Origin of the sequence: Streptosporangium sp. NBC_01469 (assembly GCF_036227305.1) — a bacterium.
GTDB lineage: Bacteria > Actinomycetota > Actinomycetes > Streptosporangiales > Streptosporangiaceae > Streptosporangium.
In genome coordinates, this window is sequence record NZ_CP109465.1 from 8,847,655 (window position 1) to 8,961,708 (window position 114,054).

Consider the following 114,054-nt stretch of genomic DNA (forward strand, 5'->3'; position numbering starts at 1 on the left):
GGTCCAGGACCACCAGGTGGGGGTGGGGGTGTGGGGGCGGCTGTTCCAGTGCTTGCGCAGGCGTGGCACGGTGAGGAACAGGGTGTAGGTGGCGATGGGCCAGGTCAGGACGAGTAGGGGCAGGCCGGTGGCGCGGGCGGGGATGTAGGTGAAGATCTCCAGGGCGTATCCCAGTGCGGTGCCCAGGGCGATCTCTTCGGTCAGGGTGCGTTCGCCGGGGTAGGTGGCGCGGATGATCAGGGTGCCGGGCAGGGTCAGGCCCAGGATGAGGTAGGCGGTGAACAGGGTCAGGTCGGTGGCTGACACGCCGTACAGCAGCAGTGTCGCGTAGGCCAGGACGGCCGTGCAGGTGGCGGGCAGGATGCGCCGCAGGCGGGGGGCGGGCAGGGCGCGTCGCAGGCGGGGGGCGCGGGGGCGGGACGGGCGTCGCCGGGCGGGCGCGGGTGCCCGGGGGGTTTCCAGGGGAGCGGGGCTCGGTGCGGAGGCGGAGGCGGGCGACGTCGTGTCCATGAGCGCAAGCATGCTGACGTGAGCGTCCCGGGCGATCTCGGACTCAGGCTACCGGGCGTTTCCTTGCCAGTCCTTTGTCCGAGGGGGCGGACCCGGCCACCCTGATTATCCGGTCCTCCGCCGGGTCAGGCGATGAAATGAGCCGGCAGGCGGTCGTTCCGGAGCCCGCATTTCTTTGCGGGAATTTAAGCAGCCGGACGATGGCATATCCGGCGGTAAGGGCACGCCCTGCCATTAAAGTCGGCGGGCGATGCCCACTCCCCCACCCTGCCCCCGCGCCGGGGAGCCGACCCGCCTTCGGCACCCGAAATCCCGATCCGGCCACGACATCGTACGGGTGATTCTCTGTGGAGTACATAATCGTCGCGGCCGCCGTGGTGACGCTGGTGTTCATCGTTCAGACGGCCCTCGGCGCGCGGGTGGCTCGGCGTGCCCTGTGGGTGCTGATGCTGGCCTTCGTCGTGCGACTGCTCGTTCACGTCCTCGTGATGCGGTCCAACTCCATCGCGTACGGCGGAGACAACTTCGTCTACGAGGGCAGGGCCCTGGAGATCGTGGCGTACTGGAAGCACGAGGGCTTCACGTTCGTCACCTCCGAGCAGATCGACAGCCTCTACTCCGTGGCGGTGCCCTGCAACATCTTCGCGGCGATCATGTACCTGTGCGGTGGCCCGGCCCCCCTGGCCTGCACCGCCTTCGTGGCGCTCATCGCCTGCGGGCTGTGCGTCGTCATGTACAGATTCGCGCGGCTCATCGGCGCCGACGAGCGCGCGGCGTTCAGGCTGATGACCCTGATGGCATTCATGCCGGCATTCATGCTGCATACGTCCGACATGTTCAAGGACGGATTCAACGCGTTTCTCGTCATATCCTGTCTCGGCCTCGCCGCTTCGAACGTCCAGCGTTTCGACATGCGTAAACTATTTCTCCTCGGCCCGCTGCTGTGGACGCTCTGGAACGTGCGCCCCTACATGGTTTTCATGTGCGCGATACCACTGATTCTCGGCCTGGCGGGCCTCAAGCGCGCTTTTCCGTTGTGCGTGCTGGCCATCCTGGCCATGTTCCTGGTGCCTGTCCTGATATTTCCTGACGTGGTGGAGAGCACACCGCTCGTCATGATGCAGGAGCAGCTGGAGCGCGGACAGTCGGAGATCGTCCGTCACTCCAACGCCGCGGGAGGTTCGGGAATCGCCTTCGACGACGGCGGTAATCCGTGGAGCGCGTTCCTGCCGAAGCTGGTCTACACGCTTCTTTCCCCGTTCCCCTGGATGGACGGCAGCCTGGTGCTACAGCTGGCGAAGGTCGAGACGGCGCTGTGGTACTACCTTCTGTGGTGCGCGGTCGTCGGGGTCCGGCGAATGTGGGGTGAGAACCGCAGGATGCTGCTGATCCTCCTGCTCTTCGCCGTACCGTGCACGATCATGTACACGACCACCATGTCCAACATCGGTCTCATCTTCCGGCAGCGGATACCGATCGTCATGGTCGTGAGCCTGTTGTCCGCGGTCGCCTGGACCAGGGTCCCGCAGGAGCGGCGGCGGCTCGTGTCCGGCGCCGGAACGGGTCCGGACACCGCCGCCTCCGCGGTGTCCGCCCGCCCGTCCGGCACGGCGGGGAGGGCGCCGGCCGGGATTTCGCGAGTGCGGTGAGGCTAGGCGACGTCGAACACCACGTCGACCCAGTAGTTGGTGGTCTGGTAGGTGCTGGCCGGGAAGGGATTCGCCGCGCCGTAGGTGTAGACACCGTTGCCTCCCACCGCGCCGCTGGCCGGCGCGATGAGCGGTTCGCTCGTGTACTGCACATTGAAATACGGTCGTGTCTGCGAATAATAACCAGACAAAGTATTGTAAGAGACGACATAGGTCGCGTTCTCGGTCACCGGGACGGGCGTGTCGAAGTTCACCTGCTGCCACCCGCTCGCCGTCTCGCCGGTGAAGGTCGCGCTGGCGAGCAACTGCCCGCCGCTCGTCCACAGACTCCCGACATGCGGCCCGGTGTTGTTGACGCCCTTGTAGAAACGGACACCCCTGATACTGCCACTCGTCATCGTCGTGAATTTGACGCCGACCGTGACGGGCAGCTTGTCGGGTTGGGATGCGACGGCGGGGGTCGCCGTTTTCTCCCAGAGGCTCGTGAACGGCACGAACAATACGTCGACCCAGTAGTTGCTGGCCTGGTAGGTGCTGGTCGGGAAGGTACTCGCCGCGCCGTACGTGTAAACACCGTTGCCCCCCTCGTCACCGTTGCCCAGCGCGACAAGCGGGCCGTTCACATACGGCTCGGTGAAATACGAGGATGTCAGCGAGTAGAACCCCGAACTCGTGTAGTACGAGGCGACGTACGTCGTGTGGGCGGTCACCGCGACGGGCGTGTCGAAGTGCACCTGCTGCCACCCGCTCGCCGTCTCGTTGGTGAAGGTCGCGTTGGCGAGCAACTGCCCGTCACTCGTCCACAGGCTCCCGACATGCGTCCCGGTGTTCTGTACGCCCTTGTAGAAACGGATGCCCCTGATGCTGCCGTCGGTCAGCGTCTGGAACTTGACGCCGACCGTCACGGCGTTGGGGTCGTTCTGCGACGGGACCTGCGGAACCGTCTGGTCGTCCCACAGGCTCCTGACCGGGACGAACAGCACGTCGACCCAGTAGTTGGTGGCCCGGTAGGTGCCGGTCGGGAAGGTGCTCGTCGCGCTGTAGGCGTAGACGCCGTTACCGACCTGCACACTGCTGGCCGGCACCACGAACGGGCCGTTCGTGTACTGCGTGGTGAAGTAGGGGACCGTTGTCGAGTAGTTCCCGGACGTCGTGTGATACGAGGCGACATACGTCGTGCCGGCGGTCACCGTGACCGGCGTGTCGAAGTCCACCTGCTGCCACCCGCTCGCCGTCTCGTTGGTGAACGTGGCTCTCGCCAGGAGCTGCCCGCTCGCGCTCCAGAGGTTCCCGGTGTGCGTCCCCGTGTTGAGCGCGCCCTTGTAGAACCTGACGCCTCTGACGGTGCCCGCGGTCGTGGTCTGGAACTGCACCCCGAGTTCGACCGGCACGGGATCGTTGGCCGAGCTGACGGCGGGCACGCTGCTGGGCGGCCAGATGGTGCAGGCGTCACACGACGTGTTGATGGTGACGGTGATCGTGGTCGGGATCACCTGGAGGTTGCCGATGTCGTCGACCGCCCGGACCGCGATCGTCGTGGTTCCCGTGGTCTGGGGTGTCCAGCGGTACTGCCAGTTCTCCCGGCCCGTCGCCGGAAACCACCGGGTGCCGCCGTCGACCGAGACCTCGATTCCGGCCACGACACCGCCCCCGGTGTCGGCCGCCGTTCCCTGGATCGTGACGTTCGTCAGCTCGGGCAGGGTGGCTCCGTTCGACGGGTTCGTGATCGTCGACGTGGGAGGGCTGGTGTCCGTCGACGCGGTGGCCGGGACCAGACCCGGCTGGAGACTGGCGGGCTGGGACCCCATGTCGGCGAGGAGGTTGACCGTCGCCTGCTGCATCCGGATGTCGGTGGGCGTGCCCGCTCGATCGTGGTTGGCGTCCAGCCCCCACGACCACTGGATGGTCCCCGCGCCGAAGACGAGCGCACCGCTGGAGGCCCGGTAGAGCGTCAGGTTGTGGTTCGCGGTGCCGAGCCCGTACGTACTGCCGTAGTCGAGCAGGTATTTGGAGGTGAGGTTCATGACCGTGCTGGAGTACCTGGCCCGGCCCGGAGGTTCGGACCCGTTGCTGGGTGAGACATCCCATTCGTAACCGAGCGTCCCGGTGGGGAAGACGGCCGTCTGTCCTGGGGAGAGGTTCGCCACGGAGGTGTTGCGCCAGATTCGCATCTTGCTGAAGTCGGCCGGCACGGTTATCGCGTCGTTGGAGACGCCGTTGACCCTGAACCACGTCCCATTCAGCGCGTTCTCCGGTCTGCCGCCGTCCGAGGGCGGGGAAAAGCGTGGATCACGCCACGATCCGGTCCACTGGGGGCTCGGGTCGATCTTGGCGTTCGCCAGCGTCTCCTTGTAGCAGACGAAGGTCCGGAAGGGGGTCCCGTCACTCATCGCCGCCTCCCAGCGGCCCTTCCAGAAACCCTCGTTCCCGGAGAAGAAGGCTATGTCGACGCCGCTGTCCCGGGCGTTCGTGACGTTGTCCCGCATGTCGTTGGACCAGTACTCGTCGTGGCCGACGGAGAGGAAGACCTTGTGGTCGAGCATCTGCTGGCCACGCATCGCGGTGTCGATACTGCTGGTGTAGCTGACGTCGTAGCCGTTGGCCTCGATCCATCTGATCATGGGGTATTCGGCGTTGAAGAACCAGCTCTCCACCGAACCGCCGCAGCAGCTGGAGATACGCGTGATGAACGGCCGGTTGTAGCTGACCTTGTAGGCCCGCCCCGCCGGAACGCCCGCCGAGTAGAGACTGCTGCCGCCGTACTTGTTGTACGCCTGCCAGGTGCTGTCGGAGGTCTGCAGCAGGAGATCCGATCCGCGTTCGTCGTCCCGGATCACGAATATCATCTGGCTGGCACCGGGCGTCGCGTCATCCCGGATCAGGTTCGCGATGTAGACCCCCGAGACGGCGGTGGGCGGCACGGCCCACGAGGCCGAGACCGCCCAGTTCCCGCAGTCGACCAGTGCGGTCACCGGATCCGTGAGGCAGGGCGGCTGCGCCTGGGGCAGGGTGGCCGAGGGAGTGAGCGTTGTGATCTTTCGTGCGCCCATGCCGCCGTAGTAACCGATGCGGTAGACGTCCACGTGGTAGGCGGTCGCCGGGGTGTTCACCTTGAACTGGACGGTCTCCCCCTTGTCGACGCTCATCTGGGTCGCGTATCCCTGGATGCTGCTGCTGCCGGCTCCCGGTATGTCCCATTCGCTCGGCGGGTTTCCCGGCAGGCTGTTCTCCAGGCAGATGACAGAGGTCACCGGGCAGGCCGCGTGGGACGCCCGGCCGCGGCCCCTCTCCTCCGGCGTCCCCGCGCCTTTCTCGGGAAGGCCGCGCAGGCCGAACCCGGCGAGCCTCCGTTCCAGCGAACGGGCTCGGCCGCCTTCCGGCGGCGCAGCCTTGACCTCCACGGCCCGGCGTCCGTCGGCCGGCGCCCGCCCCGCTCCGGCGGCGGCGCCCGGAGCCGGCCGCCCGGGTGGGTGTCCGGTCACCGGGCCGGGGGCGGCGTCCGGTCCGATCGGTACGACGTTCCGCACGGTCGCCCACTCCTGCGGGGCGACGGTGCCGGGCCCCGGCGCCCAGATGGCACCCAGCAGGCCGATCAGGGTGAGAAGACCGGCCCCGAAGGTGAACGGCGACCGCCGACCGGCCTTCCTCGCATTGTCCATACCGCCTGCCATGTGTGACCTCCCGACAGCATTCCCTTGGCCAACTTTCCGCCCCGGCCAGGACCATAGGCAGAAAGAAAGGCAATCACATCCAACCCCCAACAGGAATTAGCCTTAAATAACGGCGATTTACCTACAATACAGAAAATCACTCTAATATCGCACCAAAAGGCCACCCAAACCGCAAATCAATCTCAACTTGGTGGGGGTGTGGAGTAATCGGGTCGGTTGCCTTCGCCTCCCGCATAAAGGACTGGCAAGGAAATACCCGGTAGCCTGAGTCCGAGATCGCCCGGGACGCTCACGTCAGCATGCTTGCGCTCATGGACACGACGTCGCCCGCCTCCGCCTCCGCACCGAGCCCCGCTCCCCTGGAAACCCCCCGGGCACCCGCGCCCGCCCGGCGACGCCCGTCCCGCCCCCGCGCCCCCCGCCTGCGACGCGCCCTGCCCGCCCCCCGCCTGCGGCGCATCCTGCCCGCCACCTGCACGGCCGTCCTGGCCTACGCGACACTGCTGCTGTACGGCGTGTCAGCCACCGACCTGACCCTGTTCACCGCCTACCTCATCCTGGGCCTGACCCTGCCCGGCACCCTGATCATCCGCGCCACCTACCCCGGCGAACGCACCCTGACCGAAGAGATCGCCCTGGGCACCGCACTGGGATACGCCCTGGAGATCTTCACCTACATCCCCGCCCGCGCCACCGGCCTGCCCCTACTCGTCCTGACCTGGCCCATCGCCACCTACACCCTGTTCCTCACCGTGCCACGCCTGCGCAAGCACTGGAACAGCCGCCCCCACACCCCCACCCCCACCTGGTGGTCCTGGACCCTCGCCCTCACCTGCGCCTACCTCATCCTCCTCAGCATCGCCAGATTCTTCCGCGGCCACACCCTCACCTGGCCCACCCTCGCCACCGCCTCGGTCGACATGCCCTTCCACCTCGCCCTCATCGGCGAGCTGAAACACCACCTGCCCCCCACCGTCCCCATGGTCGACGGCGAACCCCTGCTCTACCACTGGTTCGTCTACACCCACTACGCCGCCGCCAGCTGGATCACCGGCATCGAACCCCTCGTCCTGCTCTTCCGCCTGAGCATGCTCCCCATGATGGCCGCCCTCACCATCCTCCTGGCCATGATCGCCCACCGCCTCACCCGCTCCCGCCCCGCCGCACTCCTCGCCATCACCGGCTCGATCTCGGTCGGAGCGGCGAGCCTCTACCTGGGCAGCAGCGAGCTGTTCACCTGGGGAGGCATTCCAGACGCTTCCTGGACGAGCCCCACCCAGGCGTTCGGAGCCCTCCTGTTCGCCCCGGTCGTCCTGCTGCTCGTCGACCTCCTCGATCATGGGCACCGCGGTGCGGGCAGGTGGCCGCTGCTGGCGATCCTCCTCCTCGCGATCATGGGGGCCAAGGCCGTCTACCTGCCCCTGCTCGCGGTGGGCCTGCTGGCGGTGGTCGCGGTCGAGGTGATCAGGCGGCGCCGGGCGCCGTGGCCCGCGCTCACCGCGCTCGGGATGACCGTGGCCTGCTTCCTCATCGCGCAGGTGACGCTGTTCGGCCAGACGCGACAGGGGCTGATCGTCGCCCCCCTCTCGTTCGCGCGAACCGCGTGGGGCGAGCTGACCGGTCTGGGCGACCAGGTGAACCCCCCGCTGGTCTCGGTGCTGGCCGTCGCGTCGCTCTACCTGTTGTGCTGGGCCGTCGCGTGGTGCGGGATCCTCGGGCTGCTGTGCAGGCCGAGGTTGCTCCTGCGACCGGCGGTGGTCCTCCTGCTCGGCATGGGCGCGGCGGGCATGGGCGCGGCGCTCCTGCTCGGGCACCCGGGCCGCAGCCAGCTCTTCTTCCTCTGGGGCGCCTATCCCTACCTGGTGATCGTCGCGGTCTACGGGATCCTCGTCCTCCTGCGGCGCGCACGGGTTTCACGCGGAGAGGCGATGTGCGCGGCCGGTGCCGGGGCGGTCGCCGCCTATGCGATTCCCGTCCTGTGCGGCGTCAAAATCCCCCTCGGTCCCGGTGAGCGGGACGCCGTCCTCCACCGGCCGTACATCGTGCTGGCGGTGGCCGTCGTCCTGGTGTCCGCCGTCCTGGTCGTCAGGTGCGGCGGCCTTCGCGGATGGGTCCTCGTGACCGTCATGCTCGCGGCCATCGGCCTGCCCGCCTATGGGCACGCGCGTGTCCTTTCCGTCATGGACCGCCTCATCGGAAAGAGTTCTCCCGCGGTCAGGCCGGTGGCCTCGCCCGTTCCGCTGGGCGCCCTGGAGGCCGGCCGGTGGCTGCGCGCCCACTCGGATCCGGGCGACCTGGTCGCCACGGACGCGCACTGCCGCTGGGGGTACGAGGATCCGTGCGACAGCCGCCAGTCCTGGGTGGCCGCCCTGTCCGAACGGCGCGTGCTGGTCGAGGGATGGACCTACACCGCCGCGAACATGAGCCACTGGCGACCGGGTTTCCCGCCGGAACACCTGCCGTTCTGGGACGGCGAACGGCTCGCCCTCAACGACGCCGCCTTCCGGACCCCCTCGGAGGCCACGATCGGGCGGCTGCGCGAGCGCTACGGGGTGCGCTGGCTCTTCGCCGACGAGCGCCGCACCGGCCGGACCTCCAGGATCGGAGACTTCGCCGAGCTCCGGTTCCGCTCCGGCGACTGCGCCGTCTACCGGATCCCGGAGCACGAGGTCTCCTCAGGTGCCGCCGGCGACCCGCCAGGCGACGACGCGTCGGCCCGGTCGAGCCAGGCCGCAAGAACACCGAGCCCATCAGGGAGGTTGACATGAGGATTCTCCACATCGGATACCGACTTCCACCCGAGCCGGGGGGAAAGGAGCGCTATATCGAGCGCCTCAGCCACGAGCAGATGCTGCGTGGACACGAGGTGGTCGTCGCCCACCGGCGGGGCGACATCCCCGGTGGCGCGAAGGCGCTTCCGCTGGCACGGACCGCTGCCAGCCGCGCCGTCTCCAGGAGGTCGGATGTGATCGCCTTCGCCATGGAGTGCGCGCGGACGCTCCACCGGGCACACATGATCGACATCGTGCACGCGCACGGCGACCACCGCGAGGCGCTCGGCCTCGGCTCCGCCGCACGGCGAGCGGGGATTCCCCTCCTGGTCCACATCCACGGCGGCCTCACGATGCGTCACCGGCGGATCATGCCGTGGGCCTTCCGCCACACCGACGGATTCATCGTGGCCGGAGAACGACCGCGGGAGGACCTGCTGGCGGCCGGCGTGCCGGAGCGGCGGATGCGGATCATACCCGGCGGCCTGAACCTCGATCACCTCGCCGGATTCCGGGCGAGACATCCGGTCGAACCGGGATTGATCGTCAGTGTGGGCTCGCTGGTGGAGGTGAAGAACCACGCGCTGACCATTCAGGCCTTCCACCGGCTACGGACCGACCACCCCGGCGCGCGCCTCGTCATCGCGGGTGACGGCCCACAACGCGCCCGGCTCGAGCGGCTCGCCGGGACGGGTCCGGGAATCGAGTTCGCCGGGCACATCCCCGCCGACGACGTGTACTCGCTGGTGAGCCGGGCCCAGGTGGTCGTGCACGCCTCCCAGCGGCTTCCCGCCATCGGCGAGGGCATTCCCTTCGCCCTCCTGGAGGCCCTCGCGCTGGGCACCGCCGTCATCGTCTCGTCCGACGCCTCGCTCGGCGCGGTCGTGGCGGACGGCTCCGCCTACCGCGTCTTCCAGTCGGGATCCGTGCAGGACCTGGTGACGCACCTGCGATCGGTCCTCGACGACGAGGCGCTGTGCCTCCAGATGATCGAACGTGGCGTGCGGGCCGTGTCGAACCTCGACTGGCGGATGGTGGGCGACCGCATCGGGGAATGGTACGAGACGCTCATCGCCGACCGGCCCCCTGCCCCGGTGAGCGCGTCATGAGCGGCCTGCACGTCTGTGAAGTGATCAAGACGCTGGACGTGGGCGGCGCGGAGGTCCTGCTCGTCGAGAGGCTGCTCTCCGCTCCCCCGACGGGCAAGCGCTACACCGTCGTATGCCTGCGGGCCTCCACCCACGAGCTGAGCGGGCGGCTGCGATCGGCGGGCATCCGGGTCATCGACCTCACCGCGTGCCCGCGCTGGCTCCGCCTGGCCCGCCTCGCGTGCGTGGTGCGAAGGCTGGAACCCGACGTTCTCAACATCCACTCCCCCCTTCCGGCGTCGCTCCTGCGGCCCGTGTCCCAGCTGTTGAGTCCTCGCCCGGCCCTGGTCTCGACGGTGCACAACGTGCGCTACCGCCTGCCGACGATGTTGCTCGACCGGGCGACGGGATGGCTGGACACCCGGACCGTGGCCGTCTCCCCGGAGGTCGCCCGCGCTCGCACCGGCAGGCGCTCGCGGGGCCTGTCCGTTCGCGTGCACGGCGTCCACCTCGCGGAACAACGCCGCTGGGCGGCTCGATCGGAACAGACGAGGCGAGAGTGGAACGTTTCCCCGGACGCCTTCCTGGTCGTGCACATCGCCAACTTCCGCGCGCAGAAGAACCACGAGCTACTCGTCGAAGCCGCGGCGAGGGTCGGGGAGCGAGACCCCCGTCCCGTGTTCCTGCTCGCCGGATCCGGTCCCCTGCACGCGCGGGTGGCTCGCCGGGTCGAGGAGCTCGGCCTGGGCAACGTGCGCCTGCTCGGTCACGTGCCCGACGCCGGCCGGCTCATCGCCTCCTCCGACCTGCTCGTGCTCAGTTCCTCGTACGAAGGGTTGCCCGTGGTCGTCATGGAGGCTCTCGCCGCGGGCGTGCCTGTCGTGTCCACCGCCGTGGGCGGAGTGCCCCATCTGATCGAGGACCGCGGGAACGGCATCCTCGTCAGGCCGGGGGACCCCGCCGCCCTCGCCGAGGGCATCCTGCGGGCGACGCGCCCGGAGATCCACGCGCGCCTTCGCGAAGGAGCGCGGGAAAGCGCGGAGCTCGTGGACATCAGCCGGGCGGCCGCCTGGTTCGACAGGCTCTACGACGAGGTCTGCTCGTAGGACATGGTCAACACTCTCGGACGTGCCGTCCACCGGATGCGCCCGCCTGGCGGGCGCCATCTGCGGACCTTCACATCGCTGACCGCCGCCGGCCTGGGCGAAGCGGTTCTTCCCACTCTCAGCCTGATCGCCCTGGTACGCCAGACAGGAACCGAAACATCCGGTCAGGTCATCTTCGCCCAGTCTGTAGCGATCGTCTGGTTCCTCCTGTGCGACCCCTGCCTGGAGAACGCCGCCCAGCGATTCGTCCCCATCGAACAGCAGCGGAGCGGGCAGGGCTCCTCGCTGTTCATGCGCCTGATCCGCTGGGACGTGGCGATCGGCGTGGCCGCGGCCTGTGTCGCTCTCGTGGCGGTGCTGGCCGCGCGCCTGCTGGGCTCCCTGTCGGACGAGTTCGCGTTCATGCTCGCTCTCGCGATCATCACACGCGGGGCCATGGCGTCGTACGGCACGGCGGGCGCGGCCTTCGCGCTGACAGACCGGCTGCGCGCTCTGGGCGTGCTCAGGACGCGATGCGCGGTCCTGTCGTTCGGGCTGTCCCTCGGCGGGTTGTTCCTCGGAGGGCCCCTCCTCTACCTGGTGGGCCAGGCCGCGGGTGCGCTGGTGATGGCGGCGGTGTTCTACCTGCTGGCGACCCGGGGGCTCCTCGCGCGGCTGGGACCGGCCGTCGCACGGGTCCGGCTGCCCCCAGGCATGATCGCCTTCACCGTGAAGACGTCCATGGGAACCAGCGTGGCCGGGATCTCCGACTCGGGCATCCTCACCCTCGCGGGCCTGCTGGGCGGCCCGACCCTGGTGGCCATCCTCAAGATCGCGTCAGCTCCCGGCCGCTTCTACGCCAACCTGGCGATCCCGGTGGCCGCGATGCTCTATCCCCGGATCATCCGGACCGCCACGGCGGGAGCGGGAAGGGCACCCATCATCCGGGACATCACGCGCACCACCCTGCTGCTCGCCGCGGCCGGAGCGGCGACCCTCGCCGTCGCGCTCCCGGTGACCGACGCCGTCATCGGCATGGCCTACGGCCCCCAGTACGCCCATCTCGGCGTGGTCGCCGTGGTGCTCCTGGGCGGCGCGTGCGTGAAGGGACTCGTGTGCTGGTCCAACGTGCTTCCCCTCGCCCTCGGCAGGCCCGGCTGGCGGCTCGCGTACCTCCTGGCGGAGGGGGTCATGCTCCTGGGCGTGCTCCTCGCCGCCGTCTGGACCGCCTCGGGCCCGTTCCAGGCGTCGCTCTGTTTCGCGTGGGGAACGCTGGCCGTCGCCACGCTCGGCACGGGTTTTTGGATCGCGTCGTTGCGGCGCGTCACCGACCTCGGCTGTCCGGACCCCAGGTGATCTTCCAGCGGCGAAACACAGATATGCGAAATATAGAAAAAGGATAATTCTCCATATTTCCACCATGGCTACTCGCAAAGCCATCGGCCCCGATGGGGATCATCGGGCGGACTGCGAACACTTGGGGCGACCCAGCTAGATCATGCCTAGGTAGGGAATAGGAAAAACATCGCGCCATCACCGTGATGGTGTCGGCGAAAAATCCAAAGAGCGAACTAGTTTCTCCGACGTGAGCCAGGCCCGTCACCGAGGAGCCCGCATGAAGCCGGACGGCCGGATTCGTGTAATGGAAATCATCGCCCGAATGAACGTCGGCGGCCCCGCCACTCAGGTGTCGGGGTTGTCGGAAGGGTTGGACGCGAAGGAATTCGACCACCGCCTTTACACCGGCTACGTCGACGGCCACGAGTGCGACCACCTCCGGCTGCACGGGGCGGAGACACCGGTCCAGCGGGTCCCCGGCCTCGGCCGGTCGGTCAGGCCCGGAGACGACTACCGCGCGCTCTTCTGGCTGATCAGCGCCATGCGGGCGTTCCGCCCGCACATCGTCCACACCCGCACGGCCAAGGCGGGCGCCCTGGGCCGGGTGGCCGCCCGCCTGGCCGGCGTCGGCTCGGCCCGGGTGCACGTCTTCCACGGGCACCTCCTGCACGGCTACTTCTCCCCGGCCAGGCGCGCGCTCTATGTGCGGTCGGAACGGCTCCTGGCGTCCGTGTCGGACCGGCTGGTGACGGTGGGGTCCCAGGTCAGGGATGATCTGCTCCAGGCCGGGATCGGGCGCCCCTCGCAGTACGTGGTGATCCCTCCCGGTGTCCGGCTGAAACCGGTCCCCGACCGCAGGACGGCACGCGCCGCGCTGGGACTACCGCCGGACGCGCCCGTCGTGGCGTACGTGGGCCGCCTCACCCCGGTGAAGCGGCCCGACCGGTTCCTCGCCGTGGCCGACACCGTATCCAGGCAGATCCCCGGCTGCCGCTTCGTCATCTGCGGGGGCGGCGACCTGGAGCGGCAGGTCACCCGGGAGGTCGAGCCCGTCCGCGACTCCTTTCACCTGCTCGGCTGGAGGAAGGACGTGGAGACCGTCTACGCCGCCGCCGACGTGGTCGTGCTGACCTCCGACAACGAGGGAACCCCGCTCACCCTCATCGAGGCGGGCATGGCGGGCACGCCGGTCGTCTCCACCCGGGTGGGAAGCGTCGCCGAGGTCGTCAGGGACGGGCACACCGGTCTGCTGGCGTCGACCGACCCGGCCGAACTGGCGGCGCACACCGTCCGCCTGCTCTGCGACCCGGGCCTGGCCCGCCAGATGGGCGAGGCGGCCCACGACTGGACAACCCAAGCGTTCGGCGTGGAGCGCCTCGTCTCCGACACCGAGCACCTCTACCGGTCGCTGTGCGGGAAGGCCGGCCGGCGGCTCGTGGCGGAGGAGAACACACGATGAGAGTGCTGGTGACGGGCGGCGCCGGTTTCATCGGCGCGCACATGTGCCGGGCGCTGGCCGCCAGGCCCGAGGTCGGGCACATCACGGTGCTGGACGATTTGAGCAGCGGGGACCTCACCAACCTCGACGGCGTCGAGGCGACGGTGGTGACGGGCAGCATCCTGGACCGGGACCTGCTGACGGACCTGGTGGCCGGTGTCACGCACGTGATCCACCTCGCCGCCCGGCCGTCGGTGCCCCGCTCCCTGGCCGACCCGCTGGCCTCGCACGCCGTCAACGCGACCGGCACCCTGCACGTGCTGGAGGCGTGCCGCGCGAGCAGACCACACGTGATCCTCGCCTCCTCGTCCTCGGTGTACGGCGACAGTCCCGAACCCCACAAGCACGAGGACCTGCCCACCAGACCGCTCAGCCCGTACGGGGCCGGCAAGCTCGCCGCGGAGGCGTACGCACTGGCCTACGCGCACAGCTACGGCCTGCCGGTCCTGCCGTTCCGCTTCTTCAACGTCTACGGCCCGCTGCAGAGCGCCGGGCACGCGTACGCGGCCGTGATCCCGGCGTTCGTCTCCGCCGCGCTGCGGGGCGAGCCGGTTCCGCTGCACGGCGACGGCCTCCAGTCGCGGGACTTCACCTACGTGGGCTCGGTGACCCAGGTCCTCGCCGACGCGGCCGCGCAGCGGATGACCAGCACGAAGCCGGTAAACCTGGCGTTCGGGACCCTCGTCTCCCTCCGGCACCTGATGGGCCTCCTCTCCGAGATCCTCGGCCGCCCCGTCGAGGAGACCTGCCTGCCGCCCCGACCGGGCGACATCCGGCAATCCCAGGCCTCTCCCCGTCTGCTGCGTGAACTGTTCCCCGGCGTGCGTCCCGTCCCACTTGAGGACGGGCTCCGCACAACGGTGGCCTGGTTCGAGAGAACGCAGGTCCCGGGTATCGGGGCCGAAGTCGGCGGCTACGCGTGATCCACCGTTTCCTCCCGCCAACAGAGATCTCCCTCCAGGCACGTGACGAGGAGAACCCCGTGAGCACAACATCAAGCACCAAATATCTGATAACGGGCGGCAGCGGATTCATCGGATCGCATCTGGCCGACGCACTGCTCGCGCGCGGTGACTCCGTCGTCGCCCTGGACAACCTCTCGACGGGACGGCTGGAGAACCTGCACCCCCACCCGAACCTGCGTTTCGTGCACGGTTCGGTCCTGGACGAACTCATGGTCGACGAGCTGGTCCATCGGTGCGACGTCGTCGTCCACATGGCGGCCGCGGTCGGCGTCAAGCTGATCGTCGAGCAACCGCTGCGGTCGCTGACGACCAACATCCGGGGTTCGGAGATCGTCATCGAGGCCGCGCACCGATACCGGAAGAAGATCCTGATCACCAGCACGAGCGAGATCTACGGCAAGAACTCCTCCGGCGCGCTGCACGAGAAGGCCGACCGCATCCTCGGCAGCCCCGCGGTGGTCCGATGGGCCTACAGCACCGCCAAGGCCGTCGACGAGATCCTCGCCAACGCCTATCACAAGGAGCGCGGCCTGCCGACGATCGTCGTCCGGCTGTTCAACACCGTGGGCCCGCGGCAGAGCCCGACCTACGGCATGGTGATCCCGAGCCTCGTCCGGCAGGCCCTGTCGGCCACGCCCCTGACGGTCTTCGGCGACGGGACCCAGACCCGCTGCTTCGCACACGTCGCGGACATCGTCGACGCGCTGCTCCGGCTGCTCGACGAGGACGCGGCCGTCGGTGAGACCTTCAACATCGGCTCCACCGACGAGGTGAGCATCATGGAGCTGGCGAAACTCATCATCGAGTTCACCGGGTCCACCTCCGGGGTCGACCTCATCCCCTACTCCCAGGCCTACGAGCAGGGGTTCGAGGACATGACCCGCAGGGTTCCGGACACCACGAAGCTCCGCGCGCTCACCGGCTGGGCTCCGCGGCGCTGTCTCGACCAGATCCTCACCGAGATCATCAGAGAGGCCTCCGGCGATCCGGCGGCGTTCCCCCGGTGAGCGGGACGATCGCCCTCACCGCGGGAGCGGCCTGCCTGCTCAGCGTGACGGCCGCCGTGCCGCTGAGGCGCCTGGCGCTGCGGTGGGATCTCACCGACCACCCCGGCGGGCACAAGGTCCACGCCCGCCCGACCCCGTACCTCGGCGGTGTCGCGATCACGGTGGGCACGGTCGTGCCCACCGTGATCGCGCTCGGCTTCGCCGATCTGCAGATCATCGCGATCCTCCTCGCCGCCGCCACGGTGTCCGTCCTCGGCCTGATCGACGACATCACCCCCCTGCCCGCGGCCACCAGGTTGATCGTGGAGACCGCGGTGGCGATCGGGGTGGTGCTCTCCGGCGTCCAGGCGACCGTCACCGGGACGTGGCTGGACAGCGCCCTCACCGTGGTGTGGATCGTCGTGATGACGAACTCCTTCAACCTGCTGGACAACATGGACGGCGCGCTGGGAACCGTCACCACCGTGGCCGCCGGTCTCCTCGCGGCCACGGCCCTGTACCAGGGCCACACCTCGCTCGCGGTGCTCCTGTGCGCGCTCGCCTGCGCGTGCCTGGGCTTCCTGCCGCACAACTGGGCGCCCGCGAGAATGTTCATGGGGGACTCCGGGTCGCTGTTCCTCGGATTCACGATGGCCTGCTCGGCGACCGTCCTGGTCATGGGACGGTCGCCGGACGCGACGATCGCCGGATTGTTCCTGCCGATGTTCGTGGCGACCGTCGACACCTGCGTGGTCTTCCTCTCCCGCATGCTGGCGAACCGCCCGCCGTTGCGGGGCGGTACCGACCACGTGTCGCACCGGCTGCGCCGTATGGGCCTGGGGACCCGTGCGGTCGCCACGACGCTGGGCGCGATCACGGCGGTCACCGGCGCCCTCTGCCTGACGACGGTCTCGGGCCTGCTGTCACCGCTCGTCGCGATGGTCGTGGCGGGCGCGATCGCCGTCGCTCTCGTCAGCCTGCTGCGGGGCACGAACGCCCACCCGCCGGCTCAGCACCCCCAGATCCCTCAGAAAACTCACGAAAGGCGGCGTTGATCCCGTGGATCTGCTCTACTACGCACGGCTGGCGCGCAGGAACTGGCTGATCATCCTCCTCTCATTGATCCTGGCGGTGGGTGCGGCGCTCGCCGTCACGGCGAACATGCCGCCGAAATACGTCTCGACGATCTCCATGCTGGTGTCGGGCCACGACAAGGAGGGCAGCCTCTCCACCGCCTACCAGGCGGGCATGCTGTCGGCCCAGCGGGTGCAGTCCTACGCCAACCTGCTGTCCAGCCGCCGGGTGGTCGGCCAGATCGTCGAGGGCGAGGACATCCCGCGCGTCCAGCAGAACATCAGCGCCGAGGCCGTCCCCGGCACCGTGCTCCTGCGTGCCACGGTCACCGACACCGACCCCGCGCGGGCCTCCCTGCTGGCCAACGCCCTGGGAGACCGCTTCTCGAAGCTGATCGACCAGATCGAGCGGCCCACTCCGGGCAGCCGCCCCACCATCAAGATCACGGTAGTGGACGAGGCGGACGTCCCCCGGGAACCGGTCAGCCCCAGGCCACTGGTCAACCTGGCGGTCGCCCTGCTGATCGCGCTGATCGCCACCATGGCCGTGATCATCCTCCGTGACCGCCTGGACACGACCCTCACCTCCTCCGAGGCGCTACGGGAGGCGTCGGGCGGCTCGGTCCTCGGGGTCATCGGCTACGAGCGGGACGCGCGGCACCACCCCCTGATCGTGCGCAACCGTGGCCGGTCGTCCCGATCCGAGGCGTTCCGCGCGCTCCGGACCAACCTGCAGTTCATCGGCGTCGACCGGCAGCCGAAGTCACTCGTGGTCACCAGCTGCCTGCCGGGCGAGGGGAAGTCCTCGACCTCCGCCAACCTCGCGATCACGCTGGCCCAGGCGGGCTGGCGGGTCATCCTGGTGGACGGCGACCTGCGCCGCCCCAGCATTCCCCGCTACCTCGGCATCGAGGGGGTGACGGGCCTGACGGACGTGCTGATCGACAGGACACGCCTGAACGAGGTCATCCAGGTCTGGGGCGATGCCGGCCTGTCCGTCCTGCCGAGCGGCCAGATCCCGCCGAACCCGAGTGAGCTGCTCGGCTCGAACGGGATGCGCCAGGTGCTCGCCCAGCTCACCGAGACGTACGACATGGTGATCATCGACGCGCCGCCGCTGCTGCCCGTCACCGACGCGGCGACGGTCACCGCGCTCTGCGACGGCGCGCTGCTCGTCGCCCGGTACGGCAAGACCCGCCGGGAGCACATGACCCGCGCCTCGGAACTGCTGGCGTCCATCAACGCCCGCGTGGTGGGAACCGTCCTGAACTTCGTCCCTGCCGGTAGCGACACGTACTACGGCTACAACAGCGGGTACGGTTACGAGTCCGAGGTCAAGAAGCCGGTGAGTGTGTGAGCAGCCGAAGCGGGACGGCGAGCGACCTCGCGATGTCCCGTCCCGCCACCCGGTAGGCCAGCCGGGAGCGCCCGAACGGGTCGGCGATGTCGAGCTGATCGACCCGGACCAGCCCGCGCAGCGCCCGCGCCTCGTCGACCAGCGCGCGGGCCCGCCGCACGGGATCCCGGTGATGGGTGATCTCCTCCGGCGGCACGGCCCGCACCAGCGTGCCGAACTCGGCGATGGTGAAGGTTCGCGTGACCGCCGCGAGGTGCATGGCCACCGATTCCGCGCGGTGCCCGCGGGTGGCCGTGAGCACGAGATCGGCGGCGGCCACCAGGTCGGGAACGAGCGGACGGGAGCCGAAGCCGGCGGGATCGCCGCCGAGCCGTACCAGAACCCGCCGGGCGCGTTCGGTCATCTCCCGCCCCGGCTCGGCGCGGGTGCCCGCGCTGGTCACCTGGACCGCCGGGCACGGCCCTAGGGCCGAGCGGGTCAGCCGCTCGGCCAGCGGGGAGCGGCAGACGTTGCCGGTGCACACGAAGAGAATGCGAAAGCGGGCACCGTCCCGCGGCTCCCCCACCTTCCGGACATCCCGCCAGCAACGCTGCCCGCAGCCCTCGTGCCCGGCCGGGACGCCCTCGCCCGGGACCGCGGCGCTCTCCGCGGTCGCGGGGTCCTGTGCGGTCCCACCGGTCCGCGGTGAAGCCTTCATGACGCGAGAGTAGATCGCCCCCGGTACGCCACCGCCCGTGGCACGCGGTTCTTTGCTCTTTTCTGCCGATACGAACGGACGATGCGGCGCGGGAGTGCACCGGGTGGCGACCCCCGTCCCTTCACCGGAAAGTTCGGCGTCAGGGTGGGCAACCCCGTGGGTCCTGGGCGACGCGAGTCCGCTGGGGACGGACAAGCGGCTGCACCGGAACCCGCGGTGGCTCACCGGAGGCGAGTTCGGTGAAGTCGAACTCCAGCGTCCTGGACTGTCCGGGGGCGAACTCCAGAAGAACCGAGTAGACGGGGTGGGAGCGTTCGGTCTCCCTGATGACCGCCACCCGGTCGCCGTCGAGGCGGGCCGCGGTCATCCTCGCGCCGAGCCCGCCGTACAGCGACACCCAGAGCAGGTTGGAACCGGGGACGTGGCGGTGCCCCGGGTCGTCGAGCCGACCGGTGACGTAGGAGGGCAGCGTCCGCCGCGGGACGTCGTTGGTGAGCCCGATCCGCACCGTCGAGGAGCGCAGCCCGCCCCGGCAGGGGCCCAGCTCGTAGTCGAGAGCGCGCTCCAGGTAGTAGTCGAGCTTGCCGCCGGCGGAGTTGTTGACCACCAGTCCCGCGAACGGTCCGGGCCGCGACGGCAGCACGCCGCTGATCGGTGTGCCCGACAGGCGCCGTTGCTCCGCCTCGTGGCGGCTCCAGACCTGGATCCGCCGCTCGCTCACCATGTCGGACAGCACGGGCAGCAGCCTGGCGGGGGCGGTGATGGAAGCGGGCAGCGCCTCGCCGACGGCGGCGGCGATCTCGATGAGGAACCGCTTGCGCGCCGCGGGGTCGGGGTGGCGGGCGTAGGCCTTCCGCTCGGTGAGGTCGACGACGTTCCCGGCGGTGACCCTCCCTCCTCCGGGGAGGGAGACCGGCCCGATCAACCTCAGCAGGTGGGCGAGCCCCACCGGGTCGGTGGCGACGGCGCCGTCCAGCCGCCTTCGGCTCTGCCGCTCCCACAACCCCGTCCAGGTGGCCGCGGCGTACGGGAAGTGCGGGGAGAGGTTCGAGACGGAGAGCATCCTGGTCGCACCCGTTCCATAGCGCCCGAGGAAGTCCCGGCCGTGCTCGGCGACGGGGACGGGACTCGTGGCCAGTCCCTTGTTGGCGGAGAGGTGTTCGACGGCGACCCTGCCGCGGTCGGCCTTCAGGATGCCGAAGGCTCCGACCAGCCCTCCGGTACCTCGCGCCTCGGCGTTGGTCTGGAAGGCCAGGAAGTAGTGGCGGGGGCCGTCGCGGCCGAGCATCGGGGGCAGCAGGGTGGCGGCGTCCGCGGCGTCGCCGAGCAGGCCGTGTAGCCGGCCGATCTCGGCCAGTGCCGTACCGCGCGCCTCGTCCAGCCGGTCCAGGCCGGTACCGCCGGGGGTGGCCGCCAGGAGTGAGAGCACCCGTCCGAGGCGAAAGACGCCGTCGTCCAGGACCGGCGCCGCGGCGTCGAGCGCGGCCAGCCGGTGGCGCGGGTCATCCGGGGAGTGCGACCCGGTCATCAGGAAGGAGGTGGCGACCTCCCGCACGCCGGCGAGAACGTCGGTCAGCTCGGCGGCGGCCTCGGCGAGCCCGCGCACGGTCGTCGCGGCGTTCCCCACGATCGGGGCGTGGGCGATCGTCCACCACTCCGGGCCCCCGGTGAGCCGCCGGGCCTCGGCCGCGTGCCGCCGGGCCTCGGCCAGCGCCGCGGCCGCCGGGTGCGGGTCGCCCACACCCATCACCGCGCGCACCCGGACCAGTGCGGTCCGGGTGGCCTCCAGGTGGTCGTGGACACGCATACCGAGATGGGCCGACCAGCCCCCCGCCAGCACCAGGGCCGCGGAGACCGGCAGGCCCACCACTACGACTACTCGGCGTCGTCTCCTATTCGGCACTGGCGGATCGGCGACGCCGTACCGAGATCAGCGTGACGGCGGCTCCCGCGGCCAGCAGTCCGCCGCCGAGCAGGGCCACCGTCACCACGGGCATTCCCGTGAACGGCAGTTCCGCCACCGGGTCCGACACCGGGTCCGACCGGCAGCCCTCTCCGCAGCCGCCGTCGGGGCAGTCTCCCTCACAGTCGTCCGAGAAGCCGCCGTCGCCCTCCCCGTCCCTCCGGTGGTTGTGCTCCCTGTCCCTCAGATTGATGTTGTTGGAGTTATCACTCTCCTGCTTGATGCTGTTGACGTCCTCGTTGGGACTCGGTGGGTACGGCTCCTGCTCGGCCGTCGGCGCCGGCAAACCGGTCGCGGCTGAGACCGTCGCTGAGGCCGTCGCGGAGGCCCCGAGGGCCAATGCGGCCCCGACGCTCACCGCCAAAACAATAGATATTAGATAATTTTTTACCATTTCAAACTCCCGGCGGCAGCATTTCAGGCTATGGAAACAGCACCCGTAATTCAGGCAACATGTCCACGGAATCCGTTATATGCACCATCACCGGAAGCGAGAACACCGCCTCGCGACGATTGCCGAACAATCGCCGATTTTTCTCCCCGCCGTGACGAGCCGACACGATCTCCGGCGGCGACCGCCGCCCACCCTCGGCCGCCCGTCGCGGCGGGCGGAGCCGGACGCCCCTCCCGAGGTGGACGTCCGGGAGCCGGGTTCTAGCCGGCGCCCGGCTCCAGGCGGTAGACGGGCCCCGACAGGCTGAGCGCGTACAACTCGCCGTCGTGGCCCTGGCCGAAGGACGACAGCTGCTCCACCGTGCCGAGGTCGTCGCCCCGCCCCGACCCGCCGGGGGGCGCGGCCTTGACCCAGCCCGCGCAGAAGTCGCCGTAGACGAACCGTCCCTCCAGGCCGGGGATCCGCTCGCCCCGGTAGACGTATCCGGCGATGACCGAGCAGTTGCCGCCCTCGCCCAGGGGATACTCGATGACCGGATCCACCGTGTCGCCGCCACCGCCGCCGCCCTCGAAGGGGTGGGTGCCCTCCTTCAGGTTCCAGCCGTAGTTGCGGCCCCCCTCGCCCTTCGGCTCGAAGTCGACCTCCTCCCAGGCGTTCTGGCCGACGTCGCCGATCCACATGTCGCCGGTCTTCGCGTCGAAGGTGAACCTCCAGGGGTTGCGCAGGCCGTAGGACCAGATCTCCGGCTTGACGCCGCTCTGCCTGCCGACGAACGGGTTGTCGCGGGGGACCTTGTACGGGGTGCCGCGCGGGTCGATCCTGAGAATCTTGCCGAGCCAGGTGTCCAGGTTCTGGCCGTTGCCCTGTGGGTCTCCCCCGCTGCCGCCGTCGCCGAGGGCGATGTAGAGGTACCCGTCGGGCCCGAAGGCGAGCTGGCCGCCGTTGTGGTTGGCGTACGGCTGGCGCTGGGTCAGCACGTCCCTGCGGCCGGTCGCCCTGCCTCCCGAGAAGGCCCACTCGGTGATGTGGGTGTGCCCCTCGCGGTCGGTCCAGTTGAGGTAGAGGAAGTCTCCGTCCGGATGGAAGGCCACCCCGAGCAGTCCCTGCTCGTTGCCCTTGCTGATCTCCTGGGAGAGGTCGACGACGGGCGCCTCGGCGACCTTCCCGTCCGTCACGGCGCGCAGCCGTCCCGTCTGCTCGGCGATGTAGAGCGTCGGGTCGTCCTTGCGCAAGGCCATCGCCACCGGCATGTCCAGCTGGGCGAACTCGGTGAAGCGGACCTGCGGGGCTGCGTCCGTACCCGGCTTTCCGGTGGGCTCCGCCCGCGAGGCCGTGGCGGCGGGCGAGGCGGCGGGAGGGCCGGATCCGGAGTCGGCGGAGCCGGTGGTCTCGGTGGCGGAGCAGGCGACCAGCGCCGCGCTCAGCAGGGCCAGGCCCAATCCTGTCCGGCGGGAGATCGGCACGGTTCTCAGCCTCCTGTGTTCGTCACCTGCTTGGATCATCGTCTGTACGCGCCCGCCGCCGCGAAGGTTCCGGCCGCGCCGGGCGTTTCCCGCACGCTCCTGCCCTCCCCCGGCCACGTACGCCCATTCTCCCCGGTCTCCTCCTCCCGGTTTGCCCGCGCCATCGCCCAACGCGTCAAGCGGCCGGGTGGCGAACCCGGTCCGGCGCGGTGATCGAGGGAACGAAGACCTCGCCGATGCCGGGCGAGAGGCCCCTGGCCGCGGACCTGGCCAACCGACGCCCGGCGACCGCCGGGGAACTCGCGGACCGCTGCCGCGCCGCCGGGCTCGTGCTGGAACACCCGGTCACGTCCCAGGACCTGGACCGTGTCCACGCCGTACTGGAGGCGTGGGAGAAGGTCGTCGACGCCGCCGACGAGCGCGAGCGCGCCGAGCCGGTCAACCGCATGCTGGCGGACTCCGCCGCCCACCCGCGACTGACCGACCACGCGGACGGCGGCTGGCACCTGCACTACCGCGACGACAGCCGGCCGCTCGGCTCCGTGCTGTTCGCGCTCATCTCCGCCGGAGGGCAGGTTCACGTGAGCCCGCCCGCCGCGGCGAAGGCGTGGTCCAGTGCCGTGCGAACCCGCTCGGCCGGGTAGTCCGGCCGGACCTCGGCGGCCATCTCCCGCCAGAGCGGAAGTTCACGCATGTTCTCGCCCGTCCGTGGGGCCGGGAGCGTCGGTGACGGTGTGGTCCTGCCAGGCGGTGCGGGCCCGGCGCCACGCGCGGTCGGTCCGCCGCTGCGCGCCCGGGCCCGGCAGGAGTTCGAGCGGATGGCCGAGGAAACCGGCGCCTTCTACTGTGGCTCAGGTCTCACAAACCGAAATTCGTTGCCTAAATCGACCTTCAGGAAGTCCCAGAACAGGCTGTCGTCCCTGAGCCCGTCGTGCTCGTGGTAGCCCCCCGCGGCGGGGACGCCGAGGCGCCCCGGCAGCAGGATCTCGATCTCCTTGGGGAGCATCTCGTTGTACACTCCGGCGATTTGTTGGTTCAGTTCGCGCAGATAGTCGCGGGCCCGGTCGTGCGCGCCGCCGCCCGAGGGGAGCATCCAGTTGGGCAGGTCGTCGTCGAACTCGTGGTCGCCGAGCTTGACGGTGCTTTCGAAGTGGGCCTGAGACCGCCGGAGCACTTCGGACAGCCGCGACGTGGCCTGGCCGGTCGCCCTGCAGGTGTAGGCGAGGACCTGGGGGGCCGTCTGCGCCTTGCGTAGGGCGTCGAGCGCGTACTGCGAGGTCTCGCCGGGCCAGGCGTCCGCGAGCTGGTGGGCGCGGTCGCCCACGGTCTGCTGCAGGTCGGCGAACCAGGCGGCCAGGTCAAAGTAGACCAGGCTGTCCTCGGCCATCTTTAGCCAGTCGAAGTGGTCCAGGAAGTACTTGACCTTCGGCGCGTCGTGGCGTGAGACGTCCTCGTCCTGCCAGGCTTCCTTGACCCAGATCGTCTCGTGCTCGACGGCCGCTCCGCTGACGGCGGCCTCCATCTGCGGGCGGCGCTCGTCGAAGATGGCCTCCGCCCTGTCGTAGTTGACGCCGCTGGCGAAGACCAGGGATCCGAGATCCCGATAGGCCAAGTTGAAGTAGCGGGCCCCCGAATGGACCGCCGAGCGGATCTGGTCGAGAGCCAGCTGGATCTGCGCCATGGCTCGCCAGCCGTAGCTTTTGGTGGTCCCCAGCGACGGGAACCCGCCTTGCTCAGACGCGGTAAGGAAGGAGTCCGCGAACTGGTTGGGGAGGTTGTGCGTCGGATCGAGGCCGCGCTTGAAATCCATCTCGCTCAGTCCGGTGTCGGTGTGCATGGCCTGGCCGACCTGTTTCAGGCGGGCGGGGTCGACCTCGATGTTCGGACTGGAGGACGGCCACGAGCGCGCGGGCTGCGCGCCCTTCGCCCATTCGAACCATGGGTGGGAGGGCTCGGGGCCGACGGCCATGCTGCATCTCTCCGCTGTGCTGGGGATTAAGGCGAGACGCACGCTACATTACATACATGTTATGTATCGGAGAAAGGGGGAAAGTCGTCAGCCGGCCATGATCACCTCGCGCAGGTTCCGCAGGGCCAGGTGGGCGCTCTCCCCGGATCACCCCGGCAGCCCACCCGATCTCCTCCGTGGGCGCGCCCGGGTTGAACTCCAACGCCCCCGCGTGCACGCTCGGCGGCGACAGCCGATGACCGAGCACATCGTGCGTCTCGCGGGCGATCCCCGAGCGGCCACGTCACTATGATCAAGGACGGCGACCGGCTGGGCGTCTCGGGCCGACTCTCCCCGGCAGCGGCGGCCTCCACGGCCGTCCTCCGAGGCCACCGCCACCGGATCGAGCCGGTCGGGTCTCAGCGGACGGCCGGTCTCTTCGAGCGGGCGAGCACCGTCGCCCGCCCGCCCGGCTCTCCGCCGTCACGGAACGCGGGGCCGGGGCCCTGTACCCCCCCAAGAGGATCTCCGTCCTTTACGATCTCCATGCGATGGTTCGTACCGATGCCTGAGGGAGTCAGCTGGATGACGGGTGTCGATATCCACTTCGAGGCGCTTGATCGCTGCCGTACGACCGCGTACAACCTGTCGGTGCTGTTCAATGATCTCGGTGGCGAATATCCCGCCGACGCGGCCGACTCGTCCATGTTCGGGAAGCTGGCCGACGCCTCCGCGCTCGCCGTGGTCCTCGACGTGGTCGAGAAGAAGCTCGACAGCGAACTCGGGCTCGTGCGGGGCAGGCTCAAAGACCTCGAGTACGCCCTGGACGACGTGGAGGACAACGTCCGCAAGGCCGACAAGTCCAGTGAGGTGGCGGAGGCGTGAGCGTCCGGGAGGAGATCGCCAAGCTGCCCGGCGGCGCCTCGCTGGCCGCCCTCGTGGACAAGGTCAACGGCAGGCCGGCCGACATCCGCGATGTCGCGATCCGATGGCGGGGCCTGGCCGGCAAGGTGAACGAGCACATCGGCTCCCTCCGCTCCGCGGTCGTCGACGTCGACGACAACTGGGAGGGCGAGTCGGCCAACGCCTTCGACGTCTACATGCGCAATTACAGCAAGGCCAACACCACGTTCCACGGTGCGCTGCTGACCTGTGCGGGTCTGCTCGACACGGCCGCCACGGCACTGGAGGAGGCCAAGTCCAAGGTCAACACCCTCTGCGGCAACGTCCTCGCCGACCACAGGGTCACCGTCTACCGCAACAGCACGTCCGAGGCGGAGCGGAAGAAGGCCGAGCCTGGCGCCCTTGCCGCGGTCAACGGTGCCCTCTCCACCGCCGGCGAGCCTGTCAGCTCCGCCGACGAGGCCGTGAGCAAGGCGATGAAGGAGATCAAGAAGACGATCGACGACGAGTCCGTCTTCTTCGCCATCGTCAAGGCGCCCGGCGACCAGGAGTTCACCCCGGGGCAGGGCCGCACCTTCGACTGGAGGCGGACTACGGGGCCTGATCCGAGTCACACGACCCTCGCCAGTACGAACGGCGGCGGAGCCGGACCTGCCGCCTCGCCCAGCCTCGGAGGCGGCTCCGGCGGCTCCAGTGGCTCCGGCGGCTCCGGGTCGGGTGGCCCGGCGGTCGCGATGCCGTATGTGGCCGGGACCGGGCTCGGCGTCGACATCGTGGCCGCCGCCCGGGCGAACATCGGGAAACCCTACGTCTGGGGCGCCAACGGACCGTCGGCCTTCGACTGCAGCGGGCTCGTCTACCACTCGCTGAACAAGGCCGGGATCAAGATCGGTGATACCACCGCGGCCGGCTACCAGGCGAGCGGGCAGCCGGTCACGGTCCCGCAGCCCGGGGACATCGTCTTCTTCGGCAGTCCTCCGGACCACTGCGGGATCTACGTCGGCGAAGGCAAGATGATCGAAGCGCCCCGTCCGGGGGAGTCGGTCAGGGTGGCGGAGGTGGCGGGGAAAGGGCCCATCACCTACCGGCGTTTCTCATAGTGAGGGTGCCGGTGGTGCCCGTCGGCCGCGATCATCCGGCAGCCACCACTTAAATACAATCCCAGCGGCATGGTGGTGGCCCCGGCGCGGTCCTGTACCCCGGCCGGGCGGACCATCACCGCCATCGACAACCCGAGCGTGTCGAGGACCACGAACCGTTTGCGGCCGCCTGTCTTCTTGTTCGCGTCGTAGCCGCGACTGTCGGTCCCGACGGTTTCCAAGCCGACCGGATGCTTCTGGTCCAGCCCACCTACTGCGCCCAAACGCCGAAGAACCCGGAGGATTTCGGCTGGTGTTCGACGGCGGGGTCGTGCCCACCCGGTGAACGACCGTCACAGGGTGGGCACGGACTGCTAACCCGCCTTCTTCATCAGGCTCACCAGGCTGGAGAAGCTGTCGGCTGCGTGTCCGGCGTCCATGCCGCGCCGGAACAGGTCCACGACGGCGGCGGGAAGTGCGGTGTCGACGCCCGCGTCGGCGTTGGTGTGCAGGATGTGCTCGACGCTGGCCAGGCCCATGGCCAGCCGGTCCACGTCGCCGCCGTGCTCGCCGGAGTCGATACGTGCTGCGTAGAACGACAGGAAGTTGGGCATCGACGTCATGGTCTCGGTGGCGTGCGGCAGGATCTCCGCGGCGGTGAGGCCGTGGGCGTCGGCCAGGGCGATGGCTTGCCAGTAGCTGAGCATGGACGTCCAGAACATGACCATGCCGATCTGGTAGAGCAGTGCGGCCAGCCCGGGGTCCTCGCCCCGGAAGTCTGTGCCGGTCAGGGCTTCGAGGGTGGGCTGGTGCGTCTCGAACGGTTCGCGGGGGCCGCTGTAGAAGGTGGACGACTCGGGCTGTCCGATGCCTGAGGGCGGCACAGTGACGCCGCCGGTGAGGTGGACCCCGCCATGCTCGGTGATCCACCGGGCACCCGCGCGGGTCTTGTCGGGGGTGTCGGAGCTGAGGTTGACCAGCACACGGCCGGAAAGGGCGTGCGATGCCGGTTCCAGTACGGCGTACATCGCCTCGTAGTCGGTGAGGCTCAAGATCACCAGTTCGTTGGCCGTCAGCGCCTCCTCGACGCTGCCCGCGAGCAGGGCGCCACGCTCGACCAGTGCGTCGGCGCGGGAAGGGGTGCGGTTCCAGACGGTGACCCGGTGGCCCTTGTCGAGGAAGGCGCCGACCATCGCCTGCCCCATGGGGCCGAGGCCGATGACGGTCACGGGCTGCCTGCTGTTCACGATGTGGACCTCCACGGTGGATGCGCTCAATGACTAAAACGAGCGCTCTATTTAGAGCGCGGGTAGACCGTAGCACACTTCTAAAACGAACGTTCTAACTAGTATGCTGGGCGCATGGGCCAGACCAGCACCCGGGATCGGATCGTCATCGCCGCCTCGCGTCTCCTGCAGCGCCAGGGGTACGTCGGTACGGGCATCAAACAGATCGCCAAGGAGGCGCAGGCCACACTGGGCTCGGTCTACCATTTCTTTCCCGACGGCAAGGAGGCCGTCGCGGTCGCCGCCATCAAGCACGGCGACCAGGAGTTCGCGGCCGTCCTCCGCGAGGCGCTGGACAGCCGGCAGGACCCGGGTGCCGCCGTGGAGGCCTGCGCCCGGCAGCTCGCCACCTCATTGCGCGAGTCCGGCTGGACCGACGGCTGCCCGATCACCGCGGCGGCGCTGGAGACGCTGGGCACCGACTCGGAGATCCAGCAGGTGTGCGCGGCAGCGCTACGCAGCTGGGAGGGATTGGTCTACGACAAACTGCTGCGCTCGGGCTTTCGCGCCGAGGACGCGCGGGACCTCGCGACCACGATCATCAGCACTCTGGAAGGCGCCGAAGTGACGGCCCAGGTCAGACGCAGCGAAGAACCCCTGCGGGCGGCGGGCCGACAGCTGGCCCGCCTGGTCGGCTCATACGAGGTCGCCCCGTCCGTGGCCGAGTAGGCACCCGGCCGGACACCACGCCATCTCCTCGGACAACGCACCACCCCACGTGCCGTACCAGACAGAACCGGATCAGAACACAACGGCAGTGATCACTAACCCGCACAGGCAAACAAGCTCCTTAACCAGTGGTCCCCATCGGCACTGACATGGACCTGGCGGAGTGGCTTCGCGGCCGACACGTCGAGACGGCGAAAGCCCCGGCCGGAGGCGGTTTCAAGGGGTCTTCTCGGTTCGAGGAGGGCTAGAAATCGAACTCGCCCTTCTTGGCTCCATCGACGAAAGCCGCCCAGACCTCGCCCCGCACCACATAGGGGGCCTGGTCAGGAGCCTCGGTGTCATGAATGGCTACACGACCCTGGGAGAGCGGAGCCGCCTCGATGCAGTCGCCGCCGTTCGTGCCGGAACGACTCGCCTTACGCCAGGCCGCGGTGTTCAGTTCAGCCGTGAGTGGAGTTGGCCCGGTTTGGTGGACACCTGACCTCTGGGGAACCCTGGTTCCCGAAAGAAGGAGTTCACTGTGCCGAACAACTATCCGCCGGAGTTTCGCCGGCAGATGGTGGAGCTGGTGCGCGCGGGACGGTCGCCGGAGGAACTCGCCAAGGAGTTCGAGCCCTCCGCGCAGTCGATCCGTACCTGGGTGCGCCAGGTCGACCTCGATGATGGCCGCCGCCAAGACGGCCTGACCAGCGCTGAGAAGGACGAGCTGGTCCGGCTGCGCCGTGAGAACAAGATCCTCCGCGAGGAGAAGGAGATCTTGCGTAAGGCCGCGGTTTTCTTCGCGCGGGAGACGGATCGGCCGAGATGAAGTACCGGCTGATCGATGCGGAGAAAGACCACCACGATGTCTCCCTGCTGGCCCGGGTGCTGGGTGTGTCGCGCCAGGGCTACTACGCCTGGGCCAAGCGCGGCCCGTCCACTCGCGCCTGTCGTGATGCCGAGCTGACTGAGAAGATCCACCGGCACCATACGGCCTCTGATGAGGTGTATGGGGCGCCGCGCATCCACGCCGACCTGCGTGAGATCGACGGGGAGAAGGTGGGCCGCAAGCGAGTGGCCCGGCTGATGCGTGCGGCCGGGCTGGCCGGTGTCTCCCGGCGTAAGGGCTGCCGCACGACGATCGCGGATCGGCGGGCTGCAGCCGCGTCGGACCTGGTGAAGCGGAAGTTCGAAGCGGACGAGCCGAACCGGATCTGGACGGCCGACATCACGTATGTGCCGACCTGGCAGGGTTTCGTTTATCTCGCTGTGGTCTTGGACGTGTTCTCCAGGCGGATCGTCGGCTGGGCGATGGCCGACCATATGCGGACTGAGCTGGTGACCGACGCGCTGGCGATGGCGATCCATCAGCGCCGCCCCAGCGCCGGGGTGATCCATCACAGCGACAAGGGCAGCCAGTACACCTCGATCGCCTTCGGCCAGCGATGCGAGCAGGCAGGAGTTCGCCCCTCGACGGGTAGGACCGGGACGTGCTTCGACAATGCGATCACGGAGAGTTTCTTCGCCTCGCTGGAGTGTGAGCTGATCGACCGGCGGACCTTCCGTACCAGATCAGAAGCCGAACGGGCCGTGTTCGCCTACATCGAGGGCTTCTACAACCCACGCCGCCGCCACTCCGCGAACGGCCAGCTCAGCCCCACCGAGTACGAACGCCGACACGCCCTTAAGAGCATTCAAGAAGACGGCTATGCTGCCGCGTAGCCGAAAGCCCTGACGTGTCTACTGAACCGGGGCAACTCCATGAGGTCCACTTGTCCACCATCTTCCGGATGAGTTCCAGCGACGCGCTCTGGGGGAGGGATTCCGCCCTGAGGGCGTCCAGCTTCAGGGTAACCGTAGCGATGAGATCCGAACTGCTTGATACGACCGGCTGACCTACCGTTTTCAGGTAAACCGTGCTCCTTTGCCTGTCGGACGCCTGTGCGATGGCAATCGCTCCGTTCAGACCGAGGTTGGTGCCAAACCGCGAGGGTTGGCGCATAACCCGGCCTCGGTGATCGCCTTCCTGACCCACGGAGGCTCGTCGCGCTGCGCGGGCTCTACGCCGCCATGCGCGAGACAGCCAACCAGCTCGGCCAAGCGGTCTAAGAGACTCAGGCCGGGCGGCGTGCCAGCGGGGCCGTGGGCTATGCCCAGACGTTGGAATCGAACTCCTCAGGCGTCGGCTCCTGAAGCGGGACTTCGGCCCACACAATGCAGCCGAGCGGATTTTGGATGAAGGTGACTCCCCAGAGCACGGAGTGCTTCTCTACGATGAAAAGGCCCCTGCCGCCCTCTCTGACCGAATTTTCGATGTCGCTTTGCGGAGCATTGAGCTTGGGATATGCGCATTTCGCCCCCGAGTCCTGAACCTCAACGCGGACGGCTTCGCCGACGTCGTACAGGCGAAGCCCAATGCCCTTCGAGGTGTAGAGGCTGGCGTAACGAACGGAATTCGTTACCAGCTCAGAAACGACAAGCCGGACGCTGAAGTTGGCGGGGTGATCCTTCCCCAGCCACTCATTCACGACCGTTCTCGCCGTACCGGGAGACTCGTGCTCACAGGGAAGCTCTATCTCGCCTATCAGAGACACCTGGAAAGGGATCGCACGCATCAGACTTTGTCCCATCTGTCTGTTTTGCGGCCCATCAGCCGCTATGGCCCCGGCTGGGACTCCAACGGTGCGCCGCTTGTGTTTTCTGCCCGTTCGGGGATTCCTAGGTTGCACGCTGGGCTTTGGGTCCGACCACCTATGGTCAACTACAGCTGTGTGACACATTGGTTGTGGTAGACCTAGTAGCCGCGACTACAGGGGTAGCCTGGAATAGGAGTCCGAGTGCCGCGCAAAAAACGGGATATGTCAAACACTCCCGAGGAGCGTCTCGGACAGGAGTTGCGGCGATTGCGCGAGTCATTGGGCTGGTCACAGGATGATCTGGCGGCGAAGATCCAGTTCTCCTCGGCCATGGTCGGCTTCTTGGAGCGGGCCGAAAGGGCACCGAAGGAAGACTTCTTTCTTCGGTGTGAGGCCGCACTCGGTGCCGTCGGCAAGCTGATGCCATTGTTCGCCCAGTGTGAGAAGACGTCACCTCGTTGGTTCCGGCCGTGGACGAAGATCGAGGCCGAGGCGCGAGTCCTGCGAATGTGGGAGCCGCTGGTCATGCCTGGGCTTCTTCAAACACCGGACTACGCCCGCGCGGTGCTGCGGTGCGAGCCGGGCGTGTCGGAGCGCGAGGTCGAGGAGCTGGTTACCGCCAGGATTCAGCGTCGGAAGATCTTCGATCGCGCCACACCGCCGATGGTCTCGGTCGTCATCGACGAGGGCGTTCTGTACCGGCCGGTGGGCGGGACAGAAGTGATGTACCACCAGCTGGAGCACCTGCTTGAGCTGATGGCCCGGCCTTACCTCACGGTCCAGGTAGTCCCGGTTAGCATCGGGGCCACGACGGGCCTGTCCGGGGCCTTTGCCCTTGCTCAGATAGCCGGCCAGCGAGATGCGGCCTACCTGGACACTCCCATCAATGGCCAGGTAACCGATCGCGCCGACGAGGTGCATGCCGTTACGCTCAAGTACGACGCGGTTCGTGCCTGGGCACATCCACTCCACGTGTCTGAGCAAGTGATAAGAGAGATGAAGGTGAAGTATGAGCCTCAAGGATGAGCTGGTGACGGCGGCCTGGCGGACCGCTCAGAAGTCCAGCTCCAACGGTGGCAACTGTGTGGAGGTTGCCCCTCTGTCCGGAGGGCGTGTGGCCCTGCGAGACACCAAGGACCGGGGCACCGGCCCCGTACATGTCTTCACCCCTGGTGAGTGGAACGCGTTCCTCGATGGTGCGAAGAGGGGCGAGTTCGACTTCTAAGCCAGACAGAAAAACCCCCTGGCCTTCGCCGCCAGGGGGTTTCTTAGTTCTCGGGACTCTCGTCGGCTTCGGGTGGCTCATAGTCGTTCGAGTAGTTGATCGAGTCGAATACCTTCATGCGGATGGGGGCGTTTCGGAATGATATGTCGTACACAAGGAGGTCCCCGTGACCACCGGGGACGCTTTCTGCCCTCATGAAGTCTTGGGCGTCAACCATGAGCCTGAACGGACAGTCCATAATCAACGTCTCGTCCCGGTCGTAGATCTCGACCAGATAGACGAGGATGTCGATCGTTAGGACTTGGAGCGTGTGTTCACCGATGCGGACCGGCACCCACTTACCGTCTGGGGTGGGGTTTCTCTGCGGAGGGATGGCCATCGCCACACCATAGAACGACTCGGTCCGTTCATCTTCCATCCCCTGACTACCCCTTCTTTCAGGTGTAGTGGTGGCCCGGCGGACTCGGCTAGGCAGGATCTCCAACTGCCTTTAGCGTCATGAGCGAATCATCCAGAGCCCGAGAGGGGAAATGCGATGGGGAACCTGACGCTCCAGCCGTGGGGCCTGAGCCGAGCGACCGAAGTCCATGACGATGATCCGCCGTTCTACGCGTCTGTCGAAGTGGACCCCGTCACGCAGCTTTCGGTGTTCTACGACGAGGGTGGCGAGATCATCGATGCCAAGAACGAGCCGACCGAGCGACGCTACCCGATGATCACCGTGTCCAAGCGGGGGGATGGCGCCCAGGGGGCGCCCAACGTTGCCGATGACACCGACAACGACAGGTCCAGTGACTAGCGGCGCGGGGGCCTCGCCGGGCGTGGTGTTGGTGATCACCTCGCCGGAGGACGTCACTGCGAACATGGTCATCACCTCCCTCAACAAGCGAGGAGCATCGGTCGCGCGGGTCGATCCCGCCGACATCGGGCCGGACCTACTGTTCGGCGCCCGGTTGGGAGGTGACCAGACGCGGTGGTCCGGACATCTGCGTACGGCGGGCCGGAACATCGCGTTGGAGAATGTGCGCGCGGTCTACCACCGCCGTCCCTCACGGTGGCGCTTCAGGAAACTGGAGGGGCACGCGCGGGACTTCGCCGTCGCCGAGGCGCGGCACGGCCTACGTGGTCTCCTGGGAAGCCTGGACTGTCGCTACGTCAACCATCCCGAGAACGTCGCCAAGAGCGACTACAAACCTGCGCAGTTGCAAGTGGCGGCGAAGCTGGGTCTCATCGTCCCGGAAACGTTGATCACCAACGACATGGACGCGGTCCACAAGTTCGGCGCCGACCATCCCCAGATGATCTACAAATCGTTCCGAGGTTACCCGCACACTCCGGACGGGAAGGCGGCGGCCGTCTGGACCCAGCAGGTGGAAGCAAACGAGGTGGACGAGTCCGTCATCATCACCGCCCACCTGTTCCAAGAAAAGGTGCCCAAGGAGGCGGATGCCAGGTTGACGGTCGTGGGCCGCCAGGTGTTCGCCCAGAAGATCACCTCCCCTGACGGGGCGCTGGACTGGCGACGCGGTGACTGGGCCGCCCTCACCCACACCCCGATCGAGGTGCCCGCACCGATCGTCGCGGCTCTGCACGGCTACCTCGATAGGTTTGGCCTGGTCTTCGGCTGCTTCGACTTCGCCCTCGAACCGGACGGAGACGGCGCCGAGCCCTACCGGTGGACCTTCATTGAGTGCAATCCGAACGGCCAGTGGGGCTGGCTTCCCGATTCCGACGCGATCGCGGACGCGTTCGCCGACACGTTGCTGGAGGGATGGTTCACGTGAACCTGGCAGCCGACCTTCGTCACACCATGGCCGCCGCGATCGGCTCCGACGCCTGGCACGCGGCACTGGAGGCCGTACCCCGCGAGCTGTTCCTGGGAGAGGCCGTCTACCGCTACGAGGAGCGGGGCTGGACTCCGGTCCGGCGTGATGGGATGAGCGCCGAGGACTGGCTGAGACTCGTCTACACCGACGAGACGTGGGTCACCCAGCTCAACGGCGTGCTGGCCGAGGACGCGACCGAGCCGGTGATGATTTTGAATCCCACCTCGTCGTCCACCCTCCCCGGACTCGTCGTGCGGATGATGGAGATGGCCGGGATCGACGAAGGTGACAACGTCCTGGAGATCGGCACCGGTACGGGATATTCCACCGCCCTGATGTGTCATCGGCTCGGTGACAAGGCCGTGACGTCCATCGAGTACGACTCCGTGATCGCGACTCGCGCCAGGGCCGCCATCCTCCAGGCCGGATACGAGCCCACGCTCGTCGAGGGAGACGGGCTGCTCGGGTACGAGGCCAACGCCCCCTACGACCGGCTCATCGCGACCTGCTCGGTGAGGACCATCCCACCGGTGTGGCTGGACCAGGTCCGTGAAGGGGGGACGATCACCGCCCCCATGCGGGGATGGACGGATGGTGTCGCGTGTGCCCATCTGCGGGTCGCCGGGGACGGTTCGGCGAGCGGGCGGTTCGTCAACGACGACGTGTACTTCATGATCGCCCGCCCGCACACGCCGCCGCGCCGAGGGGACATGACCATGGGCATCGGTGAGGTGAGCGCGAGCAGGATCGACCCGGCGCTGCTCAAGGACGAAACGGCCCTGTTCGTCGCCCAGCTCGCCGCCCCGAACGCCCAGCACGGCTGGGCCGAGGACATCTTCACGCTGCTCGATGTCAGCAACGGAGCGCAGACCGACGTCAGGCCGGACCCCGATGGCGGATGGACGGTGTACCAGCACGGGCCGGTCAGGCTGTGGGACGAGGTCGAGGAGGCCATCCTGACGTGGCAGGGCGCCGGAAGTCCGCACCAGTCCGGGTTCGGCCTCACCGTTACCGGAGATCGCCAGTATGTCTGGCTGGGCGAGCCTGACGGGCCGAGTTGGGACCTTCCCACCTGACCTCTACTTCACCCACCTAACGAATTCCCCCGGCAGGGCACTTCTTTCCCTGGGCGGTCTTCGCCCGACCGCCAACCTACCGGGGGCATAACACCCCCTGGCTGTAGGTGAGCCCCCACGCCACCACCCCTCTTCGCCCGCGCGAGGCGAAGAGAGGGAGCAGCAGGGGGGGTACAACGCGAAGAAAGCCCCGGCCGGGGCTTTCTTTTTTCTCATCTACGGGATGATGACCGCCGACAGTCGCGTACGCCCGCTTTCCCGTGGCGTACCCCCATTTTGCCCGGTCGCGTACGCCCGCCCCCGTCCGCGCCGCCCGCGTCGTCCCTAGACTGCAGGCATGCCAACCGTACTGATCACGGGGGCGACGGCCGGCATCGGTGCCGCCTTCGCCCGCCGCCTGGCCGCCGACGGATTCTCACTCGTCCTGGTCGCCCGCGACGAGAAGCGTCTCGTCTCCGTCGCCGAGGAGCTACGCCTGCGCTACGGGGTGAGCAGCGAGGTGCTCGCCGCCGACCTGGTGACCGACGAGGGCCTGGAGGCGGTGGAGCGGCGACTCCACGAGGGGGTCGACCTGCTGGTCAACAACGCGGGATTCGGCCACCGGGGCCACTTCCTCGACGTACCCGCGGAGGAGGAGCTGCGGATGCTCAAGCTGCACTGCGAGGCGGTGCTGCGGCTGACGCTGGCCGCGCTGCCGGGAATGAGGGAGCGCGACCGGGGCGCGGTGATCAATGTGGCCTCGGTGGCGGCGTTCTTCACCCGGGGCTCCTACAGCGCGTCCAAGGCGTGGGTGGTCAGCTTCAGCGAGTCGGTGGCCGTCGAGATGGCCGGGAGCCGCGTGCGGGTCATGGCCCTGTGCCCGGGGTTCGTGCACACCGAGTTCCACGAGCGCGCCTCGATGGACAAGTCGGGCATCCCCGAGTTCTTCTGGCTGTCGGCGGACAACGTCGTCCGCGAGGCCATGCGCGATCTGGCCCGTGGCGTGCGGGTGAGCATCCCCGACCTGCGCTACAAGGTCATCGTCAGGGTCGGCAGGCTGCTCCCCCTCCACCTGATCGGCCGGTTCTCGCGCCGCCTCGCCCGCCGCTGAGGAAGAGCCGCCTGCGAAATCCCGGCGGCGGGAAGCCGCCGATGGGAAACCTTGGGCGGGAAAGCGGCGGGAACCGGCCGCCGAAGAGGCCCGGCTGGAACCGGATGGGGAGAGCCCGACGGAAAGGGCCCGCGCCACGGGAGGGGGTCGTGGCGCGGGCCCTTCCGGCCTGCGGTGGTGGTACGGAGACGAGCCTCACGGCCCGTGAGGTGGATCAGACGCGGGCGTTGGCCTCGTGACCGATCGCCAGACCCGAGACCGGGTCGAAGAAGTGCAGGTTGTGGGTGTCGACGATCAGCTCGATGTTCTGGCCGGGACGGACGTGGCTGCGGGAGTTGACCCGGGCGGTCCACAGCGACTTGTCGCCCACCAGCGGCAGGGTCGCGTCCTCCTCGCCGTCGTCGGCGGCGGCGGCCACGGTGTCCTGGTGCTGGACCGGCGGGGCGTCGATCAGGAACAGCACGTTGATCTCGGAGCCCAGCTCCTCGGTGACCTCGGCGCGGACCGGCAGGCGGACCCAGCCGGAGGAGGAGCCGTTGGCGGCGATCGAGTCGTCGAAGTCGGAGGGGCGGATGCCCAGGATGATCTGCTTGCCGAAGTACTGGTCGAGGCCCTGCTTCTCGGTGAAGGTCTCGGCCGGTACCGGCAGCTTGAAGCCCGCGAAGGTGACGGCGGCGCCGCCCTCACCGCGCACCAGCTCGGCGGTGACGAAGTTCATCGACGGGGAGCCCATGAAGCCCGCGACGAACAGGTTGACCGGCTTGTCGAAGAGGTTCTGCGGGGTGTCGACCTGCTGGAGCAGGCCGTCGCGCAGCACGCAGACGCGGTCGCCGAGGGTCATCGCCTCGACCTGGTCGTGGGTGACGTAGACGGTCGTCACGCCCAGGCGCTCGTGCAGGGTGTTGAGGGAGGCCCGCATGGAGACGCGGAGCTTGGCGTCCAGGTTGGACAGCGGCTCGTCCATGAGGAAGGCCTGCGGCTCGCGCACGATGGCGCGGCCCATGGCGACACGCTGGCGCTGGCCACCGGAGAGGGCGGCGGGCTTGCGCTTGAGGTACTGGTCGAGGCCGAGCATCTTGGCGGCCTCGCCGACGCGCTTGGCGATCTCCGCCTTGGGCATCTTGCGGAGCTTCAGACCGAAGGCGAGGTTCTCCTCGACGGTCATGTGCGGGTAGAGCGCGTAGTTCTGGAAGACCATGGCGATGTCACGGTCCTTCGGGGGCAGGTGGTTGACCACCCGGTCGCCGATGGCGATCTCGCCACCGCTGATGTCCTCAAGCCCGGCGATCATCCGCAGGGCGGTGGACTTGCCACATCCGGAGGGGCCCACCAGCACCATGAACTCCCCGTCCTTGATCTCAAGGTCGAGGCCGTTCACGGCTTTGACGCCGCCCGCGTAGATCTTGTCGACTTTGCTGAGAACGATGGATGCCATGGGAGTCCTTGTCGCCTCGGGCCAACCCCGCGTTCACCCGATATTGGATACGTTTTCATGCATCTCATCGGAAACGGACATCCGTGTCAAGAGGCTGCCCGGTTCTGGCCTGTCAGCAGGACAGTCATTCTCGCTCCGCACTGGATTGAGCTCGGAAATCATGATGGAATCGTTTCCATGAACATGCGTCGTACGACGATCAAGGACGTCGCCGGGGCGGCCGGGGTGGGGGTCGCCACGGTGTCCCGGGTTCTGTCCGGCGGGTCGGCCAGCCCGGAGACCCGGGAGCGGGTGCTGACCGTCGCCGCCCAGCTCGACTACCGGCCCAGCGCGCTCGGGCGCAACCTGCGCCAGCGGCGCTCGGGCGGCATCGGGCTGCTGCTGCCCGACATCACCGACACCTTCTACGGCCGGGTGGCCGACGGCGTGCTCGCCTGCGCGCGCTCGGCGGGTGAGCCGGTGATCGTGGGCGCGACCGGTGACGACCCGGAGCGCGAGGCCGAGCTGATCGGCATGCTGCTGGAGCAGGGCGTGGACCGGGTGGTCGCGATCCCCTCGGGCGACGGCGACAGCTGGGCGCCGACCCTGCGGGCCGGGGTGATCACGGTGTTCGCGCACCGGCTCTCGGCCGGGCGCGACGACATCCCGGCGGTGGTGGCCGACGACCGTGCGGGGGTCAGGACCGCGGTCGACTACCTGACGGGGCTGGGACACCGGCGCATCGCCTACCTGGGCGGCCCGGGGCAGGAGCAGCGCCTGTCGGTCTTCAGGCAGGCGCTGGGCCCCCTCGTCGACGAGGAGCTGGTCGTCGTCGCCCGGGGCAGCCGCGACTCCGCGTACGCCGCCGCGGCCGGGCTCTTCCAGCACCGGCCCGACCTGACCGCCGTGCTGGCCGGGGGCAACCTGCTGGGCGAGGCGGCCGTACTGGCGGCGAGGGAGCTGGACCTGCGCATCCCCAGGGACCTGTCCCTGATCATGTTCGACGACGTGCCCTGGGCGGAGCTGTGCTCACCGCCGCTGACGGTGATCGCCCAGCCCGCCAGGGACATCGGCTACCGGGCCGCCGAGCTGGTGTTGCGCGGCGGCTCCAGGAGACCGCGCGGCGTGCTGCTGCCCACCGAGCTGATCGTCAGGGGCAGCTGCGCGGCTAGAGGGACTTCTCGATCGCCGCGATGAGGGCGGGGTCGCCGGGCTCGACGGTCGGCCGGAACCTGGCCAGCACCTCCCCGTCCCGCGCGACGAGGAACTTCTCGAAGTTCCACTTGACGTCACCGGCCTCACCCTCGGCGTCGGGGGTGGCGGTCAGCGCGTCGTAGAGGGGATGCCTGTCGTCGCCGTTGACCTCGGTCTTGGCCAGCAGCGGGAAGTCGACGCCGTAGGTGGTGGAACAGAACTCCTGGATCTCCTCGGCGCTGCCCGGCTCCTGACCGAGGAACTGGTTGCACGGCACGCCGACGACGGTGAAGCCCCGGTCTCCGTAGGTCCGCTGGAGGTCGACGAGACCCGCGTACTGCGGGGTGAGGCCGCACTTGGAGGCGACGTTCACGACGAGGACGGTCTTGTCCCCGGCCAGCTCGGCCAGGGTGGTGGGTGCGTCGGCAAGAGTATGAATGGCGATATCACGGATTCCCATGATCCGCAGCCTAATCCCCTTGTCACATTTGAGAGTTATGTCGTCCATAAAGTGAAATGTGACTGACGCCACAGGTGAGACGCCGCCCGCCTCACCAATGCTTTGATCATTCCCTTACCGATCATTGACATGACTCCTGACAGGCGCTGTCGACTGGCCCGCTATCGAATCGCCGGGCATCGTGTCGGCCGTCCCCCGTCCCCAACGCACAAGGGAGTCCCATGTCGACGCTCCGCCGTACCGGTGTGCTGGTGATCACCTCGGTGCTCACCCTCGGCACCACCACCACGGTCGCCCAGGCGTCCTCGGCACCAGCGGGCAACCGGGCCGTCGCCAGGCCGCTGGTGTCCGCGCACGGCTGGAACAAGAGCCAGTTCGACTGCCTCAGCAGGCTCTGGACCAGGGAGAGCAACTGGAACCACCGCGCGTACAACCGCTCGTCGGGCGCGTACGGCATCCCGCAGGCCCTGCCCGGCGGCAAGATGGCCGGCGCCGGGCGCGACTGGCGCACCAACCCCAGGACGCAGATCAGGTGGGGGCTCGGATACATCAAGCAGCGCTACGGCTCGCCGTGCCGGGCGTGGACCCACTTCACGACGCGGGGCTGGTACTGATCAGGGAGCGGTGATCTGAAACCCCATGGCAGGGTGATTTTCACACCGTCTCCCCGTATGGGTGATTCGCCGGTCGTAATCGGCCCGTCCTCGAACCACCCGTAAATCCCGAAGTTCGGGCAAACACCTTCCCTTCGCGTGTCCCATCCGCCGTTCGGCGCTCTCTCGCGTACTAGAAAGCCGCCTAGAGAGATCGCCGCGGCGTCTCATGCCGGAAACAGGCCGGAGAGACCGCGCGGACGTCCCCGTCCGAGCCACGGGCGCCGGATCGTCAGGACGCGGGAGAGCACCACGTGCCTCCCGCACCTTCCGCACGCGGCCCGAGGACAAGGATCCATGTGAACAGCTACCGCGTTCTGCGCAACACCGTCGTGACCGTTCTGGCCGCCTCGACAATGGTCGGCCCGACGACGACGGGACAGGCTGAGAGCACCTCCGAGACGTCCAGGAAAGGGACGGCGAGGACGGTGCACCGCCTCACCTGGGTCACCCAGGTGAAGCCAAGGGTGAAAGCGGTCGCGAGGACCGCCAAGGGCAGGAACAAGACGATCGCCTATCGTCTCGTGTCCCGCCGAGCGTGGCCGCACAGCCAGTTCCGCTGCCTGGACAGTCTCTGGACCAGGGAGAGCAACTGGAACCATCGCGCGTACAACCGTTCATCGGGTGCGTACGGCATCCCGCAGGCGCTGCCCGGCTCGAAGATGGGCGGCAGCGGCAGGGACTGGCGCTACAACCCGAGCACACAGATCCACTGGGGTCTGAAATACATCAAGAGCCGCTACGGGTCACCGTGCGGCGCGTGGGGTCACTTCCGGTCGAGCAACTGGTACTGACCCACCCGGAGAGTGTCCAGGGGAAGGGAACACTCTCCTGACGCCCGGGGTCCCAGGGCCCCGGGCGTCACCCTCCCGAGCCGCACGGCCGCACACCGGCCCGGCCCGATCAGGTCGTGACACGGCCCCCCCCGGGTGAGCCATCCCTCTCGGGGCCTCAGGGCAGGTCGAGAGCGCTCAGGGCCTCACGGCCTCAGGGCAAGGTCGAGGGTGCTCAGGGCCTCACAGCCTCAGGGCCTCAGGGCCTCACGGCAGGTCGAGGGCGCTCAGGCCCAGCAGCAGTGCCTGCCGGTCGCGGGTGGTCAGGATCTCGTACGGCCACGCGGCGCGGCGATTCGTCTCCGCCTCGATCCGGTCGCGGGCGGGCCCCGGGGGCAGGGCGATGATCTGGTCCGCGGTGAGGCCCTCCCGCTTCCAGGTGTCGGCGTGCGCGTCGGCGCGGTGGTAGCGCAGCACGGCCAGCCGGTTGAACAGCAGCACGCCCGGCGGGGTCCCCGCCGGCTCGTAGGGCGGCGAGGCCTGGGCGAAGGCCGCGCCGCCACCGGCCGCACCGGCCTTCAGGAGCCTCCCCGCGAGATCGGCCAGCTCGGGCAGCCGGTCGGCCTGGGCGGCCCACAGCTCGCCGGTCACCGCCGCGTGCACCTCGTACAGGGAGGCGATGAAGGACAGCGCGGTCGCGGTCGCGTGCAGCGCGCCGTCGTCGACCAGGGTCCCCTGGGCGATCTGTACGTCGATCTCCGCCCGGTCGAAGGGGTTGTAGCGGTAGAGGGCGGCCAGCCCCTCGGCGGTGAGCGGCCTGACGGGGAGTACGAATCGGAGATCGACCAGCAGGTCCGTCTGGAGGCCGGACCGCTCGGTGAGCTCCCGGCTGAGGGGCCTGCTCGCGATGTGAACGCCGAGATTGACCGCGTCGATCAGCGAAGCGATCGACGCGGCGTAGCCGGGCAGATCATCGAAGCGTGACATGCTGCGATATCTTGCCGCATTTTCTTACCTTCCGAACCTTTCCAGAACGAAGGCGATGGCTCCGGCCACAGCGGCGAGGGTACCGATCCAGGCGATGAGGGCGTCGGCCCGATTGTCGAGGGGGCGGCTCCCGTGCAGGGCCTCCTGGGCGCGCCGGTAGCGGATGCCCGTGTGGGTCAGCAGCAGTACGGCGCAGAACACGGCCGGGACGAAGGGGACGATGACCGGCACGGGTGTGCCGGCGCGCAGGGCGACGCCCGCGCCGGCCAGGCTGGTGACGGCCAGCATGGCGGCGGTGCGGACCCAGGCGAGGCGGGTCCGCTCGCTCTGCAGGCCCGCGTCCCAGGGCCTGTTCACCGGGAGCTCACCGGGACAGCAGGATGAGGATCAGGGCGAGCACGGCGACCGCCGCCACACCGTACCCGAACAGGGGCGCGAGGGCCGGGGGCGGGAGCGGGGCGGAGCTGCGCAGGGCGCGCTGGACGCGGCGCCAGCGGGGGTAGGCCATCGCGGCCGCCAGGGCGGACAGCGACACCAGGACCACCGCGAGCAGGGTGCGCATCCACGGGACGAAGACGTCGGCGGAGACGGCGGCCATGGCCACGCCGCCCGCGCTCAGTGCGAGCGACGTACTCAGCCAGGTCAGATACGTGCGTTCGTTGGCAAGGGTGAACCGGGGATCCGGCTCGTGGTCCGGAGAGTTCATGAACTTTCCTGGGTCTTCATAGGAACGACGGTATTTCAGCCACATTCCCCCTAGAGAACCCGGGATTTCCGGAGATGCGGTCGGGCACCTCCGGTCGGCCCGCCCCACCTGGGCGGCGGGGCTCACCCGCCACCGGGGCGAAGGCTCCGGTGGCGGCGACCGCGTCGCGCCGAGGCGGCGGAGACCGCCCGCGGGCGTCGGTCAGTCGCTGGACTCAAAGGTGTCCGCCACGACGTCCTCCGCCTCGCCGGGGAGACTATCCGCAGGCGTTGGTCAGCTGCTGGACCCACTGCACCGAGTCGGCGGCCACCTTCTGGGCGGCGTCGACGGCGCCGTTGGCGTCGGTGACGTTGAAGCCCTCCAGGGTGCCGGAGATGCCCTCGGCGGCCTCCTTCAGCGAGGTGTTGGCCGCATCGTTGGCCAGGTCACCCAGCTTGGCGCCGCCGTCGTTCAGCGCCTGCTCCATCGCGGCGGGGTCGTTGAGCAGCCCGGAGACCTTGGCGGCGGTCTCGGTGACGATGCCCGCGGCCTGCACGCACTGCTGGGCCTTGTCGATGCCCTGGCTCACCTCCTGGATCTCGGAGCAACCGGTGGTGATGAGGGCGGCGGCCAGCACAGAGGCGGCGAGGACGGGAATTCGTCGCGGAAGGGGTCGCATGTCCCGACCCTACCCAACGAGCCGGTTCGGCAGGCGCCGCCGTACCGGCTCGTTACCCACCCGTCCGCCGGCGGCCCGGAGGGCGGGGAGGTGGCGGAATCGGAAACACCCCTCTGGTCGTACGATCATCAGTAGTCGAACGAGGGGGAGACCATGAAGAGCTGTGAGCATCTCGCGGAGACCCAGGACCCGCCCGCGCGCACGCCCGAGGGGTGCGAGGAGTGCCTGGCGATAGGCGGCCGCTGGGTCCATCTGCGCAAGTGCCTGTCCTGCGGGCACATCGGCTGCTGCGACTCGTCGCCCGGCAAGCACGCCACCGCCCACTTCCTGCAGACCGCCGACCCGGTCGTCGCCTCGTTCGAACCGGGCGAGGACTGGCGATGGTGCTACGTGGACAACGTGATGGGTTAGTCGCGCTCCAGGGTGGCCTCTTCGAAGTCGATCTCGTGGAGGACCCGGCGGAGCACCTCGTCGTCGATGCGCCGCTCGTCGCGAAGGCCGACGAAGACGTCGCGCTCGACCACCAGCATCTCCCGGCGGAGCCGCCGGTAGACGCTGCTGGGCGTCTCCTCCCCCTCCGGCCCCGTGCCACCGCCCAGGCGCTCCCAGGCGGTGAGGGTACGGCGCTCGGCGCGGGACCTGAGCTGGTCGACGACCTCCCGGTGAAGCTCGTCGACGCCGTCCGCCACCAGCTCGTCCAGCCGGGCCAGCGCGGCCGTGGCGGCCGCCTGCTGCGCGGCCGCCTCCGCCAGGTTGTCGGTGTAGGTCTCCCGCTCGTTGGAGACCTTCAGCCTGCGGATCAGCGCCGGGAACGTCAGGCCCTGGACGAGGAGGGTGCCGATCACCACCGAGAAGGTGAGGAAGAGGAGCAGGTCGCGGCCGGGGAAGGTCTCCGGGATGGCGAAGGCCGCGGCCAGGGAGACCACGCCGCGCATGCCCGCCCAGCTCACGATGGTCACGTTCTGCCAGGTCGGCGCGTGGGTCTCGGTCCTGCGGATCTTCTTGGACAGGATCCGGGGCAGGTAGATGCTCGGCACGACCCAGACCACCCTGGCGATCACCGCGGCGGCGAAGACGGCCAGCGCCATCCCGGCGAGTTTCCACCCGTCGCCCCACTCCAGCCCCCTCATGATCGGCCACATCTGCAGGCCGATCAGCGCGAAGACGATCGTCTCCAGGAAGAAGTCGAGGACCCGCCAGACCGCGTCGGACAGCAGCCGGGTGCCGAAGCCCGCCCTGGGCATGCGGTGGCCGATGTAGAGGCCGACGATCACCACGACGATCACCCCGGAGACGTGCAGGCTCTCGGCCGCCAGGTAGACGGCGAACGGGGTGAGCAGCATGACGGTGTTCTCGACGAGCGCGTCGCGCAGCCGGACCAGCACCCAGGCCAGGACCCAGGCGAGCGCGAGGCCCATCACCACACCGCCCGCCGCGGACCGGGCGAAGTCGAGGGCCGCGTCCTGCCAGGTGATGCCCTGCCCGACCGCGGCCGCGATCGCCACCCGGTAGGCGGTGAGCGCGGTGGCGTCGTTGAACAGGCTCTCCCCCACCAGGATGGTGACCACCTTGCGGGGCAGCCCGAGCCTGCGGGCCACCGCGACGGCGGCGACCGCGTCGGGCGGGGCCACGATCGCGCCCAGCGCGAACGCGGCGGCCAGCGGCAGCTGGGGCAGGAGCAGGTGGGTGACCCACCCGATGACCAGCGTGGTGAACAGCACGAGGCCGACCGAGAGCAGCGCGACCGGCCTGCGGAAGTCCTTGAGTCTCAGGTAGGAGCTGTCGATCGCCGCCGAGTAGAGCAGCGGGGGCAGGAAGACCAGCAGGACCAGCTGGGGGTCGAGCTCGTACACGGGAACGAACGGCGACAGCACCGCCCCGGCGAGCACCAGCAGCAGCGGCGCCGGCCAGCCTTTGCGCCTGGCCACCGCGGCCACCGCGATCCCGACGACCGACACGGCCAGCATCTGCAGCACCGTCGACTCGTCCACGCCACCCCGCCCGATAGGGATCGATCAGCTTACGTGCCCCGGCGCGCCTCGCGAACCGCCCGGGGCGGCCGAGACCGCCACACGGCGCCGGACCACACCGGCGGACGCCACACGCTATCCCCTCGGGCGCGAACCTCGCGAACGGGACGCGACGGCGCCGCGTCCCGGAGGGGAGGTCACCGGGTCACCAGTCGCGCTGCTCGTCCCGGTCGTCGCCGCGGCGCCGGCCCTCGCGGCGCCTGTCGTCGTACTGGCGCTCGTCGCGGCGGTGGTCGTCGTACCGCTCGTCGTAGCGCTGCTCGGGGCGGAGCCTCTCGCCGGTGGAGTGCGGTGGCGGATCCTGGACGTAGGGGCGGGGCAGCCTCTGGTCGGGCGCGGCCTGGCCGCGCAGGCCCAGCGGGTCGGACGGGTCGACGTCCTGCTGGGCGTACGCGGGCGGCGAGCCGTACAGGTCGCGCAGGTCGGCGGGGTGGCCGGCCTGGTGCGGCTGCTGGGCGCCGAACGTGTAGGGGTCGGGCTGCGAGGGGGCCGGGTAGCCGCCGTACTGGTCGGCCTGCGGGGTTCCGTAGCCGGCCTGCTGCTGGGCGGCGAACCCGAAGGGGTCGGTCGAGTTCTGCTGGCCCTGCCCGTAGGAGTCGGGCTCCGGCCGCCGACCGGGGTCGGCGAGCCCCTGGGCGGGATCGACGAACTGCCCGGCGAACTGGTCGGGGCGCGGCGTGAACGAGGTGGCCGGCTTCTGGCGGCCCGCCGGGGGCGCGAACGGGTCGACGGGCCGGGGCTGGGGCGGCACGCCGTACTGGTCGGGCCGCTGGGCGCCGAACCGGTCGGCGGGCCCGGCGTAGGGATCGGGCTGCTGCTGGACGGGCGGGGCGGCGTAAGGGTCGGGCTGCTGGGCGCCGTAGGGGGCGGGCTGCGCGGGCGGGTAGCGGTCGCCGGGCAGCTGGTAGGCGGCCTCGCCGGAGGCGGGGCCCGCGCCGAGCGGCTCGACGGGCTGCGGCTGCCCGTAGGGCAGGGAGTCGTTCACGATCATGTTCTCGCGCGGCACGGCGTCCGAGGAGCCGTACCCGGCGGGGGGCATCCGGTCCTGAGGCCGCTCGGGCCGCTCGGTGGGCGGCGGCACCACGCCTCGCGCGACGAGCACGTCGTTCGGGCCGAGAGTGGCGACCTGGCGGGGTTCGTCCAGCGGCGAGGGGACGTGGCCGGCCGGGTCGGGATACTGCTGCGGCTGGGCGTAGTCCTCGGGGCGGGGCCGGGCGTACTGGCCGGTGCCGGGATACTCGCCGTAGGCCTGCGGCTCGTCCTGGTGGGGCTGCGCGGCGTGAACGGGCTCGCCCACCTCGTCGGGGTACTGCCCACCGGCCTCGACGAAGCCCTCGTCAAGTGTGTCGACCAGGCGTCCCACATCGTTCATGGGCATGCGGAAACTCGCGGTGCACATCTCGCCGCGCCACAGGCTCAGCACCAGCGTGCCTTCGTGCCAGGTGACCCGGAGCACCCGCTCCTGGCCACGCTCGTCAAAGAACACCTCGCCGAACGACGGCAACGGGACAACTTCCGACATGGAGGACATAGTGCGATAACCAGCCTTTATTCGTCCACTCGACCTCGGGAAACCCTACCGAAACGGTCTTTCCATCCCTATCTTCCGCCCCAGCGGCACCAGAACGGTAGACCTTCCCTTGACCTTACGAGGATTGATGAGCCGGGTGATCCAGCCAGTTTGCCATGTGAGGTGAACCTCGGGTTCCGGAATACGGGTATGCGTCCACGCGGCGACTCGCCGGAGCAGCCGCGGTTGTCGGGGCGAGCGGGTACGGTTGGCTGTCGTGCCGACCGACTCCATCGCCCCATCCGAAGACGTCTCCTCAAAGGTGGATATTCCCCCGGTTGAGGATTTGCTGAGCACCGCCGTCGAGGCGGTGGGCGGGGTCGAGCGCCCCGGGCAGATCACCATGGTGAGGGCGGTGCAACACGCGATCGAGTCGGGCGACCACCTGGCCGTCCAGGCGGGCACCGGCACCGGGAAGTCACTCGCCTACCTGATCCCCTCGATCAGGCACGCGATGACCTCCAAGGGCGCCGTGGTCGTCTCCACCGCCACCATCGCGCTCCAGCGCCAGCTCGTCGACCGCGACCTGCCTCGCCTCGCCAAGGCCCTCGCCCCGCAGCTGCCGCACGAGCCGGCGTTCGCGATCCTCAAGGGCCGCCGCAACTACCTGTGCCGCTACAAGGCGAGCGCGGGATGGCCCGACGAGGAGCAGGATCAGCTCTTCGACCCCCGGGAGGTCAACGCGACGGGCCGGATGGTCCAGCGCATCCAGGAGTGGGCGAACGAGACCGAGACCGGCGACCGCGACGAGCTCGTCCCCGGCGTCAACGAGCAGGCCTGGCGCCAGTTCTCGGTCAGCGCCAGGGAGTGCCTGGGAGCCGCGCGCTGCCCGAGCGGCACGGAGTGCTTCGCCGAGCTGGCCCGTGCCCGCGCCGGCGAGTCCGACGTGGTCGTGACCAACCACGCGCTGCTCGCGATCGACGCGATGGAGGACTTCCCGCTCCTGCCCGAGCACGAGGTGGTCGTGGTCGACGAGGCCCACGAGCTCGTCGACCGCGTCACCTCGGTGGTCAGCGGCGAGCTGTCGGAGACCATGATCACGGTGGCCGCGCGGCGGGTCGGCAAGCTCATCGAGCAGCACCTCGCCGACCGGCTCATGGAGGCGGGCGAGGACCTCAAGGCCCTGCTCGCCGCCGCCCCCGCCGGGCGCCTCGACGAGCTCCCCCAGGTGCTCGGGATGACGCTCGCCCTGGTCCGCGACGCGGCGTGGGCGTGCATCACCGCCCTCGGCCCGCGCAACGGCGACAAGGACGACCCGGAGGGCGCGGGGCTGCGCAGGGCGGCCTTCACCTCGCTGGACGAGGTCCACGACACCGCGCAGCGCATGCTCGACGCCTTCGGCCACGCCGAGGAGGTCGACCGGGCCGAGGTGGTCTGGCTGGAGGAGGGCACCGACCGGCGCCCGCCCCTGCTGCGGGTGGCGCCGCTGACGGTGGCGGGCATGCTCCGCGACAAGCTCTTCGGCGACCGTACGGTCATCCTGACCTCGGCCACGCTCGCCCTGGGCGGCGCCTTCGACGGCCTGGCCCGCCAGTGGGGCCTGGGCGGCGGGAAGGGCGCCGCGGAGGACGAGGCGGCGGGGGAAGAGGGGAAGAAGCAGGGGAAGGGCCGGGCCGGTTGGGTCGGCATCGACGTCGGCTCCCCCTTCGACCACCCGCGCAGCGGCATCCTCTACGTCGCCAAGCACCTGCCCCAGCCGGGCCGCGACGGCCTGCCCGAGGCCTACCTGGAGGAGATCACCGAGCTGATCGAGGCCGCGGGAGGCCGCACCCTCGGCCTGTTCTCCTCGATGCGTGCCGCCAAGGCCGCCACCGAGGCCCTGCGCGACCGGCTGAGCGTGCCGCTGCTCTGCCAGGGTGACGACTCCACGATGCTGCTGGTCAAGCAGTTCGCGGAGGACGAGCCGACCTGCCTGTTCGGCACGCTGTCGCTCTGGCAGGGTGTCGACGTCCCCGGCCCCTCGCTGCGCCTGGTCATCATCGACCGCATCCCGTTCCCCCGCCCGGACGACCCGCTCAGCTCCGCCCGCCAGCGCCACGTCGCCGCCAAGGGCGGCAACGGGTTCATGTCGGTCGCCGCCACCCACGCCGCGCTGCTCCTGGCCCAGGGCGCGGGCCGCCTGCTGCGCAGCCAGCACGACAAGGGCGTGGTCGCGGTGCTCGACCCCCGGCTGGCGACGGCCCGCTACGCCGGGTTCCTGCGCGACTCCCTGCCGCCCTTCTGGCCCACCAACGACCCGGCGAAGGTGCGCAGCGCCCTCAAGCGCCTCAGCGCCTCCTGAGCCCGGGGCCGCCGACCGTCTCGGCCGTCGGCCGCGCGGGCACCCCGTCAGCGAGGTGTCCCGCGCGGATCCGGGGACGGAGTGCTCACGCGGATCCGGGGACGGGGTCCGCGCGGGTCCAGGGTGAAGACCCCTGCGGATCCGGAGACGAGGGGCCGCGCGGGTCCAGGGTGAAGGACCCACGCGGATCCGGAGACGGGGTCCGGCGCGGGTCCGGGGCACCTTGGGGCGGGATCAGGAGGTGGTCTCGGCTATGGCGCGCAGAGCCAGCACGTACGACCTCAGGCCGAAGCCCGCGATGGTGCCGGTCGCCACGGCGGCGACCACCGAGGTGTGCCGGAACTCCTCGCGGGCGGCCGGGTTGCTGATGTGCACCTCTACCAGGGGCGCGGTGCGCTGGGCGATGGCGTCGCGCAGCGCGTAGGAGTAGTGGGTGAACGCCGCCGGGTTCAGCACCACGGGGACCCTGCCGTCGGCCGCCTCGTGCAGCCAGCCCAGCATCTCGGCCTCGTCGTCGGTCTGCCGGACGTCGACCGACAGGCCGAGCTCCCTGCCGGTCTCCCGGCAGAGCGCGGCCAGGTCGGCGAAGGTCTCCGCACCGTAGACATCGGGTTCGCGGGTGCCGAGCCGCCCCAGGTTGGGGCCGTTGAGCACGTAGACGGGTCTCATCGGGTCACTCACCGCTCCTTGATGGCCGCGCGTCCGCCGCGCGGCCGACGTCACTCACCCGGCGTGCCACCGGCACCGCCCCGCCAAACCTCGCAGCGGCCCTCGCCCCGGCCCCTGCCTCACGCCTCCGTTGCCCCCGGAGGCGTACGGACCACCGCGCCCCGGGAGCACCGGAGGCGTGAGGCTCACCGGGCGACCTCGTGGTAGGCCGCCTCCAGGAGCTCCTCCGGCGGGTCGACCAGCGGGGACACCTTCGCCAGGTCGTCCAGCAGGACGAAGCGCAGCTTGGCGCCGCGGCTCTTCTTGTCGAGGCGCATGTGGTCGCGCAGCTCGGGCCAGGCCTCGCGGCGGTAGGCGGTGGGCAGCCCGACCGAGGTCAGGATGGACCTGGTCCGCTCCACGACGTCGGCGCCGATCCTGCCGTCCAGGCGGGACAGCTCGGCCGCGTAGACCATGCCGATCGCGACGGCCTCGCCGTGGCGCATCCGGTACTCCTCGACGCGCTCGATGGCGTGCGCCAGCGTGTGGCCGTAGTTGAGGATCTCCCGCAGGCCGCCCTCGCGCAGGTCGGCTCCGACGACGTCGGCCTTGATCTGGATCTTCCGCTCGATCAGCTCGCGGGTGTGCCGCCCCTCGGGGAGCCTGGCACCGTCCGGGTCGTCCTCAATGAGTTCGAGGATCCGGGGGTCGGCGATGAAACCGCCCTTGATGATCTCCGCCAGGCCGCCCACGTAGTCGTCGCGGGGCACCGAGACCAGTGTCGCCAGGTCGCACAGCACCCCGGCGGGCGGGTGGAAGGACCCGACCAGGTTCTTGCCCTCGGGGGTGTTGATGCCGGTCTTGCCGCCCACCGCCGCGTCGACCATGCCGAGCAGGGTGGTCGGCACCTGCACGACCTTGACGCCGCGCAGCCAGGTGGCGGCGGCGAACCCCGCCAGGTCGGTGGTGGCTCCCCCGCCGACGCCGACCACGGCGTCGGAGCGGGTGACGCCCGCGCGGCCGAAGGCGGACCACAGCTCCGCGGCCACCTCGACCGTCTTGGCGCGCTCGGCGTCGGGCACCGGCAGCGCGACGACCTCGTACCCGGCCGCCTCGATCGCGCCGCAGACGGGACGGGCGATCTCCGGCAGGCTCTCCGGGTGGATCACGGCGACGGTGCTCACCCCCGCGCCGAGCAGGCCGGGCAGCTCGCCGAGCACCCCGGTGCCGACCACCACGTCGTAGGGGCTCTCGCCGGGGACCTCGATCCTGGAGATCGTCACGGCTTCAGGCCCTCCACGATCTCGTCGACGATCTGGCCGGGCTCGCGCTCGTCGGTCGCCACGACGATCGTGGCGAGCCCCTCGTAGACGGGACGCCGGGCGTCCATCAGCTTCTTCAGCTGGCTGCGCGGGTTCATCACGAGCAGCGGGCGCGCCGAGGCCAGGCCCACCCGCTGGACGGCGTTGGAGAGGCCGACCTCCAGGTAGACCACCGGCTGTCCGGCCAGCAGCTCGCGGGTGGCCTCGGCGAGGATCGCGCCGCCGCCGAGGGAGAGCACGCCGTCGTGCTCGGCCAGCGCCCGCCGTACGGCGTCGGCCTCCAGCTCGCGGAAGACCTCCTCGCCGTCCTCGATGAAGACATCACTCACCGGCTTGCCCGCCGTGCGCTCCACGTCGGCGTCGGTGTCGCGGAAGGCGGCCCCGAGCCGCTCGGCCAGGAGCTGCCCGACGGTCGACTTGCCCGATCCCGGGGGGCCGATCAGCACTGCTCGGGGACTCATGCGATCTCCTTCGATGTCGGCCCGCCCACCGGGGAACCGGGAGCGCCCTCGCCCGGACGCCCGCTCATTTGATCACCAGCGAGGAAAGGTATCCGGACAGGTTGCGGGCGACCTCCTCGACGGAGTCGCCGCCGAACTTCTCGATCGCGGCGTCGGCCAGGATCAGCGCGACCATCGCCTCGGCGACGATCGCGGCGGCCGGGACCGCGCACACGTCGGAACGCTCGTGGTGGGCCTTGGCGGCCTCGCCGGTCAGCACGTCGATGGTGGCCAGCGCCCGGGGGACGGTGGAGATCGGCTTCATCGCCGCGCTGACGCGCAGCGGCTCGCCGTTGGTCATGCCGCCCTCGACGCCACCGGCCCGGTTGGTCATCCGGCGTACGCCGTCGGCGGTGTTCTCGATCTCGTCGTGGGCCAGGGATCCGGGGCGGCGGGCCGTCTCGAACCCGTCGCCGACGCCGACGCCCTTGATCGCCTGGATGCCCATCAGGCCGGCCGCGAGGCGGGCGTCGAGGCGGCGGTCCCAGTGGGTGTAGCTGCCCAGGCCCGGCGGCAGGCCGTAGGCGATCACCTCGACAACACCGCCGAGGGTGTCGCCGTCCTTGTGCGCCTTGTCGATCTCGGCGACCATGGCCGCGCTGCCGTCGGGGTCGGCGCAGCGCACCGGGTCGGTGTCGATCGCCTCCAGGTCGCCGGGGCCGGGCACGATGCCCCGGGTGGCGGCAGCCCCGCCGATCGAGACGACGTGGCTGACGATGTCGACGCCGAGGGCCTGCTTGAGGAAGCTCCGCGCCACCTGGCCGAGCGCGACGCGGGCCGCGGTCTCGCGGGCGCTGGCCCGGTCGAGCACCGGGCGGGCGTCGTCGAAGCCGTACTTCTGCATCCCGGCGAGGTCGGCGTGGCCGGGACGGGGGCGGGAGCGCGGCGCGTTGCGCGCCTGCCCCTCCAGCACGGCCGGGTCGACGGGGTCGGCGGCCATGACCGTCTCCCACTTGGGCCACTCGGTGTTGCCCACCCGGATGGCGACGGGGCTGCCGAGCGTCCGGCCGTGGCGGACCCCGCCCGCGATGGTCACGACGTCCTGCTCGAACTTCATCCGCGCCCCGCGCCCGTAGCCGAGGCGGCGACGGCGCAGCGCCTCGTCCAGCTGTGCCGTGGTCACCTCCACCCCGGCGGGCAGTCCTTCCAGGATCGCGACGAGCTCGGGGCCGTGGGACTCTCCGGCGGTCAACCAGCGCAACATGGTGACAAGTCTTCCACGTGTCGCCCACTGGAATGGCCTCCGTTCACCGGTTGAGACATCCGCCGATGATCGTCACGCCGGGAGCCGGGGGATCGGGGGCGGGGCCCGGGAGGCGGGTGGTCCGTCAGAGGGCGGTGAGGACGGCGGCCAGGGCGCCGACGGCCATGAAGGGGCCGAAGGGGATCTCGCTCTTGCGGCCCGCGCGGCGCAGCACCATCAGGGCGGCCCCGTAGAGCCCCCCGGCCAGGAGGCCGAGGAAGGCCCCGGCGACCAGGGTGTCCCAGCCCAGCCAGCCGAGGGCGGCGCCCAGGCTCGCCGCGAACTTGACGTCGCCCAGCCCCATGCCCGCCGGGTTGACCAGGAACAGCACCAGGTAGAAGCCCGCCAGGGCGAGGCCGCCCAGCCCGGCGCCGAGCAGGTCTCCGAAGCGGCCGTCGGCGAGGGCCGACACGGCCAGCGGGGCGGCGGTCCCCAGGTAGGCGGCCAGGGTGAGCCGGTCGGGCAGCCGGTGGACGGCTGCGTCGACGAAGGACAGGGCGACGGCGACCACCGCCAGCCAGCCGAAGGCGAGCAGCTCCCCCGCCCTCCCGAGCGACGTGGTCTCCGCCGCCCGCGCTCCCGGCCACGCCGCCGTCCCCGCCGGTACGTCCGGCCACAGCGCCCGCAGCGCGAGGACGGCCAGCACCACCGCGGTGACCGCCTCCACCGCCCCGGCCACGGGCGGGGGGCCGTGCCGCTCCCCCTCGGCCCCCTCGGCCCCCGAGTGGCGGGCCACCACGCGCCGCGTACCGGCCCCGATCGCCAGACCCGCCAGGGCCGCCAGCGCGGGGAGGAGCAGAAGGGGCACCGGGGGGTTCATGGAGCCGACCATAATCCGCCACCCCCTTCCGTGCCGGGGATCCGGTCACTCCGGCCCGAGGGCCGAAGTGACCCCGGAGGTCATTGACGGGGGCCGCGATGATCACGGAGGCTGTAGGCATTCCTACCCTCGGAGGGCCGGACCGCGTGGACACGGATCGCTTCAGCAAGCTGCCCGCGGTCATCGCGTCACTCGTTCTCCTGCCGGTGCTCCTCGAGCTCCTCGCGTGGTACATCGAGGGCGAGGAGTACGACGTGGCCCGCGCGGTCACCGTGATCGTGGTGATCGTGGCGCTCGCCCTCATCGCCACCGTGCTCGGCCGGATCAGGGCGCGGCTGCCGGTGCTGCTGGTGGTCGCGCTGACGGTCACCGCGGCGGGCGAGGCGGTGCTGGGGTTCGTGGCGGCGTTCGGCCCCGTGCTCTGGCGGGGCGGGGTGCCCGGCGAGCTGCACGGGCTGGTCACCGCGGGAGTGAGCGCGTTCGCCGTCGCCACCGGCGTCTACCTGCTCGTCCAGTACCGCCGGGGCCTCTACCTCCCGTACCTGGAGGCCGGGATGGGACCGCTGCCCACCGCCACCAAGCGCAGGGTGATCGGCGAGTCGGAGATCCTGATCCGCACCATGCCGAACATCGGCCCCTCGGTGGAGAAGGCGCTGGCCAGCTGCGTGTCCATGGTCAACCAGGACGACCTGCACTTCGTGGCCTACTTCGGCGACCAGAAGTGCCGCTTCTACACCGACGTGCTGGAGGACGCCGACCTGGCCCACTTCTTCCACGAGACCGACCAGGAGGAACGCAGGAAGATCTACCTCAGGGCGGGCAACCAGCTCAACTGGCTCACCCAGCGGCTCAACCAGCAACTGCGCAGGCTGGAGGGCGGCATCCTCATCCGCACGGTCCTCGACGTGGAGCGCGGGGCCATGTTCTTCTACTGGATCGATGAAACCCGCTATCTCATCGGGGTGACCCTGGACCAGCGCAAGGTCGACGTCGCCGACGACAAGATGGCCAAGCTCGTGGACACGATCCGCGCGCACTTCACCCTGCCCCCGATCAACCAGCGAGAACGCGCCCAGAAGCCCCAGGGGCACCTGCGATCCATCCCAAGGAGTGAGCGGTGGCCCGAATCGGGCTCTTGATCGTCGTCGTCGGCCTCGGCTGGCTCGCCGCCGACCTGGGCGGCGTGCGCAATCTGGAACACTCGGGCGCGTACGTGCTGTTCAGCAGCCTGCTGCTCGCGATCGGCCTGTACGGAAGCACGCACGGGATCGACCGCGCCGAGGCCAGGGAGCACTCCCGGCTGATCGTGCTCGCGGTCACCGTCGGGGTGCTGCTCAAGACCGCGTTCATCGCCGGGGTCGTCTACCTCGTCTCCGGCGACCCCCGGGCGCTGATCATGGCGGTGGTGGTCGCCCAGATCGACCCGCTCTCGGTCGCCGGGGTGATGCGGGACGGTCGTCTCTCGAACCGGGCGAAGACGATCCTCGGGGCGTGGTCCTCCTTCGACGACCCGGTGACGATCATCCTGGCCGTCTACGCGGCGGCGCTGGTGAGCGGCTCGGGCGGGGGTGGCCTGTCGGCCTCGTACTTCGCCGACCTGGGGCTGAACGTGCTGTTCGCGGGCGCGGTCTATCTGCTGTGGCGGCTGATCAGGAACGCCCCGCCGGTGCTGACCTACGTGACGGCGGCCGGGGCGGTCGTGTCGGCCGCGTGGACCTCCCTCATGCTCGGCCTGGCGACGGCCGGGCTCTACCTGCGCCTGCCCGACTCGCGCTGGCTGGGCCGGGCGGTGAGCGCGGCGTTCGCGCTGTCGGCCTTCCTGATGGGCCTGTTGCTCGTCGGCGGGACGAACATGGGCATGGGCGTGCTGCTCGGGCTCGCCGCGTACGCCGCGCAGATGGTCGCCGCGCTGGTGCTCACCCACGGCCTGCCGATGATCGACCGGGTGCACCTGGGGCTGGCCCAGCAGAACGGGGTGACGGCGGTGATCCTCGCCCTGGTCTTCGAGCGCGACTTCGGCGGGTTCGTCGCCGTGATCGCCCCGGCGATCCTGACGGTCAACCTCGTCCACGCGGCGGCCAACCGAACCGCCGACGCCTGGGGGGCTCGGCGATCTCTTCCATCCGCGCCACGGTGACGCCGGGCGCCTCGGCTCCCAGCCGGTCGAGGGTGCCCGACTCGACCGCGGCGAGCGCCCGCAGGAGACCGCCCTCGATCACGAAGGGCACCGGGCCCGCGACGTCGACCACCACCGCCGCGGTGCCCTCGTGCACCGCGGCCTGGCAGACCTGAAGGATCGTGGCCTGGATGGGCCTGGCGTCGGGGCGCCACCGCCGCAGCGATTCCATCCCGGTGAAGGCGGGCACCGCCTCGCGGCCGTCCGCGCCGACGAGCTTGGGGAGAGCCATCTCGCTCTCCTTCTCCTGCCGCAGCCCGTGCTCGCCGATCTCCGACTCCTTGAGCAGGGCGACCACCGGCACGAACAGCCGGGCCCCGCTCAGCGCGGCGACGACCTCACCGGCCTGCGCCTCCCCCGCGGCGAAGGCCGCGAGCGCGGATGTCACGGCGACGTCGGCGGCACCGTCGTCGCCGGGGACCAGGGGCTGCGGAATGCTCGGCACGAACCGGGAGCCTACCCGCGGCCGGGAGGGGAGGACGACCGCCCCGCCCGTCGCGGCCCCGGCCCGCGCCCGGGACGCCGGCACAGAGCCGACACAGACCGGCGGTGTGGCGCCGAGAGCATCACCACCGGCGACAGGACCCCGGCAACCCGGCCGGGGTCAGGGGCTCACCGCAGGAGGCGGAAGAAGGCCCGGATGTCTTCGACGAGCAGGTCGGGTGCCTCCATCGCGGCGAAGTGGCCGCCGCGGTCGAACTCCGACCAGTGCACGACCTCGTGTTCGCGCTCGGCGATCCGCCGGACTCCGGCGTCGCCGGGGAAGACGGCGACGCCGTGCGGCAGCGCCGAGTACTCGGCCACCGCTCCCCAGCCCTTCTGGCTTTCCTTGTAGAGGCGTGCGGACGAGGCGCCGGTCCCGGTGAACCAGTAGATGCTCACGTCGGTGAGCAGCTGGTCGACGTCCACCGCGTCCTCGGGCAGCTCGCGGGCCGGGTCGGTCCACTCCTTGAACTTCTCCACGATCCACGCCAGCTGAGCCACGGGCGAGTCGTGCAGCCCGAACGCGAGGGTCTGCGGCCGGGTCGCCTGGATGATCGCGTAACCGGACTGGTCCTGGTCCTGGTACTGGCCGAGGCGGGCGAGCTCCGCGTTGGTGAGCCCCTCGAACTCGGCCGGGTCTCCGGTCGGGAACCCGAGCGCGCCGTTGACGTGCACGCCGGCGACATTCCGGGGCGCGGTGCGGCCGAGCATCGGCGAGATGATCGAGCCGCTGTCGCCGCCCTGCGCGCCGTATCGCCGGTAGCCGAGCAGGTCCATCAGCTCCGCCCACGCCCGCGCGACCCGCTCCAGGTCCCAGCCGGTCTCGGTGGTGGGACCGGAGAAGCCGAACCCGGGGATCGACGGGGCGACGACGTGGAACGCGTCGGACCGGTCGCCGCCGTGCGCCGCCGGGTCGGTGAGCGGGCCGATGACCTTCAGGAACTCGGCGACCGAACCCGGCCAGCCGTGCGTGACGATCAGCGGCAGCGCGTCGGGTTCGGGCGAGCGAATGTGCAGGAAGTGGATGTTCTGCCCGTCGATCCGGGTCGTGAACTGCGGAAAGGTGTTCAGCAGCGCCTCGGCGGCACGCCAGTCGAAACCGGTGCGCCAATACTCGGCCAGTTTCTTCGCGTAGCCGACGGGAACCCCGTAGGACCAGCCCACACCGGGCAGTTCGTCCGGCCAGCGGGTCGCCGCCAGCCGACCGTGCAGGTCGTCCAGCTGCGCCTGCGGAATATCGATCCGGAAAGGATGGATTCGCGTGTCTTCGTTCATGTCCGTCAGGCTAGGTACAGGTTAGGACAGATTCGGTCCTAGGATCGGCGTCATGCTGGAGACATCGGCGCGGCTGCTGCGGCTGCTGTCGCTACTGCAGACCCTCAGGGACTGGCCGGGCGCCGAGCTGGCCGAACGGCTCGGCGTCTCGCCCCGCACGATCCGCCGTGACATCGACCGGCTACGTGAACTCGGGTACGTCGTGCACGCCACCGCGGGCACACCCGGCTACCGGCTCGGCGCCGGCGCCGGACTCCCGCCGCTGCTGCTCGACGACGACGAGGCGGTCGCGGTCGCCATCGGGCTCGGCACCGCCGCCGTCTCCAGCGTGGCGGGCATCCAGGAGACCTCGGTCCGCGCCCTCGCCAAGCTCGAGCAGGTCCTCCCGCCCCGGCTCCGGCAGCGTGTCGGCGACCTGCGGTCGATCACGGTCCCGCTGGTGGGCCCTGCCGCGGCCGTGGACCCGGCCGTGCTCACCGCGATCGCCGCGGCCGTCCGCGGCAGGGAGAGCCTGCGGTTCGACTACCGCTCCCACGACGGCACCGAGGATATCCGCACCGCCGAGCCGTACCGGCTGGTGAACTCGGGCCGCCGCTGGTACCTGGTGGCGTGGGACACCGGCCGGGACGACTGGCGCACGTTCCGCGTCGACCGGCTGCGCCTGCGAACCCCGAACGGGCCACGCTTCACGCCCCGCGAGCCGCCCGGCGCCGACCTCGTCCTCTACATCTCGGAACGGATCTCCGTCGACCCGTACCGCTACCGCGGCCGGTTCACGGTGCACGCCCCGGCCGATGTCATCGCCGCCCGGATGCCGCCGACGATGGCGGTGGTCGAGCCGGCCGGCGACGGCGTGTGCGTCCTCAGCACCGGATCGAACTCCCTCGACGAGCTGGCCATGTGGGTCGCGCAGCTCGGCGTCCCGTTCGAGGTGCACGAACCGCCCGAACTCATCCGGCACATCCGCGCACTCGGCACCCGCCTCGTCGACGCGGCCCGGCATCACGCGCCCACCTGAGGGCCCGCGCCGGAAGACGCCGTCGCGACGGCGTGCCGTCACCGACCGGGCGAGCGCTGAGCGGGTCTGCCGCCGAAGCGCCAGGGATGGACCTCCACTCGGCCGTCGCCGCCGACCGGCAGCAGTGCCGCGGCGACTTCCCGGTCCGGCGCCTCGACGACGGCCGCCTGTCCTGATCGCGGATCGTGCGCCGGAAGCGTCCTTCCGACTCATACTCGTTGGCGTCGCGGTCCTCGAGCGGGCTAGCGTTGCCTCCGTCATACGGCGGGCGGAGGTGTCCTGTCCGCGCCCGTGAGCCGACGGATTGGAGATGTGGGATGACCTCTCAGCTCGTCGCGCTCTGCTTCGACGCGAACGACCCGCTCCGTCTCGCGCGCTTCTGGACCGGAGTCCTGGGCTGGGAGATGGCCGACGACCGCCATGACGGCATCGCGCTCCTGCCGAGCGACGACACCGGGTTCCGGATCCGATGTCTTCCGGCCCGGGAGAGGAAGGCCGGCCCGAACCAGATGCACTTCGACCTGACGAGCACGTCCCTTGAGGACCAGCGGCAGACGGTGGCGAGGTCGCTCGGGCTCGGTGCGCGGCACATCGACATCGGGCAGCGCCCGGAGGAGGGCCATGTGGTGCTCGCCGACCCCGAGGGCAACGAGTTCTGCGTCATCGGGCCGGACAACGACTTCCTCGCCGACTGCGGATTCGTCGGCGCGCTCGCGTGCGACGGCTCGCAGGAGGTCGGATACTTCTGGAGCGAGGCGCTGGGCTGGCCGCTGGTCTGGGACCAGGACCAGGAGACCGCGATCCGCTCGCCGCACGGCGGTCCGAAGATCACGTGGGGCGGTCCGCCGGTGGCGCCGAAGACCGGGAAGAACAGGCTGCACTTCGACGTCGCCCCACCTGCGCACGGTGATCAGCAAGCGGAGGTCGACCGTCTCGTCTCCCTCGGGGCGACTCGGGTCGACGTCGGCCGGCGCGAGGCCGGTCAGGTGGTGATGGCCGATCCCGACGGCAACGAGTTCTGTGTGCTGACCCCCCGATAGGCCGCCGGACCGGTGACGTGGGACGCCTTGCCGGGGTACGTAGTTTCCCCCATCGACGCCGGTGTGATCGTTCAGCACACTGATGAGGTACCTCCCGGAGAACCCCTGGTCGAAGGAGCCCCGTGAAACACGCACGCCGTCTCGTCATCGCCTCGCTGGCGACCGCCGCCTTGCTGGTCCCGATCGGCACTCCCGCCTACGCCACGGACTGCTACCAGGACTTCAACAGCAACTACAACAACCTGCGCAGCCAGGGCTACAGCCATAACGCGGCCGCCGCCGCCGCGACCATCACCTACGAGGAGTGCCTGGAGACCACCAAGCACTCACCCAAGCCAGAGTGACGCCATGGTTTCCCTCATCGACGCCGGCGTGATCGTTCAGCACACCGATGAGGCATCTCCCGGAGAACCCCTGGTCAAAGGAGCCCCGTGAAACACGCACGCCGTCTCGTCATCGCCTCGCTGGCGACCGTCGCATGGCTGATCCCCGCCGGCACCCCCGCCCACGCCTCGGAGTGCTACCAGGACTTCAACCACAACTACAACGTCCTGCGCAGCCAGGGCTACAGCCACGAGGTCGCCTTCTCCGACGCGCTCATCACCTACGAGGAGTGCCTGGAGACCACCAGGCACTCGCCCGAGCCGTAGTGACGCCATAAGATCACGAAGGAAGGCGACGGGGAGTCCGCGCGGCCCCCGGCCGCACCGAGCCGGGGGATCTCGTATGCGTGAGTCCAGTCTCAGACGGCTCCTGAGCGCGCTTCGCGAGTGCGAGCAGGCGGCCCCGGGCGAAGATCTGTTCCCCCGGATGCTGTCGGCGCTGTCCGCGGTGGTGGACACCGACGTCATCGCCTACAAAACCCTGGATCTGCGTGCCGGCCAGGTCGAGCAGCATCCCTGGCCCCCCGTCGCCCTCCCCGCGGACCTGGTGCGCAACTTCACCCGGTTGTTCGCCGAGCATCCGTTCCTCAGTCCCCTGGGGTGGCCCGGCGGCCATGACGGCCCGCTCCGGCTCAGCGACCTGGTCACCCGCCATCAGTGGCACAGCCTGGACCTCTACCACGAGTTCTATCGCCCGCTGGGTATCGAGTACCAGATGATGGGTGTCCTGGGCATACAGCACGGCGTGCTCACCGGCATCGGTCTCAACCGCGTCGACGGCGACTTCACCGACACCGACCTGCAACTCATGGAAGTGGCCTCTCCCCACCTGTCGGCCCTTCTGCGGGCCGCGCGCGCCACGGCGTGGCTGGAGTCGGCGCTGGCCGCCCTCGACGCCCTCGACGACACCGCCCACGGCGTGCTCCTCCTCGGGCCGCACGCGACGGCCAGGGCCGCCAACCGCATCGCCCGCGTTCTCCTGGCCGCCCACTTCCCCAGGCACACCCGCGACGGCGGCCCTCTTCCCGAGGAGATCGCCGCGTGGCTCGCGGCACACCGCCGGACACCCGACCCGGGCGAGCCACCCGTCCCGGACTACGTGGCCGAGCATGACGGCCGCAGCCTGACGGTCCGCCTGGTCCCGTACCGCTCCCACGGCGCGCTGCTCCTGACCGAGTCCACTCCCCGGCTGTCCGTCCGCGAGTCCGACGTGTTGCGGCTCGTCGCCGGTGGACGCACCAGTGAGGGGATCGCCCGCACCCTGGAGATCAGCCCCCGCACCGTCGAGAAGCATCTGGCGAACATCTACGCCAAGCTCGGCGTCACCAACCGTACCGAGGCGGCCATGCGCGTCTTCGGCCGTAACCCGTAACCCCTGGCCCCTGGCCCGTGCCCCGGCCGCGGGCGGGTGACGGCCAGGTGACGGCCAGGCCCGCACGCGGAGGCACGCGCGGGCGGCGCGTGCCGGAGCGCGTGACCGTCAGCCGAGGTCGGCGATGGCGGCCACCGGGCCGCCGCCGCTGGGGCCCTGGTGGACCGCCGCGACCGAGACGAACACGGCCGGGTCCCCGGTGACGCTCGCCGCGACGCCGCCGACGGTGGCCTTGATCTGGCGGTGCCAGTGCACGTCGGAGTCGTCGAGCATGATGTTGCGACGGCCCCGCACGCTGCCCGACGGGTCGGCCTCGCACTTCATGAAGACGTTGACGAGCTTGTCGCCCAGGTCGGACGGGTGGGGGCGCTCGGGCAGCTCGATGCCGCTGGAGCGGATGGCCTCCCAGATTCCGTCGGCGTCCAGCGCGTCCTTCATGACCGAGTGACCGATCCGGTATCGGCCACCGATCCCCCGTACGTTGCCGACGACCACGATCTGGGCCCGGTCCAGCTCGACGCCCGAGGAGCACGAGGCGACGGAGGAGTAGAGCGACAGGTCGCGGTGGATCTGGTCGGCGGCCGGCATCTCGATCTCGCCGAGGGCGACGGCGATGCCGAGGGCGGTGGTGGAGTTGGAGATGTCCATCGACGGGCCGGTGTCCTCGATCACCACGTCCTTGCCGCGCGACTTGGCGTCGTTGATCGTGGACAGGGTGAGCAGCGGGGTCTTGGTCTGGACGTAGTGGACGTCGGCGGGGTCGTCGATCCCGGCGAGCTTCATGGCCTCGCGGACTCCGGCGGCGACCTTCTCCACCATCGCGGGGCGGCCGATGTCCTCGGGCAGGATCACGTCGCTCATCGCGATGCCGACACTCACCCTCGGCTCGTCACCCGGCTCGGCGTTCGCGGTGGTGGCGAAGATCGTGGCGTGCGGGCTGAGCACGCCGTCGGTGCCGCCCGACCACACCAGCGGCACGCTCTCGGGAGACGGGTGCCCCTTGGCCGCGAGCACCCCGCGAAAGGCCGTGTCGGCCAGGATGCGGGTGTAGTCGTTCACCCCGCCGTTGCCCTCGGTCTTGCCGATCACCGCGAGCACCCGGTGCGCCTCGATCACCCCGTCGTCGATGAGCCTGGCCAGCCCGGAGGCGTCGGTCACACTCTCGATGGGCACCTTGCGCACTTCAATGGGTTCGGGCATCCCTGCCACCTTTCGATCGCGTCATGTTCACTTTCGCACCACGGTGCCGGTCTCCCCGGTGAGCGCCGCTCCCATGTCCTCGAGGGAGGTGATCACCGATCGGTCACCGCCCTGCTCGACGAAGCGCAGCGCGGCCTCGACCTTCGGGCCCATGCTGCCCCCGGCGAAGTGTCCCGCGGCGTGCAACACGCGCAGCTCGGCCGCGGTGACGTGGCCCAGGGGCCGGGCCTGGGGCGTACCGAACCCGACGACGGCCCGGGGGACGTCGGTCGCGATGACCAGGACCGTGGCCCGCACGGCCCTGGCGAGCACGGCGGCGGCGAGGTCCTTGTCGATCACGGCCTCGACCCCGGCCAGCCGCCCCTCCGCGTCGCGGGTCACGGGCACGCCGCCGCCCCCCGCGGCCACGACGGTGAATCCCGCGGCGACCAGCGCGGCCACCGCGGGCGCGTCGAGGATCTCCAGCGGCTCGGGGGAGGCCACCACGCGGCGCCAGCCCCGCTCGAAGCGGCGCCAGGTCTGGCCGAGATCCTCGAAGCGGCGCGCCTCCGCCTCGCTGAAGTAGCGGCCGATCGGCTTGACCGGGTCCTGGAAGGCCGGGTCGGCGGGGTCGACGAGCGTACGGGTGACCACGGCCGCCGCGCGGCCGTCGAGCGCGTTGAGGATGAGGGTGCCGATGGTGGCCTGCGTCTGCGCCCCGCACCAGTCGAGCGGCACCGGGGGCACGACGTGGGCGGCGAGCTGGTTCTTCAGGATCAGGTTGCCGACCTGGGGGCCGTTGCCGTGGGTGAGGGTCACCTGGTGGCCGTCCTCGATGAGCGCGACGACGTGACGCATGGCCTGCTCGACCGCGCGGTGCTGGTCGCCCGGCGAGGCGCCGCCGTCGGGCCCGGTCATCGCGTTGCCACCGAGCGCGATCAGTACTCGTTCACCCACCTGGCCGACGCTAACGGCCTCCCCGTTCCACCTCATGGGCACTCATTGCCCAAGGAGCACCCTTCCTTCGACACAACCAGCCAACCGGGCGGCTCGCGCGGGCCTCGCGGAGGCGGACATGACCCGGGAGCGGTACGGCTTCCACCGTCCGAAGCCCGTTCCAGGACGTTCCCATGTCCACTCATCGCGGCCCGCTCACCCCATGAGGGTCCGGGCGATCTCCTCGACCACCGGCGCGCGTCGCGGCTGCAGGTAGAAGTGGTCGCCGGGGAAGACCGTCAGGGAGAAGCCGGAGCTCGTAAGGGCCTCCCACGACTTGGCCTGGACCGGGGTGACCACCGGGTCGGCGTCGCCGACGAGGGCGGAGATCGGGGTGTGCAGCGGAGGTCCGGGACGGTGGCGGTACGCCTCGACCAGGCGGAAGTCCGCGCGGACGTAGGGCAGGACGAGCTCGCGCATCGCCCGGTGGGACAGGATCTCCACCTCGGTGCCACCGAGTCTCGCCAGCTCGGCCACGAAGCGGTCGTCGTCGTACTCCGAGATCGCGGGCCTGTCGCGGGGGTCGTGCGGCGCTCTCGCGCCGGACACGAACAGCTGCGCCGGGGCGATTCCCCTGGCCTCGAGGCGACGCGTGACCTCGTAGGCGAGCGTCGCCCCCATGCTGTGCCCGAACAGCGCGAAACGCCGGTCCAGCAGCGGCAGCATCGACCCGGTCACCTCGTCGGCCAGCGCGTCCATGTCGTCCGGCAGCGGCTCGGTGAACCGGTCGGCCCTGCCGGGAAGCTGCGTCGCGTGCAGCTCGACGGACGCGGGCAGCAGCTCGGACCACGCGCGGTAGGCGTTGGCCGACCCGCCCGCGTGCGCGAGGCAGAACAGCCGCGTGGTCGCCCCCGGGCGGGGAAAGGCACAGCGCAACCAGGTCATGTGACCATGGTCGCACGCCTCGGGCGACCGGGTGATCGCGGATGGCTCCGGCGCCGCCCGCCCGGTGGCCGGGTCACGAGGAGCGTCCGCGCACCGGGCGGAAATCGAATCGGGCGACGCGTTCGGACCCGTCCCGAACGCACCGCGCCGGCGTCACCGCGCCGGCGCCGGGGCGGTGCCGGGATCCCCCACCCCGAGGCAGGCCTCGAAGACGGTGGTGAGCCGGGCGACCACGGTCTCGTGGTCGGGGGCGTCGCCGGCGTCGGGGCCGTAGAGCTGGCGCATCGTGCCGCTGCCGGTGACGAGCGCGGTGGCGACCATCGCCCGGAAGGTCGCGTCGGGACCGGAGAGCCGTGCCGACAGGGGGCCCAGGATCGCCGAGCTGACCCGGTCGCGGATGATCTCGTGGATCTCCGGGGCGCTGGACGACCGGATGAGCGCGGCCAGCACCACGCTCCCCTGGTCGGAGCGGAGCCGTTCGGCGACGTACTCGGCCAGGCGGCGGGGCAGCTCCTCCTCGGGGCCCTCCAGGACACCGGGGAAGCGCCCCTGCATCGCGAGCACCTCGGCGAACAGGTCGCGCTTGCTGCCGAAGTAGCGGTTGATCAGCGCGATGTTGGCGTCCGCCCCCGCGGCGATCATCCGCATCGTCACCTGGTCGTACCCGAGGTCGGCGAACAGCCGGCGGGCGGCGTCGAGGATGCGCCGCCTGGTGCCCTCCCTGTCGCGCTGCCGTATCTCATCCACCTACGGGATCCTTCCAGATTTGACGAGTAAACAAGCGTCTACTAACTTCATGTGTACTGTACATGCATTGGGGGACGGTTCATGCTGACCGAACAACGGATCCAGGCCGAGGCCGCACCGCGTTTCACCCACAGACAGGTGCTGGAGATCCTGGCCGGACTGATGCTCGCCATGCTGACGTCGATGATCTCGACGTCCGTGGTGGGGACCGCGCTGCCGACGATCGTCGGCACGCTCGGCGGTCAGGAGCAGCTCGCCTGGGTGGCCGGCGCGACCCTGCTGACTATGACCGCCTCCACCCCGATCTGGGGCAAGCTCTCCGACCTCTACGGCCGCAAGCTCATGTTCCAGGTCTCGCTGGTCGTCTTCGTGCTGTCCTCCATCGCCGCCGGGTTCTCCCAGGACATGGGCCAGCTCATCGCGGCCAGGGCGCTGCAGGGCATCGGCGCCGGCGGCCTCGCCGCGCTGCCGCAGATCATCCTCGGCGACGTGGTCGAGCCCCGCGAGCGCGGGCGCTACTCCGGCTACATCGGCGCGGTCTTCGGCGTCTCGACGGTGGCCGGCCCGCTGCTCGGCGGGTTCATCGTGGACAACATGTCCTGGCGCTGGACCTTCTGGTTCTGCGTGCCGCTGGCCGTGGTCGCGTTCGTCGTCATCCAGAAGGTGCTGAAGCTGCCGCTCGTCCGGCGCGACACGAAGGTCGACTGGTGGGGCGCGACCTTCATCACCGGCGGCACCACCGCACTGATGCTGCTGCTCTCCCTCGGGGGCAAGGAGTTCGACTGGAACTCCGCGTGGACCTACGGCCTGGGCGCGCTCAGCCTGGCGATGTTCGGCCTCACCGTCGTCGCCGAGCGCCGGGCCGCCGACCCGATCCTGCCCCCGCACCTGTTCCGCGACCGCACCTTCGTGCTCACCTCCGTCGCCTCCCTGCTGGTCGGCGCGGCGATGTTCGGCGCGCTGATGTTCCTGCCGCAGTATCTGCAGATCGTCAAGGGCATGAGCCCCACCGCCTCGGGCCTGATGACCCTGCCCCTGGTGCTCGGCCTGCTCACCTCCTCGATCCTGACCGGCCGGTTCGTCAGCAGGACGGGCCGCTGGAAGATCTTCCCCGTGGTGGGCATGCTGCTGGTCGCGCTCGGGCTGTTCCTGCTCTCCCGCCTGCACGTCGACAGCTCGCTGGTGATCATCGGCCTCGACAACGCGGTGCTCGGCATCGGGCTCGGCGCCTCCATGCAGATCCTGATCCTGGCCGCCCAGAACGCGGTGACCCGCGCGAACCTCGCCTCGGCGACCTCCGGGGTGTCCTTCTTCCGCTCCCTCGGCGGCGCGGTGGGCGTCGCGGCCTTCGGCGCGATCCTGTCCAACCGGCTCACCTCGGAGCTGGTCTCCCTCGCGAAGGCGGCGAACCTGCCGCTGAGCGGCGGCGCGGTCCCCAGCCTCGGCTCTCCCGAGGCCATCCACGCTCTCCCCGCGCCGATCCTGGAGATCATCCTGGAGGCCTTCACCCGGGCGATGAGCGCGGTCTTCGTGGTCGGTGTCCCGATCGCCGTCCTCGCCGCGGTGGCCGCCCTGATGCTCAAGGAGATCCCGCTGCGCTCGGCGCGGGCCGCCACCCCGGCCGCCCCCGCCGCCGACCCCGCCGCCGCCTCGCCGGTCATCGCGGGAAGGCCATAACACCCCCGCACCGCCCGGGGCCGGTCCGCTCTCCGGCCGGCCCCGGGCCCTCTCACGCCCGCCTCGCGCGAGCCGGCCCTCCCCCGGGCGGGGGCGGCCCCTCGCGGCGGCGCCGCGGGAGCCGCCCCCCTTCCCCGTCCGAGGTCAGGCCCCGGCGCGGGGAACCGGCGGATACGGCCCGTACCGCCGCCCGCGGGCGGCCGTCAGAGCGTCCACTTCTGGTTGGCCCAGCCGTTGCAGTTCCACAGCTGCACCTTGGTCCCGTTCGAGCCGATGGTCCCCAGGTCCGCGTCCAGGCAGCGCCCGTTGTACATGCTGTAGATCGTGCGGCTCGTCGCGTCGTAGATCCATTTCTGGTTGGCCCAGCCGTTGCAGTCCCAGAGCTGCACCTTGGTCCCGTTCGCGTTGATGGTCCCGAGATCGGCGTCCAGACAGCGGCCGTTCTCCTTGCTGTGGATCGTGTGACTGGACACGTCGTAGCTCCACGACTGGTTGGCCCAGCCGTTGCAGCCCCACAGCTGCACCTTGGTCCCGTTCGGGCCGATGGTGCCGAGGTCGGCGTCCAGGCAGCGCCAGTTCTGGTGGCTGCGGATGGGCCCCCACGCGGCGGAGTCCGAGCCGGAGGCGGTCGCCGCGCCCGGAACGAACCCCGCGCAACCGAGCGCGACCGCCGCCGCCGACGCCAGCACCCTGAATCCCCGTCGCATCGTCGATGCTCTCCTTCCTGCGAATCACGGCGATGGAGAGCGACGCGCGTCATCGGGAGGAACCCGCCCGCCCCACCCGCTCCGCACCGTGCGTACCGCCCCCGCGGGCACGCCCGTCGATCACTCTCCGCAGCAGAAGGTACACGTAGAGAGATCGATTCCGGGGCGGCGACACGGCGACCGGCGTTTCGCGAGGCGGGCGCGTCCTCAGCGCGTCCCCAGGGCGGCTACCGGGCACCGCCCTCCCCGGGGGAACCCGTGGCGCGCTCGGCCGCCGTGATCGCGTTGCGGAACAGCATCGCGACCGTGGTGGGCCCGACCCCGCCGACCCTGGGGGTGATGGCCCCGGCCACCCGGGCGCAGGACTCGTCGACGTCGGGCAGCAGGCGCCTGCCCTCGTAACGCACCCCGCCGCCGATGACGACGGCGCCGGGCTTGACGTGCTCGGGCTGGACGATCCCCGGCACGCCCGCGGCGGCGACCAGGACGTCGGCGCGCCGCGTGTAGCGGGGCCAGTCGCTCACCCCGGTGTGCACGACGGTGACGGCGGCGTTCGCCGTCGGGCGCTTCTGCGCGAGGAGGATCGACAGGGGACGGCCGAGCGTGGCCCCGCGCCCGAGGACGACCACCTCCCGGCCCGCCACCGGGATGTCGTAGTACGCGAGCAGCGCCTCGATCCCGGCGGGCGTGCACGGCAGCGGGCCCGGGAGCTCCAGTGCCAGCCGCCCGATGTTGAGCGGGTGCATGCCGTCGACGTCCTTGTCCGGATCCATGACCTGCAGGGCCCGGTCGTAGTCGAGGTGCCTGGGGACGGGGTGCTGCACGAGCAGCCCGTGCACCGCCGGGTCCTCGTTGAAGGCGGTGATGACCGCGTGCAGGTCCGCCTGGGTGGCGCTCGCGGGCAGGTGCTCGTGCGGGGAGGCGAAACCGAGCTCGGCGGCCTGCCGCTGCTTGATGCGGATGTATCCGGCGCTGGCGTCGTCGTCACCGACCAGGACCGTCGCCAGGCTCGGGGTGATCCCCCTGCCGGTCAGGGCGGCCACCCGGGTGGCCACGTCGGCGAGAATGCTTTCCGCGACCGGGCCGCCGGGAAGCAGCCGGGCCGACGGCGCGCTCTCGGGCTCGGGACCGTTCGATGCGGGCTGGGGCATGCGCGTCCTCTCGGCGTGGGCGCCCAGGCGGTCGACTCCCACGACGAGCTCCCCGATGGTTGATGCCATCCTCTTGCCGCCAGTCGCGTCACCTCCAGGATGCCCGATCAACCCCCGCGGGTCGAACCGCCCCGAGCCCGGCCAGCCGGCTCACCGCCTCGTCGATGACCTCGTCCCGCTTGCAGAAGGCGAAGCGGACGAAGTGGCTCCCGCGCCCGGGGCGGGCGTAGAAGACCTGGGTGGGGATGGCGACCACTCCCGCCAGCGACGGCAGCTCGCGGGTCAGGGCGAGGCCGTCGGTGAAGCCCAGGGGGCGGATGTCGGTCTGCACGAAGTAGGTGCCCGCGGGACGGTAGACCTCGAAGCCCGCCGCGGACAGCCCCGCCGTCAGGCGGTCGCGCTTGGACTCCAGGTCCGCCCGCAGGGAGGAGACCCAGTCGAGCTCGTGGCGCAGGCCGTGGGCGACGGCGAGCTGCCAGGGCGCGGCGGCGGTGAAGGTGAGGAACTGCTTGACGGTCTGCGCGGCCCTGACGAGCTCGGGCGGCGCGCAGATCCAGCCCGTCTTCCAGCCGGTGACCGAGAAGGTCTTGCCCGCGGAGGAGATCATCACGGTGCGCTCGCGCATGCCCGGCAGGGTGGCCATCGGCACGTGCTCGACGCCGTCGAAGGTGAGGTGTTCGTAGACCTCGTCGGTGACGGCCACCAGGTCGCGCTCCAGGCACAGCTGGGCGATCTCGTCCAGCTCGGCGCGGGTGAGGACGGTTCCGGTGGGATTGTGCGGGGAGTTGACCAGGACGGCCCGGGTACGCGGCCCGGCGGCGGCGCGCAGCTCGGCGGGGTCGAAGGTGAAGCGGCCCTCGACCGGGCGCAGGGTGACCGGGCGGAGCACGGCCCCGGCGAGGGCGACGGCGGCGGCGTAGGAGTCGTAGTACGGCTCGAAGGCGATCACCTCGTCACCGGGCTCGCACAGCGCGAGGATCGTCGCGGCGATGGCCTCGGTGGCGCCGACGGTGACGAGGATCTCGCCGTCGGGGTCGTAGTCGAGCCCGTAGTGGTCCTTGCGGTGCTCGGAGACGGCCCGGCGCAGCTCGGGCACGCCCGGTCCCGGCGGGTACTGGTTGGAGCCCTCGCGGATCGCCGACACCGCCCGTTCCAGCATCGCGGCGGGCCCGTCGGTGTCGGGGAAGCCCTGGCCGAGGTTGATCGAGCCGGTCCGCAGGGCAAGCGCCGACATCTCGGCGAAGATGGTCGTGCCGAACTCGCGCATCCGCGCCACCAGAGGATCATTCACGCGCTCCAGCGTAGTCCCGCTCTCCATCGGCATCTCGTGGCCGCCGTCGCGTCCCCCTTACCGAGCCGTCCCCTTCCGGAGAACACCTCTTCCCTTCCGGAGAACGCCCCGGACGCGGTGACAGGGGTACGGGCGGGTCGTGGGGAGAGTGATCGACCGGCGTTCATCGGAAGTACCGCGGAAAACCGGCGGGAGCACGACCGGAAAGCGTCGGAGAAACGATCGAAAACGCGCCACGCGATTCACACACCGGCAGCGCCCGGCGAGAAGCCGTCCGATTACCGATCGCGTCACCGCGCCATTGGACGACATTTGTCAATCAACGTCGGACAAGCAAGACATGGGCGATCGAGGAATCTCCGCCACCACCGTTAGAACGCCGCCGAAAGGCCGGACGACCTGCGAGCCCGCGGCGGTTCCAGCGCGGATCCGGGCACCGGACGCGCGGATCACACCCCCGGACGCGGCCCGGCGGCGACCCCGGCGAGGACCGGCGGACCGGCGCGCGACCGGCGCGCCCATCCCCGTGGGAACCGGGCCCTCATTCCGCCGAAGTTCACAATGCGGACGTAAAGCGCCACCCCGAATGCCCTGGTCGCCCTCCTGTCCGTAAATGCGGCCGACCGTAAACACCCCGGTGGTGAATCCCCGTCCCGTAGATCACAGAAACCCTCTCTCGGTGGTGATGATCCGACGTAGGGTGAACGCGAGGTCTCGGGAAACCACCGGCGGAGACAACTGACAGATGGTGAACAGCGAGAAGACCGTGAAGACCCCGCCTTCCGCGGACACCACCGGCTCGACGGAACGCGCCTGGCAGATGGTGACGGGTTTCTCCAATGCCCTCGTCCAGACGCTGCTCGTGCTTCTCGCCCTCTCCATTTCCACGGTCTCGAAAGTGGCCCTGGTTCTCGGGATTCTCGCGCTCACGGCACTGACCATCTTCCCCGGCCACCTGCTGAAGAGCACCGCCTGGCTGCGCCGCGCGGTTCCGGAACGCCTGTACGGGGTTCTCGGGGTGTTCTCCCAGTGGGTGCGCCAGGACGTCTGGTGGCTTCTCTCCACCGGCGTCCTGATCACCGTCGTCGCCGCCCTGGCCGTCGTTCCCAAGGACGAGCCGTGGGTCACCTGCCAGATCCCCGACGAGATCACGCTCCTGGCGTCCGCCGAGACCTCCCCGGCCATCCAGCGGGCGGCCGGGGAGTTCATGGCCGGGAAGGTCGACTGGTGGGGCTGCCGGCAGATGAACATCAACGTCAGCGGGCTGCGCGCCGGCGAGGTGCGAGACCGGCTGGCCGACTGGACGTTCCCCGTCCAGCCGGCCACCGGGCGGGCGGCGGAGCGGCCGGCGGGGAAACCCCCGGGCGCCCGGCCGGACGGGTGGATCGCCGACTCCCTCCAGGAGATCGACTACATGGACAGGGGCACGAACGGCGTGCCGGCGTTCGGCGAGCGGACGGTCGTCGCGACCTCGCCGCTGGTCATCGCCGCGCCGGAGGATCTCGCCGAGGAGCTCACCGAGGCCAGCCGGAACCCCGGAGACCGCGACTGGGCCGACCTGCTGCGCGGCAGGCCCGGCGCCCGGCAGCAGGTCGTGCGCACCCATCCGCTGGCCTCCAACGTCGGCCTGATGGCCACGGCCGCCGCCCCCGGCCCCTCGGAGGGGCTGTCCAGGAAGGTGCGGCCGGGCGACACCGTCCGCGACGTGATGTGCCGGTACGCGAGCTCCCTCGACACGTCCGCGATGGTCATGACCGAGCAGCAGTTCTACGAGCTCACCGTCGCGCTGTCGGGCGCCGACCCCGCGCTTCCCGCGTCGGGCGGCTGCGCCGTCCCCGGTGCGGGCGGCGGGTGGCCGTCGCCGAGCGCCACACTGCGGAACGCCGGGGAGAGGCCGTCAGAACTGGCCGTCGTCTACCCGAGGGGCGGCCACGCCATGCGGTACGCGTGCGTCTCCAAGCGGTGGCCGGATCTGAGACGGCCCCCGGCCGTCGAACGGACGGTCGAGGAGTTCTGCGACTTCCTGCGGGAGGCCCTCCCCCGCTACGGATTCCGTGACGCCGAGGGCCGTCTGAACGTAGAGAGGCTGCCGGTGAAGGCGCACCGGCTGAGGAGTGACGCGCCGGTGGCGGCGAACTGGAAGCCGGACATCCCCAAGCTGCTGTACAAGCTGGCGACCCCCCTCGCCGACCACGTCCTCGTCGTGGTCGACGTCTCCGGCTCGATGGCGCGCAACAAGGTGAACGACGGCAGATCACGGCTGGAGGCGGCGATCCAGGTGGCCCAGCTCGCCGTCACGTCCAAGCGCGGTGAGCGGACCACCGGAATCATGACGTTCTTCCCCGATGACGACCACGCCGTTCCCCTCGCGCCCGTCGGCGACGAGGGAAAGGCCCTCACCGGCAGGCTCACCGACGTCCAGAACGCCTACCGGGGCGGTTCGCGCCCCGATCCCCCGATGCGCCCCATCATCGCGAAGGCGCTCGACCAGATGGAAAGGACGGGTGACCCGGCGGAGCGAAAGGCCGTGCTCGTGCTCACCGACGGCGGGAACCCAAGGGGGCTGACCGGCGAGGACATCAGGGGACACGGCGGTGTCCGCCTGCTGATGCTCTCCTTCGACCTGCACGGCTGCGACACGTCCCCGCTGCCGCGGCTCCGGGACGAGGGCCTGCTGTCCTGCTACGACGCGAGCACCGACCCCGACCAGAAGCTGGACGACGCGTTCACCGAACTCCGGACGATCACCGAATGAGCCGCCCCTCGCCGTCCACGCCCTCCTCGCCACCTTCGCCGTCCACGTCAGGTGGGACGGGCGGGCGGGGCACGCCCTCCGGGGCGGAGCCGGTCGGCCACGGGGTGCTCCTTCTCCTCCTGCTGCTGGCCTGCCTCCCCTCCCTGGCGGCGAGCGCCGCGCCCACGCCGCCCCCCGGACCGCCCAGGGACGACTGCGTCCTGCGCATCGCCAGCGGCGCCGACGTCTCGGGAGGTGCCCGCGAGCGGGCGCTCGAAGCCGTCTGGAACGGCGTCAAGGGCAGGCCCCGGGCGTGCTTCGTGGCGATCTCCTCGGTCGCGGACGAGCAGCGCAGCGCGATGATCTCGGCCGCCCAGGCGAAGACGGGGCACTACGACGTGTACAACCTCGACATCCAGTGGATCCCCGAGTTCGCCGAGGAGGGCTACCTGCGCCCGATCGACAGCGCCGCGCACGGCGGGACCAACGACTTCCTCTCCCAGATCTGGTCCGCGGGCGCCTGGAACGGCGTCCAGTACGCGGTGCCGTTCAACACCGACGTGGGACTGCTCTACTACCGCGACGACCTGCGGGTACCGGCGGGCTGGCAGGACATGACCGGCCTCGCGAAGGCACGCCGCGCCGGGCCCGACCCCACCGCCCTCGGGCTCGCCGGGCAGTTCGCCTCCTACGAGGGGCTCACGGTCAACGCCCTGGAGGCTATCTGGGCCAACGGCGGGGACGTGGTCGACCCGGACGGCCACGTGGTGATCACCCGGAAGGAGAGCGTGGAGGCCGTCGGACGGCTCATCGAGACGGTGAGGGCGGGCGTGATCTCCGGGGAGACCCTCGGCAGCACGGAGGCGGAGTCACTGACCGCCTTCCGCGAGAGGCACGCGCTGTTCCTGCGGCACTGGCCCTACGCCCACGAGGTGCTCTCCGGGGAACGGAGGTCGGGCGGGATCGCCTTCCGCGCGGCGCCACTGCCCTGGCAGGGAGTCCTCGGCGGCCAGTACCTCGCCGTCTCCAGGCACACCCCCCGGCGCGACGTCGCGCAGCGGCTGGTGGCGGCGCTGACCGGCGGAAAGGCGGCCGGGCTGCTCTACCACTGCGGCGGGTTCGCCCCGGCCAGGGTCTCCGCCCTCTACACGGAGGCGGGAACCGGCTGCGGCGGCCCGGCACCCGCGGCGACCTCGCCCAAGCCCACGTCCGGGTCCAAGCCCGGATCCGCCCCCTCCCCCACCGCCGAACCGGAGTCCGAGGGCGTACGGCCCGACACGCTGCTGCGCGCGCTGACGCAGGCCAGGGCCCGCCCGCCCTCCCCGTACTACAGCGAGTTCAGCCGGGTCTTCCGCACGGAGGTCCACGAGTTGCTCGGCTGCTGGTCGCTCGGGCGGAAGGGCTGCGAGGACGCGAAGACGTTCACGGCCGGCCTCGCCCCCAAGCTGAGAAAGGCGCTGGCCGGCGGCTGACGCTCCCTCCAGCACTCCACGGCCGACGGCTGACGCTCCCCCCGGCACTCCACGGCCGGCGGCTGACGCTCCCCCCGGCACTCCACGGCCGGTGGCGCTTCGGCGATCGCCCTCGCCTCCGCGAGCCCGGCCGACACGACGGCGATGACGAGACGTACCGCTCGCCGGAAACCCGATCCGGGCCTCACGTCACCGGTGCGGCCCGCCCGCGCGGCCCCCGGTCGCCCGAACCCGCCCCGGCTCCGGCGCTTGCCCCCGACGTAAGGTCATGGTTTCCACTGGGGGCATGAAGCCCGTTCCCCTGATCTACCTCGCCTCGTACGCCCTGTCGTTGCTGGGAAACTCGATCGCCGTGGTGGCTCTCCCGTTGACGGAGTAGCGAGCTGGCGTCACTCGCGGACGTGACGGTCCGTACGCTGCGCCACTACCACCGGATCGGCGTCCTGCCCGAGCCCGGGCGCGACCCGAGCGGATACCGGCGCTACACGATCCACGACCTGGTCAGGTTGCTGGGCGTCAAACGGCTGGCCGCGCTCGGGATCCCCCTCGACAAGGTGGCGGGCCTCCTCGGCTCGGAGGAGGACCACCACGATCTGCTGAGCGACCTCGAGAACGAGCTCGACACTCAGATCGCCCGCCTCACCAGGCAGAAGACGATGCTGGGGATCATTCGCCGGCACCGCACCCTCCCCGATGTGCCCCCGGAACTCGCGCGGTTCTTCGAGGCCTTCGCCCTGTCGGGCACCTCACCGGCGATGAACAGGATCGACCGGGAGCAGTCCGTTCTTCTCGCGCATCTCGTCGGCGAGGCCGGCATCGAACACCTCACCGGGTTCTACGAGCACATCGCCGCACCCGGCACCGTCGAGGTGGTGACAGGGCTCGCCCGGCGCTTCGACCGGCTGGACGCGGACGCGGGTCCGGCGGTCGTCGACCGCCTCGTCGACGACTTCACGGATCAGGTCGGGACGATCGTCGTCGAGTTCACCGGCCGGAACGGGGGCGCCGATCTCCTCGACAAGGAGCTGTACGGGCTCTTCGACCAGTACATGCGCGATGCCGTCAGCTTCTCGGCCGTAAACGACCGAGCTTGCAGCTCCTCGCCGTCAATGGCTTCGACGGTCCGGTCCGCGTCAGGCAGCGTGACTCACTGCCCAGCCCGTCTCACCGCGTGCGGCGATGTTGCGGGCTGCGTTGACGTCCGCGTGCTCAGCGAAGCCGCACGACATACACGAGAAAGAGGCTTGATCGATCCGGTTCTTGCGGTCCACATGCCCACACGACGAGCACTGCTGGGAGGTGAAAGCCGGATCGACGTAGATGACAGCGACCCCGGCCCGGGCCGCCTTGTAGCCGAGGAAGCCACCTAGCTGGTGGAAGCTCCAGGAATGCAGCGTGACCCGCTGGGGCTTGCGAAGCCGTACCCGGTCCCGGATGCCCTGGAGGTCTTCCAGGGCGATGCCGGAGCCGGTGCGTTCTGCCTCGGTCACGATCTGCTTGGCGATGACATGATTGGTGTTGGCGGCGAACCGTGCTTCTTTGCGGCGGCGCTGCTTGAGCAACCGCTTGGCGGACTTGGTGCGCTTGGCCTGCAAGCGGCGGCGTAGCTCGCGCCGGCGGTGCCTGACCGCGTTCAGAGCCCTGCCGCAATGACGGGCTCCGTCGCTGGTGGTGGCGATGTTGACGATGCCCAGATCCACCCCCAGGAAGGCGTCCGGGTCCTTGACGCGGGGGTCGGGCAGGTCGCAGGTCGCGATCAGGAACCACATGCCGTCCCGGTAGGCCAGATCGGACTCGCCCTTGCGGTGTGCCGACAGGGTCTTGAGCTGTTCGGCGGACGCGGTGAACCTCAGGTTCTTCAGCCTCCCGGCCACCGACCAGATCGACACCGTCCGCGCGTCGATCTGCCAGGACAGGCAGCGGTCGTCGAACGGCTGGGCGGCTTCGGCGCGGAAGGCGATCGGCGTGGATTCGGCCCGTACCCGGCGGGCAGAGCCCACCTTGCCCAGGTTCCCGGCTCGGATATTGGCGTGCAGGGTGGCGTAGGCGTCGGCGACCTTCTTGATGACGTGCTGCGCGGCCTGGGCGGCCAGCCCGTACCCGTCCTTGATCTGCGTGTAGGTGTGCTTGCGCAGGTCGTAGTTGCGAAACGTGCGCTGCTCGTGGGCGTGGCGGGAGACCTGGCAGGCGGCCGTGTTGACCGCGCGCAGGGTCGCCTCCAGTGCCGTCGCCTGCTCGGGCGTCGGCAGGAGCTTCACCTGCACCACCAGTCTCATAATCGAACAAATTATCATTCGGTCCATGTCACCGCGATGGGAACCCGATCCCGATGTCCGCAGAGGCCGCACCGTCGTCCACAGCCTCCACGCCCATTTGGTCTTCATCCCCAGATACCGGCGGAAAGTGTTCACCGACGAGATGCTGCACCGCTGTGAGGCCATCATGATCGAGGTATGCGCAGAGGATGGCGATCTCTCGGATCATGGAAAGGCTGGAAGCGCTCACCGGCCCGTCGGCGTGAGAGCCGGTCACCGGTGAGCACCGCGCCCAGGCCTCGGACGCCTTGGGAGCAGGCGTCCCGCTCCCCGGACGACCTCGGGCGCGAGCGTTCGGGTCCACCTCGGGTAACACCGCCGCGGCGCCTTTCCCACTGCTACGGTTTTTCGCGACGGGGGAAGGGGCGTGCGGGTGCTGTTCGTTCACGGGGCCTGGGTCGGCGACAGGCTCGCGCTCTGGGCGGAGGATCCGGCCGGACGCTCCGGGGGCCCATCACGGGCGAAGGTCCGCCCGCATCCGTTCGCGGCCCCCGTGGCGAACATGTCGAGAGACCTGCCGCTCTGGGGCGACGCCGCGAAGACGGCGGTGGGCGGGGCCGTCGCCGGCGAGCTCGTCCTGCTGCTGCCGGGTTCGGCGCGAGGCCCGCTGCCCTCCTCCGGCTCGGAGGTGGAGATCACCACGCGGCGGCCGAGGATCGGCTCCTGGCGAGTGCCCGCCCTGCTGGTCGGGCCGGGCGCGGCGCTGGACCTGCTCGACCGCGTCGACGAGATGGCCCGTCTCCCCGCGGAGGCGTACGAACCCGGCGAGTCGCTCGATGAGACGCACGAACTCGACGGGTTTCCCGTAGAGGCGTACGAACCCGACGAGCTCCACGGTGAGACGCACAAACTCAACGAGTTTCCCGCGGAGACGTACGAACCCGACGAGTCGCTCGGTGAGACGCGCCGGCCGGGTGAACCCTCCGGTGAGATGCCCGAGAACGCTCGGCGGGTGCCGATCCCCGGAGCCTCCCTGCGGTATCTCGCCGCCGTCGCGACGTACGCCCGCGAGCTGGTCCGCGATGGCCGGGTGCTGCCCCAGCTCGTCACCGAGAACGGCGGCCACGCGGCGCGGTGGCGTCCGGTGCTGACCGGCCCCCGCGCCGCCCGCTTCCGCGATCTCGCCACCGCCATGCCCCCCGTCTGCCGGGCGGTCGCCGAGGAGCGACCCTCCACCCAGGTGTTGAGCGAGGCCCTGGCCTGCCTGTCCGACGCGGCGGTACGGCGGGCGCTCCCCGACCGCCTGCTCGGCGGGCGCCGCCCGGGGGCTCGCGCCCCCCTCACGGATCGCTGGATCGTCGCCCTCACGGGAGAGGACGCCACGCTCCTCGGCCTGACGCGAGCCGCGGCGGGCGAACTGGCCGAACCGCTCCGGGAGTGGTTCGGGTCGGCACACCTGCTCGACGCCCCGGTGAGGGTCTGTTTCCGTCTGACCGAACCCGAACCCGAACCCGAACCCGAACCCGACTTCGACTCCGACTCAGGTTCCGGTTTCGGTTTCGGTTTCGCCCCCACCTCCGGTTCTGGCTCCGGAGCGGGCGGTGATCTCGTCGCGGAGCGTGGAGGGCGACCGCGATCCGACGCGCGGGAGGACGGCCCCTGGCGGGTGGAGTTCGCCGTCCAGTCGGCGGAGGACCCGAGCCTCTACCTGCCCGCGCCGCTCATCTGGGCCGGTGAGACCGCCCCCGGCCTGCCCGCCCGCCCCGAGGAGACGCTGCTCGCGGGGCTCGGCCGGGCGACGCGGCTCTACCCGGAGGTGGAGGAGGCGCTGCGCGGTCCCCGGCCGTCGGAGCTCGTCCTCGACACGGCTGGCGCGTTCGCGTTTCTCCGCCACGCCGCCCCGCTCCTGCAGTCGGCCGGGTTCGGCGTACAGCTGCCCGCCTGGGCCGGGACGACCAGGCTGGGGCTCAGGCTCACGACCCGCTCGCAGAGGACAGGGCCGGGAGCGGCCTCCGACCAGGGGTTCGGACTGCGGCAGCTCGTGGACTTCCGGATGGATCTGGCGATCGGCGACGAGACGATCAGCGAGGAGGAGCTGGCGGAGCTGGCCAGGCTCAAGGTGCCGCTGGTCCGGGTACGGGGCCGGTGGGTCGAGCTGGACGACCGGCAGCTGAGCGCCGCGCTGAAGGCGTTCGAAAGACGCCGGGCGGGTGAGATGACGGTCGGCGAGGTGATCCAGGAGGTCGTCCACGGAGGTGACGACGAGTTGCCGATCGTCGGGGTGGACGCCGACGGTCTCCTCGGCGACCTGCTGTCCGGCGAGGCCGACCGCCGCCTCGAACCGGTCCCTACCCCGGCCGGTTTCCACGGCGTGCTCCGGCCGTACCAGGAGCGCGGGCTGTCCTGGCTCGCCTTCATGTCGGACGTCGGGCTCGGCGGCGTCCTCGCGGACGACATGGGGTTGGGCAAGACCCCGCAGACCCTGTCCCTGCTCCTCAACGAGCGCGCGGCGGGTGGTCGGCCGGGAGCGACGCTGCTGGTCTGCCCGATGTCACTGCTCGGCAACTGGCAGAAGGAGACCGCCAGGTTCGCCCCCTCCCTGGACCTCTACTCGCACCACGGGGCCGCCCGGCTGCGCGGGGAGGAGCTGGCCCGGCGGGTGGAGGAGGCGGATCTGGTGCTCACCACGTACGGCACCGCGCTGCGGGATCGGGAGGCCCTGGCGGAGCTGGTCTGGTCGAGGGTCGTCTGCGACGAGGCGCAGGCGATCAAGAACAGCGCCGCCGGGCGGGCGCGGGCCGTACGGTCGATCCCGGCGAGGAGCAGGTTCGCGCTGACGGGCACGCCGGTGGAGAACCACCTGGCGGAGCTCTGGTCGATCATGGAGTTCTGCAACCCCGGCCTGCTCGGCCCGGCCAGAACGTTCAGGAAGCGTTACCAGGAGCCGATCGAGCGCGACGGCGACAGCGTGGCGACGGCCGCGCTCAGACGCGCCACCGGGCCGTTCGTGCTGCGGCGGCTCAAGACCGACCGCTCGATCATCTCCGACCTGCCGGACAAGCAGGAGATGAAGATCTGGTGCACGCTCACCCCGGAGCAGGCCACCCTCTACCAGGCCGTGCTCGAGGACATGATGACCAAGATCGCCGACAGCGAGGGCATCGAGCGGCGCGGCAACGTGCTCGCGACCATGACAAAGCTCAAACAGGTCTGCAACCACCCCGCCCAGCTGCTCAAAGACGGCTCACGACTGGCGGGCCGGTCGGGGAAACTCGCCCGGCTGGAGGAGCTGGCCGAGGAGATCGTCGCAGAGGGCGACAAGGCCCTGGTCTTCACCCAGTACACCGCGTTCGGCACCCTGCTGCAGCCCTACCTCGCCGCCCACCTCGACCGGCCGGTCCTCTGGCTGCACGGCGGACTCCCCAAACGCAAACGCGACGAACTCGTCGAGCGCTTCCAAAGCGACGACGAGCCCATGCTGTTCCTGCTCTCCCTCAAGGCGGCCGGCACCGGCCTGAACCTGACCGCCGCCACCCACGTCGTCCACGTGGACCGCTGGTGGAACCCCGCCGTCGAAGACCAGGCCACCGACCGGGCCTTCCGAATCGGCCAGACCAGAAACGTCCAGGTCAGAAAATTCATCTGCCTCGGCACCCTGGAGGAGCGAATCGACGAGATGATCGAACGCAAGAAGACCCTCGCCCAGAGCGTGGTCGGCACCGGCGAGGACTGGATCACCGACCTGTCCACCGACCAGCTACGCGAGCTGTTCCGGCTCGGCTCGGAGGCCGTCTCGTGACGGGGGACGGCGAGCGGACCGGCGTGCGGGCCGCGTCAGGCGGATACCTCCAGGTCGGACACGACCTGGGCAGGCACGCCCCGGGGAGACACGACCCGGGCGGGTGCGGCGCGGGGAGACATGTCCCGGGCGGGTGCGGCGCGCTTCACGGGTGCGCCCGCGAACCGGCGGCGAAAGAGGCGCGATGAGCGGGAAGGGCTGGTTCGACTCCTCCGGGCCGATCCGGGTCGAGGGCGGCATGCGGGTGCGCAGCAGGCGGGGCTCGATCGGCGAGCGGTGGTGGTCGCGGCGGTTCATCGACATCCTGGAGCGCGTCTGCGACAGCGGCAGGCTCGGCCGGGGGCGCTCGTACGCGCGCTCGGGCCAGGTCCTCGACCTGGAGCTCGAACCGGGACGGGTCGCGGCGCGGGTCCAGGGGTCGAGGAGGAGTCCCTACCGGGTCGGCATCGAGATCACCGCCTACGACGCGGACCAGTGGCGAACGCTCGCCGGAGCGCTCGCCGCCCAGGCCCTCCACCGCGCGAAGCTACTCGCCGGGGAGATGCCGCCGGAGATCGAGGACGTCTTCCGCGGGTGCGGGCTGCCGCTCTTCCCCGATCAGCGCGACCTGGACATGAACTGCTCGTGTCCCGACTGGGGCTTCCCCTGCAAGCACCTGTCGGCGGTCCTGTACGTGCTGGCCGAGGCCTTCGACGACGACCCGTTCCTGGTCCTCGCCTGGCGGGGCATGGCGAGGGACGCCCTGCTCGACGCCCTCCGCCAGACGGGCGGCGACACTGCCGCCGAGGACCGCGCGGCACGGCCGGGGCCGCTCGACGTGACCGACGTGCCGTTCGCCGACCGGCTGGCGGACTTCTACGAGCCCGGCGCCTCGCCCGCCCGCCTGCGGGACCGGACGGCGCCGCGGGCGGGCCCGCCCGACCTGCTGCTGCTCGCCCTCGAACCGCCTCCGCTCACGGCGCGGCGCGTCCCGATCGTGGACCTGCTCCGGCCCGCCTACCGGGCCCTCGCGCAGGACGGTGACACCCTCGCGGAAAACGGTGACACCCTCGCGGAGGAACGCGAAACCCTCCCCAAGGACGACGCTTCCCTCGCGGGGAAACGACGAGGCCCTCGCAGGGAACGGTGACGCTCTCGCGGGGGGCGACGGATTCTCGCAGGAGACGGTGCCGGTCTCGCGGCGGACCCGGGGACCCGGGGACCCGGAAGAACCTGGGGAACGACGACGCCCTCGGGAGGGGCGGAAACGTCCGAACCGGCGGGTCGCCCCGCCGGTTCGGGTCATCGGCGATCGGCCGACGACGGTACGAGATCCAGGCGGTCAGCCGGTGACGATCTCGAACTGCTCCCAGGGGCCGACCGCGTCGCGGTTGGCGATCAGCGGCTGCGCGCCCCCACCCTCGGCGCACACGTACTTGTTGTTGACCCGGGCCCGGAGGCTGACCGAGCCGTCCGGGTTGCTGGTGATCTGGAAGGTCTCCCAGGCACCGGCGGAGGGACGGTTGGCGATCAGCGCCTGCGCCCCGGCGCCCTCGGCGGACACGAACTGGTTGTTGAGCTTCGCGCGCAGTCCCACGTTGCCGTTGCCCAGGTCGACGCGCTCGAACTGCTGCGCGGTCCCGACGGACGTCCCGTTCGCGATCAGCGGCGAGCCGTTGGCGGCGGTGACGTAGCGGCCGTTGGCCTTGGCCCGCAGGCCGATCACCGACGGGACGGGCGTGCCCGGCGTCCCGAACCAGCTGAGGTTGACCGCGTTGGCGACGGCCTGCAGACCCGCGTCGTTGGGGTGCAGGTGGTCGCCGGTGTCGTAGGCGGGCAGGAACATCGTCGGGTTGGCCGGGTCCCTGGTGGCGGCGTCCTGGTCGAGCACGCCGTCGCAGCCGCTGCCCGCGCCGCGGACGAACGCGTTGTAGGCGACACGCTGGTTCTCCGCGTCCTGCGACCAGGCCGACCAGCCGCGGTACGGGGTCAGCGTGGAGCAGACGAACTTGACGTTCCGCTGGTGGGCGCGGGCGATGAGCTGCTTGAGGCCGTCGATGAGCTGCGCCGCGCGGGTCGGCGGCGAGGTCGACGTCAGGTCGTTGATCGGGGCGTCGGAGAGGACGACCCAGCGGACGTCCGGCTGGGAGAGCACGTCGCGCTCGAAGCGGTTGATCGCGCTCTGCCCGGCGCCGTCGGCCAGTAGCCGGTTGCCGCTGATGCCCTGGTTGAGCACCCCGACCACCCGGCCGGAGTCGGCCAGGCGGGCGGCCAGCCGGTTGGGCCAGCGCCGGTTGGCGTTGAAGCTGGAGCCGACGCCGTCGGTGATCGAGGCGCCCAGCGTGACGACGGCGCCCTGCGAGGCGGCGTTCTGCACGTCCAGGTTGGCCAGGAAGTAGTAGCTGCCGACCTGCTGGGCGTTCGCGAGGCTCGCGTTCCCTGCGACGTTGCCCGAGGCGATGTAGTTGGTCTGGGTCGACATCTGGTGGTAGGTCGCGGGACCGGTCGGCTGCGGCAGGTAGATGCTGACCGCGATGTCCGACTGGGCGGCGACCGTGAAGGCGATGGAGTCGCTGACCGCCAGCCCGCCGACGGGGATGGTGACGGAGCGCTGGCCGCCGAAGGTCACCACCCGGTCGGTGGCGAGGTCGACGCCGGAGTCGGAGGTGCGCCGGGCCACGTGCACGTTGTCGATGGTCACCGGCTGGTTGCCGAACGCGTTTGAGAGCTGGACGCGCGCCGCCGTACCGCCGATGCCGGTGCGCACGATCTGGCGGATGGTCTGCTGGTTGAAAGTGGTGCCGCTGCTCTGCGGCGAGGCCGCCCAGGTGCCGGTCCAGGCGGCGGCCGCGGCGGCCGGGCCCGCCGTCGTACCGGCCGTGCTCGCCGCCAGGACGGCCGCGAGGGCCACTGCGAACAGACGGGAAAAGCCGCGTCGTCTCATGGATTCTCCTGCGAACCGGTGTTACCGCGAACCGAACCCGCGAGACGGCCGTGTTACGGACACCCCTCGCCATAGTTCAGCACTTGAATTAACCAACGTGAGATTAGAGCGGTGAATAAATCCCGTCAAGTCATAGATAGGAGGTATTACCGACTCTCCTCCGGAAAGATTGCCCGGTCACCCCATTGCATCGTTCCCAGACGCATGATTTTCCGGACATCCCTCCCGACAGGCCCGGCACACCCGTCCAGATCTTCCCCGATAGGTCCGACCTATCGAGGTACCGGCGAACCGGAACGGTCCCGGCCAGACCCCGGAACGAAGCGCTTCGTCCGCTTTCGCGGTGGCCGACTTCGACATCACCCCGGCCGGCACGCCGTCCACCGCCCCGGCCGTCCGGGCGCCGGTGAATGAAGGGGTCGTCTATGCGTAGGTGATTATGGGGTGGTACGTCTATTTCCTGTGACCCGACTGACCCGACCGATCGGACCGGCGGAACCAACCGGACCGACCCGGCTCCACGAGCTCGACGTGCTCCGCGGCTTCGCGGTGTGCGGGATCATGGTGGTCAACACCTGGCAGCACACGCGTGAGCATCTGAGGGAGTCGGATCGCAACGCGGTCGACTGGGCGATCGACAACCTGCTGCAGAGCAGGTTCTATCCGATCTTCTCGTTCCTGTTCGGGCTGAGCTTCGTCCTCTTCCTGAGGTCGGCGGCCGAGCGGACCGAACACCCCCGGGCCGTGCTGCTGCGCAGGCTCGCGGTGCTCGCGGCCCTCGGCGCGGTCCACCAGTTCTTCAACCACGGCGAGGTGCTCCTGCCGTACGCGATCTTCGGGGCGGTGGTGCTGCTGCCCGCCTCGTTCTTCCACCAGCCCGCGGTGGTGGTGCTGGGCGTCGCCCTCACCGCGTGGGCGGTGCACCAGGGCGGCGGGACGATCCTCATCCCCGGCCTGTTCGTGCTCGGCATGGCCCTGATGGAGCGCCCGCCGCCCGGATGGCTGCTGCTCCCCTCGTTCGTGGCGAGCGTGGTGCTGGGCGTGACGCTCACCTGGCTCTGGATCCGCATCGCCAAGGATCCCGCCCTCTTCTACGGGGCCGTCTACCCGGCCGCCGGGCTCGCCGCCGCCACGGCCTACTGCACCGGGCTGCTGCTCCTGCTGCGGACCCGGCTGCGCGACTCCCTGCTGGCGGTCCTGGCCCCGCTCGGCCGGATGGCCCTGACGAACTATCTGATGAGCACCCCGATCATCCTGCTCTTCGTACCGCTGCTCATCACGGACACGACCCGGCTCGCCGGTGTGGCGCTCTCCGCCGCCGTCCTGGTGTTCCAGGTGCTCTTCAGCCGCGCGTGGCTGGCCAGGTTCAGGTACGGACCGCTGGAATGGGCGTGGCGGAGCCTCACGTGGATGGAACGAGTGCCGAACAGACGGATAGGGTCACACCCGTGACACGCATCGCCCTCTGCCAGATCCCGGTGGCCGAAGATCCCTCCGCCAACCTGAGCCGTGCCCTCGGCGCCCTCGCCGAGGCCGCCTCGGGTGGCGCCGAGCTGGTGATCTTCCCGGAGGCCACCCTCACCCGGTACGGCAGGCGCGTCACCGAACTCGCCCAGCCGCTGGACGGGCCGTTCGTCACCGGGCTGGCCGGGGCGGCGCGGGAGCACGGCCTGGCGGTGATCGCGGGGGTGTTCGAGCCCGCCGCCGAGGGCCGGGTCCACAACACCGCGGTCGCCATCGGCCCCTCGGGCTCGATCGAGGCCGCCTACCGGAAGATCCACCTGTTCGACGCCTTCGGCGCCCACGAGTCGGAGCTGGTCGCGCCGGGGGACACCCCGGTCGTGGTGGAGCTGGCCGGGCTCCGGGTGGGCCTGGTCACCTGCTACGACATCCGCTTCCCCGAACTCACCCGCGCTCTGGTCGACCGGGGGGCCGAGATGTTCGCGGTGATCGCCGCGTGGGGTTCGGGGCCGATGAAGGAGGAACACTGGACCACCCTCGTCAGGGCCCGCGCGATCGAGAACACCACCTGGGTCGCGGCCGTGGGTCAGGCTCCGAATCCGGAGGCCCGCGACGGCTTCGGGATCGGGCGGAGCATGCTGGTCGATCCAATGGGAGTGATACGCACCGACATGGGCAGCACCCCCGCCGTGCAGACGTGCGAAATCGACTCGCAGATCACGATTGCCACCCGGAATGCCCTGCCGTGCCTGGAACACCGGCGGCTCCAGGTCGGCGGATCGTAAAATGCCGACCGTGAGTGAGCCACCTGGGCGTAGAACGCAGATGCAGAAGGTCATACCGCCTCGGCTGCTCGTGCCCTATCTGGCCAGCAGACGCACCGTGATCTCGGGGTACGTGTACCGGGTTCAGGACTGCGCGCGGCTGACCACCCCCGCGCAGCTCTTCGCCGGTCTCGACCTGGGGTTCGAGGGCTCGGAGCTGGCCGCAACGGTCCCGGAGATCTACCTGATGCGCTGGTTCGCCCGCGACATGGACGCCTATGTCGTGCCGTACGGCCCGCACATGGGTGGTGACTGGAACGATTCACCACCCTTCGCCGGAAACGGCTTCACCACCTCGCGGGAGCACGTCGTGCCGCAGTTCCACACCACGCCCATGCCGATCCCCGCCGGGGCCGAGATCATCCACGTGGTCCCCGGCGAGGAGCGCCTCTTCGGCCTCTACGACGGCCTGAGCTGGCGGCCCGCCTCATGAGCGCCGAGATCGAGCCGGTGGCCTCGGGATTCGCCGCCCGCTACTCGGGCCGTACGTACGCCGCGGCCCTCGGTCCCGGCAGCGCCGAGGTGGTGCTGTTCAACGAGGAGGCCCAGAAGGGCTTCGAGGCGGCCTCCGGCTACTGGCGGCTGGTCGTCGCCCGCGAGGACCTCGACTGGCTGGTGCTGGTCCGCACGGTCGGCGCGTTCGGCGGGGAGCCGTGCCTGGTCCTCGACGTCTCCGAGGAGAACGGCGAGGAGAGCCTGCACATCGCCTACACCGGGCACAGCGGGATGAAGGCCGAGGCGCTGGGTTACTGGATGGTCGACCACGGGGCGTACGAGGTCGTCGTCCCCCGCGACGAGGTCTTCTCCATCAGGATCGAGCGCCTGCCCGTCCCCCTCGTCCCGGAGGGCGCTGAGCCGTAGCGCCCCCGGCGCCCGCCACCCGCCGCTGCCCCGTACGGGTACGCGCGTCACGGGCCGGCAGGACGGTGGGGCGGCGCGACCGGCGAAACCGCCGAGCAGTGCCGGGCAGTGCCGAGCAGCGGGCCCGTCGCCCTCAGCTCGCGCCGAGCCTGCGGTAACGGGCCAGCCGGGCGGCGAGGCGGTCGGCGGGGGCCTGTTCCAGCAGTCCCGCGATCTCGTGCTCCAGGGTGCGCGCGACCCGGACGCAGAACGCCTCCGGCTCGTAGGCGGCGTCGGGGAACTCCGGGATGATCCGGTCGACGAGGCCGTCCCGGCGCAGGTCGGTGGATCTCACGCCCTGCGCCGCGGCGATCTCCGGGGCGAAGTCGACGCTCCGGTACAGCAGCGCCGAGGCCCCCTCGGGAGACAGCGGCGACAGCCAGCCGTGCTGGGCGCAGAGCACCCGGTCGGCGGGGAGCAGCGCGAGGGCGGCACCTCCCGCGCCCTCCCCCAGCAGCAGGCACACGGTCGGGGCGTCGAGCATCACCAGATCGGCCACGGAACGCGCGATCTCCGCGGCCAGGCCGCCCTCCTCGGCCGCCTTGGACAGCGCGGCCCCGGCGGTGTCGATCACGGTGACCAGCGGCAGCCCCAGCTCGGAGGCGAGACGCATGCCCCGCCTGGCGACCCGGAGCCCGGCCGGGCCGAGCGGGGCGTCGATCCGCTGGTGCCGCCGGTCCTGGCCGAGCACGACCGCGGGAGCCTCGCCGAACCTGGCCAGGGCGAGGATCAGCCCGGGGTCGTTCTCGCCCACGCCGGTGCCGTTGAGCGGGGTGACGTCGGAGGCGCCGAGCTTGAGCAGCGCCCGCACCCCGGGGCGGTCGTCGCGGCGCGAGCGGCTGATCGCGTCCCACGCCTGGACCGTCGGGATCCGCTCGTCCGGCTCGGGCCCCGGATCCAGGCCCCGCCGGGGGGCGCACAGCACGGCGAGCGCCCGTACGGCGACCCGCCGGGCGTCCTCCGCCGACACGACGGCGTCGACCAGGCCGTGGGCGAAGAGGTTCTCCGAGACCTGGACGCCCTCGGGGAACGGGTAGCCGTGCAGCGACTCGAACACCCTCGGCCCCAGGAAGCCGATCAGCGCGCCCGGCTCGGCGGCGGTGACGTGCCCGAGCGACCCCCAGGAGGCGAAGACGCCGCCGGTGGTGGGATGGCGCAGGTAGACGACGTACGGCAGTCCCGCGGCGCGGTGCGCGGCCACGGCGGCGGTGATCTTCACCATCTGGACGAAGGCCACCGCGCCCTCCTGCATCCGGGTCCCGCCCGAGGCGGGGGCGGCCAGCAGCGGGAGTCCCTCGGCGGTGGCCCGCTCGACCGCGGCGGTGAGCCGCTCGGCGGCGGCGACCCCGATCGAACCGGCCAGGAAGGAGAACTCGCACGCGACGACCGCCACCCGGCGCCCCTCGAGCAGGCCCTCTCCGGTGATCACCGACTCGTCGTATCCCGTCTTGGCCCGGACCGCGGCCAGCTCCTCGGCGTACCCCGAGCCGGACGCGGCGGGGTCGGTGGGCGGCTCGTCCCACGACAGCCACGTCCCGGAGTCGAGGAAGGTGTCGATCAGCGTGCGCGCGTCGGGCCGTGCCGGGGTCATGCCCGCGCTCCGCGGGACGGCACACGGGCGTGGGCGGGGGGTGTGCCGGTCATCGCTCCCGCTCCTCCAGCCAGGCGAGGACCTCGTCGCCGTGCTCGCCGAGGGCGGGCGGGGCGGCGTGGCGCACGGGAGGGTCGCCGTCGAAGCGGAGCGGCGGTCCGGGCAGCTCGATGGTGCCGAGCACGGGGTGGTCCACCTCGACGACCAGGCCCTGGGAGCGGGTCTGGTCCCAGGCGTAGACCTCGTCGATGGACCTGATGGCCCCGGCGGGCACCCCGGCCTCGCCGAGCGCGGCCAGCCAGTGCCCCCTGTCGTGCTTGGTGAGCGCCTGCTCCATGTCGGCGATCAGCTCATCCCGATGCGCAAATCTTTCCCTATTGGTCGCATATTTCGCGACATGTGGGTCGATGTCCAGCAGGGCGGCGACCTTGCGCCACTGCACGTCGTTCGCCGCCGCGATCTGGATCATGCCGTCGGCACAGTGGAAGGCGCCGTACGGGGCGATGGAGGCGTGGTGGTTGCCGCCCGCCCGGGGCACCTGGCCGCCCACCGTCCAGGCCGTCCCGTGGTAGGAGTGCACCCCGGTCACCGCGGCCAGCAGCGAGGTCCGCACGACCTTGCCCCGCCCGGTCCGCTCCCGCTCGTAGAGCGCGGCGACCACGCCGTACGCGCCGTGGATGCCCCCGAGCAGGTCCGCGACCGAGGCACCCACCCGGTACGGCTCCTCGGCCGACGGGCCGGTCAGGCTCATCAGCCCCGCCTCGCCCTGCGCGATCTGGTCGTAGCCGGGCCTGCCGCCCTCCGGGCCGTCATGGCCGAAGCCGGTGATCGACAGGACGACCAGGCGGGGGTTGAGCTCGTGCAGCCGCTCGACGGAGAAGCCGAGCCGGTCCAGGACCCCGGTGCGGAAGTTCTCCACCAGCACGTCGCTCTGCCGCACCAGCCGCTCGATGAGCGACTTACCCTCGGCGGACTTGAGGTCGACGGCGATCGACTGTTTGTTGCGGTTGGCCGCCAGGAAATAGGTGGAAATATCGTGATCGGGGCCGACGAACGGCGGACCCCAGCCCCGCGACTCGTCACCTCCTGCGGGATGCTCCACCTTGATCACCCGGGCGCCCAGGTCACCGAGCATCTGCGCGGCGTGCGGGCCCGCGAGCGCGCGAGAGAGGTCGAGGACGACGATGTCGCCGAGTGCTCCCTGCAAGATCAACCTCCGGTGCGTGATGGCCGGCCCGGCCGACGAGGACTCCCCCACTCCCGGCCCGTTCGCCATGAGACCACTTGGCACGACATCCGGACGGAGGAACACCCATGATCTCCCATACCATCACCGGACGGGACGGTAGGGGGCGAGATCACGAGGATGTATCAGTCGCGATCTCCCTCTCCCCGTACGATTCCGGCCGGGAAGAAACGGGGGGCACCAGCGAAAGTTCTCCTCATCGGCGATGAGCTTTACGGGAGATCTGTGTCGACGTCGTCCGAACCGTGACCCCCTATCGGCGTCTGAAAGCTGACCCCTGTCGTGTACTTGATTGTTACTGGTCATTGCTGGGATTGGCCGCTGGCACGCGGCCAAGGTCACGATTTTTGAGGCGGTAGCTGTCTCCCTTCAAGCTGATGACTTCGGCGTGGTGGACCAGGCGGTCGATCATGGCGGCGGCCACGACATCGTCGCCGAACACTTCTCCCCAGCGTCCGAAGGGTTTGTTGCTGGTGACGATCAGACTTGCCCGCTCGTAGCGGCTGGAGACCAGCTGGAAGAACAGGTTGGCCGCCTCGGGTTCGAAGGGGATGTAGCCGACCTCGTCCACGATCAGCACCGGGATCCGAGACAGCTTGATGAGCTCGCCCTGCAGCGTGCCGGCGGCGTGGGCGTCGGCCAGCCGGGCGACCCATTGGGCGGCGGTGGCGAAGGCGACTCGGTGGCCGGCTTGACAGGCCCGGATGCCCAACCCGATGGACAGATGGGTCTTGCCGGTTCCGGGCGGCCCGAGGAAGACCACGTTGTCCTTGGCGGTGACGAAGTCCAGCGTGCCCAGATGTGCGATGACCTCGCGTTTAAGAGAACGCTGGTGGTCGTAGTCGAAGTCTTCCAACGCCTTGCGGGCCGGAAAGCGGGCGAAGCGGATCCGGGCCTCGCCGCCGTGTGATTCCCGGGCGGCGACCTCGCGTTGCAGACACGCGGCCAGAAACTCCTCATGCGTCCACGACTCGGCCCTGGCCCGCTCAGCCAGCCGATCGATGGCCGCGGCCAGGGACGGGGCCTTGAGCACCCGGGTCAGATAGGCCAACTCGGCCGCGACGTTACGTCCACTGCTCGGCTGGGTTTGGGCGGTGGCCATCACGCCACCCCCTCGACGCCGAGCAGTGCATCGTAGTCACTCAATCGGCGCTGCTCGACCTCGACCTCGACCTCGACCTCGGCTTTGGCCGGGGCAGCGGCGGTGCGCAGGCAGGTGCGGCGCATCGCGGCAGCGGCTTGGGCATGCAGCGCATCGGTGATGGTCTGGTGCGGCGCCCAGCACCGCCGGTGGCGGCCCACCAGCTGCCCGCCGCAGGTCACGGTGACCTCCTCCAAGTCGGCGACCACCTCCACCAGGCGGCCGATCACCGAGGGGTGCACCGAGTAGTCACACGAGGCGACACGCACATAGTGATCACGCGCCAGCCGAGTCGAGGTGCGCCAGCCAACGGCCGGCGCGACCGGTGGCAACGCCACCATCGCCGCCAGGTCGACGTGCAGCCGATCCAGCGGCCGACACTGGATGCGCCGGTGATGACGGCTGTTGGCCTGGGGGAGCCAGTTGGCCAGTTGGGCGTTGAAGTCCTGCGGGCAGGCAAACTCCCTGCCGGGCAGAAACGAGGTCTCCAGATAGCCGTTGGCCCGCTCCACCATCCCTTTGGCCTCGGGATCGCCCGGCCTGCATTGCAGGATGCCCACTCCCAGCGCTCCGCGGAAGGCGTTGGCATCCGCTGTGAGCTGCGGTTTGCCGCCCCGCCACCGGCCGATCGCGCTCTCGTTGTCCCATACCAGCGTCTTGGGCACCGCGCCCAGCTCCGACAACAAAGCCCAGTGTCCGGCGAACAGATCCCCCGCGGTGCGCGAGGGTAGCATCCGGGCCATCATCCACCGCGAGTAGCCGCTGACCATGACCAGCACCGGCGGGCTGGCCAGATGCCCGGCTCCCACCGCCACCTTCACCGGCGGGAACCACAGATCACACTGGGCCAGCTCGCCCGCTTGATAGGCGGTCCGCGACGCCGGATCGACCGGCTTGAACTGCGGCCGCAGCACACGGATTCGGTCTTTGAGGACCGTGAGCGACCGCGTCCAGCCGATCCGCTCGGCGATCACCGTCGCGGGCATGGTCGGAAACTGCGCCAACAGCGCCCGGATCTGCGGCTCGGCCGCGTCCACGATCGATCCCTTGCTCGGCCGCTCATACTTCGGCGGGCTGTCGGCCGCCAGCGCCCGTTTCACGGTGTTCTTCGAGATGCCCAGATGCCGAGCGATCGCCTTGATCGGCATCGCCTCGGCTCGATACAACCGGCGGATCTCCGCCCAGTCCTCCACCTTGATCACCCTCCAGAGTGACTACAAGGGGGTCACCATTCGGCCGTCGCCAGGGGGTCACCGTTCGCGCGTCGTCAACAATCTGCAGCACTTCGCATCTTCCCGAACCGAGGATGCTCTCGGTCGGCCGCGATGACAGGACGAAAAGGGCTCAGCGAACGATGTCGATTCACCCGGGGATATCTGTACAGGTCAGGCCCGGCCGAAGGGCGCGACATCGCCCGTTCGGGTTCGGTGGAGGCCGGACGGGTGGCAGACGGCCTGTCCCTCATTCCCGCGCCACCGGTCAGGGGTTCTGTCCTGACCGGATCTAGCAAGTAAAAGAAGATCTACGATTACATAGGGCTCCTGTTGCCCAATAGACAGGAGGTCCTGTGTCATCGAGTAACCAGGAAACCCCACCCCTCAGCCGGAGACGACTGTTCCAGGTCGGCGGTGGTGTCGTCGCCGCGACAGCCGCCGGCTCTCTCCCGTTCGTCGACGCGGGCACCGCGCACGCCGACGTGGACCCCAGCCTGCGATTCAATTTCGCGGGGGCCGGAGACGATCCGATCGTCAGGAAGTCGCTGCACGCCAACTGGGTGATGCAGTCGTTCGCGTACGACAACGTCAACCGGCATGTCTACTTCGTGCAGCACAACTCGGAAAACACCAACCCCGAACGTGCGGGCGACATGTGGGTTACCAAGACGGACCTCAACGGTAACGAGCTGGGTTCCATGGCCCTGCACAATTTCGGGCACGGTGTGCAGATCGGTGTGGAGCCCTACAACGGGGCCGTCTACCTGTGGACGGAGTGGCAGGATCGGAATCCGCCCACCGATTTCGGCAACAAGATCGGGCGTTTCAAGTTCGTGGACGGCGGGGTCCTTGAGAAGAACAGTGGCTCCGTCCAGGACCGGACCCCCACCCTCGCGAACATGCACCCCGTGTCGGCCAATCCCCAGCCCGCGATCGATCCGAGCACCGATCGGCTGGTGGTGAGGTTCAGGGACGTGAACAAGAACATGCGTATCGTGCTGTTCCGCATGAGCGACGCCCGAGCCGGTCGGCTCGGCAGCAGGTACCGGCTCGCCGAGCGGGCGCTGCCGACGAGGGACGCGGCCTGGGCCAAGGCGAATCCCTTCCAGGGTTTCACGGCCTACGGCCAGTACGCCTACCTGATCGAAGGCGGAGTGAGCGACACCTCCTATCTCACCGCCATCGACCTGAACGGCGTGGGGCAGAGCATCGCGCAGGACAGGTGGCCGACGGCCGCCGGCCAGAGCCTGCCCGGCCGCGAGCCACAGGGGATGGCGATCTGGCTCGTGACCGCGGGCAACGGGGCGGTCCAACCGCGACTGGCCTTCGGCTTCCACTCGAACAACGCCGGTGTCCGTCAAGCCAGCGTTTTCTACAAGAACACGTTCTGGTAACCCGCGCGAGGAGTACTTGAGGGGCCGCCCGCGAGCGCATCGCGCCCTTGCCGGGCGGCCTGCCGGCGAGATCGTTCACTGAGCCCGTTCCAACCTGATAGCGCAGGTCATGGCTCGTTGGGACCACCGGCCTTGGCACCGGAACGGAGAAGCCTTTGACAGAAGGGTTGTCGACCAAGACCAACCATCACATCACCTGGCGCATCCTGCGGAAACTCCCCTGCTGCCCTCTCCGCACAGGCCGGCTGGCCAAAACCATCCTCACGCTTCAACGACGTGAGGCAGGATGAAAACGCTCAATGAGCAGCGACCCGCTGAGCAACCAAAGAATTTCCCCCTTTTCCCTCTTAGAACTGCAGGTCAACAAGTGTCGGCCCTGCTTCTGTGGGGATGTCCCTGCGGGGACACATCCCGCCCACATAGATGGGGGTTGGCCGGGGACAGGAAAATGATTGGTTCTGGTGCTCTCAGGCGCTGAGTTCCAGGAAATCCCGGACGCTCGGAGTGTGGCGGTGTCGACCGCGAGCCGATCGTGGAGACCCCGGCGGATGCGCTCGCGACATTCCAGGCCGGTGAACTGGACGCGCTGTTCTTGGGAGACTATCTCGTGGAAAAGATCTGATCGAGGCAACTGACCTGGGAGGATGGCGATTGTGAGTACCCCGAGGATACGCGAGGCCGCCCGCGCCATTGTCCTGGACGAAACCGACCGCGTCCTGCTGCTTCGCTACGACGAGGGCGACGGGGTCTTCTGGGCCACTCCCGGCGGGGCACTCGATCCCGGTGAGGACCATCTGGCCGCCGCCCGCCGGGAACTCGCCGAAGAGCTCGGCGTGATCGACGTGGAGCTCGGCCCAAAGGTCGCCACGCGCAGCAAGGAGCACCTAATCCAAGGAAAGATCACACAGCAGATCGAGAGCTACTTCATCTGTGCGCGCAAGGCGAGGGAATTGTTTGGAGGCGGATCATCCCCGCAGGCGCGGAGCTGACCGCGGCCTGCAGGTCGATGTACGACCGGTGGCGGGACCATCTCTGCGGGCACCTGCGGGGATGGTCCTTGCTCGATGGCAACATTGGTCGTGCCGAACGCGTCGGCCCCGCCCGCGCGGGGATGGTTCCAGTGGACTCGCCCTGGCCCCACACTGATCCGGTGCTTGGTCCGAGACCTAACCCGGTCAGCTCACCGGACGTCCGTCCTCCAGGTAAGCCACCGTGCCGTCGGTCGCGGCTCGCAGGCCGGCGGCGATCCGCCGGCCCAGCGGCGCCGATACCCGGTCGGGCACTTGATCCGGGGTGACGAACGCCCAGTCGGCCAGCTCATCGGCGGGAAGCCGGATCGCGGCGATCTGCGCGGAAGTGAGCATTCCGCCGTCATACAGGAGGATCAGCCCGTCCGGCCAGCCGGGTCGGGCCGGGATCCAGTCGATCGCCAGTACGCGGCCCACCGGCCGGTCCAGGCCGAGTTCCTCGGCCACCTCCCGCCGACACGCCGCCAGGGGAGACTCTCTGGCATCGACGGACCCTCCGGGCACCTCCCACAGCGGTTTGTAGACCGGATCGACCAGCAACACCGCGCCCGCCGCATCACGGATCAACGCGCCCGCGGCCATCCACTTTCGCGCCAGCGACGCCGCATACGGATCCAGCGGCACCGCACTCGGGTCCTGCATCGTCACAGGTACGACCGTAGCTCGCCGCCCCGCCCACAGCCAGAAGGACGAGGGGCAGTCCCACGCCCGCGGGGACGCTTCGGACAGCCCTGAGGGCATGTTCGGCCACGACTGGCCGGCCCCGCGCCCGCGGAGACGGTTCGGCAAATGACCGCGACCGAATCCTGGATCAAGGTTGGCTGGATCGCCACCACCGTGCCGCCATCGCCCCTTCAGCCGTCAATCCGGTTGTCGACTCGGCCGCCATATCGCCCGCCATCGTGATCGCCAACTTGGTTGCCGATTGCGGGTTCACCACCGTTGTTGGTCTCACTGTCGGCGCTCGCAGCCACCCCTCGGCCCCCTCCTTCTTATCCGGGGAGTTTTTCTCGCGTTAGGCCAGCCCATACCCGGAGGTCATCCGGGGAGACCATATCGAGTCTCCCCGGATAACCTCACTTATCCAGGGAGTCTCGCGGGACGGCACAAAGAAAGTAGCGGCGAACCGTGCTCACCACTGAAGCCGCCCGAACCATCGCCGCCACCACGGCATCCGCGAGCCCGCCACGCGAAGAGCCACATCACGGTTATTCCGTACGACTTCGATCAGCGGATGGCCCGGACTCAGCAGCCGCTCGCAATTAGGAGGCACTGTTCGCCGCGCGTCTCATGCAGTATCAGCACGAAACACTGCTCGGTGACTGGCGGCGATATTCACGCGACCGTCTCCTGACGCAGCCGCAGTCGGCCTTGCTTCCTCCCTTGTTGCCCGCTCGAAGCTGGATGGTCGACCTGTTCACGCTCTACGGGCCGACAGGCAGTCTGGAACATGGCCTGGACCATCTGCGCCACCGCTCTCGCGCGACGCTACGGTGCGAGATCGACGACACCGCTCGGCGCAGGAGGCTGCCCTCCTGGGCCGGGCGTCTGGCGGACGGCGAGCCCGAGTGGCTCGATCATCTGGACTCGGCCATCCGCGCCACTCACCAGGCTGCGGTCGCGCCGTACTGGTCGCGCGTCAAGGCGCACCTGCGTGCTGAGCACAGCACCTTGGGTCGCCTGATGCTCTCCTCGGGCGTGGAGCAGATGCTTGCCGCGCTGCACCCCCGGGCCCGCTGGGACTCTTCGGTCCTACACCTTCCCGCCGCCTACGACCAGGAGATTCATCTCCAGGGCAGAGGCCTGCTCATCGCCTACTCGGTGTACTGCTGGCCCTTCGCGGTACCGGTATACGACGGCGACGATGACGGCGTGCCGCCCCGGCTCTTCGTACCCGCCGCCCGCGATCTGCTCACGCTCAACCAGATCACCGCACTCTCGCCCCCGGACGAAGGGACACTCGGCGCGTTGATCGGCCACACTAGAGCAGCGCTGCTGTACGCCATGGCGGATGGCCACGCCACCACAAGCGACCTGGCGCGCAGGGTCGGGGTGTCGCTCGCTTCGATGAGTCAGCACACCGCGGTGCTGCGTGGTGCTGGTTTGATCTCCACCCGGCGCACAGGCATGGCCGTTCATCATGCCCTTACACCGCTGGGTCACCACGTGTTGGAAGAGCAGACGCGCTGACCGGAGGAGCCAACAGCCGAAGACCGGGCAGACGCGGTCGGGAAGGGGGTGTGGGCCAGCCAACGCGGCCGACGGCGTCACCGACGTCGTCCGCGCCACCGGAAAAGACGTCGACTTACCCGGCCTGCGCCCGCCAGGCCGCCGAGAGCTTGAAGGTGGAGACCTTCACCATCAGCCGCCACCCACCTGCTCGCCACGAACACACCGGTCCGCGGCGAAGGGAGTGGGGCCAAGTAAGGCGGCCGCTCGGGCGGCGGCCGCGACCGCGCTGCCGGCCCGCCTCGGTACTTTATAAGGGGGTGGCTGTCAGCGAGTTGGGCTCCAGGGTGAAGCGGGGTCTGCAAGGTCGTGGATGTCTTGCGGGGTCATGGCGAAGGAGAGTGAGGCGTGCACGAGCTGAGAAAGCTGTTGGAGGAGGTCGCCCGCGGGATCTTCCCCGATGCTGATGGCGTGGTGGAGTTCGTGGACCAGCCCGGCCCGCGCGATTGTGGGGTCATCGCCTTCACCGCGCACAGTGTGGTTTTCGCCGATGTCGATCGCGAATGGATGCGCGGCCTGCTGCCCGCCGGTGATGTGTCCGCGCCGCTGAACCCACCGTTCCTGCGCGCTCTGGAGGAGTGGACCGGACGCCGGGTGGACAACCTGGACCTGCTCGCCGTCGCCGGTGCGCTGACCGGCCCGCCCCCGCTGCCTCTGGTCGAGATCAACGACGTCGACCACCCCCGGATACGCCGTGCCCTCCAGCACCGCGACGGGGTGCGAGCGTGGCAGAGCGACGGAGGAGTCGTGCTGCTCGGGCGAGGGGTGGCGGACCGCTGGGAGATCGCCATCGAGGTCGAGGACGCTCACCGTGGCCGAGGCCTTGGCAGACAACTCGCGCGAGCGGGACGACACCTCCTCGGCGCCGGGCAGGCGGTGTGGGCACAGATCGCGCCGGGCAACGCCGCCAGCGTACGGACCTTCCTGGGCGCGGGTTTCCTTCCGGTCGGCGCCGAGGCCCTGCTCACCCAGCAGATAACGGCGAGCACTCCAGCCGACCCACCGGACCACCGCGCCGAGGGCTTGGCAGGCGGCGCGCTCCGGACCTGAGCGCGAGCCGTCAGGAGGCGGGTCTGATGCGCAAGTGCCGCGCCAGGAACCAGTCGGTGGCGATGTCGGTCTCCGTGACGCGTCCGATCAGCGCCAGGGCCGAGCTGACGCTCTCCGGATACTCCACGGGATCGTCAAGGACGTCGTCATCGCTGATCTGGAAGCGCAACCCGTCCATCAGGTGATCGAACGCGTGCGGGTCGTCGCCGAACCGCCTCTCCGGCCAGATCGGGTCGAAGGAGACGACCACGCGCCCCTCACGGGCGTAATCGAAGGAGGCGTTACCGGTGATGTCCATGCGGAGGCCGAGGGCCTGTCGGCCGCCTTCGGTGATGGATCGCAGGAACTCGCCGTGGTCGTGCGCCGGCACGATGGCGACCCAGTCCTTGACCTCGGCCACCCACCTGGATCCGTCGTCAATGTTGTGGTCGAGGATCTCGCTGAGGTGGCACGGGGTACGGGTGGCCAGGTCCAGGGAGAAGTCTCGGGCGAGGGCGTCGAGGTCCGCGCCCTTGATCCAGAGGGCGCTGAATCCCAGCGCCCACAGGTCCGGCTCAGCGTCGAGCCCTTCAGTGAAGAGGGTCGAGACCAAAAGGTCGTGCAGGTACGTCGGTGACTGCATGGCCGCCTCTCGAAGGAGGGGGCGTCTCGCGAGACGCCCCCTCCTGGTGGATGGTGGGTTACGGGGTGCCGGGCTTGATTGGCCTTCGGGGAGGGTTGATACGGATTTTGGCGGTAGGCCTGAACGTCTTGATGTTTCAGCAGCTCATGGGCATCAACCGTTGGTCGGGTAAGTCCGACCCCGACGGAACGGTTGCGCTGCCGAGGCCGGCCTTTGGAACGCCGCAGGTAGCGGCCTCTGCCACTGATTCCTGCACCGATCCTCCTCGAAGGCCGAGGAACGGCGCAGAAAACGATGGCGGCCAGGGAGCGTTCACCCCCCCCCCTCGTATTCTCCTCGGATCGAGTGAAGGGGCGGAAGATCACCGGCCGCCCGGCGAAACCCGGCGAGAAGTACGCCTACCCCGCCGACGCCAGCTGGCCGGGCGAGGCGCTGGCCGGGGTGGAGCTCCAGGGACGTTCGGTGGCCGAGGCGGCACGCGTCGTGCGCGAGCACCACCTGAAGGTGGCCTACGGCCTCGACTGGCCGCTGCGGAACGGTGACAAGGGCTTTCGCTTCGAGCAGCTGGAGACGCCGCTCGCGCCCGGGGCCGCACCGGCGGCCAAAACCCAAGCTCGGCCCCGCCAGGTCCGCTTCGCCCGCGAGATGTGCGACCCCGGCGACTACGCCGCCCGGCAGATCGCCGACGAGTTCGGCGTCACCCGCCCCACCGTCCACCGCCACCTCGACGAGGGCAGGCGAACAAGAAGGCGGCTCAGCAGGCCGGGTGATCAGCTTGGATCCGATGCGTGATCAACTCATTGCCGGGCCGAAAGCCGTGCTGCGGGAAGCGGGTCCAGGGCCGGCCTCATCGGCTGCGCGCTGCGGCGACCACCGGCACGATGGCCAGTGCCAGGATGCCGCCGCCGATGGCCAGAAGGGGGTAGCCGGCTCCGGCGACGACGAGGCCCGAGGCCATGCCGCCAGTGGCGCCGGCGATGGCGACGGAGACGTCGACCAGGCCCTGGGTTTTGGCGCGGGTGGTCAGCGCGACGGCGTCGGTGATGATCGCGGTGCCGGTGACGAGGCCGAGGTTCCAACCCAGACCCAGCAGCGCGAGGGCCACTGAGAGCGGGGCGACGGAGTCGTCGGGGGCGTTGGCGGCAACGATTCCGGCGGCCAGCAGGGCCAGCGCGGAGGCGGTGGCGATCGTGAGGCGGCCGTAGCGGTCGACGAGCCAGCCGGTCAGGGGCGAGGGCAGGTACATCGCGCCGATGTGGATGGCGATGACGAGGCCGGAGGCGGTGGTGCCGTGGCCGTGGTCGTGCATGTGGATGGGTGTCATGGTCATGATCGCGACCATGACCAGCTGGGTGAGCACCATGACCAGCGCGCCGACGAGCACGCTGAAGCGGCGCCTTTCGACCGCCGCTGGGAGAAGGCCGCCGGTATCGCCCGGCTGCGCGTACGCCACGGCGATGCGTTCGGCCTCCAGGGCGCGGGCCAGCAGCAGCGGGTCGGGGCGCAACCAGATGGTCAGAACCAAGGCGGCCAGCGCGTAGGCGGTGCCGGCGAGAAGGAACGGCCCGGCCAGGTAGGGGATGCCGAGGGTGTGAGCAAGCTCGCCGGTGGGTGCGGCGAGGTTGGGGCCCACCACGCCGCCCACAGTGGTGGCGACCAGCACCGTGGACACTGCGCGGGCCCGGCGCGCGGGGACCGCCAGATCGGCCCCGGCATAGCGGGCCTGCAGATTGGTGGCCATGCCGGCGCCGTAGACGAACAGAGCGAAAAACAGCAGGACGGAACTGCCGGCGACGGCGGCAGCGATGACGCCTGCGCTGCCGACGGCACCGGCCAGATAGCCGGCGGCGAGGCCAGGGCGGCGGCCGCGGGCTTGAGAGACGCGCCCGACGGCGAAGGCCGCCAGCGCGGAGCCGGCGGTGCCCAGGGCGCTGGGCAGACCGGCAAGGCTGGTGGAGCTGAGCATGTCCTGCGCGAGCAGGGCACCGACGGTCACGCCGGCCGCCAGTCCGGCGCCGCTGAGGACCTGAGCGGCGACCAAGACGATCAGGGTGCGGCGCTGCGCCTGAAAACGTGGGAGGTCCTCGATCCGGGCAGGCACGGTAGTCATTACGAGAGAGTCCTCATGAATTCGATAGGCGTGACCCGGCCGGACGGCGCTATCTGCGCGGTTTCGACAGGTGAGGTCGACAAGAGACGAAGGGATGGCCCGACGTAGAAGCGCCGCACGGGCCGGCGAGCTTGGAGGTGAGGTCAGATTCGGATGGCGTCGAGGAGTTGGAGGGCCGGAACTCCAATGGCGCGGCGGCCGCCGCTTTCGATGCCACCGGATGTGCTGCAGCGGCCCGGCGACGGCGCACCGCCCTCAACGGTGTGGCAGGCCTGGCCGGTGAAAGCCGCGAGCTGACCGGCCTTGCGAGGCATTGGTCGGGCGTCCGGGGCTGTCTGGCTGCGCGGTCAGCCCCGGTCACCCAGGTCCAGGCAATCGACCAGCCCGGCGGCGGTGAAGGCGGCCACCAGCTCGTCGCGGCCCTCGGTGAAGTGAGCCCAGCTGTCGTAGTGAACGGGAACGACCCGGCGGGCGCCGAGGATCTTGGCGGCCTCGGCGGCCTGGACACTGTCGAGGACGATGAGCGCGCCGTCGAAGAGGACGGAGAAGCGGGGAGCCCCGGCGAAGAGGATGGCGGTGTCCACCGGGCCGAAGCGTTCGGCAATCTGCCTGACCACGTCGAGCGAGGCGTTGTCGCCGCTGACGTAGACCGTGGGCAGGCCCTCCCCGGTCAGGACGAATCCGACGACCTGGCCAACGAGCGATTCGACCTCCTCGCGCGCGCCGGGCCCGTGGACGGCGGGCACGCCCGTGACGGTGATCGTGCCGCCGCCGGGGCGGTCCAGCTCGACCGGCTCCCAGTCGGCCAGCCCCCTGGACCCGCTGCCCAGGCGCCGCCCGCCCCCGGGCGTGGTGAGGGTGAGCGGGACGTCGGCGAGCAGGGCCCGGCCGGAGGTGTCGAGGTTGTCGGGGTGCTCGTCATGGGAGAGCAGGACCACGTCGACGCGGCCGAGGCCGGCCGGTGCGGCGGATGAGGGCGCCGTCTTGGTCAGCTTGCCGCCCGGCACATGGTAATCGCCGGGAGCATCGAAGGTCGGGTCGGTCAAAAATCGCAAGCCGCCGTACTCGAAAAGGGCGGTCGGGCCGCCGAAAACGCGGACGGGGATCTGCTTAGTGGACGCGCTGGTACTGGACATCGAGAAACCTCACGGATGAGAATCGGTATATCCGTGAAAGGCGGTAGCGGTGTCTCACGGACGAATGCAAGCCGTACCATGAGGGCTATGAGCGAGCTCCTGACTGCCGAGTCTGTGTTGCCGCCCGCGTCGGGGGCGGAGGGCTACCTCGCCCTCGACTTCGTCAACAGCGCCATCGCGCTGCCTGGAGGGCAGTTCATCGATCTCCTCGGTACCCCCGAGGCGACGAATCGGTGGCTCACCGAACACGGCCTCGCTCCGGCCGATGCCGGGGTGCAGGAGATGTGCGCGGCACAGTTGCGCTCGCTGCGCGAACACCTCAGGTCATTGTTCGCCGCCCGTGTTGCCGGGCTGCCCGCCTTGCCCGCGGCTTTGTCCGCCGTCAATGACGCGCTGAGCGGAGCCCCCACGGCCGCCCTGCTGTACTGGGACGAGAAGAACGGCCCCTACCGCGCGGCACCGTGCCCCACCAACGCGATCCTCGACCGCGCCCTGGCGACCCTTGCGGCCAACACGGCCGACCTCCTCACCGGCCCCGACGCCGAGCGCCTCACCGCCTGCGCTTCCACCCCCTGCAACCGCTACCTGCTGCGCCACGGCCGCCGCCACTGGTGCTCCACCCGCTGCGGCGACCGCGCCCGCGCCGCCCGCGCCTACGCCCGACGCACCCAGTCGAAGGCGGACTGACGCCCCCCGTATTCCAGAGACAAGGGCCCGTTGTGCGGCAGATGAAAGTCCTTCAGCCTGGCTGAACCCACGGCGGACGTGCCGTTAACGAACGTGCCACCAGCCGCCAAAAAAGTTGATCATTGGGGTAGGGTCCGCGTCCCGGGCGGATTCCCAACCCACGGGAAGGCAGGTCCTCAAATGTCTCGATCATTAATGTGAAGGGGGAAACCTCGGCGAGGCGAGCCCGGTCCACTGGACTGCGGGCTCGCCCGACGTGCGGCTATCGCGCTTCGGCTTCTTTCGCAGCCAGGTATTCGCGTTCGGCCACCGCGCGTTCGGCCGCGCTGCCCTCGACACAGAACTCATTCCCTGCCGGATCCGCCATGACGACCCAGCCCCTGCCGTTCGGCTTGCGACGGTCATCGACGATGGTCGCGCCGAGGGCCGACACCCGTTCGACCTCCTCATCCCGCGACGTATCCGGTTCGAGGTCGAGATGCAACCTGTTCTTCAGCGACTTCTTCTCCGGCCCCCGAACGAACAGCAGCGTCGGCTGACCTGCGGGGACCTCCAGGGCCACCTCGTCGTCACCGGGTTCGTCAATGGGAGCGACCGGATGACCGAGCACCCTGCCCCAGAACTCGGCCAGATCATACGGTTCGTGCGGCTCTGCGCAGTCAAAAGTGATGTGTCGGATGATGGACGGCATGCAGTCTCCTAGGCGCAGCCGTACGGCTCGCCGGAAGTAGAAACATCGGTCGTATACGCCATTACCGGTGAAGGGTCACAACCAGTAAGCGCTCACGAACGTCAGCCCCCGCACCTCCAGAAAATCGCCGCCCAAACATGGCATCCGACGGAACCCTAACATAAGGGCTTTGGGGCCGCTTTTGGGGTTACGGCAAGGCCGCCCACGCTACGACCTGACAGGTGGCGGCGCCGGGGCAATATTTGACGAATACGTAACGAAAATGCCGGTTCCCGCTGCCTACCGGCCGGTAGAGGGGTTTCGCGTCCGCGACTCTGCAGGTGAGCACAGGCGGCTTGGTGGTCGGCGCGGCCGCGGTGGTCGCGCGGGTAGCGGGCCCGGTTCGCGTGCGAGGGCGCCCCGGGCAGGCTCTCCGCTCCCGAACGTGGCCCCAGACAGCCGCCGGGCAGGTCTCGTGACGCATGACCCCCTATTGAGTGGGGCCGAGGCGGTGGCAGAGAAGTTCGAGGTCGGCGAATGGGAACCGGCATAGCCGACCGGACTCTTCACTCCTGCCCGCCACTCAGTCGAGGCAGAACTCGTTGCCCTCAACGTCCTGCATGACCAGGCACGACTCGTTCACCTCATCGGCAGGCAGGAGCCGCACGCGTACAGCGCCAAGCGGGATCAGCCGCGCGCATTCGGCCTCAAGGGCCGCCAGGCGCTCCTCACCCACCAGCCCGGTGCCGACCCGCACGTCAAGGTGCAGCCGATTCTTGACGACCTTCCCTTCGGGAACGCGCTGGAAGTACAGCCGCGGACCCGCGCCCGAGGGATCACTGCATGCGAACCATGAATCCCGCTGCTCAGGCGGCAGCGTGCGATTGAAGTCGTCCCAACCGGCGAACCCCTCCGGTGGCGGCGGTGCGACGTACCCCAGCACCTCGCACCAGAAACGAGCGACGCGCTCAGGTGATGCGCAGTCGAAGGTGACTTGAATCTGCCTAACCGATGCTCCCACGGACCAATTCTCCCATAGGTTGCCATACGTCCCGCGATCACCCACTCAGAACGTCGGACGGACCATGCGATCGCCGGCCGATGGGTCTGACCGTTTCGCTTCTTGCCGACGCGGCGCCCGGAGGGTGCGGGCCGTTTCCCGGAGTACGGGCCGTTGCCGGGGTGCCCCTGTGGGGTGCGGAGGAACGCACAGGGGCACGAGGTCGGTCAGTAGCGGGCGGCGAGGCCGGAGTTGATTTCGGTGAGGGCCAGGGTGGCGTCGGTGTAGCGGATCAGGTTGGTCAAAGGCGGTAGGCGCAGGACGGTCTGAGCGTGGCGGGCGGCGTCGGCGACGGTGTGGAGATTGAGGCGTTCGAGGGTGAGCGTGTGGACCGCAGTGGCGGAGTTGATGCGGCGGTCGGCCACATTGAGATAGGTGGCCAGGAGTTCGGCGGCCAGGGTGCGGGGCTGGAGAAGGGGGAGGCGCAAGGCCTCCGAGGCCTCTTCCTGGGACAGGCGCCCGTCGGTGTTGCGGTCGTAGCGGGTGTCGGTGGCCTGGACACGCGCCAGGAGTTCGGGGGTGCGGTTGCCGAGCAGGGCCCAGATCGTGACGAGCTGGGGATTGCGGGTGGGAGTGGCCTCGGTGACGGTGGAGGTCGACGTGGCTGAGATCGGGGTGTAGATGCAGCCGCCCGCATTGCCGTACATGATCGTGGCGTTTCCCGTCAGCGCGGTGCCGCCGGTGGTGAGCAGGCTGGAACGGCTGGTGAAGGCGATCGACGCGGTCGCGCCGGGGGCGAGAGAGCCGAGTTGCCAGGTCAGGGTGGTGCCGGAAACAGACGTCGGCCGGGGGCCGGAGCCTTGGTCGAGCGCGGTGCTGTAGTAGACCGACGGCGGCAGCGTGTAGGTGAGGGTGACGCCGGTGGCCGCGGCGCCGCCGGTGTTGGTCGCGGTGAGCGTGGTGGTGACGGCCGCGGCGGCATGCGCGGTGGGCGTGGCGGTCGAGGTGAGCGCGAGGACGGGCCGCTTCACGGTGGTGGAGGCGGAGTCGGTGTTGTTGGAAACGATGGCCTCGGGGCCGTCGGCACGGTTCTTCGCGGTCACGGAGGCACGGTTGGTCAGAACGCTGCCGTCCGCGGCGGTGCAGGGCACGGTGTGGGTGAACGTCTCGGTGGCGGTGGCGGCAGGATTCAGGTCAGCGAGGGTGCGGCCGGCCGCGGTGCCGTCGGGGAGGGTGTCGGTGAGCTGGATCGATGTGGCCAGGCCGGGGCCGACATTGTTGACCTTCACGGAGTAGGCGATGGTGTCGCCGGGTTCGGCCTGAGCCTTGTCGGCGGTCTTGGTCACCGCCACGTCGGGGTCATAGAAGCGGCGGATGCCGAGCTCGCGGGCCAGGGCCGCGTCCCAGGTGAACTCGGGACCGGAAGGGAAGATCCCATCGGATCCGGCGTCGGGGGAGCCCTCGGCCCGGTACTTCAGGTTGCGCCAGTCGTTGAAGTCGTCCAGGAGGTCGGCCCGGCCGAAGTCGCCGGCACCGGGAGTGGTGTCGCAGTCGCCGTCGGACCCCTGCACGATGCCACCACCGCCGAAAGCGTCGTCGACATGCTTCGGGGTCTGCAGCCCGTCGGTGCCGGGCAGCACACAGGTGTCGTCACCGACGTTGATGTCCACGCGGGGAATGGTGCCGGGGTCGATGACGCGGTTGCCGTTCCAGTCGAGGGCGGCGTTGCCGGGGCCCCACGACTCCACACCGAACCCGTCGATCCATCGGGTGAAGTCGGTGCCGTCGCCGATGCCGTCGGCCTCGCGCAGGTTGTTCTTGTCGAGCCGCGGGAGCAGGCCGTCGGAGTAGTCCAGGCGCGCCGGTGAGCGGGCCGGGCCGAGCGGGATGCCGAAGGGGTTGAACCCGTAGTTCATGACGCTGAGGTAGTTGGGCTTGCCGTTGGTGGGCTCGAAGCCACCGTGCGCCAGGCCGAGGGCGTGGCCGAGCTCGTGCATGAGTGTCAAGGACTGGTCGCGCACGGTCCCGACCCGGGCGTCGTCACGGCCCGTGTTGATCGGGATCACCTGCTCGTCGAGGCCGGCAGTGGCGGTGGTGTCGCAGGTGCGATCGCCGCCGACCAGGATGAAGTCACCCACCTTCTGGTCGTCGTTGGCGGGGGTGGGGGTGTTGAGCACGCCGTCGGTGCCGGGGCCCACGCAGGCCACCCGCCACGCGCCCAGCGTCACGATGAAGTCCTTCTCGCCGCGATCGGCTTCGCAGCACTGGCCGGAAGTGGGACTGCCCGCGGCGACTTGGTGGCCGAAGAGCACGAAATGCGCAAAACGGGCCCGCTGCGGGTTGAGGGCCAGCTGGCGGATGCTTCGATACAGGGTGCCGTCGAGAGGCAGGACGGTGGTCTCGGATTCGGCGCGGCCGGGGATGATCAGCACCTCCGCACCCCGGGTCCAGATCGAGCCGACATAGGGGCAGGTCGGCGCCCGTTCCACCGGCGAGCCGTTGAAGGCGGCCCTGACCTCGTCGATCGCCGCCTGCTTGGGCTTGTGGTCGTGGCCGTCCGCGGCGCCGGACATCCAGCTGGCCACCACCACGATCGTCTTGCGGCAGGGGCTGGCGCCGAGTGCCTTGAGGTCGTGCATCAGGCTGCCGTCGGTGTCACGGATGCCGTGCAGCTCGACGACGTCGTAGATACCGTCGCCGTCGGTGTCGGGCAGGTCGGTGGTCCGCTGGATGCCCAGGCCGATCTCGGCGATCTTCCCGTCGTGCGCTCCGGGGAAGCCGGAGTCGCCGTCGCCGATGAAGTTGCCCTGCTTGGGGACGATGCTCTCGCCCGTCCAGGTGTCGGTGGTGAGCTGGTAGGTCAGGTCCAGGTCGAGGCTGCGGTTGGTGGGGTCGATGTCGAGCTGGTCGTCTTCGCCGCTGAGCCCGCCGTCCTCGTCCCACAGCTCGACCCGGACCCGGACGGTGTGCTGGCTGGGCGCGACGGACGCGACATACGTGAAGACCCAGGGCGGTTCGAAGGTGTTGGGGTGGAACTCGGCGCTCTCCACGGGGGAGCGATCCTGCGGCGCGTCGGTGCCGAAGAAGATCTTCGGGTAGTAGTTGCCCGACGCGCCGTCCGAGTCCGGATTCTCGTGCTGCTTGACGAGGTCGATCGTCAAGCGGAGCCGTACGCTGGTCTCGGCGTTGGCGGTGGTGGGAACCGCCACCAGGGCGACGGCGACCAGAGCGGAGACGATCAGGAACCGCAGGATGCGACGCATGCCGTAAGGTTCGGCGGGGCCGATCCCCAGCACATGAGTAGGGCCTACCTAAATAGCGCGCTATACCCGTGTCCACCGGCGGGCAGCCGCAGCGGCCTACTCGCCTTACGTGCCCTAACGACCTTCATGCAGCTGACCGGCTGGTTCGCCTGACAGCCCCAGATGACCACTCCGACGCCTGGAGCCGCTCGATCTACGGCGAGTCGACCTGGTACGCCTGCCTGGACAACCGAGCGACGCTCGGCGCGTCCGGGATTTGTCGCGCCGAGGCCCAGCGCGGCCCGTTTCAGCCCTATTCCGGTGGCCCCCGGGTAGATGCAGGTTTTCGGAACATCGGGGTTCTCCCCCGCGCGTGTTCTACTCGCGGCGGCGAGCCATACCGTCTTCACCTGTGCATCGCCCCAATTCTGACATGAGTTTCAGGGCCGTATCAGCACCGTTTCAGCCCCGCGTGTGACGATGTCGACAACGCGATGGAACGGGACAGCATGCCCCCACACGCGACAAAAACTCACATGCACCTCTAGAAAGTGGAACCAATTCATGATCCGGGCAAGGAAATCGACAGGCAGGATCGCCCGCACCGTCGGCGCGGTGTCCGCCGCCGCGAGTGTCGCGGTAATCCTCAACCTCACCGCCGTATCGGCGCACGCGACACCTTCAGGAACGGTCAGCGTGGCGGCATCCGCACCTATCGACATCCGCGGGGGTGACATTACGGTGCGGGAGGTTCTCGCCATCGCCGAACGGCAGGCCGGTGACCCCCTGGGGTCACTGAAAAGCGCTACGGGGGCCATCGCCAACAAAGGAACGATGACGGCCGACGAATTCTACCGGCTGGTCGCCGAAGACAACTTCGAGCGATTCGACTGGCAGCGAACCACCGAGTCTCCGCCGACGGAAGGCACCTTCAACGACGTCGTCCCGCTGACAATAGGGATTGTCCCAGAATTCATAGTCGCAGTATTAAGGGCGCCCATATACAACGTTGTCGTTACTTGTGCCTCCAACGACGGCGGAAAGTCCTGGCAGTGCGACGTCGACGTCCGACCGGCCTAATACTCCAGCCGCAGATCGTGAGGTTGGGCAAGTTCGTGCACATGTGAACCTGTAGGGCCAGGGCCACAGGTTCGAGGGACGGCCACCGCTGTGATCATTCAGGTGTGATGGAACTGAAGATCACAGCGGTGGCCGCGTTGGCCGGCGGCGTGGCCCGCACATGAAGCTCGGGTTCGCTCTCCAGCCGGTCCATCTCCCACGCCGACACCGCCCACCCCATGCTCGCCACCCTCGACGGCCCCGCCACCATCGAGCAAACGGTCGGCATCGCCTGCTGACTCTCAGGCGGGAACCGTCGGAGATGGAGCCCACTTCGATGATGTCGGGCGGGCGGCGGCGAGCGGTGCCGGCGGGATGTTGTGCGTGACACCGAAGGTGTTGTCAGGGTCGTACAGGCGCTTGACGGCGCTCAGCCGCCGGTGGTCGGCGGCGGTGTAGGCGTCTGCGGTCCGGGTCGAGTCGAGCAGGAAGTTCAGGAACGCCCCACCGCTGGTGTGCGCGCGCAGGGCGTCGGCCAGGACCGGAGAGGCGGCGTCGGCGATCACCGACAGGCGGGTGGCGCGGTGGCCGACCGGGCCGGCCTCGGGGCTGGGGCGGCCCATGGCGCCGCCCCAGTGCCGGATCTCCACGGCCGGCCCGTCGTACGGCTCGGCGACGCGTACGATCGCCGCGATCGCCGAGTCCGGCAGCTCCTTCAGGAGTTCGACCTGGCTGGGGGCGATGCCGCCCATGGAGGCCCCGGCGTACGGCATGGTGCGGAAGTCCTCGATGAGCGCCGGGCCCGCGGCTCGCCACAGCGGCCGCAGCAGCCGCCGGCCCTGGTCGGCGCTCCCCGCGTACAGCGCTTTGAACTGCAGGACGCGGCGGCCGCGCACGAGTGGGGGCACCTTTGGGTCGTCGGGCATCGAGGTCAGTGACAGTGCGGTGCTGAGCTCGTCGGGCAGCCCGGTGATCCAGTCCCGGTAGAAGGTCACAATCTCACCGGCGCGTTCGACCGGGAAACAGGCGGCGCCCGTGAAGACCTGGGCCACCGGGTGCAACCGGAACTCCAGTGAGGTGACCACGCCGAAGTTGCCGCCTCCGCCGCGCAGCGCCCAGTACAGATCGGGGTGGCTGTCGGGAGCGGCGGTCACGAGCCGCCCGTCGGCCGTGACGATCTGGGCGCGCAGCACGCTGTCGGCGGCGAAGCCGTACGCGCGGGAGAGCCAGCCCAGGCCGCCGCCGAGGGTGTACCCGGTCACACCGACGTCGGCGTGCGAGCCCGACACGGGGGCCAGTCCGAACGGCTCGGCGGCCGTCATGACCTGGCCCCATCGGGCGCCGGGGCCGACACGGGCGATGTGCCGGCGCGGATCGAGGAGTACTCCGCCCATGGAGGACGTCCTCAACAACAGGCCGCCGTCGCAGGGCGCGTGGGTGCCGTGCCCGGTCGCCTGCACAGCCAGCGCCAGGCCGGCGTCCCGAGCCGCCACGACCGCCGCCCGTACGTCCTCGGCGCTGGTCGCCTCGGCTACCAGAGCGGGTCGCTGGTCGATCGGTGTGAACAGCGGGCGCCGGCGCTCTTCGTATCCGGCTTCGCCGGGAAGGTGCACAGCGCCGGCGAAGCCTGCGCGCAGACGGCGTGCGGGGGTGGAGGTGTTCCTCGATCTGGTCAGGGTCATGATGACCGCTTCCTTCTGGGGGTTCGCCGGTGCTGCGATGGACTGGGCGGAGGGCTCGGGGCGTCTTTGGGTCAGGGGGTGCGATCAGCTGAGACTTACGTTAAAGTAACGATCATTGATCGTCAATGATCGTGAATAAAAATCCGGAGAGGACTTCCATGGGCATCACCGGCAAAGGCCCAGACCTGGGCATGCTCACAGGTCAGCTCATGCGGGCCATTCAGGAGGAGCTGTTCCAGACCCTGGCTGAGCAGGGGCACCCCGACGTGAGCCCGCGGCACGGAACGGTCCTGGCCTTCCTCGACCCCGGCGGCACCCGCGCGACCGATCTGTCAGCCCGGTCCGGCCAGCACAAGCAGATCGTCGGCACGATCACCGACGAACTCGCCCGCCTCGGCTACGTCACCCGCCAACCCGACCCCGCCGACCGTCGCGCCAAGCTCATCGTCCCCACCGACCGCGCCCTGGACGAGGTCGCCAAAGCCCGCGCCATCCTCGCCGCGATCGAAGACCGCTACGAACAGGCCCTCGGCGCCGACCGGTACACCGCCTTCAAGGACACCCTCCAGCAGATCACCCGCCACCAACGCGCCTGGAACGAGGCCGCCACCCCGAGGTCGGGCAGATCGTGAAGGCCGACGACAACGCGTGTTAACGGAAGTCAGCCCTTCGGTGTGGGCGACTGCCCCCGGGGGCGGGGGTCCCGGTTGTCAATGGCCAGGTGCGTGTCGCCGCCGGTGGCACTGCCGCCGATCGGCCCCGCCCCCGCAGGGGCGACATTCACTTGACGTTAATTTGAGTCACCGACTGTGTCGGATCGCGCTCGCGAGGGTGCCCCTGTCCCCGCACCCCAGAGATCACGGCGTACGGACGGGGACACGAAACGAGCCGGGGCCCGCACCTCGGAAGAGGTGCGGGCCCCGGCCCGTGATGTGCAGGTGCTACTAGGCGGGAACGATGTTCTCCGCCTGCGGGCCCTTCTGGCCCTGCGTGACGTCGAAGGAGACCTTCTGGCCTTCCTGCAGCTCACGGTAGCCCTGGGCGGCGATGTTGGAGTAGTGAGCGAAAACGTCGGCGCCGCCGCCGTCCTGCTCGATGAAGCCGAAGCCCTTTTCAGCGTTGAACCACTTAACGGTTCCAGTCGCCATGATCATTCTCCTTCGATAGGGGGCAGAGCCGGAATCCACACCGCGTGGATCCCGCGTCGCCGCGATGAGCCCATCCGGAGATGACCGGGAAAACAAAATGCACCTGAAGGGTTATCCGTCAGGTGCACACAAAGTTTCATGGGTACCACAACCGCAACTACGTCCAGGCTAGCACCTGTCCGGACCAACACACGAGTCCACCCCGGCGGGAATGCGGAACCGGCAACGATCACCCGCCGCCCGGCCGCTCCCCGCGCGCCGATGCCCGCCTGTGCCGGGCGTCCAGAAGCACGATCACGGCGAAGGCGGCGATCGTCGCGCCCGCCGCCGCGAGGTGGCACCAGGGGGCGGGCAGGTAGTCGGCGGCGGTCAGGGCGTTGGGAGCCCTGTCGGTGAACACACGGAAGATGATCGCCGGCGGCCCCTCCCGGACACCCGCCGCGAGCGCGACGCCCAGCCCCTCGAACAGCTGGTCGCCGGTGTCATCGAGCGGGCGCGGCACGACGGGACGGCCGCGCCGGGGCTCGACCCGCGCCACGAGGCCGACCTCCTGGTGGCCGGGGTCACCGGGATGGGCATGGACGTCCTCCACGGACGGCGCACCATGGCCGAGATCCGGCTCGTCATCGACCACCACCTCGGCCGCGTCTTCACCACCGGCTCGGGAGACGACCCACCCGCGGCCGGACCCGGACCATTCTGATCCACCCGCTCGGGAGGCGATCCTCCCGCGGTCACCCCCGGAGCACGGCATGGCGGGGCTTGACATTCCCCCGGCCCTGACTCCACCCTTTCACTACTTAATTAGTGAAAGGGTGCTGACGTTGATCGAATTCCGCCTCGACCGGGGTTCGGGGGTGGCGACGTACCTCCAGCTGGTTCACCAGGTCCGGCACGCGCTGCGGCTCGGCGTGCTGCGGCCGGGTGACCGGCTGCCGACGGCCAGGGAGGTCGTGGCCCAGCTGGCAATCAATCCGAACACGGTGCTGAAGGCGTACCGCGAACTGGAGCGTGAGGGCCTGGTCAGCGGGCGGCCGGGGCAGGGCACGTTCGTGGAGCGGTCGCTGGGCCAGACCTCCATGGGCGACCGCGCACGGTTGCGCGCCGACCTGGTGCGCTGGGTGCGCGACGGACACCAGGCGGGCCTGGACCTGGAGGATCTGGAGGCGCTGGTCGCCTCCGTCCTGACCGACCTCTCCGGCGAGTCCCGTGGGGAGATCGCGTGAGCGCCCTGGAGACCGAGGCCCTGGGCAGGCGTTACCGGCGGACCTGGGCGCTGCGCGACTGCTCGGTGACGGTGCCGTCCGGGCGGGTGGTCGCGCTGGTCGGCCCCAATGGCGCGGGCAAGTCGACCCTGCTTCACCTGACCGTCGGCCTGCTCGCCCCGACCACGGGAACCGTGCGGGTCCTCGGCAGGCCCGCGCGCGAGAGCCTGGAGCGGATCGCGTTCATGGCGCAGGGCAAGCCGTTGTACACCGGCTTCAGCGTGGCCGAGATGCTCACGTTCGGGCGCAGGCTCAATCCCCGGTGGGACGACGCGGCGGCCAGGGGGCGGCTGGCGGAGCTGGACATCCCGCTCGGCCGCAAGGTCGGCGGGCTGTCGGGGGGGCAGCGGACGCAGGTGGCGCTCACCGTCGCGCTGGCCAAGCGCCCGGACCTGCTGGTGCTGGACGAGCCGCTGGCCGACCTCGACCCGCTGGCCCGCCAGGACGTGATGCGCGGCCTGATGGAGGCGGTCGCCGAGACGGGGCTGACCGTCCTGCTCTCCTCGCACGTGGTGTCGGAGCTGGAGGGGACCTGCGACTGGCTGATGGTGGTCAACGGGGGCCGGGTCCAGGTCAGCGGCGACATCGACGAACTGGTGGCCGGGCACCGCCTGCTGACCGGCCCCGCCGAGGGCGCCGACGCGCTCGCCGCCCGGCTGCCGGTGATCTCGCGGGGCGGGACCGGGCGGCAGGCCACCCTGCTCGTCCGGGACGACACTCCGCCGCTCGACCCGCGCTGGACCGCCCGCCCGGTGAACCTGGAGGAGACGGTGCTGGCCTATCTGCGCGCCCCGGACCTAGCGGCCCTCCCCCGCCCGGCCCTCACCTCCGCCCGCTGATCCATCCCGCCCCCACCGCCCCGGCCGCTGCCGTACGAAAACATCGGACCCGGCACGATCCGCCGCGTGGAATCACCCGGGCGGACCGGGCGGACCACCCTGAAGGGATTCCCTCCTTGCTCTGGCTGACCTGGCGACAGCATCGCGCGCAGATCCTGGTGACCTGCGGTCTGCTGCTCGCCCTGGGGGTGCTGCTGCTGGTCTCCGGCCTGCGGGCGACCGCCTACATCGCCGACCAGGCCCCGCCCGGCTGCCCCGGCCCCGCCGCCGCGTGCTCCGGCGTGAACTCGACGATCTACGACGATTACTACTACCCGGTCTTCATGGTCTTCGGCCTGCTTCCCATCGCCGGGTCCGCGTTGGTCGGCGCCTTCTGGGGCGCGCCGCTGCTGGCGGCCGAGTTCGAGCGCGGGACCGGCGCGCTGGCCTGGACCCAGTCGGTCTCGCCCCGGCGGTGGCTCGTGACGAAACTCTGCCTGCTCGGCGGCATGGTCGTCGCCGCCGCCCTGCTCCTGTCGGCGATGATCGGCGCGTGGCTGCCGGTGTTCCGCGACGTGATCGGCGACAGGTCACTGGAGCCCGGGACGTTCACCATGATCGGTGTCGTCCCGGCCGCGTGGTGGCTGTTCGCGTTCGTCCTGGGCGCCGCCGCCGGGACGTTCTTCCGGCGCACCCTGGCCGCGATGGCGGTGACCGTGGCGCTGGTCGCCCTGGCCGTCCCGTCCGTCTTCTTCTCCCGTGACTCCTACGCCGAGCCGGTGCGTACCGTCACCACCGGCTGGATGGCGCTCTACCAGGGCGGCGGCACCCTGGTCGCGGAGGCCTGGGTCGATCCTTCCGGCCGGGAGATCACCGAGCCTCCCGCCGGCGCCTGCCCTCCCCCTCCCGGGGTGGACGCCCGTTCGGAACGGGCCCGGCTACTGAAGGATGAGTGCCTGATCGACGAGGGCTACCGCAAGGCGGTCTATCACCACCCGATCGACCGGTTCTGGCGCTTCCAGTGGACCGAGACCGGCATCCTGCTCGCCGGTGCCCTCGTCCTCGGCGGCCTCACCGTCACCCGCACCCTCCGCCACCGGAGATGAGCCGCCCCACGAGCGTCACCTGAGGTCCACCTCCGCGTACGGCAGGCCGCCCGACAGGGTCGGGAAGCCCGGACCCCGGTCGAAGAAGGGCCGGGCCGCCGGATCGGCCGGGAGGAGGGCACGCAGGCCGGCGCGGCGGGCCTCGGTGGCCTCGCTGTCCACCCGAAGGTCGTCGGGGTCGCCGTACAGGACGACCCCGTAGTCGTCGCGGGCGCCGCCGGCGGAGACCTTGCCGTCGCGGACGTCGGCGGCCACCAGGGCGGGGTCGCGGTCCAGCGGGGAGCCCCAGCCGCCTCCGCCCGTGGTGCGCACCCGGATGATCTCACCGGCGCGGACCGGCGAGTCGTCCACCAGGCCCTCCATCTCCCTGCCCTCGATCTCCAC

The 114,054-nt window shown here is 70.0% G+C and carries 105 protein-coding genes, 3 pseudogenes and 1 riboswitch (2 of these 109 cut by a window edge); of the genes and pseudogenes, 56 read left to right on the forward strand and 52 right to left on the reverse strand.

All coding sequences use genetic code 11. The features are described 5' to 3' along the window. Positions 1-510 carry the 5' portion of a hypothetical protein gene (locus OG587_RS38450; protein WP_329083739.1) on the reverse strand. 1,872 nt of this gene lie to the left of the window's left edge, so 510 of the gene's 2,382 nt are visible here — the first part of the coding sequence; its start codon is at positions 508-510; the stop codon falls past the left edge of the window. Positions 511-857: 347 nt separating this feature from the next. On the opposite strand from OG587_RS38450, the gene OG587_RS38455 reads away from it, so the two are divergent. Then, the gene (locus tag OG587_RS38455; protein ID WP_329083740.1) at positions 858-2,159 is read left to right on the forward strand and encodes a hypothetical protein; all 1,302 of its coding nucleotides are present in this window, start codon (positions 858-860) and stop codon (positions 2,157-2,159) included. A gap of 2 nt (positions 2,160-2,161) precedes the next feature. Here OG587_RS38455 and OG587_RS38460 read toward each other — a convergent pair whose 3' ends face one another. Further along, positions 2,162-5,830, reverse strand: coding sequence for a DUF4082 domain-containing protein (locus OG587_RS38460; RefSeq protein ID WP_329083741.1), 3,669 nt, complete (start codon positions 5,828-5,830; stop codon positions 2,162-2,164). A 311-nt stretch (positions 5,831-6,141) separates the two neighbouring features. On the opposite strand from OG587_RS38460, the gene OG587_RS38465 reads away from it, so the two are divergent. The 9 genes from OG587_RS38465 to OG587_RS38505 all read left to right on the forward strand — a co-directional run bounded on the left by OG587_RS38465 (position 6,142) and on the right by OG587_RS38505 (position 17,991). After that, entirely contained in the window at positions 6,142-8,598 is a 2,457-nt protein-coding gene (locus OG587_RS38465) for a hypothetical protein (protein WP_329083742.1), read from the forward strand. Further along, on the forward strand, positions 8,595-9,710 hold the full coding sequence (locus tag OG587_RS38470; protein WP_329083743.1) for a glycosyltransferase family 4 protein: 1,116 nt from the start codon (positions 8,595-8,597) through the stop codon (positions 9,708-9,710). Before OG587_RS38465 ends, OG587_RS38470 begins: the two co-directional genes overlap by 4 nt. Further along, positions 9,707-10,795 carry a glycosyltransferase gene (locus tag OG587_RS38475; protein WP_329083744.1) on the forward strand — a complete coding sequence of 363 codons (1,089 nt, stop codon included), beginning with the start codon at positions 9,707-9,709 and terminating at the stop codon, positions 10,793-10,795. The genes OG587_RS38470 and OG587_RS38475 overlap by 4 nt, the downstream gene beginning before the upstream one ends. Positions 10,796-10,798: 3 nt before the next feature. Continuing rightward, positions 10,799-12,130 (forward strand): hypothetical protein, encoded by a 1,332-nt coding sequence (locus OG587_RS38480; protein WP_329083745.1) that lies wholly within the window; start codon positions 10,799-10,801, stop codon positions 12,128-12,130. 304 nt (positions 12,131-12,434) lie between these two features. Next, positions 12,435-13,571 (forward strand): glycosyltransferase, encoded by a 1,137-nt coding sequence (locus tag OG587_RS38485; protein WP_329083746.1) that lies wholly within the window; start codon positions 12,435-12,437, stop codon positions 13,569-13,571. Continuing rightward, positions 13,568-14,533 (forward strand): NAD-dependent epimerase/dehydratase family protein, encoded by a 966-nt coding sequence (locus OG587_RS38490; protein ID WP_329083747.1) that lies wholly within the window; start codon positions 13,568-13,570, stop codon positions 14,531-14,533. Before OG587_RS38485 ends, OG587_RS38490 begins: the two co-directional genes overlap by 4 nt. 59 nt (positions 14,534-14,592) lie before the next feature. Next, a complete protein-coding gene (locus OG587_RS38495) occupies positions 14,593-15,582 on the forward strand; it encodes an NAD-dependent epimerase/dehydratase family protein (protein ID WP_329083748.1) in 990 nt (329 codons plus the stop codon). Beyond that, positions 15,579-16,616, forward strand: coding sequence for an MraY family glycosyltransferase (locus OG587_RS38500; RefSeq protein ID WP_329083749.1), 1,038 nt, complete (start codon positions 15,579-15,581; stop codon positions 16,614-16,616). Before OG587_RS38495 ends, OG587_RS38500 begins: the two co-directional genes overlap by 4 nt. Before the next feature lie 4 nt (positions 16,617-16,620). After that, the gene (locus tag OG587_RS38505) at positions 16,621-17,991 is read left to right on the forward strand and encodes a polysaccharide biosynthesis tyrosine autokinase (protein WP_329083750.1); all 1,371 of its coding nucleotides are present in this window, start codon (positions 16,621-16,623) and stop codon (positions 17,989-17,991) included. Here OG587_RS38505 and OG587_RS38510 read toward each other — a convergent pair. The 4 genes from OG587_RS38510 to OG587_RS38525 form a co-directional block, all read right to left on the reverse strand. After that, positions 17,969-18,688, reverse strand: coding sequence for an arsenate reductase/protein-tyrosine-phosphatase family protein (locus OG587_RS38510; protein ID WP_329083751.1), 720 nt, complete (start codon positions 18,686-18,688; stop codon positions 17,969-17,971). The two genes, OG587_RS38505 and OG587_RS38510, sit on opposite strands and share 23 nt — an antisense overlap. A 139-nt stretch (positions 18,689-18,827) precedes the next feature. Continuing rightward, positions 18,828-20,558 carry a DUF4012 domain-containing protein gene (locus OG587_RS38515; protein ID WP_329083752.1) on the reverse strand — a complete coding sequence of 577 codons (1,731 nt, stop codon included), beginning with the start codon at positions 20,556-20,558 and terminating at the stop codon, positions 18,828-18,830. Positions 20,559-20,580: 22 nt separating this feature from the next. Then, positions 20,581-21,009 (reverse strand): hypothetical protein, encoded by a 429-nt coding sequence (locus OG587_RS38520; RefSeq protein ID WP_329083753.1) that lies wholly within the window; start codon positions 21,007-21,009, stop codon positions 20,581-20,583. 296 nt (positions 21,010-21,305) lie between these two features. Then, positions 21,306-22,508 carry a PQQ-dependent sugar dehydrogenase gene (locus tag OG587_RS38525; protein ID WP_329083754.1) on the reverse strand — a complete coding sequence of 401 codons (1,203 nt, stop codon included), beginning with the start codon at positions 22,506-22,508 and terminating at the stop codon, positions 21,306-21,308. Positions 22,509-22,717: 209 nt separating this feature from the next. Between OG587_RS38525 and OG587_RS38530 the strand changes: the two genes are divergently transcribed. Continuing rightward, positions 22,718-23,152, forward strand: coding sequence for an ABATE domain-containing protein (locus tag OG587_RS38530; RefSeq protein ID WP_329083755.1), 435 nt, complete (start codon positions 22,718-22,720; stop codon positions 23,150-23,152). A gap of 197 nt (positions 23,153-23,349) precedes the next feature. Here the strand turns inward: OG587_RS38530 and OG587_RS38535 are convergent, their stop codons facing one another. Further along, the gene (locus OG587_RS38535; protein WP_329083756.1) at positions 23,350-24,477 is read right to left on the reverse strand and encodes a hypothetical protein; all 1,128 of its coding nucleotides are present in this window, start codon (positions 24,475-24,477) and stop codon (positions 23,350-23,352) included. Positions 24,478-24,576: 99 nt separating this feature from the next. Next, a pseudogene (locus tag OG587_RS38540) lies at positions 24,577-24,754 on the reverse strand (histidine kinase dimerization/phosphoacceptor domain-containing protein); the annotation flags it as partial. Positions 24,755-25,041: 287 nt separating this feature from the next. Here OG587_RS38540 and OG587_RS38545 point away from each other — a divergent pair. Next, positions 25,042-25,341, forward strand: coding sequence for a hypothetical protein (locus OG587_RS38545; protein WP_329083757.1), 300 nt, complete (start codon positions 25,042-25,044; stop codon positions 25,339-25,341). Continuing rightward, a complete protein-coding gene (locus OG587_RS38550) occupies positions 25,338-26,459 on the forward strand; it encodes a bifunctional WXG100 family type VII secretion target/C40 family peptidase (protein ID WP_329083758.1) in 1,122 nt (373 codons plus the stop codon). Before OG587_RS38545 ends, OG587_RS38550 begins: the two co-directional genes overlap by 4 nt. Here OG587_RS38550 and OG587_RS38555 read toward each other — a convergent pair. After that, positions 26,441-26,680 (reverse strand): transposase, encoded by a 240-nt coding sequence (locus OG587_RS38555; protein WP_443075323.1) that lies wholly within the window; start codon positions 26,678-26,680, stop codon positions 26,441-26,443. The two genes, OG587_RS38550 and OG587_RS38555, sit on opposite strands and share 19 nt — an antisense overlap. A 132-nt stretch (positions 26,681-26,812) precedes the next feature. Beyond that, positions 26,813-27,715 (reverse strand): NAD(P)-dependent oxidoreductase, encoded by a 903-nt coding sequence (locus OG587_RS38560; protein ID WP_329083759.1) that lies wholly within the window; start codon positions 27,713-27,715, stop codon positions 26,813-26,815. A gap of 84 nt (positions 27,716-27,799) precedes the next feature. Here OG587_RS38560 and OG587_RS38565 point away from each other — a divergent pair, with 84 nt between their 5' ends. Beyond that, entirely contained in the window at positions 27,800-28,393 is a 594-nt protein-coding gene (locus tag OG587_RS38565) for a TetR/AcrR family transcriptional regulator (protein WP_329083760.1), read from the forward strand. Between the two features lie 244 nt (positions 28,394-28,637). Here OG587_RS38565 and OG587_RS38570 read toward each other — a convergent pair whose 3' ends face one another. Next, a complete protein-coding gene (locus tag OG587_RS38570) occupies positions 28,638-29,069 on the reverse strand; it encodes a DUF397 domain-containing protein (protein WP_329083761.1) in 432 nt (143 codons plus the stop codon). Here OG587_RS38570 and OG587_RS38575 point away from each other — a divergent pair. Next, a protein-coding gene (locus tag OG587_RS38575) for an IS3 family transposase (RefSeq protein WP_329083762.1) occupies positions 28,950-30,094 on the forward strand; the annotation gives its coding sequence in 2 pieces (ribosomal slippage) (positions 28,950-29,163 and positions 29,163-30,094; 1,146 coding nt in all). The two genes, OG587_RS38570 and OG587_RS38575, sit on opposite strands and share 120 nt — an antisense overlap. 425 nt (positions 30,095-30,519) lie before the next feature. Here OG587_RS38575 and OG587_RS38580 read toward each other — a convergent pair. Further along, positions 30,520-30,966: an ATP-binding protein gene (locus OG587_RS38580; protein ID WP_329083763.1), complete on the reverse strand. Its 447-nt coding sequence runs from the start codon at positions 30,964-30,966 to the stop codon at positions 30,520-30,522. A gap of 243 nt (positions 30,967-31,209) precedes the next feature. On the opposite strand from OG587_RS38580, the gene OG587_RS38585 reads away from it, so the two are divergent. Both OG587_RS38585 and OG587_RS38590 read left to right on the forward strand, forming a co-directional pair. Further along, positions 31,210-32,034 (forward strand): helix-turn-helix domain-containing protein, encoded by an 825-nt coding sequence (locus OG587_RS38585; protein ID WP_329083764.1) that lies wholly within the window; start codon positions 31,210-31,212, stop codon positions 32,032-32,034. Beyond that, complete coding sequence (locus tag OG587_RS38590; RefSeq protein WP_329083765.1) at positions 32,018-32,233, forward strand: DUF397 domain-containing protein; 216 nt, start codon at positions 32,018-32,020, stop codon at positions 32,231-32,233. The genes OG587_RS38585 and OG587_RS38590 overlap by 17 nt, the downstream gene beginning before the upstream one ends. Positions 32,234-32,276: 43 nt before the next feature. On the opposite strand, the gene OG587_RS38595 is transcribed toward OG587_RS38590, so the two are convergent. Then, entirely contained in the window at positions 32,277-32,651 is a 375-nt protein-coding gene (locus OG587_RS38595) for a hypothetical protein (protein WP_329083766.1), read from the reverse strand. Positions 32,652-32,768: 117 nt separating this feature from the next. Between OG587_RS38595 and tgmA the strand changes: the two genes are divergently transcribed. From tgmA to OG587_RS38615, 4 genes are all read left to right on the forward strand, one after another. Continuing rightward, positions 32,769-33,032, forward strand: coding sequence for a putative ATP-grasp-modified RiPP (gene tgmA, locus OG587_RS38600; protein ID WP_329083767.1), 264 nt, complete (start codon positions 32,769-32,771; stop codon positions 33,030-33,032). Beyond that, positions 33,025-34,017 (forward strand): ATP-grasp ribosomal peptide maturase, encoded by a 993-nt coding sequence (gene tgmB, locus OG587_RS38605; protein ID WP_329083768.1) that lies wholly within the window; start codon positions 33,025-33,027, stop codon positions 34,015-34,017. The genes tgmA and tgmB overlap by 8 nt, the downstream gene beginning before the upstream one ends. After that, a complete protein-coding gene (gene tgmC, locus OG587_RS38610; RefSeq protein ID WP_329083769.1) occupies positions 34,014-35,135 on the forward strand; it encodes an ATP-grasp peptide maturase system methyltransferase in 1,122 nt (373 codons plus the stop codon). The genes tgmB and tgmC overlap by 4 nt, the downstream gene beginning before the upstream one ends. Positions 35,136-35,472: 337 nt before the next feature. Next, positions 35,473-36,225 carry an SDR family NAD(P)-dependent oxidoreductase gene (locus OG587_RS38615; protein ID WP_329083770.1) on the forward strand — a complete coding sequence of 251 codons (753 nt, stop codon included), beginning with the start codon at positions 35,473-35,475 and terminating at the stop codon, positions 36,223-36,225. Between the two features lie 214 nt (positions 36,226-36,439). Here the strand turns inward: OG587_RS38615 and OG587_RS38620 are convergent, their stop codons facing one another. Next, positions 36,440-37,660: an ABC transporter ATP-binding protein gene (locus OG587_RS38620; protein WP_329083771.1), complete on the reverse strand. Its 1,221-nt coding sequence runs from the start codon at positions 37,658-37,660 to the stop codon at positions 36,440-36,442. 177 nt (positions 37,661-37,837) lie between these two features. On the opposite strand from OG587_RS38620, the gene OG587_RS38625 reads away from it, so the two are divergent. Then, positions 37,838-38,836, forward strand: coding sequence for a LacI family DNA-binding transcriptional regulator (locus tag OG587_RS38625; protein ID WP_329083772.1), 999 nt, complete (start codon positions 37,838-37,840; stop codon positions 38,834-38,836). Here OG587_RS38625 and OG587_RS38630 read toward each other — a convergent pair. Next, positions 38,808-39,293, reverse strand: a complete 486-nt coding sequence (locus tag OG587_RS38630) for a glutathione peroxidase (protein WP_329083773.1) — start codon at positions 39,291-39,293, stop codon at positions 38,808-38,810. The two genes, OG587_RS38625 and OG587_RS38630, sit on opposite strands and share 29 nt — an antisense overlap. Before the next feature lie 221 nt (positions 39,294-39,514). Here OG587_RS38630 and OG587_RS38635 point away from each other — a divergent pair, with 221 nt between their 5' ends. Further along, positions 39,515-39,907: a transglycosylase SLT domain-containing protein gene (locus OG587_RS38635; protein WP_329083774.1), complete on the forward strand. Its 393-nt coding sequence runs from the start codon at positions 39,515-39,517 to the stop codon at positions 39,905-39,907. Between the two features lie 338 nt (positions 39,908-40,245). Further along, on the forward strand, positions 40,246-40,740 hold the full coding sequence (locus tag OG587_RS38640) for a transglycosylase SLT domain-containing protein (RefSeq protein WP_329083775.1): 495 nt from the start codon (positions 40,246-40,248) through the stop codon (positions 40,738-40,740). 246 nt (positions 40,741-40,986) lie between these two features. Here OG587_RS38640 and OG587_RS38645 read toward each other — a convergent pair whose 3' ends face one another. The 4 genes from OG587_RS38645 to OG587_RS38660 all read right to left on the reverse strand — a co-directional run bounded on the left by OG587_RS38645 (position 40,987) and on the right by OG587_RS38660 (position 43,070). Beyond that, positions 40,987-41,706: a hypothetical protein gene (locus OG587_RS38645; RefSeq protein ID WP_329083776.1), complete on the reverse strand. Its 720-nt coding sequence runs from the start codon at positions 41,704-41,706 to the stop codon at positions 40,987-40,989. 24 nt (positions 41,707-41,730) lie between these two features. After that, complete coding sequence (locus tag OG587_RS38650) at positions 41,731-42,063, reverse strand: DUF202 domain-containing protein (RefSeq protein WP_329083777.1); 333 nt, start codon at positions 42,061-42,063, stop codon at positions 41,731-41,733. Positions 42,064-42,070: 7 nt separating this feature from the next. After that, a complete protein-coding gene (locus OG587_RS38655) occupies positions 42,071-42,412 on the reverse strand; it encodes a YidH family protein (RefSeq protein ID WP_329083778.1) in 342 nt (113 codons plus the stop codon). A gap of 256 nt (positions 42,413-42,668) precedes the next feature. Continuing rightward, positions 42,669-43,070 carry a hypothetical protein gene (locus OG587_RS38660; RefSeq protein ID WP_329083779.1) on the reverse strand — a complete coding sequence of 134 codons (402 nt, stop codon included), beginning with the start codon at positions 43,068-43,070 and terminating at the stop codon, positions 42,669-42,671. A gap of 153 nt (positions 43,071-43,223) precedes the next feature. Between OG587_RS38660 and OG587_RS38665 the strand changes: the two genes are divergently transcribed. Beyond that, complete coding sequence (locus OG587_RS38665) at positions 43,224-43,481, forward strand: ubiquitin carboxyl-terminal hydrolase 14 (protein ID WP_329083780.1); 258 nt, start codon at positions 43,224-43,226, stop codon at positions 43,479-43,481. Here the strand turns inward: OG587_RS38665 and OG587_RS38670 are convergent. Both OG587_RS38670 and OG587_RS38675 read right to left on the reverse strand, forming a co-directional pair. Further along, positions 43,478-45,061 carry a Na+/H+ antiporter gene (locus OG587_RS38670; protein ID WP_329083781.1) on the reverse strand — a complete coding sequence of 528 codons (1,584 nt, stop codon included), beginning with the start codon at positions 45,059-45,061 and terminating at the stop codon, positions 43,478-43,480. The two genes, OG587_RS38665 and OG587_RS38670, sit on opposite strands and share 4 nt — an antisense overlap. Before the next feature lie 184 nt (positions 45,062-45,245). Continuing rightward, on the reverse strand, positions 45,246-46,622 hold the full coding sequence (locus tag OG587_RS38675) for a hypothetical protein (RefSeq protein ID WP_329083782.1): 1,377 nt from the start codon (positions 46,620-46,622) through the stop codon (positions 45,246-45,248). 265 nt (positions 46,623-46,887) lie between these two features. On the opposite strand from OG587_RS38675, the gene OG587_RS38680 reads away from it, so the two are divergent. After that, complete coding sequence (locus OG587_RS38680; protein ID WP_329083783.1) at positions 46,888-48,951, forward strand: ATP-dependent DNA helicase; 2,064 nt, start codon at positions 46,888-46,890, stop codon at positions 48,949-48,951. A gap of 234 nt (positions 48,952-49,185) precedes the next feature. On the opposite strand, the gene aroQ is transcribed toward OG587_RS38680, so the two are convergent. From aroQ to OG587_RS38705, 5 genes are all read right to left on the reverse strand, one after another. Next, complete coding sequence (aroQ, locus tag OG587_RS38685) at positions 49,186-49,620, reverse strand: type II 3-dehydroquinate dehydratase (RefSeq protein WP_329083784.1); 435 nt, start codon at positions 49,618-49,620, stop codon at positions 49,186-49,188. A gap of 185 nt (positions 49,621-49,805) precedes the next feature. Then, positions 49,806-50,882 carry a 3-dehydroquinate synthase gene (gene aroB / locus OG587_RS38690; RefSeq protein WP_329083785.1) on the reverse strand — a complete coding sequence of 359 codons (1,077 nt, stop codon included), beginning with the start codon at positions 50,880-50,882 and terminating at the stop codon, positions 49,806-49,808. Beyond that, entirely contained in the window at positions 50,879-51,382 is a 504-nt protein-coding gene (locus OG587_RS38695; protein ID WP_329083787.1) for a shikimate kinase, read from the reverse strand. The genes aroB and OG587_RS38695 overlap by 4 nt, the downstream gene beginning before the upstream one ends. Positions 51,383-51,446: 64 nt before the next feature. Further along, the gene (aroC, locus tag OG587_RS38700; protein ID WP_329083788.1) at positions 51,447-52,625 is read right to left on the reverse strand and encodes a chorismate synthase; all 1,179 of its coding nucleotides are present in this window, start codon (positions 52,623-52,625) and stop codon (positions 51,447-51,449) included. Positions 52,626-52,749: 124 nt separating this feature from the next. After that, positions 52,750-53,484: an A24 family peptidase gene (locus tag OG587_RS38705; RefSeq protein ID WP_329083789.1), complete on the reverse strand. Its 735-nt coding sequence runs from the start codon at positions 53,482-53,484 to the stop codon at positions 52,750-52,752. Positions 53,485-53,630: 146 nt separating this feature from the next. Here OG587_RS38705 and OG587_RS38710 point away from each other — a divergent pair, with 146 nt between their 5' ends. Together OG587_RS38710 and OG587_RS38715 are read left to right on the forward strand one after the other, a co-directional pair. Next, on the forward strand, positions 53,631-54,623 hold the full coding sequence (locus OG587_RS38710; RefSeq protein WP_329083790.1) for a hypothetical protein: 993 nt from the start codon (positions 53,631-53,633) through the stop codon (positions 54,621-54,623). Next, positions 54,602-55,621 (forward strand): cation:proton antiporter, encoded by a 1,020-nt coding sequence (locus OG587_RS38715; protein ID WP_329083792.1) that lies wholly within the window; start codon positions 54,602-54,604, stop codon positions 55,619-55,621. The genes OG587_RS38710 and OG587_RS38715 overlap by 22 nt, the downstream gene beginning before the upstream one ends. On the opposite strand, the gene OG587_RS38720 is transcribed toward OG587_RS38715, so the two are convergent. Beyond that, positions 55,542-56,105: an SseB family protein gene (locus OG587_RS38720; RefSeq protein WP_329083793.1), complete on the reverse strand. Its 564-nt coding sequence runs from the start codon at positions 56,103-56,105 to the stop codon at positions 55,542-55,544. The genes OG587_RS38715 and OG587_RS38720 overlap by 80 nt on opposite strands. A 167-nt stretch (positions 56,106-56,272) precedes the next feature. Continuing rightward, on the reverse strand, positions 56,273-57,418 hold the full coding sequence (locus OG587_RS38725; RefSeq protein ID WP_329083794.1) for an epoxide hydrolase family protein: 1,146 nt from the start codon (positions 57,416-57,418) through the stop codon (positions 56,273-56,275). Between the two features lie 52 nt (positions 57,419-57,470). On the opposite strand from OG587_RS38725, the gene OG587_RS38730 reads away from it, so the two are divergent. The 5 genes from OG587_RS38730 (at position 57,471) to OG587_RS38750 (ending at position 61,231) form a co-directional block, all read left to right on the forward strand. Further along, positions 57,471-58,436: a helix-turn-helix transcriptional regulator gene (locus OG587_RS38730; protein ID WP_329083795.1), complete on the forward strand. Its 966-nt coding sequence runs from the start codon at positions 57,471-57,473 to the stop codon at positions 58,434-58,436. Positions 58,437-58,753: 317 nt separating this feature from the next. Beyond that, on the forward strand, positions 58,754-59,476 hold the full coding sequence (locus tag OG587_RS38735; protein WP_329083796.1) for a VOC family protein: 723 nt from the start codon (positions 58,754-58,756) through the stop codon (positions 59,474-59,476). Between the two features lie 122 nt (positions 59,477-59,598). After that, positions 59,599-59,820 (forward strand): hypothetical protein, encoded by a 222-nt coding sequence (locus tag OG587_RS38740; protein WP_329083797.1) that lies wholly within the window; start codon positions 59,599-59,601, stop codon positions 59,818-59,820. Positions 59,821-59,907: 87 nt separating this feature from the next. Further along, positions 59,908-60,126, forward strand: a complete 219-nt coding sequence (locus OG587_RS38745; RefSeq protein WP_329083798.1) for a hypothetical protein — start codon at positions 59,908-59,910, stop codon at positions 60,124-60,126. A gap of 76 nt (positions 60,127-60,202) precedes the next feature. Further along, positions 60,203-61,231, forward strand: coding sequence for a helix-turn-helix transcriptional regulator (locus tag OG587_RS38750; protein ID WP_329083799.1), 1,029 nt, complete (start codon positions 60,203-60,205; stop codon positions 61,229-61,231). Positions 61,232-61,339: 108 nt separating this feature from the next. Here OG587_RS38750 and OG587_RS38755 read toward each other — a convergent pair whose 3' ends face one another. The 4 genes from OG587_RS38755 to OG587_RS38770 all read right to left on the reverse strand — a co-directional run bounded on the left by OG587_RS38755 (position 61,340) and on the right by OG587_RS38770 (position 65,038). Further along, positions 61,340-62,431: a ring-opening amidohydrolase gene (locus OG587_RS38755; protein ID WP_329083800.1), complete on the reverse strand. Its 1,092-nt coding sequence runs from the start codon at positions 62,429-62,431 to the stop codon at positions 61,340-61,342. Positions 62,432-62,458: 27 nt separating this feature from the next. After that, positions 62,459-63,367: a carbamate kinase gene (locus tag OG587_RS38760; RefSeq protein ID WP_329083801.1), complete on the reverse strand. Its 909-nt coding sequence runs from the start codon at positions 63,365-63,367 to the stop codon at positions 62,459-62,461. A gap of 195 nt (positions 63,368-63,562) precedes the next feature. Continuing rightward, positions 63,563-64,291 carry a thioesterase II family protein gene (locus tag OG587_RS38765; protein WP_329083802.1) on the reverse strand — a complete coding sequence of 243 codons (729 nt, stop codon included), beginning with the start codon at positions 64,289-64,291 and terminating at the stop codon, positions 63,563-63,565. A gap of 153 nt (positions 64,292-64,444) precedes the next feature. After that, positions 64,445-65,038 (reverse strand): TetR/AcrR family transcriptional regulator, encoded by a 594-nt coding sequence (locus tag OG587_RS38770; RefSeq protein ID WP_329083803.1) that lies wholly within the window; start codon positions 65,036-65,038, stop codon positions 64,445-64,447. 81 nt (positions 65,039-65,119) lie between these two features. Here OG587_RS38770 and OG587_RS38775 point away from each other — a divergent pair, with 81 nt between their 5' ends. Beyond that, the gene (locus OG587_RS38775) at positions 65,120-66,715 is read left to right on the forward strand and encodes an MDR family MFS transporter (protein ID WP_329083804.1); all 1,596 of its coding nucleotides are present in this window, start codon (positions 65,120-65,122) and stop codon (positions 66,713-66,715) included. A 203-nt stretch (positions 66,716-66,918) separates the two neighbouring features. Here OG587_RS38775 and OG587_RS38780 read toward each other — a convergent pair whose 3' ends face one another. The 3 genes from OG587_RS38780 to OG587_RS38790 form a co-directional block, all read right to left on the reverse strand. Continuing rightward, entirely contained in the window at positions 66,919-67,422 is a 504-nt protein-coding gene (locus OG587_RS38780; protein ID WP_329083805.1) for an RICIN domain-containing protein, read from the reverse strand. A gap of 227 nt (positions 67,423-67,649) precedes the next feature. Next, positions 67,650-68,573 (reverse strand): bifunctional 5,10-methylenetetrahydrofolate dehydrogenase/5,10-methenyltetrahydrofolate cyclohydrolase, encoded by a 924-nt coding sequence (locus tag OG587_RS38785; protein ID WP_329094132.1) that lies wholly within the window; start codon positions 68,571-68,573, stop codon positions 67,650-67,652. 14 nt (positions 68,574-68,587) lie between these two features. Next, a riboswitch (ZMP/ZTP riboswitch) is annotated at positions 68,588-68,670 on the reverse strand. Then, on the reverse strand, positions 68,662-69,864 hold the full coding sequence (locus tag OG587_RS38790; protein WP_329083806.1) for a pyridoxal phosphate-dependent aminotransferase: 1,203 nt from the start codon (positions 69,862-69,864) through the stop codon (positions 68,662-68,664). It overlaps the preceding riboswitch by 9 nt. Positions 69,865-70,609: 745 nt before the next feature. Between OG587_RS38790 and OG587_RS38795 the strand changes: the two genes are divergently transcribed. The 3 genes and pseudogenes from OG587_RS38795 to OG587_RS38805 all read left to right on the forward strand — a co-directional run. Next, complete coding sequence (locus tag OG587_RS38795) at positions 70,610-72,619, forward strand: vWA domain-containing protein (protein ID WP_329083807.1); 2,010 nt, start codon at positions 70,610-70,612, stop codon at positions 72,617-72,619. Next, positions 72,616-74,070: an extracellular solute-binding protein gene (locus tag OG587_RS38800; protein ID WP_329083808.1), complete on the forward strand. Its 1,455-nt coding sequence runs from the start codon at positions 72,616-72,618 to the stop codon at positions 74,068-74,070. The genes OG587_RS38795 and OG587_RS38800 overlap by 4 nt, the downstream gene beginning before the upstream one ends. A 401-nt stretch (positions 74,071-74,471) precedes the next feature. Further along, positions 74,472-74,579 (forward strand): annotated as a pseudogene (locus OG587_RS38805) (helix-turn-helix domain-containing protein); the annotation flags it as partial. A gap of 624 nt (positions 74,580-75,203) precedes the next feature. Here OG587_RS38805 and OG587_RS38810 read toward each other — a convergent pair. Further along, positions 75,204-76,346, reverse strand: a complete 1,143-nt coding sequence (locus OG587_RS38810) for an RNA-guided endonuclease InsQ/TnpB family protein (protein WP_329083809.1) — start codon at positions 76,344-76,346, stop codon at positions 75,204-75,206. Between the two features lie 25 nt (positions 76,347-76,371). Between OG587_RS38810 and OG587_RS38815 the strand changes: the two are divergent. The 3 genes and pseudogenes from OG587_RS38815 to OG587_RS38825 all read left to right on the forward strand — a co-directional run. Beyond that, positions 76,372-76,539, forward strand: a pseudogene (locus tag OG587_RS38815) (transposase); the annotation flags it as partial. A gap of 219 nt (positions 76,540-76,758) precedes the next feature. Beyond that, on the forward strand, positions 76,759-80,124 hold the full coding sequence (locus OG587_RS38820) for a DEAD/DEAH box helicase (RefSeq protein WP_329083810.1): 3,366 nt from the start codon (positions 76,759-76,761) through the stop codon (positions 80,122-80,124). 184 nt (positions 80,125-80,308) lie between these two features. Next, complete coding sequence (locus OG587_RS38825; protein ID WP_329083811.1) at positions 80,309-81,253, forward strand: SWIM zinc finger family protein; 945 nt, start codon at positions 80,309-80,311, stop codon at positions 81,251-81,253. A 192-nt stretch (positions 81,254-81,445) separates the two neighbouring features. Here the strand turns inward: OG587_RS38825 and OG587_RS38830 are convergent, their stop codons facing one another. After that, complete coding sequence (locus tag OG587_RS38830; protein ID WP_329083812.1) at positions 81,446-83,047, reverse strand: GDSL-type esterase/lipase family protein; 1,602 nt, start codon at positions 83,045-83,047, stop codon at positions 81,446-81,448. A gap of 462 nt (positions 83,048-83,509) precedes the next feature. On the opposite strand from OG587_RS38830, the gene OG587_RS38835 reads away from it, so the two are divergent. The 4 genes from OG587_RS38835 to OG587_RS38850 are packed head-to-tail and all read left to right on the forward strand — an operon-like array spanning position 83,510 to position 86,193. Further along, on the forward strand, positions 83,510-84,499 hold the full coding sequence (locus tag OG587_RS38835) for a DUF418 domain-containing protein (RefSeq protein WP_329083813.1): 990 nt from the start codon (positions 83,510-83,512) through the stop codon (positions 84,497-84,499). After that, complete coding sequence (locus OG587_RS38840) at positions 84,496-85,293, forward strand: carbon-nitrogen hydrolase family protein (protein WP_329083814.1); 798 nt, start codon at positions 84,496-84,498, stop codon at positions 85,291-85,293. Before OG587_RS38835 ends, OG587_RS38840 begins: the two co-directional genes overlap by 4 nt. Before the next feature lie 10 nt (positions 85,294-85,303). Beyond that, a complete protein-coding gene (locus OG587_RS38845) occupies positions 85,304-85,765 on the forward strand; it encodes a hypothetical protein (protein WP_329083815.1) in 462 nt (153 codons plus the stop codon). Further along, positions 85,762-86,193, forward strand: a complete 432-nt coding sequence (locus OG587_RS38850) for a hypothetical protein (RefSeq protein WP_329083816.1) — start codon at positions 85,762-85,764, stop codon at positions 86,191-86,193. The genes OG587_RS38845 and OG587_RS38850 overlap by 4 nt, the downstream gene beginning before the upstream one ends. 133 nt (positions 86,194-86,326) lie before the next feature. Here OG587_RS38850 and OG587_RS38855 read toward each other — a convergent pair whose 3' ends face one another. The 4 genes from OG587_RS38855 to istA all read right to left on the reverse strand — a co-directional run bounded on the left by OG587_RS38855 (position 86,327) and on the right by istA (position 91,412). Continuing rightward, positions 86,327-87,823, reverse strand: coding sequence for a carboxyl transferase domain-containing protein (locus OG587_RS38855; RefSeq protein ID WP_329083817.1), 1,497 nt, complete (start codon positions 87,821-87,823; stop codon positions 86,327-86,329). Between the two features lie 49 nt (positions 87,824-87,872). Beyond that, a complete protein-coding gene (locus OG587_RS38860) occupies positions 87,873-89,030 on the reverse strand; it encodes a CaiB/BaiF CoA transferase family protein (protein WP_329083818.1) in 1,158 nt (385 codons plus the stop codon). 334 nt (positions 89,031-89,364) lie between these two features. Next, entirely contained in the window at positions 89,365-90,171 is an 807-nt protein-coding gene (gene istB / locus OG587_RS38865) for an IS21-like element helper ATPase IstB (RefSeq protein WP_329093758.1), read from the reverse strand. Beyond that, a complete protein-coding gene (gene istA / locus OG587_RS38870) occupies positions 90,171-91,412 on the reverse strand; it encodes an IS21 family transposase (protein WP_329083819.1) in 1,242 nt (413 codons plus the stop codon). Before istA ends, istB begins: the two co-directional genes overlap by 1 nt. A 365-nt stretch (positions 91,413-91,777) precedes the next feature. Between istA and OG587_RS38875 the strand changes: the two genes are divergently transcribed. Beyond that, positions 91,778-92,818 (forward strand): phage baseplate protein, encoded by a 1,041-nt coding sequence (locus OG587_RS38875; protein WP_329083820.1) that lies wholly within the window; start codon positions 91,778-91,780, stop codon positions 92,816-92,818. Between the two features lie 653 nt (positions 92,819-93,471). After that, positions 93,472-93,807 (forward strand): NUDIX domain-containing protein, encoded by a 336-nt coding sequence (locus tag OG587_RS38885; RefSeq protein WP_329083822.1) that lies wholly within the window; start codon positions 93,472-93,474, stop codon positions 93,805-93,807. A gap of 186 nt (positions 93,808-93,993) precedes the next feature. Here the strand turns inward: OG587_RS38885 and OG587_RS38890 are convergent, their stop codons facing one another. Further along, the gene (locus OG587_RS38890) at positions 93,994-94,488 is read right to left on the reverse strand and encodes an NUDIX hydrolase (protein WP_329094134.1); all 495 of its coding nucleotides are present in this window, start codon (positions 94,486-94,488) and stop codon (positions 93,994-93,996) included. 762 nt (positions 94,489-95,250) lie between these two features. Between OG587_RS38890 and OG587_RS38895 the strand changes: the two genes are divergently transcribed. Continuing rightward, the gene (locus OG587_RS38895) at positions 95,251-96,036 is read left to right on the forward strand and encodes an ArsR/SmtB family transcription factor (protein ID WP_329083823.1); all 786 of its coding nucleotides are present in this window, start codon (positions 95,251-95,253) and stop codon (positions 96,034-96,036) included. A gap of 387 nt (positions 96,037-96,423) precedes the next feature. Further along, positions 96,424-97,125: a GNAT family N-acetyltransferase gene (locus OG587_RS38900; RefSeq protein WP_329083824.1), complete on the forward strand. Its 702-nt coding sequence runs from the start codon at positions 96,424-96,426 to the stop codon at positions 97,123-97,125. A gap of 10 nt (positions 97,126-97,135) precedes the next feature. On the opposite strand, the gene OG587_RS38905 is transcribed toward OG587_RS38900, so the two are convergent. Continuing rightward, positions 97,136-97,747 (reverse strand): DUF6461 domain-containing protein, encoded by a 612-nt coding sequence (locus tag OG587_RS38905; RefSeq protein WP_329083825.1) that lies wholly within the window; start codon positions 97,745-97,747, stop codon positions 97,136-97,138. Positions 97,748-98,092: 345 nt separating this feature from the next. Here OG587_RS38905 and OG587_RS38910 point away from each other — a divergent pair, with 345 nt between their 5' ends. Continuing rightward, on the forward strand, positions 98,093-98,539 hold the full coding sequence (locus OG587_RS38910) for a hypothetical protein (RefSeq protein ID WP_329083826.1): 447 nt from the start codon (positions 98,093-98,095) through the stop codon (positions 98,537-98,539). A 55-nt stretch (positions 98,540-98,594) separates the two neighbouring features. On the opposite strand, the gene OG587_RS38915 is transcribed toward OG587_RS38910, so the two are convergent. Beyond that, positions 98,595-99,857, reverse strand: a complete 1,263-nt coding sequence (locus OG587_RS38915) for an MFS transporter (protein ID WP_329083827.1) — start codon at positions 99,855-99,857, stop codon at positions 98,595-98,597. A gap of 347 nt (positions 99,858-100,204) precedes the next feature. Further along, on the reverse strand, positions 100,205-100,993 hold the full coding sequence (locus tag OG587_RS38920; RefSeq protein WP_329083828.1) for an MBL fold metallo-hydrolase: 789 nt from the start codon (positions 100,991-100,993) through the stop codon (positions 100,205-100,207). 87 nt (positions 100,994-101,080) lie between these two features. On the opposite strand from OG587_RS38920, the gene OG587_RS38925 reads away from it, so the two are divergent. Next, entirely contained in the window at positions 101,081-101,680 is a 600-nt protein-coding gene (locus tag OG587_RS38925; protein ID WP_329083829.1) for a CGNR zinc finger domain-containing protein, read from the forward strand. A 262-nt stretch (positions 101,681-101,942) separates the two neighbouring features. On the opposite strand, the gene OG587_RS38930 is transcribed toward OG587_RS38925, so the two are convergent. The 3 genes from OG587_RS38930 to OG587_RS38940 all read right to left on the reverse strand — a co-directional run bounded on the left by OG587_RS38930 (position 101,943) and on the right by OG587_RS38940 (position 106,613). After that, positions 101,943-102,371: a VOC family protein gene (locus tag OG587_RS38930; protein ID WP_329083830.1), complete on the reverse strand. Its 429-nt coding sequence runs from the start codon at positions 102,369-102,371 to the stop codon at positions 101,943-101,945. Positions 102,372-102,933: 562 nt separating this feature from the next. Next, positions 102,934-103,371 (reverse strand): VOC family protein, encoded by a 438-nt coding sequence (locus OG587_RS38935; protein WP_329083831.1) that lies wholly within the window; start codon positions 103,369-103,371, stop codon positions 102,934-102,936. A 206-nt stretch (positions 103,372-103,577) separates the two neighbouring features. Next, positions 103,578-106,613, reverse strand: a complete 3,036-nt coding sequence (locus OG587_RS38940; RefSeq protein ID WP_329083832.1) for a DUF7507 domain-containing protein — start codon at positions 106,611-106,613, stop codon at positions 103,578-103,580. A 543-nt stretch (positions 106,614-107,156) separates the two neighbouring features. Between OG587_RS38940 and OG587_RS38945 the strand changes: the two genes are divergently transcribed. Further along, complete coding sequence (locus OG587_RS38945; protein ID WP_329083833.1) at positions 107,157-107,672, forward strand: hypothetical protein; 516 nt, start codon at positions 107,157-107,159, stop codon at positions 107,670-107,672. Positions 107,673-107,953: 281 nt separating this feature from the next. Here OG587_RS38945 and OG587_RS38950 read toward each other — a convergent pair whose 3' ends face one another. Then, positions 107,954-109,333, reverse strand: a complete 1,380-nt coding sequence (locus OG587_RS38950) for an FAD-binding oxidoreductase (protein WP_329083834.1) — start codon at positions 109,331-109,333, stop codon at positions 107,954-107,956. Positions 109,334-109,491: 158 nt separating this feature from the next. On the opposite strand from OG587_RS38950, the gene OG587_RS38955 reads away from it, so the two are divergent. Next, a complete protein-coding gene (locus tag OG587_RS38955; protein WP_329083835.1) occupies positions 109,492-109,965 on the forward strand; it encodes a MarR family winged helix-turn-helix transcriptional regulator in 474 nt (157 codons plus the stop codon). 312 nt (positions 109,966-110,277) lie between these two features. On the opposite strand, the gene OG587_RS38960 is transcribed toward OG587_RS38955, so the two are convergent. Together OG587_RS38960 and OG587_RS38965 are read right to left on the reverse strand one after the other, a co-directional pair. Continuing rightward, entirely contained in the window at positions 110,278-110,481 is a 204-nt protein-coding gene (locus tag OG587_RS38960) for a cold-shock protein (RefSeq protein ID WP_049562746.1), read from the reverse strand. 229 nt (positions 110,482-110,710) lie between these two features. Continuing rightward, positions 110,711-111,073, reverse strand: coding sequence for a hypothetical protein (locus tag OG587_RS38965; protein WP_329083837.1), 363 nt, complete (start codon positions 111,071-111,073; stop codon positions 110,711-110,713). On the opposite strand from OG587_RS38965, the gene OG587_RS38970 reads away from it, so the two are divergent. The 4 genes from OG587_RS38970 to OG587_RS38985 all read left to right on the forward strand — a co-directional run bounded on the left by OG587_RS38970 (position 111,059) and on the right by OG587_RS38985 (position 113,670). After that, positions 111,059-111,184: a hypothetical protein gene (locus OG587_RS38970; protein WP_329083838.1), complete on the forward strand. Its 126-nt coding sequence runs from the start codon at positions 111,059-111,061 to the stop codon at positions 111,182-111,184. The two genes, OG587_RS38965 and OG587_RS38970, sit on opposite strands and share 15 nt — an antisense overlap. A 112-nt stretch (positions 111,185-111,296) precedes the next feature. Continuing rightward, positions 111,297-111,707, forward strand: coding sequence for a GntR family transcriptional regulator (locus OG587_RS38975; RefSeq protein ID WP_329083839.1), 411 nt, complete (start codon positions 111,297-111,299; stop codon positions 111,705-111,707). Further along, complete coding sequence (locus tag OG587_RS38980; RefSeq protein ID WP_329083840.1) at positions 111,704-112,585, forward strand: ABC transporter ATP-binding protein; 882 nt, start codon at positions 111,704-111,706, stop codon at positions 112,583-112,585. The genes OG587_RS38975 and OG587_RS38980 overlap by 4 nt, the downstream gene beginning before the upstream one ends. 116 nt (positions 112,586-112,701) lie before the next feature. Further along, positions 112,702-113,670: a hypothetical protein gene (locus OG587_RS38985; RefSeq protein ID WP_329083841.1), complete on the forward strand. Its 969-nt coding sequence runs from the start codon at positions 112,702-112,704 to the stop codon at positions 113,668-113,670. A 15-nt stretch (positions 113,671-113,685) separates the two neighbouring features. Here the strand turns inward: OG587_RS38985 and OG587_RS38990 are convergent, their stop codons facing one another. Further along, on the reverse strand, positions 113,686-114,054 hold the 3' end of the coding sequence (locus tag OG587_RS38990; RefSeq protein WP_329083842.1) for a hydantoinase B/oxoprolinase family protein. Its footprint extends 1,533 nt past the window's final position; only the last 369 of its 1,902 coding nucleotides appear in the window; its start codon lies off the right edge, out of view; its stop codon occupies positions 113,686-113,688.

What these genes read in the sequence shown, in the direction of transcription:
- OG587_RS38460 (WP_329083741.1), bottom strand. Translation starts at nt 5,830, where the DNA reads ATGGCAGGCGGTATGGACAATGCGAGGAAGGCCGGTCGGCGGTCGCCG.
- OG587_RS38465 (WP_329083742.1), top strand. Translation starts at nt 6,142, where the DNA reads ATGGACACGACGTCGCCCGCCTCCGCCTCCGCACCGAGCCCCGCTCCC.
- OG587_RS38470 (WP_329083743.1), top strand. Translation starts at nt 8,595, where the DNA reads ATGAGGATTCTCCACATCGGATACCGACTTCCACCCGAGCCGGGGGGA.
- OG587_RS38475 (WP_329083744.1), top strand. Translation starts at nt 9,707, where the DNA reads ATGAGCGGCCTGCACGTCTGTGAAGTGATCAAGACGCTGGACGTGGGC.
- OG587_RS38480 (WP_329083745.1), top strand. Translation starts at nt 10,799, where the DNA reads ATGGTCAACACTCTCGGACGTGCCGTCCACCGGATGCGCCCGCCTGGC.
- OG587_RS38485 (WP_329083746.1), top strand. Translation starts at nt 12,435, where the DNA reads ATGAACGTCGGCGGCCCCGCCACTCAGGTGTCGGGGTTGTCGGAAGGG.
- OG587_RS38490 (WP_329083747.1), top strand. Translation starts at nt 13,568, where the DNA reads ATGAGAGTGCTGGTGACGGGCGGCGCCGGTTTCATCGGCGCGCACATG.
- OG587_RS38510 (WP_329083751.1), bottom strand. Translation starts at nt 18,688, where the DNA reads ATGAAGGCTTCACCGCGGACCGGTGGGACCGCACAGGACCCCGCGACC.
- OG587_RS38535 (WP_329083756.1), bottom strand. Translation starts at nt 24,477, where the DNA reads ATGGCCGTCGGCCCCGAGCCCTCCCACCCATGGTTCGAATGGGCGAAG.
- OG587_RS38545 (WP_329083757.1), top strand. Translation starts at nt 25,042, where the DNA reads ATGACGGGTGTCGATATCCACTTCGAGGCGCTTGATCGCTGCCGTACG.
- OG587_RS38565 (WP_329083760.1), top strand. Translation starts at nt 27,800, where the DNA reads ATGGGCCAGACCAGCACCCGGGATCGGATCGTCATCGCCGCCTCGCGT.
- OG587_RS38590 (WP_329083765.1), top strand. Translation starts at nt 32,018, where the DNA reads ATGAGCCTCAAGGATGAGCTGGTGACGGCGGCCTGGCGGACCGCTCAG.
- OG587_RS38595 (WP_329083766.1), bottom strand. Translation starts at nt 32,651, where the DNA reads ATGGAAGATGAACGGACCGAGTCGTTCTATGGTGTGGCGATGGCCATC.
- tgmA (WP_329083767.1), top strand. Translation starts at nt 32,769, where the DNA reads ATGGGGAACCTGACGCTCCAGCCGTGGGGCCTGAGCCGAGCGACCGAA.
- OG587_RS38615 (WP_329083770.1), top strand. Translation starts at nt 35,473, where the DNA reads ATGCCAACCGTACTGATCACGGGGGCGACGGCCGGCATCGGTGCCGCC.
- OG587_RS38620 (WP_329083771.1), bottom strand. Translation starts at nt 37,660, where the DNA reads ATGGCATCCATCGTTCTCAGCAAAGTCGACAAGATCTACGCGGGCGGC.
- OG587_RS38625 (WP_329083772.1), top strand. Translation starts at nt 37,838, where the DNA reads ATGAACATGCGTCGTACGACGATCAAGGACGTCGCCGGGGCGGCCGGG.
- OG587_RS38630 (WP_329083773.1), bottom strand. Translation starts at nt 39,293, where the DNA reads ATGGGAATCCGTGATATCGCCATTCATACTCTTGCCGACGCACCCACC.
- OG587_RS38635 (WP_329083774.1), top strand. Translation starts at nt 39,515, where the DNA reads ATGTCGACGCTCCGCCGTACCGGTGTGCTGGTGATCACCTCGGTGCTC.
- OG587_RS38645 (WP_329083776.1), bottom strand. Translation starts at nt 41,706, where the DNA reads ATGTCACGCTTCGATGATCTGCCCGGCTACGCCGCGTCGATCGCTTCG.
- OG587_RS38655 (WP_329083778.1), bottom strand. Translation starts at nt 42,412, where the DNA reads ATGAACTCTCCGGACCACGAGCCGGATCCCCGGTTCACCCTTGCCAAC.
- OG587_RS38660 (WP_329083779.1), bottom strand. Translation starts at nt 43,070, where the DNA reads ATGCGACCCCTTCCGCGACGAATTCCCGTCCTCGCCGCCTCTGTGCTG.
- OG587_RS38665 (WP_329083780.1), top strand. Translation starts at nt 43,224, where the DNA reads ATGAAGAGCTGTGAGCATCTCGCGGAGACCCAGGACCCGCCCGCGCGC.
- OG587_RS38675 (WP_329083782.1), bottom strand. Translation starts at nt 46,622, where the DNA reads ATGTCGGAAGTTGTCCCGTTGCCGTCGTTCGGCGAGGTGTTCTTTGAC.
- aroQ (WP_329083784.1), bottom strand. Translation starts at nt 49,620, where the DNA reads ATGAGACCCGTCTACGTGCTCAACGGCCCCAACCTGGGGCGGCTCGGC.
- OG587_RS38695 (WP_329083787.1), bottom strand. Translation starts at nt 51,382, where the DNA reads ATGAGTCCCCGAGCAGTGCTGATCGGCCCCCCGGGATCGGGCAAGTCG.
- aroC (WP_329083788.1), bottom strand. Translation starts at nt 52,625, where the DNA reads ATGTTGCGCTGGTTGACCGCCGGAGAGTCCCACGGCCCCGAGCTCGTC.
- OG587_RS38705 (WP_329083789.1), bottom strand. Translation starts at nt 53,484, where the DNA reads ATGAACCCCCCGGTGCCCCTTCTGCTCCTCCCCGCGCTGGCGGCCCTG.
- OG587_RS38725 (WP_329083794.1), bottom strand. Translation starts at nt 57,418, where the DNA reads ATGAACGAAGACACGCGAATCCATCCTTTCCGGATCGATATTCCGCAG.
- OG587_RS38730 (WP_329083795.1), top strand. Translation starts at nt 57,471, where the DNA reads ATGCTGGAGACATCGGCGCGGCTGCTGCGGCTGCTGTCGCTACTGCAG.
- OG587_RS38735 (WP_329083796.1), top strand. Translation starts at nt 58,754, where the DNA reads ATGACCTCTCAGCTCGTCGCGCTCTGCTTCGACGCGAACGACCCGCTC.
- OG587_RS38750 (WP_329083799.1), top strand. Translation starts at nt 60,203, where the DNA reads ATGCGTGAGTCCAGTCTCAGACGGCTCCTGAGCGCGCTTCGCGAGTGC.
- OG587_RS38755 (WP_329083800.1), bottom strand. Translation starts at nt 62,431, where the DNA reads ATGCCCGAACCCATTGAAGTGCGCAAGGTGCCCATCGAGAGTGTGACC.
- OG587_RS38765 (WP_329083802.1), bottom strand. Translation starts at nt 64,291, where the DNA reads ATGACCTGGTTGCGCTGTGCCTTTCCCCGCCCGGGGGCGACCACGCGG.
- OG587_RS38775 (WP_329083804.1), top strand. Translation starts at nt 65,120, where the DNA reads ATGCTGACCGAACAACGGATCCAGGCCGAGGCCGCACCGCGTTTCACC.
- OG587_RS38780 (WP_329083805.1), bottom strand. Translation starts at nt 67,422, where the DNA reads ATGCGACGGGGATTCAGGGTGCTGGCGTCGGCGGCGGCGGTCGCGCTC.
- OG587_RS38785 (WP_329094132.1), bottom strand. Translation starts at nt 68,573, where the DNA reads ATGCCCCAGCCCGCATCGAACGGTCCCGAGCCCGAGAGCGCGCCGTCG.
- OG587_RS38795 (WP_329083807.1), top strand. Translation starts at nt 70,610, where the DNA reads ATGGTGAACAGCGAGAAGACCGTGAAGACCCCGCCTTCCGCGGACACC.
- OG587_RS38800 (WP_329083808.1), top strand. Translation starts at nt 72,616, where the DNA reads ATGAGCCGCCCCTCGCCGTCCACGCCCTCCTCGCCACCTTCGCCGTCC.
- OG587_RS38810 (WP_329083809.1), bottom strand. Translation starts at nt 76,346, where the DNA reads ATGAGACTGGTGGTGCAGGTGAAGCTCCTGCCGACGCCCGAGCAGGCG.
- OG587_RS38825 (WP_329083811.1), top strand. Translation starts at nt 80,309, where the DNA reads ATGAGCGGGAAGGGCTGGTTCGACTCCTCCGGGCCGATCCGGGTCGAG.
- OG587_RS38830 (WP_329083812.1), bottom strand. Translation starts at nt 83,047, where the DNA reads ATGAGACGACGCGGCTTTTCCCGTCTGTTCGCAGTGGCCCTCGCGGCC.
- OG587_RS38850 (WP_329083816.1), top strand. Translation starts at nt 85,762, where the DNA reads ATGAGCGCCGAGATCGAGCCGGTGGCCTCGGGATTCGCCGCCCGCTAC.
- OG587_RS38855 (WP_329083817.1), bottom strand. Translation starts at nt 87,823, where the DNA reads ATGACCCCGGCACGGCCCGACGCGCGCACGCTGATCGACACCTTCCTC.
- istB (WP_329093758.1), bottom strand. Translation starts at nt 90,171, where the DNA reads ATGGCCACCGCCCAAACCCAGCCGAGCAGTGGACGTAACGTCGCGGCC.
- OG587_RS38890 (WP_329094134.1), bottom strand. Translation starts at nt 94,488, where the DNA reads ATGCAGGACCCGAGTGCGGTGCCGCTGGATCCGTATGCGGCGTCGCTG.
- OG587_RS38895 (WP_329083823.1), top strand. Translation starts at nt 95,251, where the DNA reads ATGGTCGACCTGTTCACGCTCTACGGGCCGACAGGCAGTCTGGAACAT.
- OG587_RS38905 (WP_329083825.1), bottom strand. Translation starts at nt 97,747, where the DNA reads ATGCAGTCACCGACGTACCTGCACGACCTTTTGGTCTCGACCCTCTTC.
- OG587_RS38915 (WP_329083827.1), bottom strand. Translation starts at nt 99,857, where the DNA reads ATGACTACCGTGCCTGCCCGGATCGAGGACCTCCCACGTTTTCAGGCG.
- OG587_RS38920 (WP_329083828.1), bottom strand. Translation starts at nt 100,993, where the DNA reads ATGTCCAGTACCAGCGCGTCCACTAAGCAGATCCCCGTCCGCGTTTTC.
- OG587_RS38925 (WP_329083829.1), top strand. Translation starts at nt 101,081, where the DNA reads ATGAGCGAGCTCCTGACTGCCGAGTCTGTGTTGCCGCCCGCGTCGGGG.
- OG587_RS38930 (WP_329083830.1), bottom strand. Translation starts at nt 102,371, where the DNA reads ATGCCGTCCATCATCCGACACATCACTTTTGACTGCGCAGAGCCGCAC.
- OG587_RS38940 (WP_329083832.1), bottom strand. Translation starts at nt 106,613, where the DNA reads ATGCGTCGCATCCTGCGGTTCCTGATCGTCTCCGCTCTGGTCGCCGTC.
- OG587_RS38945 (WP_329083833.1), top strand. Translation starts at nt 107,157, where the DNA reads ATGATCCGGGCAAGGAAATCGACAGGCAGGATCGCCCGCACCGTCGGC.
- OG587_RS38950 (WP_329083834.1), bottom strand. Translation starts at nt 109,333, where the DNA reads ATGACCCTGACCAGATCGAGGAACACCTCCACCCCCGCACGCCGTCTG.
- OG587_RS38955 (WP_329083835.1), top strand. Translation starts at nt 109,492, where the DNA reads ATGGGCATCACCGGCAAAGGCCCAGACCTGGGCATGCTCACAGGTCAG.
- OG587_RS38960 (WP_049562746.1), bottom strand. Translation starts at nt 110,481, where the DNA reads ATGGCGACTGGAACCGTTAAGTGGTTCAACGCTGAAAAGGGCTTCGGC.
- OG587_RS38970 (WP_329083838.1), top strand. Translation starts at nt 111,059, where the DNA reads ATGGACGTCCTCCACGGACGGCGCACCATGGCCGAGATCCGGCTCGTC.